Source organism: Streptomyces sp. P17 (assembly GCF_032436805.1).
Classification (GTDB): Bacteria; Actinomycetota; Actinomycetes; order Streptomycetales; family Streptomycetaceae; genus Streptomyces.
This window is the reverse complement of the sequence record NZ_JAVRBF010000003.1, coordinates 1-113,770: the sequence shown is the minus strand read 5'-3', so window position 1 is coordinate 113,770 and position 113,770 is coordinate 1. Positions and strand designations below refer to the sequence as shown.

The following is a 113,770-nucleotide window of genomic DNA, read 5'->3' as shown; positions in this document are numbered from 1 at the left end:
CAGGTCCTCGAACAGGCCCTGCGGTGCGAAGGCGTCCTTGAAGCCCTTCTTGGCACCGTGCAGGGCCTCGTAGACGGTGTGTCCGACGACCGGCGTGCGCAGCAGGACGTCCTTGCCCCAGGCCAGGACCTTCTCGTAGCCGTCGGTGGTGCGCAGGGTCGCGAGGTGGTTGGCGAGCCCCCCGATGGTCGGCGCGTACGACCGCTCGTTGTCGTTGACGACGATGATCAGCGGCCGGTCCTTGGCGGCCGCGATGTTGTTCAGCGCCTCCCAGGCCATACCGCCGGTGAGCGCGCCGTCGCCGATGACCGCGACGACATGGCCCTTCTCGCCCTGCACCTGGCGGGCCTTGGCGAGCCCGTCGGCCCAGCCGAGCGCGGTGGAGGCGTGGCTGTTCTCGACGATGTCGTGCTCGGACTCCTCGCGCGAGGGGTATCCGGACAGGCCGCCCTTGCCGCGCAGCTTGGAGAAGTCCTGACGTCCCGTCAACAACTTGTGCACATAGCTCTGATGGCCGGTGTCCCACACGATACGGTCGACCGGCGACTCGAAGACCCGGTGGAGCGCGATGGAGAGTTCCACCACCCCCAGGTTGGGCCCGAGATGTCCGCCGGTCCTGGCGACCGCGTGCACCAGGAACTCCCTGATCTCGTCGGACAGTTCCCCGAGTTCCGGCTCGGACAGCGCCTTCAGGTCGCGTGGTCCCCGGATGTTCTCCAGAATCGTCACGTCGGGCCCCCTTCGGTCCGCCTGCTCAACTCACGGTGACGGCCGGCTCCCCCGACTCGACGCCGTCCTGCTCCATCTGCTCGGCGATCTTCATCGCCTCCTCGATGAGGGTCTCCACGATCTTCGACTCGGGCACGGTCTTGACGACCTCGCCCTTCACGAAGATCTGCCCCTTGCCGTTGCCGGAGGCGACCCCCAGGTCCGCCTCCCGGGCCTCGCCGGGACCGTTGACCACACACCCCATGACGGCCACCCGCAGGGGCACTTCCATGCCCTCCAGGCCGGCCGTGACCTCGTCGGCGAGCTTGTAGACATCGACCTGGGCGCGCCCGCAGGACGGGCACGAGACGATCTCAAGCCTTCGCTGCCTCAGCCCCAGGGACTCCAGGATCTGGATGCCGACCTTGACCTCCTCGGCAGGCGGGGCGCTCAGCGAGACACGGATCGTGTCGCCGATGCCCCGGCTGAGCAGCGCCCCGAAGGCCACCGCCGACTTGATCGTCCCCTGGAACGCCGGGCCCGCCTCCGTCACCCCCAGGTGCAGCGGGTAGTCGCACTGCTCGGCGAGCAGCTGATAGGCGCTGACCATCACCACGGGGTCGTTGTGCTTCACCGAGATCTTGATGTCCCGGAACCCGTGCTCCTCGAACAGCGAGGCCTCCCACAGCGCGCTCTCGACCAGCGCCTCCGGCGTCGCCTTCCCGTACTTCTGCAGCAGCCGCCGGTCCAGCGAGCCCGCGTTGACCCCGATCCGGATCGGCGTGCCGTGATCCGCCGCGGCCCGTGCGATCTCCTTCACCTTGTCGTCGAACTGCTTGATGTTGCCGGGATTGACGCGTACGGCCGCACAGCCGGCCTCGATCGCGGCGAACACGTACTTGGGCTGGAAGTGGATGTCCGCGATCACCGGGATCTGCGACTTGCGCGCGATGGTCGCGAGGGCGTCCGCGTCGTCCTGCGTGGGGCAGGCGACGCGGACGATCTGGCAGCCGGACGCGGTGAGTTCGGCGATCTGCTGCAGGGTGGCGCCGATGTCCGACGTACGGGTCGTGGTCATCGACTGCACCGACACCGGGGCCCCGCCCCCGACCGCCACCGGCCCGACCTGGATCCGGCGCGACAGGCGCCGCTCGGCGATCGGCCGGACCGGTACCTCGGGGACGCCCAAGGGGATGGCGGTCATGACGTCACTCCCGGTTTCCGTTGACCGTCTCGCGCATGGCGCGCAGCGACTCCTTCAGGGAGCCCATGGTGGCGAGGACGGCGGTGGGCTCGTAGCCGCAGTGCGCCATGCAGTTGGCGCAGCGCGGGTCCTTGCCGCGGCCGTACTTGTCCCAGTCGGTCTCCTCGATGAGTTCGCGGTACGTCGGCACATAGCCGTCGCTCATCAGGTAGCAGGGGCGCTGCCAGCCGAAGAGGGAGTAGTTCGGGATCGCCCACGCGGTGCACGGGAAGTCGACCTTGCCCTCCAGGAAGTCCAGGAAGAGCGGGGAGTGGTTGAGCCGCCAGCGGCGCCGGTTGCCGCCCGCGAATGCCTTCTTGAACAGCTCGCGGGTCTGCTCGACGCCCAGGAAGTGCTCCTGGTCGGGCGCCTTCTCGTAGGCGTAGGCGGGCGAGATCATCATCTCGTCGACCTTGAGGTCGTCGTTGAGGAAGTTGAGGACCTCGATGATGGTCTGCGGGGTGTCGGTGTTGAAGAAGGTGGAGTTGGTGGTGACCCGGAAGCCGCGCCGCTTGGCCTCCTTGATCGCCTCCACGGCCTCGTCGAACACGCCCTCCTTGGCCACCGACTCGTCGTGGCGCTCGCGCAGGCCGTCGATGTGCACGGCGAAGGCGAAGTAGGGCGAGGGCTTGAACTTGTCCATCTTCTTGCGCAGCAGCATGGCATTGGTGCACAGGAAGACGTATTTCCGCTTGGCGACCAACTGCCGTACGATCTCGTCGATCTGAGGGTGCATCAGGGGCTCACCGCCGGCGATGGACACCATCGGCGCGCCGGATTCGAGCACCGCTCCCACGGCCTGTGCGACCGGCATGCGCTGCTTGAGCACCCCCGCCGGGTGCTGGATCTTGCCGCATCCCTCGCACTTGAGGTTGCACGCGAAAAGCGGTTCCAGCTCGACGATCAGCGGGAACTTGTCGCGCTTGCGGAGCTTTTGTTCGGCCAAGTAAGTAGCGACCTTGATGGACTGACGCAGCGGCATGGCCATCTGGCTCACCTCCTGGGGAGCAGCAAAGAACGGTGCCATTCGAAGAAAGCGGGAAGGACCGACCTAAGGACACGGAACGCTGATATTCCCCCGCGCACCGTGCCGATCCGGACGAGTTCATGTTCTGGAGCGTCCACGACCACCCGTACGGCCGCAACGGGGCGCTCACCGGCGCGCACGGCGCTCAGGAGCGTCGCCGCCGACTCCATGTCGACCGCGATTGCGCCGGTCGAGAGCAGATCGGACCGTTCCTGACCACGGACCACGTGATCGGAGCCGGTGAGCGGTCCGGTGTGGACGGTGCGCCCCGGTACGGCGCGGGTGAGTTCCTTGACGAGCAGCTCGGTCGCGACGCACTCGGTGGTCCCGCGCGGATCCCGGGTCTCCTCGGCGACGACCAGGTCGCCGGGGTGCATCCCGGGAGCGAGCCCCGCGCAGAAGCCCGTGGCGAGCACGGCGGCCCCGGCGAGCGCCGGACCGGCGAGAACCCGGGTGACGGACCGCTCGGCCGCCTTGGGTCCCATGCCGGTCCGCAGAACGGTGACCGGCCCGCCGGCCTCGCTGTGACCGCCGGTGCGCAGGGCGAAGTGCTCGATGCCGAGCGCGCAGGCGATCAGCAGCGGCGCCGGAGCGGGCTGTGTGCTCATCAGCCCCCCTTGGCCTCGGCGAAGGGCTCGCCGTGCACGTACCGGCCGAGCGCGGTGAGCGGGAACACCTGCCGGTAGAGGTGATAGTTGATCGAGAAGTCCCAGGGGAACCCGGTGCCGGTGAAGTACGGCTCGTCCCAGGAGCCGTCCTCGCGCTGGGTGACCGCGAGCCACTCGATGCCGCGCTCCACGGCCTTGGAGTCCTTCTCCCCCGCGGCCAGCAGCGCCATCAGCGCCCACGCGGTCTGTGAGGCGGTGGAGGCGCCCCGGCCGCTCCAGCCCTTGACGTCCTTGTAGGAGCGCAGGTCCTCGCCCCAGCCGCCGTCGTCGTTCTGGACGGACTCCAGCCAGACCACGGCCCGCCGGATCGCCGGGTGCGAGGGGGGGATTCCGGCGGCCGTGAGGGCGGGTACGACGGACCCCGTGCCGTAGATGTAGTTGACACCCCAGCGTCCGAACCACGAGCCGTCCGGCTCCTGTTCGGCGAGCAGCCACTGGATGCCCCGCCGGGTGCGCGGGTCGTGGGCGAGGCCCTCGACCGCGAGCATCTCGACGACATGGGCGGTGACATCGGCCGAGGGCGGGTCGATGACCTCGCCGAAGTCGCAGAACGGCAGCCGGTTGGGGAAGGGGCTCGTGTTGTCGACGTCGAAGGCGCCCCACGCCCCGTTCCTGGACTGCATACCGAGGTTCCAGCGCACCCCCCGCCCGATCGCCTTCTCCACCCGCTCCGGGTCGTGGTGCCGCACCCGGCGCAGCGCGAGGACCACCTCGGCGGTGTCGTCGATGTCGGGGTAGTTGTCGTTGTGGAACTCGAACGCCCAGCCGCCGGGCGGCAGCCCCGGCCGCTTCACGGCCCAGTCGCCGGGCCGGACGATCTCCTCGCCGAGCATCCAGTCGGCGGCCTTGACCAGTTGCGGATGGTCGGCGGGCACCCCGGCGTCGGCGAGCGCGATGGTCGCGAGGCAGGTGTCCCACACCGGGGACTGGCAGGCCTCGATCATCCTGGCCCCGTCCTCGCGCCAGACGGCGAACCGGTCCAACGACGCCAAACCCTCGCGGATCACGGGGTGTTCGAGGTCGTAGCCGAGCAGATGCAGGGCGATGATCGAGTACACCGCCGGGGGCTGGATACCGCCCCAGCAGCCGTCGTTCTCCTGCCGTTCGATGATCCAGCGGGCGGCGGTGTTCATCGCGGCCCGGCGCAGCCTGCGGGGGGCGACCTTGCGCAGCTGGTGCAGCGCCTTGTCGAGCCGCTGGAAGGCGCCGTCCCAACTCGCCGCCGGAGCAAGGGGCTTGGGCGGATTGGGGTTCGCCGGATCGGTGTGCAGTTCGTCCAGAGGGAAGGGCGCGGGCCGTACCGGCCGCTTGGCGGAGACGATCGTCAACGGGACGATGGTCTGCCGGGCCCAGCAGCCGAAGTCGTAGATGTTGAGCGGCACCCAGGTCGGGAAGTAGATGAGCTCGGGCGGGAGTTCGGGCAGGTCCTCCCACTTCCACCAGCCGAACAGGGCCAGCCAGATCCGGGTGAAGACACGTGCGGCAGCGATGCCGCCCTGGGCCCGGATCCACTTCGACGCCTTCGCCATGTGCGGCGCGTCCGGCGCGTCGCCGGCCAGGCGGAGGGCGACGTAGGCCTCGATGGTGGCGGAGAGTTCGCCCGGTCCGCCGTAGAAGGTGGCCCAGGCGCCGTCCGCCCGCTGCTCGCCTCGGATGAACAGAGCGGCGGCGTGGGTGGTGGACTCGTCCCGGATGCCCAGGAACTGACGGAGCAGCAGGTCCTCGGCGTCCATGGTGACGTTCGTCTCCAGGTCGCCCTTCCACCAGCCCTGGGCGTCCTGCCGGGACAGCAGGAAGTCGGTGGCACGCCGGACGGCACGCTCGGCGGCGTCATGAACCCCCGCCGCCACGGGGGTGGTGCTGTCGGTTTCGCTGGCCGCGGCAGCGCGGGGCGGCAGGGCCCCGGTGCTTCCGTCGGTCGTCGCTGTCATGGCTTCCCCTTCGTGCAGTGTGCAAGTGGTGCGTCTGCTGTGGGTCCGCCGTCGGCCGGTGCGCGTCGATCTCACGACACCGGCCGGCGACTACGCGAGGGCTATTCGACCGATAGTGATCATCTCTTTCGTACGACGACGAAGTCGGCGAGTGCCGTGAACTGCGCGCGCACCCGGTCGGGCATGTCGACGGCGTCCAGGGCTTCGATGGCGATGGTGTGCTGACGGCGTGCCTCTTCGGCGGTCCACTCGCGGCCGCCGGCCTCCTCGATGAGGGCGGCGCGGGCGGCGAACTCCTGTTCCGAGAAGTTCTCGAAGTCGCTGCTCTTGGCGTCGGCGGCGAGCAGTTCGCCGAGCTGGTCGGAGGCGGCGCCGCCCGCCGCGAGCGCGGCCACGACCGGCAGGGACTTCTTGCGCTGACGCAGATCGCTCCAGGTCTGCTTGCCGGTGGAGACCGGGTCCCCCCAGATGCCGAGCAGGTCGTCGACGGCCTGGAAGGCGAGGCCGAGGTGGTAGCCGTACTTCTCCAGCGTGTCGGCGGTGCGGTCGTCCGTGCCGCCGAGCACGGCGCCGATGGAGCTGGCGCAGGCCAGCAGGGCGCCGGTCTTGTTGCCCTCCATCTCCAGGCACTCCTCGACGCTGACGCGGTCGCGGTGCTCGTAGGAGATGTCCTGGGCCTGTCCGTCGATCAGGGCCCGGGTGGCGGCGGTCAGCCGGCGGGTGGCGCGGCCGGCCTCGACGGTGCCGAGTTCCAGCAGCAGCTCGTTGGCGAGGGCGAACAGGGCGTCGCCGACCAGGATGGCCTGGGCGGGGCCGTGCACCTTCCACACCGTGTCGCGGTGCCGGCGCTGCTCGTCGCCGTCCATCAGGTCGTCGTGCAGGAGCGAGAAGTTGTGGACCAGTTCGACGGCCACCGCGCCGGGGATGCCGACCTCGGGCGCGGCGCCGGTGACCTCGGCGGAGACCACGGCGAGGGCGGGGCGCACGGCCTTGCCGCCGTCCCCGGCGGTGGGCCTGCCCTGGGCGTCGATCCAGCCGAAGTGGTAGGCGGAGACGGTGTCCATGGGGGGCGCCAGACGGTCGATCGCCGCCCTCAGTACCGGTGTGGCCAGGGTCCGGCCGCGCTCCAGGAGCGCGGTCACGTCCACCGCGGTCGCTCCAGCGGCCTTCGAGGCCGGGGGCACAGTGGGCACAGTCTCTCCTCTTGTTGCGGTACCGGGGGTGCGGGTGCCTGCCGCCGGGTGCTGATCGAGCATCACGCCGCCTCCTCTACTTCGAAGAGGTGGCGGGGGCGGGGCCGGCCCAGGGCGCTCAGCGCGGCGTCGGCCGCGCTCACACCGCTGCGGACCGCACTCTCCATGGTCGCGGGCCACCCTGTGGCGGTCCACGCTCCGGCCAGATAGAGGCCGGGGGCCTTGGTACGGGTGCCGGGCCGCAGCCGCCCGACACCGGGGGTGGGCGCGAACGTCGCCGTGCGCTCCCGGGTCACGAAGAAGTCCCTCACCTCTGCCTTGCGGGCCAGCGGCAGCAGCCGGGCCAGCTCCGGCAGGTACTTCTCGCGCAGCTGGGCCACCGGCGCGTCGATCTCGTGGTGCGCGGCCGACTGGGACAGCGCGAGGTACTGCCCGTCACGCAGCCCGGAGGAGTCGGTCCGGTCGAACACCCACTGCACCGGAGTGCCGAGGGCGGCGAAGAAGGGGGTGCTGAGCACGGGGCGGTCGTAGACGACATGGACGTTCAGGATCGGTGCGGTGCCGATCCTCAGCAGTCGTCCGGGGTCGTCCAGGGCGCCGTCGGGCAGCAGGTCGTGGGCCTCGCTCTGCGGTACGGCGAGGACGACGGCGTCCGCCCGGAGCGCCTCGCCGGGAACCTGGACGTTCCAACGGCCGTTGGACTCAGTGGAGATGGAGGTGACGCGTGTACGGACCTCGGTACGCACGCCCGCGGAGTCGAGCGCCTTGCGGGCCAGCCGGTCGTGCAGTTCGCCCAGCGGGACGTGCGCCCATCCGATGTCGGCCGCGCCCGGGTCGGACAGCAGACCGGTCTTGAACACCATCGCGGCGAGCCCCAGTGAGGAGTCGTCCGCGACCGCGTTGAGGGTGGCGATCCCGACCAGGTTCCACAGCGCCTGCACGGCCCGCGCGGACTGACCGTGCGCGGCCAGCCAGCTGCCGAAGTTCTGTGCGTCCAGGGCCGGATCGGCGAGGTCGAGCCCCATCAGCGCGAGCGCGGCACGCCCGACGGCGGCGCGCTCGGTGAGGGAGAGGTGCGGGTAGGTGGCGAGGCTGCGCCCCAGGTGCAGGGGTACGGGCAGCGGATCGCGCTGGATCCTGCCAAGACGCCGCCCCTCGGGCTTGGCCAGGTCGAGTACGGGCACGTCGAGACGATCCTGCAGCGGCGCCAGCGCGGTGCCCTCGATACGGTCGAGGAACCAGCGGTAGGCGGTGCAGCAGCGCAGATAGACGTGCTGGCCGTTGTCGACGGTGAGGTCGCCGCGCTGGAAGGAGAAGGCGAGTCCCCCGAGGCGTGGCCTGCCCTCCAGGAGCGTCACCCGCACTCCGGCGTCGGCGAGCGCCAGCGCCGCGGTGATGCCGGCGAGTCCGCCGCCGACCACGACGGCGTCGCCTCCGGTCGTGATGCCGTCGGTCATCGTGTGCCCTCCCCCGAACGGCCGCCGCGGTGCTTGAACGGTGCACGGCCGGCCGTCTCAGTCAGGGACGCCGCCGCACCGCGGAGGGTTGCCTGCCACTTTTCTCCGACGGCATCACCTTGGACCGAATTGTCCATCAGGCTCGCCTCCTGAGGGTCCGCCGCGACACATGCCGGGTGTCCAGACCGGACAGACCGCGTACGGCGACGTACGCCTTCTCGCGTCCCGGCAGCGAGACCCGCCCGCGCAGCACCGCCTCCGGCTCGCGCTCGATGCGGTCCAGCAGACGGCGGTAGATGCCGGCCATGGCGGCGACACAGGCACCGCTGCGCCGGTCGAGCATCGGGAGCAGCCGGTAGCCCTCGGCGAAAAGGGCGCGGGCCCGACGCACTTCGAAGTGCACGAGGCCCGCGAAGTCGGCGCCCTCCGGCACGACCGGCCCGGCGAACCCGGCCGAGCAGCCGAACTTGGCGAGGTCGTCGGCGGGCAGATAGGTGCGGCCCCCCTCGGCGTCCTCGCGCACGTCCCTCAGGATGTTGGTGAGTTGAAGCGCGAGCCCGAGCGTGTCGGCATACTCCGGCGCGCGCTCGGCGCCGCGCGCCCCCGGTTCGGTGCCGAACACCCCGAGCGAGAGCCGCCCGATGGCGCCCGCCACACAGCGGCAGTACACCTTCAGGTCGTCCCAGGTCTCGTATGTCTCGCCGCGTACGTCCATCAGCACGCCGTCGATCAGCTCGTCCAGGCCGTCCAGCGGGATCGGGAAGACCTCGGCGGCATGGGCGAGGGCGACCGCGACCGGGTCCGTGTCGTCCTCGTCGACCGCACCGTCCCGCACCCGGGTGAGCAGCGCCCGGGTGTCCTCAAGTCTGGCCACCTTGACCTCGCCGGCCAGCACCCCGTCACCGATGTCGTCGACACGGCGCGAGAACGCGTACAGCGCCGACATCGCGCGGCGCTTGGGTGTGGGCAGCAGCCGGATGCCGTACGCGAAGTTACGGGCCTGCTGTCCGGTGACGGCCTCGCAATAGCTGTAGGCGGCGAGTACCGGTGCGGACGCGTGTGGTGCGAACTCCACGGTCCGGATCACCCCTCTCCTCGCAGAGTCACGCCCACCTCGCGCAGCAGCTGAACCTTGCCGGGCTTGGGCGGGCCGGGAAGTACGTCGTATTCGGCGGCGGCGATCGCGTGGATCGCCGCCCTTCCCCCCGCCACGAACCCCGCGAGCAGCAGTCTCAGCCTGCCGTGGACGCTACCCACCAGGGGGGCGCCTTCATTCAGGAGATCGCGGGCGCGTTGTGCTTCGTATGCAACCAGTGCGCGCAGCGACGCGCCCGCGGTTTTCGTGGCGAGATCCGCCTCCTGGACGTGAAAGCGCTTCATGTCCTCGGCGGGCAGGTAGATGCGGTCGCGGCCGAGGTCCTCGGCGACGTCCTGGAGGTGCTCGACGATCTGGAGGGCGGTGCAGATCGCGTCGGAGCGGCGGATCCGCTCGGGGGTGGCGGTGCCGGTGACGGCGAGGACGAGATGTCCGACGGGGTTGGCGGACAGTTCGCAGTAGGCAAGCAGGTCGTCGTAGGTCTCGTAGCGGCTGACGAGCTGGTCCTGGCGGTTGGCCTCGATCAGGCCGAGGAACGGCTCGGCGGTCAGCGAGCACCGGCGGACCGTGGGCTGCAGACGGCGCAGCAGGGGGTGACGGGGGGTCGCGTCGAACACGCGTCGCAGGTCGGCCTCGAAGGCGTCCAGCATCAGCAGGCGGTCGTCGGCGTCCGTGGCCGACACGCCGAGCAGTCGGGCGTCGGCGCCGCCGGGGGCCAGATCGCCGTCGCCGATGTCGTCGACGAGGCGCGCGAAGCCGTAGACGGCCATGAGGTCGGTGCGCCAGGCCCGGGGCAGGAAGAACGGGGCCACGGGGAAGTTCTCGTGCGCGGCCTTGCCGAGCGTGCCGCGCTCCGTGACACCGGCGTGCGGTGTGCCGGTTCCCGTCACCGCGGACTGCCCGGGGCGGGGACGGCACATGCTGCGTTGAGCTGGGGAGTTTCCGTAGCCATTGCCGTCACATCTCCCGTTCTACACCGCCGACCCAATGCACACTATTTCGGACACGCCGCCCGGCCGTCCGCGCGGGCTCCCCAGCAGAGGGTGTGGGGCATTATCGCCCCACTTGCCGCGATTGGGGACCGGTACAGCTTACGTTGTACAGCGCACGGTGGTTCCCCGGGGTGTCCTGCGCATCACAAGAACACACCGATTGGTCCCAAGATTCCCAAGGCCAGCCGAAGTTGACGTTTCCTTTGCAGACGCGGAGCCCCGCCGGAAGGGTTCCGGCGGGGCCGTGGGAAGCGAGGTGGGCCGGGTGAGCCGGTCCGGGGTGGACTACTTGCCCGTGAACTTCTCGTACTCCTTGAGGACCTCGTCGGTCGGGCCGTCCATGCGCAGCTCGCCGCGTTCCAGCCACAGCACACGGTCACAGGTGTCTCGGATCGACTTGTTGTTGTGACTGACCAGAAACACCGTGCCGGCCTCCTTGCGCAGCTCCCGGATGCGCTGCTCGGAGCGCTTCTGGAACTTGCGGTCACCGGTGGCCAGCGCCTCGTCGATCATCAGGACGTCGTGGTCCTTGGCGGCGGCGATGGAGAACCGCAGACGGGCGGCCATGCCGGAGGAGTAGGTGCGCATCGGGAGGGTGATGAAGTCGCCCTTCTCGTTGATGCCCGAGAAGTCGACGATCTCCTGGTAGCGCTCCTTGATCTCCTCGCGGGACATGCCCATGGCGAGCCCGCCCAGGATGACGTTCCGCTCGCCGGTCAGGTCGTTCATGAGGGCCGCGTTCACACCCAGCAGGGAGGGCTGGCCGTCGGTGTAGACCCTGCCCTTCTCGGCGGGGAGCAGCCCGGCGATGGCGCGCAGCAGCGTGGACTTGCCGGAGCCGTTGGAGCCGATCAGGCCGACGGCCTCGCCGCGGTAGGCGGTGAAGGACACACCGCGTACGGCGTGCACCTTGCGCACACCCCGCTCCTCGCCGCGCTTGAGTATGCGGCTGAGGGCCGCGGTGGCGCTGCCCTTGCCGGTCTTGGCGCCGTTGACGCGGTAGACGATGTGCAGCTCGTCCGCGATGACGGTGGGGACCCGGGTGTCAGCCACGGCCGTACCTCTCCTCCGCCTTCCAGAAGTACACGAAGCCGCCGACGGCGAAGAGCAGGGACCAGCCGCCCGCGGCCGCCCACACATGGTCGGGGAGCCACTCGGAGCCGTAGTCGTCGATCAGGGCGAAGCGGACCAGGTCCATGTAGATGGCGGCCGGGTTCCACTGCAGGACGTCGGCGATCCACTGCGGCTTGTCGGCGAGCATGATCGGGATGGAGTACATGACACCGGACGCGTACATCCAGGTACGCATCACGAACGGCATCAGCTGCGCCAGGTCGGGCGTCTTGGCGCCGGCCCGGGCCATGATCAGCGCGAGGCCGGTGTTGAAGCAGAACTGCAGGGCCAGCGCCGGAACGATCAGCAGCCAGGACAGGTCCGGATAGCTGCCGAAGGCGATGGTCACCGCGAACAGCACGATCATCGAGAAGAGCAGCTGCTGGAGCTGCTGCAGCGCGAAGGAGACCGGCAGCGCGGCGCGCGGGAAGTGCAGGGCGCGGACCAGGCCGAGGTTGCCGGAGATCGCGCGGACGCCCGCCATCACCGAGCTCTGGGTGAAGGTGAACACGAACACGCCCGTGACCAGGAACGGGATGTACACCTCGCGGGACATGCCCCGGTCGGCTTCCAGGATGACGCCGAAGATGAAGAAGTACACGGCCGCGTTCAGCAGCGGTGTCACCACCTGCCAGAGCTGGCCGAGCTTGGCCTGGCTGTACTGGGCGGTCAGCTTCGCCCGCGAGAAGGCGAGGATGAAGTGACGCCGGTCCCAGAGCTGGCGGACGTACTCGACGAGCGAGGGGCGGGCGCCGCTGACGCTCAGCCCGTACTTGGCGGCCAGTTCGGCCGCCGTGAGTCCCTCGTCGGGCGACGGCGGCGCGGTCACCGCGACCTGTCCGTCGTGCGTTGTCTCACTCACTAGTGGAAACTTTCGTCTTCGGGATGCGCAGCCTGTGCGGGCATGCCGTGAGCCTGAGGCCTGGGTGTGGACCTCCTGTGCGTTCAGTGAAGCTTGTCAGATGACAGGAGGACGGCCCAGCCGGGTCAGCCGCCACACCGTACGCCACTTCATGGGCCGGCGGGGGCCGCACGGGCTCGTCCAGCCTTCCCGGAAGCCGCCGAACCATGCCCTGAGCGCGGGCCGCGACGGGCGGCGCAGCAGGGTGAGCAGCATCCAGACGCCCAGGTAGACCGGGATCAGCAGCGCGGGGAGGTTGCGGCGGGCGAGCCAGACGCGGTTGCGGGCGACCATGCGGTGGTAGACCGCGTGCCGGGAGGGAGCGGTCGTGGGGTGGTACAGCACCATGTCGGACCGGTAGTCGATCATCCAGCCCGCGTCGAGGGCCCGCCATGCCAGGTCGGTTTCCTCATGTGCGTAGAAGAATTCGTCCGGGAGGCCGCCGACTTCGGCGAAGACCTGGGTGCGGACGGCGTTGGCGCCGCCGAGGAAGGTGGTGACCCGGGAGGAGCGCATCGGGTCGGCCGCGCGCAGCCGGGGGACGTGGCGGCGCTGGGTCTCGCCGGTCTCCGGGTCGGCGATGCGGAAGCTGACGATGCCGAGCCGGGGGTCGGCGGCGAAGGCCTGGCGGCAGAGCTCGGCGGTGTCGTGCTGGGCGAGGAGCCCGTCGTCGTCGAGGAAGAGCAATATGTCGACGTCGCGGCCGCTGGGGCCGAAGGACTCGATACCGACGTTGCGGCCGCCGGGGATGCCGAGGTTCTCGGACAGTTCGACGGTGCGCACGCCCTCGGGCACGTCCGGCACCGGCGAGCCGTTGCCGACCACGACCACCTCGACGCGGTCGCCGTCCTGCTTGGCGACCGAGTCAAGAAGGGCTCGCAGTTCGTCGGGGCGGTTGCCCATCGTGATGATGACCGCGCCGACCTTCATCGGCGCGCTCACTTCAGCCTGCTCGACGCGAGGATGGAGACCAGGTGCAGCAGGGTCTGGAGGAGGGCGATGCCGGCCATCACCGCCACGCCGAGCCGCGTGTAGAACAGGTCGCCGCGCATCTGGTCGACGATCGCCAGCACCAGGATCAGCAGGGACGCCTCGATGCCGAGGATCAGCCGGTGGAACTTCAGCGCGGCGGCGGCCCGGCGGGCCAGGGCCATGCCGGAGGAGCGCATCTCGGCGGCGGCCTCCTTGACCGGCGGCAGCCCGCCCTGGTGCCGGGCGACACCGACCAGGTCGGTCTCGGCCTTGATCAGGATGGCGCCGAGCGCGGCCAGCGTGCCGAGGAAGGCCCACAGCCAGTCGATACGGCCGGGGCCCCACAGGTCGGCGGCGCGCAGCCCGAAGCCGACGAGCACGGCGGCGTCGGTGAGGTAGGCGCCGACGCGGTCGAGGTAGACGCCGCCCAGCGAGTACTGCTTCTTCCAGCGGGCGATCTCGCCGTCGACGCAGTCCAGCAGCAGGTACAGCTGGACACAGACCACGCCGAGCAGGGCGCCCGGGATCCCCGGCACGAGCAGTGCCGGGGCCGCGAGCACACCGAAGACGGTCATCAGGTAGGTGAGCTGGTTGGGCGTGACCCTGGTGTTGACCAGGTAGCGGTCGACCCGCAGGGACACCTCACGCATGTAGAGGCGCCCCATCCAGTGCTCACCGCTGCGCCGGTCCTTCACCCCCGCGGGGTGGACGACCGGACGGAGTTCAGCTACCGATGGCCTTGACATAGTCGGCGTAGATGTCCTTGATCTGGTCGGTTTTCAGGTCGAGGTGTTCGAGGATCGTGTAGCGGCCTGGCCGGGTCTGCGGGGCGAACTCCACGGCCCGGACGAACTCGTCCGTGCTGAAGCCGATCTCGTCCGGCAGCACCGGAAGCCCGTGCCGGCGCAGCACCCCGGCCATGTAGGCCGACTCCTCGTGGGCGCCGCGCAGATACATCGCGAAGGCCGCGCCCAGTCCGCACTGCTCACCGTGGGCGGCGGCCCGCCTCGGGTAGAGCAGGTCGAACGCGTGGTTGATCTCGTGGCAGGCGCCGGAGCACGGGCGGGAGTCGCCCGACACCGACATGGCGATGCCGCTGAGCACCAGCGCCTCGGCGAGCACCTGGAGGAAGTCGGTGTCCCCGATGCCTCCCGGGTGCCTCAGCACCGCCTCGCCGGCCTGCCGGGCGATGGCGGCGGCCAGGCCGTCGATCTTCTCGCCCTTGACGCGGTTGGCCAGCTCCCAGTCCGCGATGGCGGAGATGTTGGAGACGGCGTCCCCGATCCCGGCGCGCACGAACCGCACCGGGGCCTCGCGGATGACGTCGAGGTCGATGACGACCGCGATCGGGTTCGGCACACCGTAGGAGCCGCGGCCCGCGTCGTTGTCGAGGGTGGCGACCGGCGAGCACAGACCGTCGTGCGCGAGGTTCGTCGGTACGGCGACCAGCGGGAGGCCCACCCGTGCCGCGGCGAACTTGGCGCAGTCGATGATCTTGCCGCCGCCGAGCCCGACGACCGCGTCGTAGTGGCCGGCCTTTATGTCGCCGGCCAGCCGCACCGCGTCGTCGAGGGTGCCGCCGCCGACCTCGTACCAACTGGCACCGGGCAGCGAAGGCGCGAGCCGCTCCCGCAGCTTCGCGCCCGAGCCGCCGCTGACGGCGACGGCCAGCTTGCCGGAGTGCGAGACACGCTCGTCGGCGAGCACACAGCCCAGGTCGTCGAGGGCACCCGGGCGGATGTCGACGACAACGGGGGAGGGAATCAGCCGGGTCAGTACTGGCACGCGATCTCCCGTCCGCGGGCGAGATCGTCGTGATTGTCGATCTCGACCCACTGAACGGCGCCGATCGGCGCCGTGTCGATGGTGAAGCCGCGGTTCACGAGCTCCTGGTAGCCGTGCTCGTAGAACTGCTGCGGGTCGGTCTCCCAGACCTTCTTCAGGGCGTCGGCCAGCTCGGGGGCGGCGTCGCCCTCGATGAGGGTGACGCCGATGTACTCGCCGGTGGCCTCGGACGGGTCCATCAGCTTGGTGATCTTCGTAACGCCCTTGGCGGGATCCACGACGACCTTCATCTCCTCGTCCGCGAGCGACTTCACGGTGTCGAGGGCGAGGATGATCTTCTTGCCGTCGCCGCGGGCGGCGAGCAGCGTCTTCTCGACGGAGACCGGGTGGACGGTGTCGCCGTTGGCGAGGATCACGCCGTCCTTGAGGGCGTCACGGCCGCACCACAGGGAGTAGGCGTTGTTCCACTCCTCGGCCTTGTCGTTGTCGATGAGGGTGAGCTTGAGGCCGTACTTCGCCTCCAGCGCCGCCTTCCGCTCGTACACGGCCTCCTTGCGGTAGCCGACGATGATCGCGACCTCGGTCAGACCGATCTCGGCGAAGTTGGCGAGGGTGAGGTCGAGAACCGTCGGTTCGCCTTCTATGCCCGCGGGGCCCACCGGCACCAGAGCCTTGGGAAGGCTGTCGGTGTAGGGGCGCAGACGCCGTCCGGCGCCGGCCGCCAGCACGAGGCCGATCATGCGGGTTCTCCTTCATCGTGTACGGCAGGGGCTCCAGCGGAGACCCAGAAACGGATGCTCTCGACGAGCACCACCAGGGCCACGGCCACGGCGAGCGCCGTGAGCGCGACCTTGAACTGTGCGGCGGTGAACAGCACGGCCAGCACCGTGACCACCAGCGTCCGGCCCTCGTGCCCCCCGATCGCCCGCACCAGCCAGTGCGGGGGCGCGCCCGCGTTGCCGCGGATGCGATAGACCGTGTCGTAGTGATGGTAGGCGACAGCGGCCACCAGGCCGAAAGCCGCAGGAAGGGCTCCGTTTACCCCGGCTTTAACTCCGAGGGCGAGCACGGTGCCGTACTCCGCGGCCCGGAAGAACGGCGGGACGAGCCAGTCGAGGGCGCCCTTGAGGGGGCGGGCGACGGCGAGGCCCGAGGTCACCGCGTAGAGGAGGGCGGCGACTACGGGCCACGGTCCGCCGAAGTCCGTGAGCGCGGCGGTGGCGACGACCGCGAGACCGCCCAGCAGGGCTACGGCGGGCGCGGTGAAGCCCGGCAGCCCCCGCGCGGGGTTCTTGAGCGCCTCGGCGAAGCCCTGGGCGAGCGGGCCGGAGTCGGCGAGGTCGGCCAGCGCCTGGGCGGCCCGGTCCGTGCGCCTGGCCCTGCGGGTCAGAGAGCGCAGCACGCGGCCCGCCGTGGTGTAGGTGGCGGCGAAGGCACACCCGATGAGCAGGGCGTAGAAGGTGATCCGCGGTGTGGTGACCGCGGTCAGGACGGCGATCATCGCCCAGCGCTCGCCGATCGGGAGCACGATCATGCGGCGCACCCAGACCGTCCAGCCGACGCTGTCGAGCTTGTCGGAGAGGGCGGCGGTGGGGCTGGTGTTGGCGGTGGCGTCGTGGTTCGCCTCGTTGAAGGAGAAGTCCACGACATGGCGGCAGGTCTGCAGGACCATCGCGCCGAGGGCGAGCGCCCATACGTCGTCGCCGCCCCGGGCGGCTCCGAGGGCGAGGCCCGCGTAGTAGGCGTACTCCTTGGCCCGGTCGAAGGTGGCGTCCAGCCAGGCGCCGAGGGTGGAGTACTGCAGCGAGTAGCGGGCGAGCTGGCCGTCGGTGCAGTCCAGCACGAAGGAGAACAGCAGCAGCACGCCGGCCGCGACGAAGCCTCCGCGGGTGCCGGTGGCCGCGCAGGCCGCGGCTATGAGCGCGGTGAGCAGGGACGCGGTGGTGACCTGGTTGGGGGTCAGGCCCCGGCGGGCGCACCAGCGCGCGAGGTAGCGGGAGTAGGGGCTGATGCAGAAGGTGGTGAAGAAGCCGTCGCGGGCCTTGACGGCCGACTTCAGGCGTACGGCCTCGTCGTCGACGGCGGCGACGGCCTGCCGTGCCTCGTTGCGGGCCTGGGGGCCGGCGGGGACCTCCGCGACGAGGCTGCCGAGTTCGGGGCGGTGCACCTCGGTGTCGAGGGCCTCGACGAGGCGGTCGGCGAGGCTGTCCACGAGGGTGGTGCCGCCGGCGGAGTTCTCCCGGGCCAGCGCCCGGGTCAGGGCCTGGCGGGCGGCGGGCTGGGCTGTCACGGCACCGGAGATCGCGGCGAGCGGGAAGCGCGGGTCGGTCAGGCCGAGGCGCAGCGCGTGGACATGACCGACGAAGCGGGCGTCGACCACGGCGACCCGCTCCTGGCCCGGTACCTGGGCCAGCAGCGTCTCGGCCTCCGCGGCGTCGGCGGCGGTCCGGACGTCGAAGCCGAGGGAGCGCAGATCACCCTCGATCGACGATCCGGGGACCGGCTGGCCGGTGAGGATGGCGGTCGACAACCGAACTCACTCCCTGGGTGCCGACGCGCGGGCGCCGGTCATTGACATGGTGGGGCGCCCCTGGTCCGTGACACCCGGGCGGCATGTCGGCAGAGGCTATCGGATCTCGGGAACGCGGCGTTCACCGCCCGTTTCACGGCCCGATCGACGTGGTTCGCACACGCCTTGCCGCGATCATCATCGGGGAAACGGGGCCCGGCCCACAAACCGCACTTCCAGAGCGGACATTTGCCGCATTTTCTACGGCGGCGGGGCCTGAGCATAGGGTGGTCGACCATGACATGGCTGATCACAGGCGGGGCGGGGTACATCGGGGCACACGTGGCGCGGGCCATGACCGAGGCCGGCGAGCGCGTGCTGGCGCTGGACGACCTCTCGGCCGGGGTGCCCGCGCGGCTGCCGGACGGAGTGCCGCTGGTCCAAGGCTCGTCCCTCGACGGCGACCTGCTCAAGCGGGTGCTCGCGGAGCACGCGGTGACGGGTGTGGTGCATCTCGCGGCGCGCAAGCAGGTCGCCGAGTCCGTGGCGCAGCCCACCCGTTACTACCGGGAGAACGTGGGCGGTCTGGCCACGCTTCTGGACGCGGTGGCCGAGGCCGGCATCCGGCGGTTCGTCTTCTCCTCCTCGGCCGCCGTCTACGGCAACCCGGATGTGGACCTCATCACGGAGGACACCCCGTGCGCGCCGGTGAACCCGTACGGCGAGACAAAGCTCACCGGCGAGTGGCTGGTCCGGGCCGCCGGACAGGCACACGGAATCTCCACGGTCTGTCTGCGGTATTTCAACGTGGCCGGCGCCGCCGCGCCCGAGCTCGCCGACACCGGCGTCTTCAACATCGTGCCCATGGTCTTCGACCGGCTGACCCGCGACGAGGCCCCGCGGATCTTCGGCGACGACTATCCGACACCGGACGGCACCTGTGTCCGCGACTACATCCATGTCGCCGACCTGGCCGAGGCCCATCTCGCCGCCGCGCGCCGGCTCGCCGACCCGATCGGCGATCTGACGGTCAACATCGGCCGCGGCGAGGGCGTCTCCGTGCGCGAACTGATCGACGTCATCGGCGAAGTCACCGGCGACGCCCGGCCGCCGGTGGTGGGGGGCCGCCGCCCCGGGGACGCGCCGCGGGCCGTCGCGTCGGCCGCGCGGGCCGCCGAGGAACTCGGCTGGACCGCCTCCCGCTCGGTGCGCGAGATGGTCGACTCCGCCTGGCGCGGATGGCTGCTGCACCACGGCGGATGACCGCGCAGCGCCCTGACCTGCGGATCGTTTCCCCAGGTCAGGGCATATGACAACGGTGTTCAGTGCCGCGTTGCCCGATACCCCCCACCCGTAGTTCACTGTGAGCCGCACACGACGACAGGAGGCGGCTTCCATGGGGGCTGGGCACGATCACGGACACGCGCACGGCGGTCACGCCGGCGGTACAGCGACGGCGGCGTACCGCGGCAGGCTGCGCATCGCGCTGTCGATCACACTCACCGTCATGGTGGTGGAGATCATCGGCGGTGTCGTCGCCGACTCGCTCGCGCTGGTCGCGGACGCCGCGCACATGGCGACCGACGCGGTGGGGCTCGCCATGGCGCTGCTGGCGATTTACTTCGCGAACCGCCCGGCGACCGGCAACCGCACCTTCGGCTTCGCCCGCGCCGAGATCCTCGCCGCGCTCGCGAACTGTCTGCTGCTGCTCGTCGTCGGCGGCTATGTCCTTTACGAGGCGATCCAGCGGTTCATCACGCCCGCCGACACCGAGGGCGGGCTGACCATCGTGTTCGGCGCGATCGGTCTGGTCGCGAACATGATCTCGCTCAGTCTCCTGATGCGCGGCCAGAAGGAGAGCCTGAACGTCCGCGGGGCGTTCCTTGAGGTGGCCGCGGACGCACTGGGCTCGGTGGCGGTGCTGATCTCCGCGGTGGTGATCCTGACGACCGGCTGGCAGGCCGCCGACCCGATCGCCTCGCTCATCATCGGCCTGATGATCGTGCCGCGCACCGTCAAGCTGCTCCGCGAGACCCTCGACGTCCTCCTCGAGGCGGCCCCCAAGGACGTCGACATGACCGAGGTACGCGCCCACCTACTGGCCCTGGAGGGCGTCGAGGACGTCCACGACCTGCACGCGTGGACCATCACCTCCGGTATGCCGGTGCTCTCGGCGCATGTGGTCGTCAGCTCCGAGACGCTCAGCGTGACCGCCCACGAGAAGATGCTCCACGAGCTCCAGGGCTGCCTCGGCGAGCACTTCGACCTGGAGCACTGCACCTTCCAGCTGGAGCCCTCCGGGCACGCCGAGCACGAGGCGAAGCTCTGCCACTGAAACCGGTCCGCGACGGAGCGCAGCGGTCCGGCGCGCGGCGGCGTCTTCACTCCCACAGCCGGGCGGCGCCAGGGTTCCGCCTTCGCCGCGCCGGGCACGATCAACTGCCGGGAGTGCCGGATTCGTGCGGCACACTTGGGGCGCACAACCGATGTGAAGGATGGGTATGCCGATCACACCTGCCGCCGCGACGCACACTCCGTCGAACGGCACCGCAGCGGAGATTTTGCTCGAACTGGTCGACGAGAACGGTGTGACGATCGGCACCGCGGAGAAGCTCGCCGCCCACCAGCCGCCGGGGCAGCTCCATCGCGCCTTTTCCGTGTTCCTCTTCGACGAGCGGGGCCGGCTGCTGCTGCAGCAGCGGGCGCTGGGCAAGTACCACTCCCCCGGTGTGTGGTCCAACACCTGCTGCGGCCACCCCTACCCCGGTGAGGCGCCCTTCGCTGCGGCGGCCCGAAGGACGTACGAGGAGCTCGGGGTCTCGCCGTCGCTGATGGCGGAGGCGGGCACGGTCCGCTACAACCACCCGGACCCGGACTCGGGCCTGGTGGAGCAGGAGTACAACCACCTCTTCGTGGGCCTGGTGCAGTCCCCGCTGCGGCCGGACCCGGATGAGGTCGGCGACACCGCCTTCGTGACGCCCGGGGAACTGGCGGAGCGGCACGCGAAGGACACCTTCTCGTCCTGGTTCATGACGGTGCTGGACGCGGCCCGCCCCGCGGTACGCGAACTGACGGGGTCGTCCGCCGGCTGGTGAGCGCTACGGCACCACGTGCGCGGGCTTGAGCGGCAGGGCGGCCCAGATCACCTTGCCACCGCTCGCGGTGTGCTCGACATCGCAGACACCGCCCGCCTCCCGGGTGACCTCCCGCACCAGCAGCAGCCCGCGCCCGCCGGTCTGGCCGTGGTCGGCCTCCAGGGCGGTCGGGCGGTAGGGGTGGTTGTCCTCCACGGACACCCGCACCCACTCGGCGCCGACGGCGACCTCCACGGCGAGCATCGGCGACAGCAGCGCCGCGTGCCGGACGGCGTTCGTGACCAGCTCCGAGACGATCAGCAGCACGGCGTGCACCTGGTCGTCCGTCAGCGGCACCCCCTGGCGGTACAGCAGATCCCGTACGGCGTGCCGCGCCTGCGGGACGGACGCGTCGACGGCCGAGGCGGTGAACCTCCACACGCCCTCGTAGGGCAGTGGGTCGCCTGCTGGGCGTGGGGCGGGCCCGCGCCCGTGGTTCTCCATCGTCCGGTCGCCACCCTTGCGCTCGATTGTCACCACGAGTCGAGTGTTGGTAACGAGCCGCTCCGGTCCATGGAACTGACCAGAAGTCAGCGATTTTCGAGCGCTTTCTGACCGATGACGCATGACGTGGTCATGTGCGGGACCGGTCCTGTTCCCCCTGTGCCGACTTTACGAACTATTCGGGTTGTACGGGTTTGGTGGTGTCGGGTGCGGAGGCCGTGGCGGCCTTGGTCTCGGCGTCCATCGCGTCGGAGACCATGCCCACCACGCGCCGCCCGCCGTAGCCCGTCGCGATCAGTCCGAGCCCGTCGAAGAGCAGCGCGAGCGCGAAGAAGGTGCCGATGACGTACTTGCTGTCGCTCGGCCAGGAGGCCAGCACCAGGATGCCCAGCAGCAGGTCGAAGGCGCCCTGGAGCAGTGTCCAGCCGAACTGGGGGCCGCGCACGACCGCACTGCCGGCCAGCCGGAACACCCCGCCGGTGAGGAACAGCAGCGCGGCGAACATGGTCAGCGCCTCGGCCGCCGCCTCCGGCCTGGCGATGATCACCACACCGGCCGCGATGTTCAGCGCCGCGACCACCACACCGAGCCAGAAGAAGTTGGTCCCGCGGGCCTGGATCGCGTGCAGCAGGCCGACCGCGCCGCCGATCAGCAGCAGCCAGCCGAACAGCAGCATCGAGGTGAGGGTGGCGGCCGCCGTGTAGATCAGGCCGACGAGCCCGGCGAGGACGAGCAGCACGCCGAGCGCGGCGAGCCAGCCGAAACCGCGGCGCAGCTGCTGGGTGGAGTCGGCCATCAGCGCCTCCTCGATCGATCCTGCTTCTCCGGGTCCCCTGTGCACCCTGTGCCGTAACTCTCCGCGCCGCCCTTCCTGATCGGCCGTCCGGTGGGCCGGATAACATCCGGCGCATGGAGCCGCAGCTGCTGCACAGCGTCACCGACTCGGTCGCCACCGTCGTCATCCACCACCCCGAGAAGCGCAACGCCATGACGTCGGCGATGTGGGCCGCGCTGCCGCCGCTGCTCGACACGCTGGCCGCCGATCCGCGGGTGCGGGCGCTGGTGCTGACCGGGGCGGGCGCCACGTTCTGCGCCGGGGCGGACATCGGCGCGCTCCAGGACACGCCCGAGGAGGCGCAGGGCCTCGCCAGGCGTGCCGAGGACGCGCTCGGCGCGTTCCCCAAGCCGACGGTGGCCGCCGTGCGCGGGCACTGCGTGGGCGGCGGGACTCAGCTCGCGGCGGCCTGTGATCTGCGGTTCGCCGAGGAGGGTGCGCTGTTCGGGGTGACGCCGGCGAAGCTGGGCATCGTGTACCCGGCCTCCTCCACCCGGCGGCTGGTGGCGCTGACGGGCCCCGCCGCCGCCAAGTACCTGCTCTACTCCGGCGAGTTGATCGACTCCGCGCGGGCGCTGCGCACAGGTCTGGTGGACGAGGTGCTGCCCACCGGCGAACTGGGCAAGCGGGTCGCGGAGTTCACCCGGGTCCTGGTCAGCCGCTCACAGCTGACGCAGGCGGCGGCCAAGGAGTTCGCGAACGGCCGCCTCGACCGCGACGCCCACTGGAGTGAGCAGGCGCGCGGCAGCGACGACCTCGCGGAGGGGGTCGCCGCGTTTCTGCAGCGCCGGCAGCCGCAGTTCAGCTGGACCGTTCCTACGTCAGGATGAAGCGGCTCTGGGAGCGGAACTCCGCCACGAGGTGCGCGGGCGCCTTCTCGGGCGAACCGGCGTCGTGGGGCGGCTGCGAGTCGTACTCCGTCAACAGCTGTACGGCCTGGGCGTGTTCGTCGCCCGCGATGCGCCCGAGGAGCGTCAGACCCATGTCGATGCCCGAGGAGACCCCGGCGGCGGTGACGTACTTGCCGTCGGTGACCACCCGCTCCCCCGTGGGCTCGACACCGAACGGCTTCAGGAAGTCCAGGGCCAGCCAGTGCGACGTCGCCCGGCGCCCCTGATGGCCTCCATGTCCTTGCGGCCTGTGTTCCCGCGAGCGGCGCACGGGGAGCTCGCGACGCAGGCGATACGGGTCTTGGCGGCCGGCGTCCCTGCACCACTGCACCGGCCGACGGCGGGACTCCGCCTGTTGCCTCGCCGGGCCTCAGTGCGCCGGCGTGGTGTGGAAGCGCCGGCGGTACTCCGCCGGGGCCGTGCCGAGGGCTTTGAGGAAGGCCCGGCGCATGGCCTCGGGGGTGCCGTAGCCGCTGGCGCGGGAGATCTCCTCGACGCCCCCGGCGGTGTCCTCCAGGAGGCGGCGGGCGTGTTCCAGGCGGACCCGGTCGACATAGCGGCCGGGGGTCGTGCCGGTCTCGGCACGGAAGGCCCGGGCGAAGTGGCGCGGGGAGAGTCCCGCGCGGGCGGCGAGCGACTCGACGCCGAGGTCCTCGGCCGGGTGCTCGATGATCCACTGCTGGACGTCCCGGAGCGGTTCGCGCCGGGCGGTCTGGGCGGCGAGCTGCGCGCTGAACTGGGCCTGGTTGCCCGGTCGGCGCAGAAAGACGACCAGGTGGCGGGCGACGGTGAGGGCGGTGTCCCGGCCCAGGTCCTCCTCGACGAGGGCGAGCGCGAGATCGATGCCGGCGGTGACACCGGCGGAGGTGGAGACGTGTCCGTCGCGGACGTAGATGGGATCGGGGTCGACCTCGACGGCCGGGTGGTCGCGGGCGAGCTTGGCGCAGTACGCCCAGTGGGTCGTCACCCGCCGGCCGTCCAGAAGCCCCGCCTCGGCGAGCAGGATCGCTCCGGTGCAGACGGAGACGAGGCGCTCGGCGCGCGGTCCGTGATCGCGCAGCCAGGCGGTCAGCCGAGGGTCAGGTCCGCGGGTGCCCTGGCCGCCCGGGACGAGGAGGGTGTGCGGGAGTGGTGCGTCGGTGAGGGACGTGTCCGGTACGAGGGTCAGGCCACTGGAGCTGCGGACGGGAGCGCCGTCCAGGGAGGCCGTACGGATGTGGTAGGCGCCCGGCGCCTGCTTCTCCGCGCCGGTGAAGACCTCCAGCGGGCCGGTGACATCGAGGCTCTGCACACCGTCGAAAAGGAGCAGGAGAACCGTTCGCTGCGTCATGCCCCCGATTCTTGGCGGGCGGGCTCATGGCCGCAATGACGAGTTCCCCACCTTTCCTGCCACCAGGTGCCTGCCCTCTGGACCGGGGATACCAAGCGGTCGGTAACCTGCCGGGCATGACTACAGCCGCCCTGGATCCGCGCGCGGGCCGCCGCTGCCACAACGCGCTCAACACGCTGCACTCCATGCACTACTTCGCGCCCGAACTCGGCAAGGAAGCGGGTGCACTCGGGATCACCCACCCCAAGGCCGTCAACTTCGCGGTGCGGGCCGCCGCCCTCGGCGCCGTCGGGCCCGGCACGGTCACAGCCACCTTCTACAACTACAAGTACGAGGCCGTGGCCCGGCATGTCCCCGCCGTGTGGCAGACCGCCACGCCCCAGCAGGTCCTCGCGGCACGCGCGCGTGCCGTCGACGCCATGCTGCGGCGGCTGCTCGGCGAGGAGACCATCGCCTCCGCCGAGCTGGCCGAGGCCGCGGAACTGGCGCTGCGGGCCACCGAGGCGTGCGCGCGCCACGCGCGGCCGCTGTACGCCGCCCACGCGGACCTGCCGGTCCCCGAGGAGCCGCACATGGCGTACTTCCACGCCGCCACGCTGCTGCGCGAGCACCGTGGCGACGGTCATCTCGCCGCGCTGATGTCCGCGGAACTGGACGGCCTGGAGGCGCTGGTGACGCACACCGCGACCGGCCGGGGCTTCACCCCGAAGTGGCAGCTCGTCACCCGCGGCTGGAACCAGGAGGAGTGGGACGCGGCCTGCGCCCGGCTTCGTGAGCGCGGCCTGCTGGACGACTCGGACGAACTGACCGGACAGGGCATCGCGCTGCGCGACGAGATCGAGCGCGAGACCGACCGCCTGGACCGGGCTCCCTACGCGCACCTGGGCGCGGAAGGCGTGGCCCGGCTGACCGAACTCGGCTCGGGCTTCGTCCGTACGGCACTGGCCGCGGGCGCGTTCCCCGCCGATCTGATCGGCAAGGCCTGATCCACGGCGCATGCCGCCGCGCGGGCGAGGTACCCGGTCCCTACCGGCCGACGTGGCCGGAGAGGAAAGGGGATGCTCGTGTTCCGTGCCATTGCAGACGTTCTACGGCAGATCGGTGGGGCCGTGGCCACCGTCGTGACGCTGCCGTTCCGGGCGCTCGCCCGGCTCTTCGGCGGCGCGTCCGGTGGCGCGCGGCGGCGCAGGGCCTGACGCGGACCCGCCCTGATCCCCGGCTGTCGGTGTCACCTGCCACAATTGCCGCGCAACCTCAGTGAGAAGGCGGTACGGGATCGTGACGACACCCGGGTCCAGCGGATCCATGGCAACAGGGTCCATCGAAGGCAGGATCGCCGAGGAACTCGGCGTACGGGAGCGGCAGGTGAAGGCTGCCGTCGAGCTGCTCGACGGCGGCTCGACGGTGCCCTTCATCGCCCGCTACCGCAAGGAAGCGACCGAGATGCTCGACGATGCGCAGCTGCGCACGATCGAGGAGCGGCTGCGCTATCTGCGGGAGCTGGAGGAGCGGCGGACGGCGATCCTGGAGTCGGTGCGTGAGCAGGGCAAGCTCACCGGCGAACTGGAGGCGCGGATCCGGGGCGCCGAGACCAAGGCGCGCCTGGAGGATATCTATCTGCCGTACAAGCCGAAGCGGCGGACCAAGGCGCAGATCGCGCGCGAGGCCGGTCTTGAGCCGCTCGCCGAGGGGCTGCTGGGCGATCCGGGCGTGGACCCGCTGGCCGCGGCCGCCGCGTTCGTCGACGCCGACAAGGGCGTGGCCGACGCGCAGGCCGCCCTCGACGGCGCCCGGGCGATCCTCACCGAGCGGTTCTCGGAGGACGCCGACCTGATCGGCGAGCTGCGTGAGCGCATGTGGGTGCGCGGGCGGCTGGCCGCCAAGGTGCGCGAGGGCAAGGAGGAGGCGGGCGCCAAGTTCGCCGACTACTTCGACTTCGCCGAGCCGTTCACCGCGCTTCCCTCGCACCGGATCCTGGCGATGCTGCGCGGCGAGAAGGAGGAGGTCCTCGACCTCGTCCTGGAGCCGGAGGAGCCGACGGACGGGCCGTCCTCGTACGAGGCCATCGTCGCCTCGAAGTTCCAGATCGCCGACCGGGGCCGCCCGGCCGACAAGTGGCTCAAGGACACCGTCCGCTGGGCCTGGCGGACCCGGATCCTGGTGCACCTCGGCATCGACCTCAGGCTGCGGCTGCGTACGGCCGCCGAGGACGAGGCGGTCAACGTCTTCGCGGCGAACCTGCGGGACCTGCTGCTCGCCGCGCCGGCCGGCACGCGCGCGACGCTGGGCCTGGACCCCGGGTTCCGTACGGGCGTCAAGGTGGCCGTGGTCGACGCGACCGGCAAGGTCGTCGCCACCGATGTCATCCACCCGCACGTCCCGGCCAACAAGTGGGACGAGGCCATCGCCAAGCTCGCGCGGCTCGCCGAGGAGCACGCGGTCGAGCTGATCGCGATCGGCAACGGCACCGCGTCCCGCGAGACCGACAAGCTCGCCGGTGAACTCATCACCAAGCACCCGGAGTTGAAGCTCACCAAGGTGATGGTGTCCGAGGCCGGCGCCTCCGTGTACTCGGCCTCCGCGTTCGCCTCGCAGGAGCTGCCCGACATGGACGTGTCGCTGCGCGGCGCCGTCTCCATCGCGCGCCGGCTCCAGGACCCGCTCGCCGAGCTGGTGAAGATCGACCCGAAGTCGATCGGCGTCGGCCAGTACCAGCACGACCTGTCCGAGGTGAAGCTGTCGCGGTCGCTGGACGCGGTGGTGGAGGACTGTGTGAACGGCGTCGGCGTGGACGTGAACACCGCGTCCGCCCCGCTGCTCGCCCGGGTCTCCGGCATCACCTCCGGACTCGCCGAGAACATCGTGGCGCACCGCGACTCCAACGGTCCCTTCACGTCCCGCTCCGAGCTGAAGAAGGTCCCCCGGCTCGGCCCGAAGGCGTACGAGCAGTGCGCGGGCTTCCTGCGCATCCGGGGCGGCGACGACCCGCTGGACGCCTCCAGCGTGCACCCGGAGGCGTACCCGGTGGTGCGGCGGATGGTGAAGACGTCCGGCCAGGAGGTGGCGTCCCTCATCGGGAACACCGGTGTGCTGCGGTCGCTGAAGCCGCAGGAGTTCGTGGACGAGACGTTCGGTCTGCCGACGGTGACCGACATCCTCAAGGAGCTGGAGAAGCCCGGGCGCGACCCGCGGCCCGCCTTCAAGACGGCCACCTTCAAGGAGGGGGTCGAGAAGATCTCCGACCTGTCGTCCGGGATGGTCCTGGAGGGCGTCGTGACGAACGTGGCGGCGTTCGGGGCATTCATCGACGTCGGCGTCCACCAGGACGGTCTCGCGCACGTCTCCGCGCTCTCGAAGACGTTCGTGAAGGACCCGCGGGACGTGGTGAAGCCGGGTGACATCGTCAAGGTGAAGGTCCTCGACGTCGACATCCCGCGCAAGCGGATCTCGCTGACGCTGCGGCTGGACGACGAGGCCGCTGCGCAGGGCCCGTCCGGCGGCGGTGAGCGCCGGCAGCAGCGCGGCGGGCGTCCGCCGCAGCAGCGGCAGGGGCGGGGCGGCGGTGGCGGTGGCTCGCGCCAGGCGCCGCCTCCGGCGAACAGCGCGATGGCCGACGCGCTGCGCCGCGCGGGTCTGCTGGAACCGAAGAAGGGCAAGCGCTGACGGACGGCCCCACCGGCCTCCCGCCCCGACGGGGAGGCCGGTTGGGCCGTGTGCAGCAACAGGAGCGGCTCATGGGCGCATGGGGCGCAAGGCTGGACCGCGACCAGCCAGCGCCTCCCTGGAGTGCCCATGCCGATCCGCCGCCCCGTCCCCCGCCGGCCCCTTCTGGGGACGGTCTGTCTCGTCACGGTCTGCCTGACCCTGACCCCGCTGTCCCCCGCCACCGCGGGCGCCGCCACGCACCCCCGGCCGGACACCGACCCCGCCCTCCAGCGCCAGCTGGACGCCCTGGTCCGCAGCCCCGGCGGTCCGCCCGGCATCATCGCGGTGCTCAAGGACGGCCGGAAGACCCAGGTCGTGAAGGCCGGGGTCGCCGATCTCGCCACCGGGCGCAAGCCCTCGCCGCACGACCACATGCGGATCGCCAGCGCCGCCAAGGCGTTCAGCGGCGCGGTCGCCCTGTCCCTGGTCGGCCTCGGCGATCTGAGCCTGGACGACACCCTGGGCGAGCGGCTGCCGGACCTGCCGGACGCATGGGGCGCCGTGACCCTGCGCCAGCTGCTGAACCACACCAGCGGCCTGCCGGACTACTCCGATTCGCCCGAGTTCCTGGAGACCCTGTTCGCGAACCCCCGCCACCGCTTCGACTCCCGCAAGCTGCTCGACTACGTGGCCGGCCGCTCCCTCGACTTCCCGGCGGGCACCCGCTACCAGTACTCCAACTCCGACAACATCGCCGTGGCCCTGATGGCCGAGGCGGCCACCGGCGAACGATACGAGCGGCTGCTGCGGGAGCTGGTGTACCGGCCGCTCGGCCTGCACAACACCAGCCTGCCGCAGGGCTATCGCATGCCGAGGCCCTACCTGCACGGCTACGACGTGTCCCCGCCCGAGCCGCCGGAGGACGTCAGCGAGCTCATCGGCATGTCCGGGGTGTGGGCCTCGGGCGGCATCGTCTCCACACCCGCAGACGTGACCCGCTTCATCCGCGGCTACGCCGGGGGCAAGCTCTACGGCCAGGACGTCGTCCAACAGCAGCGCGGCTGGATCGACGGCGCGTCCGAGCCCGCGGGGCCGGGCAAGAACAAGGCGGGTCTCGGCATCTTCCGGTACACCACGCGCTGCGGGGTGGTTCTCGGCCACACCGGCAACACACCCGGCTACACCCAGCTGATGGCGGCCACCCCGGACGGGCGCAAGTCCCTGACCTTCTCCACGACCACGCAGATCAACCAGACCCTCAAGCCGGAACTCCTGCGGAAACTCCGCGCCGTCCAGGAGAACTTCGTCTGCGCGCTGCTGAAGGGCAAGGGCAGGAGCTAGTGCCGCGGCAGGCAACGTCTGCCCGTCAAGGAGCGGCGTCCGGTGCGTGCTCTCGGCGTGCCGGCCGGAAGCCCTCGTACTGGATGTACCTGGGCTTTCGGCCGGTGCGGCGAGAGTGCGTGCCGGGCGTCGCGACGGGGCGAACGTTGCCTGTCGCGGCGCTAGGGGGTGTTTTGAAAGTCCTGTGCGGTGCCCGCGGTGTTCGGTGCGTGCCCTCGGCGTGCCGGACGAAGGCCCTCGTACTGGACGTACTTGGGTCTCTGGCCGGTGCGGCGAGAGTGCGTGCCGGGCGCCGTGGGTGCTGTGCGGGACTTTCAAAACACCCCCTAGCGCTCGGTCACCTTGCCGTCGGCGACCTCCAGGCGCCGGGTGACATGGACCGCGTCCAGCATGCGCCGGTCGTGGGTCACCAGGAGCAGCGTGCCCTCGTAGGCGTCGAGCGCCGACTCCAGCTGTTCGATGGCCGGGAGGTCGAGGTGGTTCGTCGGCTCGTCGAGGACGAGGAGGTTGACGCCCCGGCCCTGGAGGAGGGCCAGGGCGGCCCTCGTGCGTTCGCCGGGTGAGAGGGTGGCCGCCGGGCGCAGGACGTGGTCGGACTTCAAGCCGAACTTGGCCAGGAGGGTGCGCACTTCGACCGGTTCGGTGTCCGGGACCGCGGCGCTGAAGGCGTCCAGCAGGGCCTCTTCGCCGTGGAAGAGCTTGCGGGCCTGGTCGACCTCGCCGATCAGCACGCCCGAGCCGAGCGTCGACTGTCCCGAGGTAAGAGGGATACGGCCCAGCAGGGCCCCCAGCAGGGTCGACTTGCCCGCGCCATTGGCGCCGGTGACCGCCACCCGGTCCGCCCAGTCGATCTGGAGGGAGACCGGGCCGAGGGTGAAGTCGCCTCGGCTCACCTCCGCGTCGCGCAGGGTCGCCACCACCGCTCCCGAGCGCGGGGCCGAGGCGATCTCCATGCGCAGGTCCCACTCCTTGCGCGGCTCATCGACGACGTCGAGGCGTTCGATCATGCGCTGGGTCTGGCGGGCCTTGGCGGCCTGCTTCTCGCTGGCCTCGCTGCGGAACTTGCGGCCGATCTTGTCGTTGTCGTTGCTCGCCTTGCGGCGCGCGTTCTTCACGCCCTTGTCCATCCACGATCGCTGCATCTGGGCGCGGTCCTGGAGGGCGGCCCTCTTGTCGGCGTACTCCTCGTAGTCCTCGCGCGCGTGTCGGCGGGCGACGTCCCGCTCCTCCAGGTAGGCCGCGTAGCCGCCGCCGTAGAGGTTGATCTGCTGCTGGGCGAGGTCGAGTTCGAGGACCTTGGTGACCGTGCGGGTGAGGAACTCGCGGTCGTGGCTGACGACGACGGTGCCGGCGCGCAGGCCGCCCACGAAGCGCTCCAGGCGCTCCAGGCCGTCCAGGTCGAGGTCGTTGGTGGGCTCGTCGAGGAGGAAGACGTCGTAGCGGGACAGGAGGAGTGAGGCGAGACCGGCCCTCGCCGCCTGGCCGCCCGAGAGGGAGGTCATCGGCTGGTCCAGGTCGACGGCAAGGCCCAGGGAGTCGGCGATCTCCTCGGCACGCTCGTCGAGGTCGGCGCCGCCCAGATCCAGCCAGCGCTCCAGGCTCGTCGCGTAGGCGTCGTCGGCGCCGGGCGCCCCGTCGACCAGGGCCTGGGTTGCCTCGTCCATGGTGCGCTGGGCCTCGGCGACGCCGGTGCGCCGGGCCAGGAACGCGCGGACGGTCTCGCCGGGCCGCCGCTCCGGCTCCTGCGGGAGGTGGCCGACGGCCGCGGTGGGCGGGGAGAGGCGCAGCTCGCCCTCCTCCGGGGCGAGCAGGCCGGCGAGCATCCTGAGCAGGGTGGACTTTCCGGCGCCGTTGGCGCCGACGAGCCCGATCACGTCTCCGGGCGCGACGACGAGGTCGAGCCCGCTGAACAGGGCGCGGTCGCCATGGCCGGCGGCGAGGTTCTTCACGACGAGGGTGGCAGTCATCAGACCCCGAATCCTAATGGCCGGGGCCGGGTGGCTTCATCTCCTCATCTCACCGGGCCATCGCCTCCACCAGCACGCTTCCCGAGGTCCGCGCCACCACGTACGCCTCCCCCTTCACCGCCTTGGCGTCGAGAGCGATGCGGTGACGGCCGGCCTCCAGGATGCCGTCGAAGACCTCATGGGCGTGGGTCCGGTACAGGCGGTCCAGACGGTACGCGGTCAGGCGGACCCGGCACGGTGAGGTGACCTCCACGCCCGCCTCGCCGTCCACCGCGACCAGACGGGTCAGCCGGCGCTGCTCCACAGGGCTGCGGTCCAGGGCGTTCTCTATCTGGGCGACCAGCAGCGGGACGATCGGGGCCAGGCCGTCGACGTAGGCCACCTGGACTCCGGCGCGGTCGAAGGCCCGGCGTACGGCGGTACGTTCCTCCTCGGTGACCGCGCGGCCGAAGGCGACGGCGCCGTAGGCACGGAGTTCGTCGGCGGGGACGCCCTCGGCGTCGCGGGTGATGTCGGCGCCGATGCCGATGGTGCGCAGGGCGGCGGCGAGCTTGGCCAGCACGGCGACACGGGCGCCGATCAGCAGGACACGGCGGCGGGCCGCGACGGGCGCCTGGTCGAGCAGGGAGGCCAGCGCCGCCCGGTACTCGGCGCCCTCGAAGCGGAAGGGCCCTATGCCGTGGTAGCCGTTGAGCTCCAGATCGGCGTGCTCGTCGGTCTGCCAGGCGAAGTCCCGCCAGATGAAGTCGTCGCCGGCTCTGTCGATGGCCGCGGTGACCGCGCCGCACGCCAGGCTCTCGCACTCGGGGCAGCCGTAGATGACGTACCGGCCGTCCGGAAGCGGTGGGTCCGCCTCCAGCAGAAGGCTCTGGACCTGTGCGGTGAAGATCGCGGGTGGGATGTCGGAGGCGAGCGGGGAGACGGCGTCGAGGTCGGAGAGCTGGAACAGCAGCGGGCGTCCGTCGACGATGAAGTCCACGAAGTCCCGGTGGACTTGGTAGTCCCCGTTGGCAAGGACTCCACCGGCACGCATCGCCGGTGCCAGGCCGAAGGTCGCGTACTCGGCAGACATGCAGTGAGTATCCCCAGCGCGGGGGTGATGTGAGCACGGCATGGCACATTCCGCTACCGTCCCCGGGTGGAGAAGCGGCGGAACGACGAAGTCATCGTGGTCGGAGGCGGGGTCATCGGGCTGACCACGGCGATGGTCCTGGCCGAGGGCGGCCGTCCGGTGCGGGTGTGGACGCGGGACCCCGTCGAGCGGACCACCTCGGCGGTCGCGGGCGCGCTGTGGTGGCCGTACAAGATCAAACCGCTTGCCCTGGCCCGGGGCTGGGCGCTGCGTTCCTTCGATGTGTACGAGGAGCTGGCTCGGCGGCCCGAGGCCACGGGCGTACGCATGGTCGAAGGGGTACTGGGCGAAGGGGATCTGGACGGGGCGGACGCCTGGGCGGCCCGGCGGGTGCCGGGGCTGCGGGCCGCGCCGGACGGGGCGGGACTGTCGGCCCGGTTGCCGCTCATCGACATGTCGACTCATCTGCCGTGGCTGCGGGAACGGTTCCTCGGCGCGGGCGGGTCGATCGAGACACGTGAGGTGTCGGCGCTCGCGGAGGCGGAGGCGCCGGTCGTGATCAACTGCACGGGGCTCGGCGCGCGGGAGCTGGTGCCGGATCCGTCCGTGCGGCCCGTACGGGGGCAGTTGGTGGTCGTGGAGAACCCGGGCATCGACACCTGGCTCACCTCCAGTGATGCCTCGGGGGAGATGGCGTACTTCTTTCCGCAGCCCGGCCGGCTGCTGCTCGGCGGTACGGCGGAGGAGGGCGCCTGGTCGCTGGAGCCCGATCCGAAGGTGGCCGAGGCGATCGTGGGGCGCTGTGCCGAGCTGCGGCCGGAGATCGCCGGGGCCCGGGTCCTGGACCACCGGGTGGGGCTGCGGCCGGTGCGGGACGCGGTCCGCCTGGAGCGCGGACTCCTGCCGGACGGGCGGCTGTTGGTGCACAACTACGGCCATGGCGGCGCCGGAGTGACGGTGGCCTGGGGCTGCGCGGAGGAGGCGGCCGCCCTCGCCTCCTGAGGGTCAGAGCCCGTGTCACATCCCCGGTCGGATCAGCGCGCGGCGGCGATGCGCGTGCCCCCGCGCGAGTCGGCGAAGCCGTTCGCGCGGGGGGGAGCGTGCGATCGCAAGGCGCCGGAGCGCCCTCATGGCAGAGCCACGTGAGTGGTTCGGCAACGCGGCTGGGGGTGTCCCCCCTCTGGGGGAGTGCGTGCCAGACGACGCGCGCCCGGCCGGGGACGTGACACAGGCCGTCAGGAGTGGTCGTGGCCCAGGGGGTCGCCCTCCGTCTCGGTGCCGGGGCCCGGGCCGATCTTGAGGGCGAAGTCACCGTCGTACTTGCGGTGGCCCGCGATCACGGCGAGTTCGACGGCCTCGTTGCCCATCTCGCCGCGCACGATGACGGGGTCCTGGCGCAGGTCGCGCATGAGGGCGACACACATGCCGATCATCACCAGGACGAAGGGCGCGGCGGCCAGGATCGTCAGGTCCTGCAGGCCGGTGAGCGCGTCGCCCTGACCGCTGCCGACGAGCAGCATGATGGCCGCGACCGCTCCGGTCACCACACCCCAGAACACCACGACGAGCCGGCTGGGTTCGAGCGCGCCCTTCTGGGAGAGGGTGCCCATCACGATGGACGCGGCGTCGGCTCCCGACACGAAGAAGATGCCGACCAGGATCATCACCAGCAGGCTGGTGGCCGTGGTGATGGGGAACTCCTGGAGCAGGCCGAAGAGTTGCCCTTCGGGGGTGTCCTCGCCGCCCAGCGCGCCGCCCTCCTTCAGCTTCATCGCCGTACCGCCGAAGATCGCGAACCAGCCGAGGCTGACGGTGCTGGGCACGAGGATCACGCCTCCGACGAACTGCCGGATGGTGCGCCCGCGGCTGATGCAGGCGATGAACATGCCGACGAAGGGCGTCCAGGAGATCCACCAGGCCCAGTAGAAGACGGTCCAGCTGCCGAGCCAGTCCGCGACTCCCTCGCCGCCGCTGGCCTCGGTGCGGCCCGCGAGCTGGGGCAGATCGCCGAGGTAGGCGAAGACCGAGGTGGGCAGCAGATCGAGCACGATGATCGTGGGGCCCGCGATGAACACGAACACGGCGAGGATCAGCGCGAGCACCATGTTCGTGTTGGACAGCCACTGGATGCCCCGCTCGACGCCGGAGACGGCCGAGGCGACGAAGGCCAGGGTCAGTACGGCGATGATGGCGACGAGCAGGCCCTCGCTCACCTCGTCCATCCAGTCCATCTCCTGGAAACCGGAGCCGATCTGGAGGGCGCCGAGGCCGAGGGAGGCCGCGGAGCCGAAGACGGTGGCGATGATCGCGAGGATGTCGATGACCCGGCCGCCGGCGCCGTTCGCGTGCTTCTCGCCGATCAGCGGGGTGAAGACGGCGCTGATGGTCTGGCGGCGGCGCCTGCGGAAGGCGCTGTAGGCGATGCCGAGGCCGACCACCGCGTAGATCGCCCAGGGATGCAGCGTCCAGTGGAAGAGGGTGGTCGCCATCGCCGTCTCCATGCGTTCCGCGGAGTCGGCGGGGTCGGTGCCCGGCGGCGGAGTCGTGTAGTGCGAGAGCGGCTCGGTCACGCCGTAGAACATCAGGCCGATGCCCATGCCCGCGCTGAACATCATCGCGACCCAGGACACGGTGCGGAACTCGGGCTCCTCGCCCTCGGCGCCGAGGTGGATACGGCCGTAACGGCTGACGGCGAGCCAGAGGGCGAGGACGACGAAGCAGGAGGCGGCGAGCATGAAGGCCCAGCCGCCGTTGTGGATCAGGCCGTCGAGCATCTTGCTGGAGACGCTCTCCAGCGAGTCCGTCGCCACCGAGCCCCAGATCACGAAGGCCACGGTGATGACGGCGGTGACGCCGAAGACCACACGGTAGGTGGGCTGGTGGCTGGGAACGTCCGGCGGGCCTTCCCAGCCACCCCTTTTCTTCAGGTCTTCCGTCATGTGCGGCACCTTCTCCCGAAAAGCATGGCTACGGAGTACCACAGGTGCCGCCGATCGGAGCTGCTTCAGCAGTCGGCGTCGGGCTCCGCGGCCGTGAGGTGGTACGGGGCGCGTTGGTCGAGGAGCAGCGGGACGAGGGCGCGCAGGGACTGGCGCAGCGGGACGTACGTGCCCTGCGTCCGCACTCCGTGCAGGGCGAGTTCGTCCTTGACCTGCGCGTACTGTTCGTCCGTCAGGCGGTAGCCGCAGGGCGGGTCCTGGATCACCTCGGCGGGCTCGGGCGGGTCGTTGTCGGCGCCGCCGACGTAGACCGGGCCGGTGTCGCGCCAGCCGGCGATCCTGGCGGCGGAGGTGGCCGCGTCGACCTGCCTGCCGCGCTCCCCGGCGAAGGCGAACAGGCCATCCAGTGCCGAGCGTTGGGAGTTCACCCGGCGCAGGTTGTTGACCGGTTCCGGGACTTCGGCCAGGGGTTCCACGCGGCTCTCGATGAGCAGGCCGACGGTGGCCTTGATTCCGGACATGTTCCGCAGGATGCGCTCCTGGCCGTCCCCGGCGACCTGCCGGATGGGTTCGCCGGTGACGGGGTCGGTCCAGATGCCGTACGTCCCGGTCGTGTAGCCGTCCGCCTCGGCCGCGGGCCGCACGTAGTCCAGCGACAGGTTCTGTGCCTCCTCGTGCACGGCCGGGGCCGTGTTGAGGTTGCGCGGCCAGAGATCGAACAGGTCCTTGTCGTAGTACGGGGGTGTGCCGCCGTACTCGTGCAGGTCGTAGACCACGTCCGGCTTCCGGTCGCGGAGAACCGCGGCCAGCGCCCGTGCCTCGGCGGTCTGCAGGGCGATGTGGTCGCGGTTGATGTCGACGCCGTCGCTGTTGCCGCGGGTGTTCGCGGCGCGGCCGTCGGGGTTGGCGGTGGGCACCACGAGAACCGTCGTGGTCCTCAGCAGCCGCCGGGTCCGCTCGTCGTCGCCGTAGGCCAGATCGCGGATCGTGGTCAGGCAGGCCTCGCGGCCCGAGGGCTCGTCGCCGTGCTGGCTGCACACCAGCAGGACGGTGCGGGTGGTCGGGCGGGTGCCGATACGGACGAGCTGGAGCGGTCGGTCCCGCTTGGTGGTGCCGATCCGGCTGATCGCCACACGGTCGCTCGCCTTGTCGACAGCCGCGAGGAAGTCCTGCTCCTCGGGCCGGCTGGTCCAGCGGGCGCCGCCCGACTCCTCGAAGCCGGTGCGGGGCGGGGTCTCCGCCGCGTGCGCCGGGATCGACAGCAGGGGTGCGGCGAGGGCGGCCGCGATCACCGCGGCGATACGGGACTTCACGAGGCCTCCGGGACACGCTGGGCGGTACGCGGCTCGCTCACACCGTCGAGGACGGCCTCGCCGGGCACGGCGGTCGCACCCGAGGTGGCCTTGCGGAAGGCCTCGGCGCCGCCGACCAGCGGCACACGGGCCGAGGTGCGGGACAGATCGAGCGTCAGGGTCGGTTTCGTGGACGGCGGTTCGATGAGGTCCCTGTCGGTGCCCGCGACGATCAGGGCGAGCCGGTGTCCGGCCGGGACGACATGGTCGGTGGCCGCCAGGTCGAGGGTGAGGGTGTACGGCTTGCCGGGCGTGAGCGGCGCTCCCCCGGTCGAGGCGAGGTCGGCCCAGCCGCGGCTGAGGACCGTGTAGTCGACGTCCGCCGTCTTGGCCGCGGTCTCCTTGAAGCAGGCGCTGTCGCCGGTGGTGCTCGCGCCCCAGCAGGTGCGCTCGGTGAGGGTGGTGATGCCCTCGCCCGCGGTGGCGTAGTCGCGGATGGTGTCGGGGCCGAGGTCCACGAGGACGGCCGAGAGGCGGGCGGTGGTGGTGGACGGGGTCGCGGTGACGGTGACCTTCGAGGAGCCGGACAGACGCAGGTCGCGGGTGAGCGCTCCGGTGACGAAGCCCGCCTTGTCGGGGGTCGGTTGGTCGATGCGGGCGGCCCAGTCGGTCTCGTCGCGCTCCGGGTTGTCGGTGAAGGTCTCGGTGCCGGTGCCGGAGGTGAGGCCGAGGGTGCCGACGCCCTCCTGGGGTCCGTCGGCGGGGCGCAGGGTCGTCCGCTCGGTGCCGCGCGGCGGCCAGACGTTCGACGTCACCCACTCGTCGGGGCGCCGTTCGATGTCGGCCATCGGTTCGTCGTCGATGCCGTTGTCGTAGCCCAGCAGTTCGTGGTCGAACCAGCGGTGCAGGGCGTCCACCCACTCGGCGCGCCGGAAGTCGAAGGGGTCGACGTGGCCGGCCTGGGAGAGCCAGATCTTGCGGTCGACGCCGTTCCTCGCGAGCGCGTCCCACCACTGACCGAACTGCTTGGCGCGGACGTTGAGGTCCTGCATGCCGTGGATCACGAAGACGCTGGCCTCGACCTGGTCGGCGTCCGGCACGTAGTTCCGCTCGCTCCACAGCGGCGTCCACGCGCCGGTGCGCGGGGCGCCCTGGGCGATCCTCTGCTGTACGGCGGCACAGCGGGCGCGGGCGTCGGGGCTCTCGACGTAGTTCGACAGCCAGTCGGGGCCCGAGTCGAAGAGCGGGGCGCCCTGGGCGAAGTAGTAGTCGTACCAGGAGGAGATGGCGCCGATGGGGACGATCGTCTCCAGGCCCTCGACTCCGGTCGCGGCGACGCCGTTGGCGATGGTGCCGTCGTAGCTCTTGCCGATCATGCCGGTCTTGCCGTTGGTCCAGCTCGTGGCCTTGGCGCGGGTGGTGCCGGTGCGCGTGGTGTAGGCCTTGCCGCGACCGTTCAGCCAGTCGATGACGGCCTTGGCGGACTGGATGTCGGAGCGTCCGCCGACATCGACGCAGCCGTCGGAGCGGTTGGTGCCGGCGAGGTCGACGCCGACGAAGGCGTAGCCGCGGGGCACGAAGTAGTTGTCGTAGAACAGCGGCATCTGGACGACGTCGCCGTCCGCGTCGTACGTCTTCTTCTGGCTCTCGTTGCCCCGTCCGCAGCAGGAGTAGTAGGGGCTGGCGTCCATGATGACGGGTATCTTGCGGCCCTGTTGGGCGGGTTCACGGGGGCGGACGATGTCGACGGCGACCCGGTCGGTGCGTCCGTCGGCGTCTCCGTCGAGTCCGGTGTCGACCCATACGGCCTCGCGGATGGCGGAGTCGTAGGAGTAGACGGGTTCGCTCGTGCGCGGGGCCGCTTGGGCCGTCACGGGTGAGAGCAAGGTGGCCATCAAGGCGGCCGTGGCCGCCGTCGCGAGCGGTCTCCAGATCGTGAAGCGCGTGCGTATCGGCATGCGCGGGACGGTACATCGGTCAACTCCCGTGCAGAAGAGGGCAACCGGACGCGGCAGTGGTCCGAGGGAGCTGTCGGCTCGTGACGGCCGAATGGCGATCGTGTGACAGCCGCGCCGGTGGACACCTGCGGGGCACAGGGAGTGAATAGGGTTCGAACAGCCTTCGGTCCCCTACGACTTGGAGCTTTCGTGCACCGCAGACTCTTCGCGCCGGGCGCGCTCGCGGCGGCCTCCGTACTGCTGGCGATCCCGGCATCGGCCGCGAGTTCCGCCCCCGGCGCCCCGGGCATCGGCGATCCCTACTACCCGGCCTACGGCAACGGCGGCTACGACGTCTCGCACTACGACCTCCGGCTGAAGTACCAGCCCGCGACCGACCGCCTGGAGGGCACGGCGACCCTGCTGGCGCGCACCACCCAGGACCTCTCGCGGTTCAACCTGGACTTCCTGCTGGACGTCGGCGAGGTGCGGGTCAACGGCGCGAAGGCGTCGTTCACCACCTCCGGCGAGCACGAACTGGAGATCACCCCGAAGCAACCGCTCGCCAAGAACACCCCGGTCACCGTCGTGGTGCGCTACAGCGGCGTGCCGTCCAGCGAGAAGGCGTACGGCTTCACCAACTGGCACCGCACCGCGGACGGCGGAGTCGCCGCCAACGAGCCCGAGGCCGCCTGGTGGTGGTTCCCGAGCAACGACCACCCGCTCGACAAGGCCACCTACGATGTGTCGGTCCAGGTCCCGGACGGCACCCAGGCCATCTCCAACGGCACGCTCCAGTCGACGAGTTCACGGCTCGGCTGGACCCGCTACAACTGGCGGTCCAACAAGCCGCAGGCGACCTATCTCGCCACGCTCGCGGTCGGCAGGTTCGACATCACCACCGGGACGACCGAGAGCGGGATCCCCGTCGTCAACGCCTACAGCAAGGACCTGGGCGACAACTACAACGCGGCGCGGGCGAGCATCGAGCGGTCCGGGGAGATCGCCGACTGGCTGAGCGAGTACTTCGGGCCGTATCCCTACAACGCGCTCGGCGGGTACGTGCCCAACACCACCACCCGGTACGCGCTGGAGACGCAGACCCGGCCCTTCTACAGCCCGTCCCGGTTCGCGAACGGGACGAACACCTTCCTGGTCGTGCACGAGCTCGCGCACCAGTGGTACGGCAACCTCGTGTCGGTGGCCGGGTGGAAGGACATCTGGATCAACGAGGGCTTCGCGCGCTACTCGGAGTGGCTGTGGTCCGAGCGCGAGGGCGAGGGGACGGCACAGGAGATCGCCGACTACGTGTACGCCACGCGCGCGGCCGAGGATCCGTTCTGGACGGTGCGGCCCGGTGACCCGGGGCCGGACAACCAGTTCCACATCGCGGTCTACGACCGGGGCGCGCTGGCCCTCCAGGCGCTGCGGAACGAGATCGGCGACGAGGACTTCTTCGCGATCCTGAAGGGCTGGACGAACAAGTACGCCTACGGCAACGCGACCGTGGCCGACTTCCAGGCGTATGCCGAGCAGGTGTCCGGGCAGCCGCTGGCGGCGTTCTTCGACACCTGGCTGTTCCAGCCGTCGAAGCCGGCCGCGCCCGCCGCGCGCGAGGCGTCCGTCGCGCGGGAGACCTCCGCTCCGGCGCAGCCGAAGTCGTGGCAGAAGCTCTCGGCGACGGGCGACGTGCACGACCGCTAGGAGGCTATGGGTGGCCCGGGTACGTCGGGCCTGGGCCACCCGCCCGGTCAGTCATGGTCGTAGACCGTGACCGGTATCCCCCGCCGCGCCAGCCGTTCGGCGATCAGCGGCTCGACACGGGACCACTTGCCGCCCGCCGGCCCGCAGCCCATGCGCGGCATGTGCACGGAGGCGCCGAGCTCGGTCGCCTTGTCCGCCAGCCGTCGCAGCGCCGCGTCGATCGCCTCGTAGCGCACCGGGACGCCCTTGCTGCCGGTGCGTATGCCGCGCTGACCGACCATGTTGGCCACCCAGACGTACGGCTCGACCTGGACGAACTGCACGGCTCCCAGGCCGAAGTCGTTACCGGCGCGGTCGCGGTGCCAGGCGCGGTACGCCTTCTCCGGCTCCGGCCAGCGGCGCGACACGGCGAGCACGAAGCCCTTGCCCCATCCCCCGATGTCGTTGCAGAGATGGGCGATCACCTTGACGCCCTTCACCGACGGCACGGTGGCGTCACCCCGGACATAAGTGATCTCCGACATGACGCCACCGTAGGCGCCGCCACTGACATTGATGCTGGTACCCAGGTTCAGTGGCCCCTGGATTTACGGCCGGGCTACTTGGTGAGCTCGGCCAGCTCCTGTTCCTGCGTCCTCGCCACCCGGCGCCGGACGCCGAACCAGCCGGCGACCAGCATCACCGCGATGACCGGGATGAGCAGCAGGGTCTTGCGGCCGACCTCGGGGTCGTTCCACATCAGACCGAGCACGGCGAGCAGGAAGGCGATCGTGACGATCTCCGTGACCGGGCTGCCGGGGAGGCGGAAGGAGGGACGGGCGACCAGACCGGCCTTGGCGCGGCGGACGAACAGCAGGTGGCAGATCATGATGATCACCCAGGTGCTGATGATGCCGAGGGAGGCGACGTTCAGCACGATCTCGAAGGCCTGGCTCGGCATCAGGAAGTTCAGGCCGACACCGAGCACACACACCGCGCAGGTCAGCAGGATGCCGCCGTAGGGCACCTGGCTGCGGTTCATACGGGCGGTGAACTTGGGGGCGGAGCCCGCCATGGCCATGGAGCGCAGGATGCGGCCGGTGGAGTACAGGCCGGAGTTGAGCGAGGACATGGCGGCGGTGAGGACCACCAGGTTCATCACGTCACCGGCGCCCTCGACGCCGATCTTCGACAGGACGGTGACGAAGGGGCTCTCGTCGGCGGAGTACACCGAGCCGGGGAGCAGCAGGGCGAGCAGGACGACCGAGCCGACGTAGAACAGGCCCACGCGCCACATGATCGAGTTCACCGCGCGCGGGACGACCTTCTCCGGCTCGGCGGTCTCGCCGGCGGCGACACCGACCAGCTCCAGGGCGGCGTACGCGAAGATCACGCCCTGCATGACCAGGACGACCGGCATCAGGCCGTTCGGGAGGACACCGCCGTTGTCGGTGATCACGCTCAGGCCGGGCGTCGTGCCGCCCACCTCGTGCTGGGTGGCCAGCAGGAAGATGCCGACGAACATGAACGCCACCAGCGTGGCGACCTTGATGATCGCGAACCAGAACTCCATCTCGCCGAAGATCTTCACCGAGATCAGGTTCACGGCCAGCACCACCGCGAGGGCGATCAGGGCGAGCACCCACTGCGGGATGTCGGTGAAGGCGCTCCAGTAGTGCGTGTAGAGCGCGATCGCGGTGATGTCGGCGATACCGGTCGTGGACCAGTTCAGGAAGTACATCCAGCCGGCGACGTAGGCGCCCTTCTCGCCGAGGAACTCGCGCGCGTACGACACGAAGGAACCGGAGGAGGGCCGGTACAGGACCAGCTCACCGAGGGCCCGTACGACGAAGAAGGCGAAGATGCCGCAGACCAGGTAGGCGATGGCCAGCGCCGGTCCGGCGTTGTGGAGGCGTCCTCCGGCGCCCAGGAAGAGTCCGGTGCCGATCGCTCCGCCGATGGCGATCATGTTGACGTGGCGGGCCTTGAGGTCCTTGCTGTAACCGGCGTCGCCCGCATCCGCGGGCGCCTGGGCCGCCACGGTGGGGGATGCGGCCTGTGCCGTGTCCACGGCGTCCTTGCTCACGGGAGGTACCACTCTCTGGTGCGCCCGAGCGGATCACGCTCGGGTGTCCGGACGTACGTATGGCCCGCGCCCTTGGTAAGAGCACAGACCAAGGCGCCACCTTCCCCCACGGGCGGCCCCTCACGCGGTGGCGGACGTCACAGAGCGGAACATCTCACATGATCGGCACATGAAGGTCCGAGGAACTCCTCGTGATCACTTCCGGGCGCCCGGACAGGTTTCACAGCAGTGGTGAGACAGCGATACTGCTGCACATGAAGACCGACGCCGGGGACCCGACCCTCACCATCGACGAGCTGGCCGCGCGGGCCGGCGTCACGGTCCGTACCGTGCGGTTCTACGGCACCAAGGGGCTGCTGCCGCCGCCGGTGATCGGTCCGCGTCGGGTGGGGCACTACGGCCGGGATCATCTGGCGCGGCTGGCGCTGATCGAGGAGCTTCAGCAGCAGGGGATGACGCTGGCGGCGATCGAGCGGTACATGCAGCGGCTGCCGCCCGGGCTGAGCCCCGACGATCTCGCCATCCACCGGGCCGTGGTGGCCTCCTGGGCACCGGACGCCGTGGAGACGGTGACGCGGGCGGAGCTGGAGCGACGGGCCGGGCGGGAGCTGGCCGACGAGGACGTGGAGCGGCTGTCCGCGATGGGGGTGATCAGGGCCGACGGGGAGGCGTTCCGGGTGGACGTCGGGCTGCTGCGGCTCGGGGTGCGGCTGCTCGACATGCCGTTGTCGCAGGAGGCGATCCTCGCCGCGCGGAAGGTGCTGATCGAGCACTCGCGGGCCGCCGCGCACGAGTTGTCGCAGCTGTTCCGCGGTGAGGTCTCCGAGCGGGCGGCCCAGGACGTGAAGTCGCTCTCCTCCGACATGCAGCCGCTGGTCGTGCAGGCCCTGTTGACCTCGTTCCAGCGGTCGTTGAAGGAGGAGCTGCGGGAGTGGGTCAAGGCGGCGGATCCGTCCGGGCTGGACGGATCCGCCGGCTGAGATCCCCTTACGCGTCCGTGAACCGCTCCCCCTTCCCCGCCTTCTCCACCAGCAGCGCCGGCGGCGTGAAGCGGTCGCCGTAGCGCTCGGCCAGTTCACGCGCGCGTGCCACGAAGCCCGGTACGCCGCCCTCGTAGCCGTTGATGTACTGGAGGACGCCGCCCGTCCAGCCGGGGAAGCCGATGCCGAAGATGGAGCCGATGTTCGCGTCCGCCACCGAGGTGAGGACTCCCTCCTCCAAGAGGCGGACGGTGTCCAGGGCCTCCGCGAAGAGCATGCGTTCCTGCATGTCCTGGAAGGGGATCTCCGCGCCCTCGCGAGTGAAGTGTTCGCGCAGGCCCGGCCACAGGCCCGCGCGCTTGCCGGTCTCGTCGTAGTCGTAGAAGCCCGCTCCGCCGCTGCGGCCCGGCCTTTCGAACTCGTCGACCATCCGGTCGATCACGGCCTCCGCGGGGTGCGTCTGCCAGGTGCCGCCCGCCTCCTCGACGGCCCGCTTGGACTCGTTGCGGATCTTGCGCGGGAGGGTGAGCGTCAGCTCGTCCATCAGGGAGAGGACCTTCGCCGGGTAGCCCGCCTGGGCCGCCGCCTGTTCGACGGAGGCGGGCTCGATGCCCTCGCCCACCATCGCCACGCCCTCGTTGATGAAGTGGCCGATCACCCGGGAGGTGAAGAAGCCGCGCGAGTCGTTGACCACGATCGGGGTCTTCTTGATCTGGCGCACCAGGTCGAAGGCCCTGGCCAGCGCCTCCTCGCCGGTCCGCTCGCCCTTGATGATCTCGACGAGCGGCATCTTGTCGACCGGCGAGAAGAAGTGCAGGCCGATGAAGTCCGACTGGCGCTCCACGCCTTCGGCGAGGGCGGTGATCGGGAGCGTCGAGGTGTTGGAGCACAGCAGCGCGTCCGGCTCGACGATGTGCTGGATCTCCTGGAAGACCTTGTGCTTGAGCTCCGGGTTCTCGAAGACCGCCTCGATGACGGCGTCACAGCCCGCGAGTTCGGCGGGATCGGCGGTCGGCGTGATGCGGGCGAGCAGCGCGTCCGCCTTCTCCTGGGTCGTACGACCCCGGCTCACGGCCTTCGCGCAGAGCGTCTCGGAGTAGCCCTTGCCCTTGACGGCCGCTTCCAGGGTGACGTCCTTCAGGACCACGTCGATTCCCGCGCGGGCGCACGAGTACGCGATGCCCGCGCCCATCATCCCGGCGCCCAGGACGGCGACCTTGCGGACCTGGCGCGGTTCGATGCCCTTGGGACGGTTGGCGCCGGAGTTGACGGCCTGGAGGTCGAAGAAGAACGCCTGGATCATGTTCTTCGAGGTCTGGCCCGCGGCCAGTTCGACGAAGTAGCGCGCCTCGATGACCTGCGCGGTCTCGAAGTCGACCTGGGAGCCCTCGACCGCCGCCGCGAGGATGTTGCGCGGGGCCGGGTAGGGGGCGCCGCCCGTCTGCTTGCGCAGGCCGGCCGGGAAGGCGGGCAGGTTGGCCGCGAACCTGGGGTTCGCGGGGGTGCCGCCGGGGATGCGGTAGCCGGGCTTGTCCCAGGGCTGCTGCGATTCGGGGTTGGCCTCGATGAAGGCGCGGGCCTTGGTGAGCAGTTCCTCCTGGGTGGTGGCCACGTCGTCGACGAGGCCGTTCTGGAGGGCGCGCTGCGGGTTGTACTGGGTGCCCTGGAGGAGGACCTTCAGGAGGGCGTCGGCGATGCCCAGCAGGCGGACCGTGCGGACCACGCCGCCGCCGCCCGGGAGCAGGCCGAGGGTGACCTCGGGGCAGCCGATCTTCGAGCCGGGCGCGTCGAGGGCGATGCGGTGGTGGCAGGCGAGCGCGATCTCGTAACCGCCGCCGAGGGCCGCGCCGTTGAGCGCGGCGACGACCGGCTTGCCGAGGGTCTCGATGCGGCGCAGGTTCCGCTTGATGGCCATGCCGCCGTCGAACAGCTCCTGGGCCGTCTCGGGGGTGACCCGGATCAGGTCGCGCAGGTCGCCGCCGGCGAAGAAGGTCTTCTTGGCGGAGGTGATGATGACACCGCGGACGGTGTCCTTCTCGGCCTCCAGACGGTCGGTGACCTGCGCGAGGGAGTCGCGGAAGGCCTGGTTCATGGTGTTGGCGGACTGGTTGGGGTCGTCGATGACGAGGGTGACGACCCCGGTGCGGTCCTGTTCCCAGCGGATGGTGGAAGTCATGAGGGGATCTCCGTAGAAGTCTCGTGTGGCCGCTGGGGTGTTCAGACGCGTTCGACGATCGTGGCGATGCCCATGCCGCCGCCCACGCAGAGGGTGGCTAGGCCGTAGCGCTTGTCCTGGCGCTCCAGTTCGTCGACGAGCGAGCCGAGGATCATCGCGCCGGTGGCGCCGAGCGGGTGGCCGAGGGCGATGGCGCCGCCGTTGACGTTGACCTTGTCCAGGGACAGGCCCATGTCCTTCACGAAGCGCAGGACGACCGCCGCGAACGCCTCGTTGATCTCGACGAGGTCGATGTCGTCGATGGTCAGCCCGGCCTTGGCGAGGGCCTTGCGGGTGGCGGGCGCGGGACCGGTGAGCATGATCGTGGGCTCGGAGCCGGACACGGCCGCGGAGACGATCCGCGCGCGCGGGGTGAGGCCGTAGCGCTCGCCGACCTCCTTGGTGCCGATGGCGACGAGGGAGGCGCCGTCGACGATGCCGGATGAGTTGCCCGCGTGGTGGACGTGGTCGATCTTCTCGACCCAGTGGTACTTCTGGAGCGCCACGGCGTCGAAGCCGCCGAGGTCGCCGATGTCCGCGAAGGACGGCTTCAGCCTGGCCAGGGAGTCGGCGGTGGTGCCGGGGCGCATGTGCTCGTCGTGGTCGAGGACGACCAGGCCGCTGCGGTCCCTCACCGGGACGACGGACTTCTCGAAGCGGCCCTCCTTCCAGGCGGTGGCCGCCCGCTCCTGCGAGAGGGCCGCGTACTCGTCGACGTCCCGCCGGGAGAATCCCTCGATGGTGGCGATCAGGTCGGCGCCGATGCCCTGCGGCACGAAGTTGACGGCGAGGTTGGTCATCGGGTCGTTGAACCAGGCGCCGCCGTCGGAGGCCATCGGCACCCGGGACATGGACTCCACTCCGCCCGCGAGGACGAGGTCCTCCCAGCCCGAACGGACCTTCATCGCGGCCATGTTGACGGCCTCAAGGCCCGACGCACAGAAGCGGTTCTCCTGGACGCCGGCCACCGTGTCCGGAAGTCCCGCGGCGACGGCGGCGATCCGGGCGATGTCGGAGCCCTGGTCGCCGACCGGGCCGACGACGCCCAGCACGATGTCGTCGATGGCGGCCGGGTCGAGGCCGGGGAAGCGGTCGCGGATCTCGTGGATGAGTCCGACGACCAGGTCGATGGGCTTGGTGCCGTGCAGGGCGCCGTTCGCCTTGCCGCGGCCGCGCGGGGTGCGGATCGCGTCGTACACGTACGCTTCGGTGCTCACAGGGAAGCCTTTCGGTGAGGGTCAGCCCAGCAGGGAACGGCCGATGATCTCCTTCATGATCTCGGTCGTCCCGCCGTAGATGGTCTGGATGCGTCCGTCGGTGAAGGCCCGGGCGACGGGGTATTCGCTCATGTAGCCGTAGCCGCCGTGCAGTTGCAGGCAGCGGTCGGCGACCCGCTTCTGGAGTTCGGTCGCCCACCACTTGGCCATGGAGGCGTGCACCGCGTCGAGTTGCCCGGCCGAGTGGTCCTCGATACAGCGGTCGAGGAAGGTGCGGGTGACGGCGCACTCGGTGGCCATCTCCGCTATCTCGAACCGGATGTGCTGCTTGGTGGCCAGCGGCCGGCCGAAGGCCTCGCGCTCCTTGACGTACTCCGTGGTGATCTCCAGGAGGTGCTCGACGGCGGCGATGGCGGAGACGGCGATGCTCAGGCGCTCCTGCGCGAGGTTCGTCATCAGGTGCACGAACGCGCCGTTGAGGTCACCGAGGAGGTTCTGCCTGGGCACGCGGACGTCGTGGAAGAACAACTCGGCCGTGTCCTGCGCCTTCTGGCCGATCTTGTCGAGGTTGCGGCCGCGCTCGAAGCCCTCCGTGCCACGCTCGACGACCAGCAGGGACAGTCCGTGCGCGCCGCCCTCCGGGGTCGTCTTCGCGACCACGATCACCAGGTCGGCGAGGATGCCGTTGGAGATGAACGTCTTCGAGCCGCTGAGCAGCCAGTGGTCACCCCGGTCCTCGGCGTGCGTCCGGATGCCCTGGAGGTCGGAGCCCGCGCCCGGCTCGGTCATGGCGATGGCCGTGATCAGCGATCCGTCGCAGAAGCCGGGCAGCCAGCGGCGCTTCTGCTCCTCGGTGGCGAGGGCGGTCAGATACGGGCCGATGATGTCGTTGTGCAGGCCGAGCGCGAGACCGGGAGCGCCCGCGCGCGTGAACTCCTCGGCAAGTACGGCGCTGTAGCGGAAGTCCGCGGTGCCGCCGCCCCCGTACTCCTCGGGCACGGCGAGGCCCAGCAGCCCCTGCTTTCCGGCCGCGCGCCAGGCGTCGCGGGAGACGATGCCGTCCTTCTCCCACTGCTCGTAGAACGGCAGCACCTCCTTGGTGAGGAAGCTGCGCACGGTCTCGCGGAAGGCGTCGTGCTCGTCGGAGAAGATCCGCCGCTTCATTCGAGGCCCTTCATCAGATCGGGTACGTCCCAGTCGCGCGCCACGTCAGCGGTGTCGGCGCCGGGCTGCGCGGGCCCGGAGCGCACGGCGGTGGGGGTCGCGGAGAAGCGGGGCGCGGGGGCGGGCTGGGTGATGCCGCCGTGGTCGGTGAAGGTGCCACGGGCGGCCAGATGCGGGTCGTGCGGGGCCTCGGTCAGCGAGAGGACGGGCGCCACGCAGGCGTCGGAGCCCTCGAAGACGGCCGTCCACTCGTCTCTGGTACGGGTCTTGAAGCGGGCGGTGACCGCCTCGCGCAGCTCGCCCCAGCGCGTCCAGTCCTTGCGCGCGTCCGTGTGTCCCTCGACGCCGAGCAGGTCCAGGAAGGCGTCGTAGAACTGCGGCTCCAGGGCGCCGACCGCCATGTACTTGCCGTCGGCGGTCTCGTAGGTGCCGTAGTACGGGCAGCCCCCGTCGAGGAGGTTGGCGGCGCGGCGGTCCTGCCAGCCACCGGCGGCGAGCATGCCGTGGATCATCGCGGAGAGATGGGCGGTGCCGTCCACGATCGCGGCGTCCACGACCTGGCCTGCGCCGGTCGCGCACGCGTGGTGCAGGGCGGCGAGGACACCGACGACGAGGTACAGGGAGCCGCCCGCGTAGTCGCCGAGCAGGTTCGCCGGGGCGGGCGGGGGTTCGTCGGGGGCGCCGATCATGCCGAGGGTGCCGGTGAGCGCGATGTACGCGATGTCGTGCCCGGCGCGCTGGGCGAGGGGGCCCTCCTGGCCCCAGCCGGTCATCCGGCCGTAGACGAGCCGGGGGTTGCGGGCCCGGCAGTCCTCGGGGCCCACGCCGAGGCGTTCGGCGACGCCGGGGCGGTAGCCCTCGATGAGAATGTCCGCGCGGGCGGCGAGGTCGAGCACCCGCGCGGGTCCTTCGGGGGTCTTCAGGTCGACGATCACCGAGCGCTTGTTGCGGTTGGTGACGTCGTACGCGGGATCGATCGCGAGTCCGGGGCCGCCGGGCCGGTCCACGCGGACGACATCGGCGCCGAGGTCGGCGAGGAGCATCGCGGCGAACGGGCCGGGCCCGATGCCGGCCAGCTCCACGACGCGTACGCCGGTGAGCGGGCCGTGTTCTGGCGTCTTTGCCATCCGGTCCCCAGAGTTGGTGTGACACTACTGATGTAACACCAAGAATGTTAGGAATTTGTGTCAGTGAGCACAAGACCTGCGCGAGCAAGCGCTTAGTGAAGTTTCGGCGCCCGCTCAGCCCCCGTCCAGCTCCGCTATGAGCCTCTTCGGCGCGATCGTGCGGTAGCTCTCCTCCACCCAGTCGCACAGCAGTTCCGCGCGCGGGGCGCCGTTCTGCTCCAGCGGGATGCTCACCCAGCCGGCCTTGCCCAGGCCGTAGCCCGCGGGTTCGGCGCCGGGGCAGGTCAGCGCGTGGGCGTGGGCCGCCTCGCCCTTGAGCTTCACGGTGACGCCCAGCGGATAGCTGCCGTCGTCGACGCCGAGGAAGACGAACACCTTCTTGTTGACCTTCGCGACGGTCTCGCCCCAAGGGAACTCCTCGGCCGCGCCGGGCATGCCCAGGGCGAACTGGCGTACTTTCTCCCACTTCTTCAGGGCGTTCCGGTCCACGGCCATCCGCTGCCTCCAGGGCTCGTCGTCGGGCTCCGCACTCCTCACGCTAGCCTCGGCCACCGACAACGGCGCGTGGTGCGGGACCGAGAGGTGTCATGAGCAGGATGAGCAAGACGGACCGTCCCTACGACATCGTGCTCTTCGGGGCCACCGGCTTCGCCGGGGCGCTCACCGCGGAGTACCTCGCGGCGCACGCGCCCGACGGGCTGCGCTGGGCGGTCGCGGGCCGCGACGAGGCGAAACTGGAGCGGTTGCGCGAACGGCTGCCCGGCGGCGAGCGGGTCGGCGTCCTGCGCGCGGACGTGGCGGACGCCGCCTCGCTGCGGGAACTCGCCCGGCACGCGCGCGTGGTGGCCACGACGGTGGGCCCCTATGTGCGGTACGGCGAGGAGCTCGTCGCCGCCTGCGCGGACAGCGGTACGGACTATCTCGACCTCAGCGGTGAGCCGGAGTTCGTGGACCTGATGTACGTCCGCCATGACGCACGCGCGCGGGAGACCGGCGCCCGGATCGTCCATGCGGCCGGGTTCGACTCCGTGCCGCACGATCTGGGCGCGTACTTCACGGTCCGGCAGCTGCCGGAGGGGGTGCCGCTGACGGTGGACGGGTTCGTGACCGCGGATGCCATGTTCTCGGGCGGGACGTTCGCCTCGGCACTGGGCCAGTTCGCGCGCGGACGCCAGATGATCGCCGCCGCACGGGACCGTCACCGGCACGAACCGCGGCTTGTGGGCCGCCGGGCCCTCGCCCCGATGGGCACGCCCCGGTACGCCGGGGAGGTCGGCGCCTGGGCCCTGCCGCTGCCGACCATCGACCCGCAGATCGTCCGCCGCTCGGCGAAGGCCCTGGAGCGCTACGGCCCCGACTTCCGCTACCGGCACTACGCGGCCGTACGGCATCTGCCCGTCGCGGTGGCCGGTGTGGTGGGCGTGGGCGGCCTCGCCGCCGCAGCCCAACTGCCGCCCGCGCGCCGGTGGCTGTCGGACCGGCTCAAGCCTGGGGACGGACCGAGCCCGGAGAAGCGGGCGAAGAGCTGGTTCTCGGTGCGCTTCGTCGGGCAGGGCGGTGGCCGCCGGGTCTTCACCGAGGTCTCGGGCGGCGACCCCGGCTACGACGAGACGGCGAAGATGCTCGCCGAGTCCGCGCTCTGCCTGGCCTTCGACGAACTGCCCTCCACGGCAGGCCAGGTCACCACGGCCGTCGCCATGGGCGACGCGCTGACGGAACGGCTCCGGCGCGCGGGAATCGTGTTCCGGGTGGCCGCGAGCCGGTAGTTCCTACAGGGGCCACTGAGCCACGGTGTAGATCATCCCGCAGATCCAGGCAAGACCCGCGAGCGCGGCGAGGACGAGCGCGGCCGTCACGGCGCGCTCGACCGGGCGGTTGGGGTCGGCGAGCGGCTTCGGGGAGCGGTGGGAGGTCATGCGGTGCGAGGTCATGCGCCCAGCCTGTCGAGCGGGCCGGGCGCGGACATCCGTACGGGTACTCAGACGCCGTACTCAGACGGCGTTCTCCGAAGGGGGCCAGTCCCCCAGCGCTGCTTCGAGGCGGCCCCGGAGAGCGGGATCGGCGGACGCCGCCGCGATCCGGCAGGCGAGCGGACCGATCTCCCAGCCCGCGTGACAGTCGGAGTACGGCCAAGGACCCGCCGCGTTGTGGGCGAGTTTGGCCACCAGTTCCGCCAGCCGGAACACCAGCTGGTCCTCGGCGTCGATTCCGGCGCCCCGGACCCGGCCGAAGAGCTCGCGGCCACGGCTCCACTCGTCCCGGTCGGCCGCCATGACCGGCACGGCATCGAGTTCCGGTGTCCGGTGCCCGTCCGCGACGGCCGCTTCGCGCACACGGCCCGCCCAGGCCACCGGGTTGCGCTGGGCCTCGAAGAGGGTGCGCCCCCATGACCGGCGCCTGTCCGCCCGGGCCTGTGCGGCGAGTTACTCGTTCGGAGCCGTCGCCTCGCGCAGCGCCCGCCGGCACAGCGCGTCCGCCCTGCGGGTGGTCTCCGGGAGGCGGTACGACGGAGTCAGGGCGAGCGTGTGGGCGCAGGCGTTGTCCAGGGTGACGCGGTGGCCGACCGACACGAAGACCGGCTTGACGGCCTCCCGGGTGCGCAGGGCGCGGCCGACCTCCTCGGTGCCGGAGAGCAGCGGGGACGACGCTCCTCGCGCGGGGTCCGGCTCGTCGTAGGAGAAGGTGAACGGGTTCTTCGCGACGCCGATGGTGGGCAGCCCGGTGAGGACGCCGAGGTGGCTGGCGAGGCCGAAGCGGCGGGGGTGGGCGAGACCGTAGCCGTCGCAGACCACCAGGCCCGGCGGGCACGGCAGGGCGTCGAGCACGGCCTGGACGGTGGGGATCTCCCGGAAGGCGAGCAGGCCCGGCACGTACGGGAAGGAGATCCGGCCGACGGCCGTCGCCTCCGCGACCACTTCCAGGGTGGCCGCGTCCAGGACGACGGCCGCGGCGGCCATGACGTCCAGTTCGTCGTCGTAGGCCACGTCGACGCCGGTGACGTGCCCGGTGCCGGGCGGTGGGCCCGGCTCGTCGAGAATCACGCGTGCGCGCAGCTCGTCCTGGACGGCACGGGCGTCTTCCTCGGTGGCGGGCCAGCCCGCGGGGGTGCGTACGGTCGTCATGATGGGGACGAGCGTACGGGCCCCGGTGTCAGCTCTTCCCACCCAGGGCGCGCTTGAGCTGGCTCTTGTTCATGTCCGAACGGCCCTGGATGTTACGGCGCTTGGCCTCCTCGTAGAGCTGGTCGTAGGTAGGGCCCTGGGAGCCCTTGCCGGACCGCTGGCCGCCCCGCTTGCCGGACGACATGTCCTGGGTCGAGGTGCGGCTGGCCGTCTTGGACTCGCCGGAGCGGGCGCGTTCCTTGTTCACCGTGCGCGAGGCGATCTCCTTGGCCCGCTCGGTGCTCTCGCCGCGCTCCTGCGCGCTCTTCTTGATGTGCTCGTACTGTCGCTCCCGCTTGGGGCTCGAACCGCGTGGCATGTGCGCTCACTCCTCTCACGGTCAGCGGCCGAGTACCCACATTCCGGGATCACCTTTCCAGGCGTGCCACGCGCCCCTTCTCGCCCGCCGCCCAGCAGGCCCGGTCGGCGGTGCAGTCGACGGTGTCGTACGAACCGGTGTCGACGGTCCGCCAGGTGCGGCCGCCGTCGGTCGTCAGGTCGGTGCCGGTCGGGCCGACCGCGAGGGCGGCGGAGCGGCTGTGCGGGAGCCAGGCGACGCCGGAGCGGTAGGCGGGCACCGGGGTGGTGGCGGGCCGCCAGCCCGCGCCGCCGTCGGTGGTGCGGGCGGCGGCGCTCGGGGAGGTCTGGTCGGGGCGGTAGTCGCCGCCGACCGCGAGGCCGTGGGCACGGTCGCGGAAGGCGAGGGCGAAGACGCCCCGGGCCGGGTCGCCGGCCGGGATCGGGGTGTCGGCTGCCGTCCAGGTCCGTCCGCGGTCGGCGGAGTGCAGCACGCGCGCGCGTGCGGCGCCGCCGGTGGCCAGCCAGACGTCCTTCGGCCCGGCCGTCACCAGGCACTGGCCACTGGCCGCGAACCCAGCCTCGCCCTCCAGGGCGGCGGGCATCCCGTCGCTGGGCAGAACCGTCCAGGAGCGGCCGCCGTCGGCGGTCGACAGGATGCGGAACTTCCCGTCCACCGGGTCGCTCATCGCGAGGCCGTGGCGGCGGTCGAAGAAGGCCATGCAGTTGTAGAAGGCGCGCGGGTCGGTGTTGCGGAAGGCCTCGGTCCAGGTCGCTCCGCCGTCCTCGGTGCGGTACACCCGGGACGCCTCGCCCTCGCCGATGGCGAGCACGAGGGCCCGGCGCGCGTCGAACGCCTCGACGTCCCGGAACTGGAGCTCCCCGGCGCCCGGCGGCGAGACGTTGTGCCAACTCGCTCCGCCGTCCGTCGTCCGCAGGACCGTGCCGGAGCTCCCGGCGAGCCAGGCGGTGTCCCGGTCGACGGCCGCGAGCCCGCGGAACCGTACCGTCGGGCTGCCGGTGTCCTTCAGCTCCCAGTGCGATGGCTCGTGCGCCTGCGCGGGTACGGCCGTCAGCGCGGCCAGCGCCGCCGCGCACACCACCCCCGTGGCCGTCGTGCGAAACGTGCGTCCCCACCGTCGCGTGTTCCCCAAGGCCCTCATGGCGGGCGAAGCTAGCCCACCCCCCTCGCGCCGTCCAGACCGCCTCGGCAGCCCCACATGGCCGCTACGGGACCGGGAGAAGAACCGCGTCACTCCTGTGCATGAAAGGCGGTGACCGAGGTCACTCGACCTTGGTGTGCACGGATTCGTGGATTCCGTCGTCTCTTACAGTGCCCGGCCTCATCCGCCCGGAGCCACGTCCAGCCGTCGCAAGGGAGCAAGGCGTTGTCCTACGTCATCGAGCAGCCCGTAGAGGCCCGTCTCGTCGCCGCCGCGCCGCGGATGCCGAGCATTCCCGCCACGCTGCACTACGACCGGCGCGACCCGTTCGCCGTCCGCATGACCTTCCCGGCCCCGGCCACCCTGGAGGGCGTGGAGGTCTGCTGGACCTTCAGCCGCGAACTCCTGACGGCCGGTCAGCAGGAGAGCGTCGGCCATGGCGACGTCCGCGTCCGGCCCTACGGCTACGACCGCACAGTCCTGGAGTTCCACGCCCCCGAGGGCACGGCCGTCGTCCATGTCCGCAGCAGCGAGATCCGCCGCTTCCTGGACGCCACCGGCGAGCTGGTGCCGGCCGGCCTGGAACACCTCCAGCTCGACCTGGACCACGACCTGGCCGAGCTGATGCGGGACGCCTGCTGACGCGCACTGCCCAGCAGGGAGTTGAGCTCGCCGTAGTCGAGCCCGTCCGTCAGCGTCCCGTACGTCCCCGCGCCGAGCAGCTCCCGCGCGGCGCGCCGGACGAGGGCGTGGACGGCCTGGGCGATGCCCGAGCCGACGCTGACGCGTGCCACACCGAGTACGGCCAGTTCGGCGACGGTCGGCGCGCCCGGGCCCGCCATCACATTCAGCGGCGCGTCGATCCCGTCGACGCGCAGCTTCACGGTTCCCGGGTCGACGGCCCCGGGGACGAAGATCCCGTCGGCGCCCGCGGCGAGGAAGGCGGCGCCCCGCAGTGTCCTTCGTCATGCGGTCGACTCAACCAGCTCGCCCGGACAGGAGCTGGCAGGAATCCGACATGCACGTACGGCCCCCGGAAGGGGCACCCGTGCGCGTCCCGCCCTCACATGCTCGGCGACTGTGACGGAACGTCACGGACCAGGCTGGTCAGTGGGCCCGTGGATGCGCCGGCCCACGGCGGTGGGCCGCAGCCGTCTCGACCTGGTCGACGACGGCGGTCCGCCCAGGGCCGGGCACGGCGACCTGACCACGGGCGGCGAACGCGCCGTCCGGGGCTCAGGACGAGAACCCGCGCGGCAGGAAGACCTTGAGCCAGGTGCCCGGGGCCGTGGACGCCTCCGTCAGCAGACGTCTGCTCGCGCGCCGCTCTCCTAATTCCGTTGACACCCTCCCGGGCCCCTCCTACGGTGTACAGCGGTCCTGTTGCCGTCGATTGGAGAAGGACGTTGCTCGTCTGAGGTCCTGAGACACCCGCCGTCACACCCCTGAGGTGTGGCTGCCGTGTGCGACCTCGGTGTTCGAGCCGTCCTCCGGAACAGGGCCTTTCGCATGCCCGGCCGAGGCCTCCCCGTGGGTCGCAGGTGTCTCGATACGCGTTTGCCCTTGATCGCTTCGAGCAACCGCGGAGGCCCGCATGTCAAGTTCCGTCACCTGTACGGCCCTTTCCTTCACCTGGCCCGACGGCACCCCCGTCTTCGAGGGCCTCGACACCGCCTTCGGCCCCGGCCGTACCGGTCTTGTCGGTGTGAACGGGTCCGGAAAGTCAACCCTGTTGAAGCTCATCGCCGGTGAGCTCACCCCGGCCGACGGTGCCGTCCGCGTCACCGGCGAGGTCGGCCGGCTTCCGCAGAACGTCACGCTCGACACCGCGCTGCGCGTCGACGAGGCGCTCGGCATCGCCGCACAGCGGGCCGCCCTGCACGCCATCGAGGCCGGTGACGTGTCCGAGCAGCACTTCGAGACGGTCGGCGACGACTGGGACGTGGCGGAGCGAGCCCTCGCCACCCTCGGTGAACTCGGCCTCGGACACATCGAGTTGGACCGTACCCTCGGCGAGGTGTCGGGCGGCGAGTCGGTGCTGCTGCGGCTCGCCGCACTGCTGCTGCGCAGGCCGGACGTGCTGCTCCTGGACGAGCCGACCAACAACCTCGACCTGTACGCGCGCCGCCGGCTGTACCAGGCGGTCTCCTCCTGGCCGGGCGTCCTGATCGTGGTCAGCCACGACCGTGAACTCCTCGACCTCGTCGACCAGATCGCCGATCTGCGCTCCGGGGAGATCACCTGGTACAGCGGCAACTACTCGGCGTACGAGGAGGCGCTCGCCGTCGAGCAGGAGGCGGCCGAGCGCATGGTGCGGGTCGCCGAGGCCGATCTGAAGAGGCAGAAGCGCGAACTGACCGATGCCCAGGTCAAGTTGGGCCGCCGTAAGCGGTACGGCCAGAAGATGTGGGACCAGAAGCGCGAGCCGAAGATCGTCATGGGGGCGCGCAAGCGGGCGGCGCAGGAGTCCGCGGGCAAGCACCGGATCATGCACGAGGAGAAGCTCGCCGAGGCCAGGGAGCGACTCGACGAGGCGGTGGAGGCCGTACGGGACGACGATGTGATCCGCGTCGATCTGCCGCACACGGCCGTGCCACCGGGCCGTGAGGTCCTCACCCTCCTGGATCTGGAGCCGGTCTACGGCACGCGCGTGGCCGGTGGGCTCGATCTGCGCGGTCCTGAGCGGATCGCGCTGATCGGACGCAACGGCGCGGGCAAGACCACGCTGCTGCGCACGATCGCCGGGGAGTTGCAGCCGGTGTCAGGCGAGGCGCGGACACATGTGCCGATGCGGTTCCTGCCGCAGCGGCTCGATGTGCTGGACGACGAGCGGACCGTCGCCGAGAACGTGGCCCGGTTCGCGCCGGAATCCACCAACAACCGCATCCGGGCACGGCTCGCCCGCTTCCTGTTCCGGGGCGCCCGCGCCGACCAGAAGGCGGCGACCCTGTCCGGCGGCGAACGCTTCCGGGCGGCGCTGGCCGCGCTGATGCTGGCCGAGCCCGCGCCGCAGCTGCTGATGCTGGACGAGCCGACGAACAACCTCGACATGGCGAGCGTACGACAGCTCACCACGGCCCTGGAGTCGTACGAGGGAGCACTGATCGTGGCCAGCCACGACCTGCCGTTCCTGGAGTCCATCGGGATCACCCGCTGGCTGCTGCTCGACGGAGAACTGAAAGAAATCACGCCAGAGGCTGTCGGGTATTCCGCCTAGCTTCGAGGGCATGAGCGAGTTCATCACCATCCCGGTGGCCGGCCGATCGCCGGGGCCGCGGTGGCGGCGCTGGAGCGCATCGACGCGATCGGGCTCGGCTATCTCAGCCTGGACCGGGAGACCGCCACGCTCTCCGGCGGCGAGGGGCAGCGCCTGAAGACCGTGCGGCACCTCGGCTCCAGCCTGACGGGGATGACGTACATCTTCGACGAGCCCAGCGTCGGACCGCACCCGCGGGACGTCGGGCGGCTCGGGGATCTGCTGCTGCGGCTGCGTGACAAGGGCAACACCGTGCTCGTCGTCGAACACGACCGGGACGTCGTCGCCCTCGCGGACCATGTGGTCGACATGGGTCCCCGGGCCGGAGCCGACGGCGGGCGGGTGGTGTTCGAGGGCACGCCGGACGGTCTTGCCGCCTCCGGGACGCTGACCGGGCGGTGTCTGGGGCGTTGTACCGCCGTGCAAGGAGACCGTGCGGGAGGCGGACGGCGGGCTGTGGGTGAAGGGCGCCGACCGGCACAATCTGCGGGACGTGACCGTGCGGTTCCCGGCCGGGGTGCTGAGCGTGGTGACGGGGTGGCCGGGTCGGGGAAAGAGCACGCTGGTCGCGGAGTTGACCGTCGCGCACCCGGACGCGGTGGCGGTGGACCAGTCCTCCATCGGGATCTCGGCGCGGTCGGCCCCGGCGACCTATCCGGGGATCATGGACAGCGTCCGGAAGATCTTCGCCCGGGAGACGGGCGCGGAGGCGGGGCTGTTCAGCTTCAACTCCGCCGGCGCGTGCGCGACCTGCGAGGGCCGCGGGATCATCTGCACCGGTCTCGCGTTCATGGACCCGGTGACCACGACCTGCCACGACTGCGAGGGACGGCGCTTCAAGGACGAGGTGCCGCGGCTGACCGTCGGGGGCCGCTCCATCGCGGACGTCCTGGAGATGACGGCGGGCAGGCGCTCGACTTCTTCACCGACACGGGCGTACGGCGCCGCCTGATCGCCCTCCACGACGTGGGCCTCACCTACCTCACCCTCGGCCGGCCGCCGTCCACGCTCTCCGGGGGCGAACGCTGGGGGCACCTCCCAGCCCCTTGAGGCACTGGGGGAGGATCAAGCTGGCGACCCGGCTGCACCTCACCGGGGCCCTGTACATCCTCGACGAGCCGACGACCTGGCCGCACCTGTCCGACGTCGACGCGCTGCTCGCCCTGCTGGACCGGCTCGTCGACACGGGCAACACGGTCGTGGTCGCCGAGCACCACCTCGACGTCGTGACGCACGCCGACTGGATCGTCGACCTCGGTCCGGACGGCGGACGCGACGGCGGGGAGGTGATCTTCACCGGTACCCCGCGGCAGCTCCTCGACGTCCCGGACTCCTTCACCGCGGAGCATCTCAGGAGGGCCACAGCCTGGTGACGAGGGTTTTGCCGGGGCGGACCCGGCCTGCATGATGGCCAACCGGCGCCGGATGACGGGCGCCGGAACTGCCGCCGATTCGGAGAAGCTCGTGCCCAGCAAGAAGGCCCTCGTCCGCCGCCCCAGCCCGCGCCTCGCCGAGGGACTGGTGACACACATCGAGCGGGAGAAGGTCGACGTCGACCGTGCGACGGAGCAGTGGGAGGCGTACGTCGAGGCCCTGCGCACCCACGGCTGGGAGACGGTCGAGGTGGATCCGGCCGACGACTGCCCGGACTCGGTGTTCGTCGAGGACACGGTCGTCATGTACAAGAACGTCGCGCTGATCACCCGGCCCGGCGCCCGGGCCCGGCGCGCCGAGACCATCGGCGTCGAGGAGGCCGTCGCCTCCCTCGGCTGCTCGGTGAACTGGATCTGGGAGCCCGGCACCCTGGACGGCGGCGACGTGCTGAAGGTCGGTGACACGATCTACGTCGGCCGCGGCGGGCGCACCAACGCGGCCGGGGTCCAGCAGGTGCGGGCCGCCTTCGAGCCGCTCGGGGCACGGGTGGTCGCCGTACCGGTGAGCAAGGTGCTTCATCTGAAGTCCGCGGTCACGGCGCTGCCCGACGGCACGGTGATCGGACACATCCCGAAGGTCGACCGTCCGGCGCTCTTCCCGCGCTTCCTGTCGGTGCCCGAGGAGGCCGGCGGCCATGTGGTGCTGCTCGGCGGCCACAAGCTGCTGATCTCCGCGAGCGCGCCGAAGACGGCGGAACTGCTCGCCGACCTCGGCCATGACCCGGTTGTGGTGGACATCAGCGAGTTCGAGAAGCTCGAAGGATGTGTGACATGTCTCTCGGTGCGGATGCGCGAGCTGTATGCCTGACCGGGTGACCGCAACCCCCTCAGCCCCGGGACCTGCATTCCCGGGGCCGTTCGGCATGCCCTCAAGTACTGGGGGAACCCGGTCCTGATCAGCAGTCTTTACACCACTCTTAACCTACGGCTTCGTAACCTACGGATTCGTAGCCTACGATTCCGTAGGTTCCACTGACCGCTCCGCCGGTCCGCTTCCGCTCGTGTTACGTCCCCCTGGAGTTCCCGTGACGATCACTTCCCCGCACCTCGGCAGCCCGTCCTCCGCCTGGACCGACGCCCGGCTGCTCTACGCGCTTGAGGAAGTGGTCGAGACGGAGCTGAACCGCCATCTGAAGGTCGCCAAGGACTGGATGCCGCACGAGTACGTGCCGTGGTCCGACGGCCGTAACTTCCCCGGCTTCTTCGAGGACGGCGAGGCCTGGGACAAGGAGCAGTCCAAGGTCACCGAGATCGGTCGGATCGCGCTCGTCGTGAACCTGCTGACCGAGGACAACCTTCCCAGCTACCACCACGAGATCGCCTCGCTCTTCGGCCGCGACGGCGCCTGGGGCACCTGGGTGCACCGCTGGACCGCCGAGGAGGGCCGCCACGGCATCGTGATGCGCGACTACCTCCTCGCCTCGCGCGCGGTGGACCCGGACAAGCTCGAAGCCTTCCGCATGGCCCACATGAGCGAGGGCTTCGAGTCGGACAACCGGCACTCGATGCTGCACTCGGTCGCCTACGTCGCCTTCCAGGAACTCGCGACCCGCATCTCGCACCGCAACACCGGCCACCAGTCCGGCGACCCGGTCTGCGACCGCATGCTCGCGCGCATCGCGACCGACGAGAACCTGCACATGGTCTTCTACCGCAACCTGCTGAAGGCCGCCTTCGAGCTCGCCCCCGACCTGACCATGCAGGCGGTCCGGGACGTCGTCGTGAACTTCCGGATGCCCGGCCACGGCATGCCCGGCTTCGAGCGGTTCGCCGCGCAGATGGCGATCGGCGAGGTCTACAACATGCGGATCCACCACGACGACGTGCTCCAGCCGGTGCTGCGCCACCTGAGGGTCCTGGAGATCGACGGCCTCGGCCCCGAGGGCCTCAAGGCCCAGGAGGAACTCGGGCTGTTCATGGGCGGCCTGGACGCCGAGGCCCTGAAGTTCGACGAGAAGCTGGCCGCGCGCAAGGCCCGCATGGCGGCGCGCGCCGCGGGCTGACACCCTCCCGGTATTTCCCTGGGGAAGATCGCGGGCCTGCGGCATCATGCAGGTCATGCGTGACAACAGCAGGTCGCAGCAGGCCCTCGGGTTCCTGCTCGGCCTGGTGGACAAGGACACCGCCGCCCGGGTCCGGGCCCGCACCGGCCTGCCCGGCCCCGAGGCCCCCGAGGCATCCATACGGCGGCTCCAGCGCGCGTGGACGTGGTCCCGGCTGCTGCCGGCCTCCGTCGCGCTCTGGATCCTGGAGAACGACGACCGACGCACGATGTACGCGCACTTCGTCACCGGCGGCTTCCGGCACGACGCGGCCTGGTACGCGTACGGGCCGTATCTGACCCTGCAGTTGGCGCACGCCTACCTGCTCGCCGGGAATCCGGAGCGGATGGACGCGCTGCTCGGCTGGACGGTCGGGGCGGGGTCCCCCTTCGTGGCCGGGCGTTCGGCGGCGCTGGGCGCCTGGAACGAGCAGCACGCGTACCCGGTGGCCTCCGACTTCCGCGAAGTGCCTTTCCCCCGCTGGTACATGGGGGACATCCCGCACGGCTGGGCGGCGGCCGAGTATCCGCTGCTGATCCGCGACATCCTCTTCTTCGAGGCCGACGAGGACCGCGACCGGCACCTGTACATCGCGCCAGGGGTACGGCCGCACTGGGTGCCCGGCGGCGCACCGGTCGGTGTGGACGCGGCGCCCACCCTCTTCGGCTCGCCCTTCGGGTACCGGCTCGGGCACGACCCGGCGGAGCGGACGGTGACGGTGGAGATCACCGAGGCGCCGGAGGGGGTGCGGTTCGTCTGTCCGTGCGCGTTCGGTGAGGTGCGGTCGGTGTCCGCGGACGGGCGGGAGCGGCCGGCCACGGGCCGGGACGTGCGGGTGCCGGCCGGGATTTGGCGGTTCAGTGTGACGTACGCCTGAGCGCCAGGCGTTCCTTCTCCGACAGCCCGCCCCAGACGCCGAAGCGCTCGTCGTTGTCGAGGGCGTACTCCAGGCAGGCGGAGCGGATCGGGCACAGGCCGCAGATCCGCTTCGCCTCCCGTACGGAGCTGCCCGGCTCGGGGAAGAAGAAGTCCGCCCCGGTCTGCGCGCACAACGCCTCCTGCTGCCAGGCGAGGTCGGGCATGGTGACTGTGTCGATGAACATGGCCCGAAGCGTGCCCGGCGACGAAAAACGTTCGATCAACGCCGGATCAACGCGGCGCGGAAGCCCCCTGGAGTGACCGCACGATGATGGCCCCGCCGGACGCGCGGACGCACGGCGGCGCGCGGTACGGCCGACGGGTTCTCTCGGCGGTCTCAGCCCTCCTGCGGGGCGGCGCTCTTGATCACCGCGAAACGGGCACCGTAGGGGTCCGCCAGCTTGGCCATACGGCCGACGCCCGCCACGTCGGTGGCGGGCATCCGGACCTTGGAGGCCAACACCCTCGCGGCGTCGGCGGCACTGGCCCGTAAGGCCGACGCGCTGGACGCACGCGTGCGCGCGTCCGGGTCTGGGTCCGGCGCGACGGTTTTTCGTTAGCCCGTCGACCCACCCCCCCTCCCCCCCCCGGGGGCCCGCGGGGCCGCGGGGCGGGGGGCGCCGCGGGGCGGGGGGAGCCGCGGGGCGGGGGGAGCCGCGGGGCGGGGGGGAGCCGCGGGGCGGGGGGGAGCGCGGGGCGGGGGGGGAGCGCGGAAGGGGCGCTCTTCCGGAACGAGGCCGGCGCCTTCGCGCGTCTGACCTCCGAACTCGAACGGCCCGATGTGGAGCCCGCGTTCGTCGAAGTCGCCGACTTCATCTGCGGTCTCCGGGACAGCGGCGCCACCGAGGAGATCCGCGCGGACCTGACACGGCTCCTGGAGCGCCTCGGCCGGAACGAGTGGCCTACGCTGCCCTGCGACGACGACCTCTACCCGGACCCCGAGGACCGCGCGGAGCTGCTGGAGAAGGCCCTGGAGACCCTCCGCGACCCCGGCTAGGAGACCACTGAGAATCTTGAAAACCCGCCCGACTTGCACCGGATTGCCCCGATCGACTTTTGCGGGCGAACCTGGGCGATCGGGGCGGCCCAAGCAAGATCTTCAGGACACTTCTAGGCCGAGCCCCGCCGCACCAGGGTGGTCGGCAGCACCACACTCCCCGGCTCCCCCTCCACGCCCCGCAGCAGGAGGCGGGCCATCAACCGCCCCATCTCCTCGATGTCCTGACGAACCGTCGTCAACGGCGGATCCGTCTGCTCCGCCACCGGCAGCATGTCGTCGAACCCGATCACGGCAACCTCCTCGGGCACCCGCCGCCCACGCTCCCGCAGCACCCGGAGCGCCCCTGACGCGGTCAGGTCGTTCGCGGCGAACACGGCGTCCAAGTCCGGGCACATGTCGAGGAGTTCACGCATCGCCCGCTCACCCCCACCCGGCGTGAAGTCCCCCTCGGCGACCCACCGCGGATCGGCGTCCCCCATGACATCCCGGTACCCGTCCAGCCGGTCCACCGCCGAAGTCTGGTCAAGCGCACCGGTGATGTGCACGACCCGGCTCCGGCCGAGCCCCACGAGATGCCGTACGGCCTCCCGCGCCCCACCCCGGTTGTCGCTGTCGACGTACACGACGCCGCTGCGATCACCGTTCCATCCGGGCCGCCCCCCGAACACCGTCGGGATCCGGGCCTGTTGGATCAGTCCGGGCAGCGGGTCGTCAAGGTGCAGGGAGAAGACCAGGGCGCCGTCGACATGTCCGCCGGCGAGGTAGCGGGCGACCCGGGCATGGTCGTCACGGCCCTCGGTGAGCAGCAGGACGAGCTGGTTGTCGTGGGCCGTCAACTCCTTGCTGATGCCCCTCAGTTGCAGCGCGAAGAAGGGGTCGGCGAAGACCCGGCTCTCCGGCTCGGCCACGACGACGGCCACCGCGTGATGCCGCCGGGTCACCAGACTGCGGGCCGCCTGGTTGGGCACGTACCCGAGTTCCTCGACCGCCCGCCGCACCCGCTCGACGAGGGGTTCCCGCACCCCGTCCCCGCCGTTGACCACCCGGGACACGGTGGCCCGGGAGACCCCTGCCCGTGCGGCCACGGCCTCCAGTGTGGGGCGCGGCGCGGTCATTTCGGGCTCCTCATCGGCCCAGGATAGCCCCGGCGTCCGGCGCAGGTGAGAGCGCTCTCGCCGCACCCGTGAAACAGCCTTGCGCCCCGCGCACCGGTCGACGAAGATCGCCGCATGACAACGAGAAAGGCCCATGAGGCCTGACCGCCTCGCCCCGTACGCCCAGAACAGCCCCACCGTCCCCGTGTCGGGGGTGATCATCACGAACTCGACCCGATCACCCACGGTGGCCTCGAAGTTGGGCCCGGAGTGCGCTGGGTCCATGACCACCCGGAGGAGACCCGCCCCACTCGGACGCCCCGGGCACGGACGGCCGCCGGTTCGCCTCCGGCTGCCTGGGACTCCAGGTGCACGGCACGACGGACGTGGTGTCGTACCGGGACATCCGGATCAAGGAGTTGCAGGTCCCTCTTTGCGGGCCCTGCTCGGTTGTACCCGCTTGGGCTCCCCCGGCATCTTGGGGTACTCGGGCGGGTACGGCAGATCGCCGAGCCCGTGGTCGTGTTCGTCGCGGCGCGCCAGTTCCAGCAGCGCCTCCAGCGAGAAGCGGTGGTCGTCCATGTCCGCGTGCACATCGCCGAGTTCGGCGAAGCGCGCGGGCATGGTCGCGAGGTCGAAGTCCTTGGGGTGCGCCTCGCCGACCTCCTCCCAGCGCAGGGGCGCCGAGACCGGGGCGTGCGGACGCGGACGTACGGAGTAGGCGGAGGCGATGGTGCGGTCACGGGCGGTCTGGTTGTAGTCGATGAAGATGCGCTCGCCCCGCTCCTCCTTCCACCACTTGATGGTCACCCGGTCCGGCATCCGGCGCTCCATCTCCCGCCCGACGGCGATCGCGGCGCGGCGGACCTGGGTGAAGGTCCAGCGCGGTTCGATCGGCACGAAGACATGCAGTCCGCGTCCGCCGGAGGTCTTGGGAAAGCCCTTCAGGCCGCCGAACTCGTCCAGGACGACTCTGAGTTCGTGGGCTGCGCGGGCCGCGTCGTCGTAGTCGGTGCCGGGCTGCGGGTCAAGGTCGATACGGAGTTCGTCGGGGCTGTCGACGTCGTCGCGGCGCACCGGCCAGGGGTGGAAGGTGAGCGTGCCGAACTGGGCGGCCCACAGCACGGCCGCCTCCTCGGTCGGGCACATCTCGTCGGCGCTGCGGCCGCTGGGGAAGGTGATGTGGGCGGTCGGGATCCAGTCGGGCATGTTCTTCGGCGCCCGCTTCTGGAAGAAGTTCTCACCGGTCACCCCGTCCGGATAGCGCTCCAGGGTGGTGGGCCGGTTGCGCAGGGCGCGCAGGATGCCGGGGCCGACGGCCTGGTAGTACCGGGCGAGATCCAGCTTGGTGAAACCGCGCTCCGGGAAGAAGACCTTGTCCGGACTGGACAGCCGTACCGTGCGTCCGCCCGCCTCCAGCTCCACCGCTTCACCCATGCGAGACACGGTAGGCGCACCTTCTGTAGCCCGCATACCGGGCGGAGCCGTACATACGCGAGCAGAATCGGACCATGGACCTCCCGGTGATGCCACCCGTGAAACCGATGCTCGCCAAGTCGGTGGCGAAGATTCCGGCGGGCATGCAGTACGAGGCGAAGTGGGACGGGTTTCGGGCGATCGTGTTCCGGGACGGGGACGAGGTCGAGCTGGGCAGTCGTACCACCAAGCCGTTGACCAGGTACTTTCCCGAGCTGGTGGAGGCGCTCAGGGAGCGGGTGCCCGAGCGGTGCGTGCTGGACGGGGAGATCGTGATCGCCCGGGAGGGGCGGCTGGACTTCGACGCGCTCACCGAGCGGATCCATCCGGCGGCCTCCCGGGTGCGGACGCTCGCCGAGCGGACCCCGGCCTCCTTCGTCGTCTTCGATCTGCTCGCCCTGGCCGACGAGTCGCTGCTGGACGTGGAGCTGAGCGACCGCCGGGAGTTGCTGACCAGGGCGCTGGCCGGGGCGACACCGCCCGTGCATGTGGCGCCCGCGACGACCGATGTCGAGGTCGCCGAGCAGTGGTTCGAGCAGTACGAAGGCGCCGGTCTCGACGGGGTGATCGCCAAGCCGCTCGCCTCCCGGTATCGCCAGGACGAGCGGGCCATGTTCAAGATCAAGCACGAGCGTACGGCGGACGTGGTCGTGGCCGGTTACCGGCTGCACAAGAGCGGGCCCGTCGTCGGCTCGCTGCTGCTCGGGCTGTACGACGACCGGGGCGCCCTCCAGCATGTCGGGGTGTCGGCCGCCTTCTCCATGAAGGTGCGCGCGGAGCTGGTCGAGGAGCTGGAGCCGCTGCGGATGGACGAGGTCACGGGACATCCCTGGGCGGCCTGGGCCGAGGAGGCGGCGCACGAGACGGCCCGGCTGCCGGGGGCGCCGAGCCGCTGGTCGGGCAAGAAGGACCTGTCCTGGGTGCCGCTCAGACCGGAGCGGGTGTGCGAGGTGGCCTACGACCACATGGAGAACGGGGCGCGCTTCCGGCACACCGCCCGGTTCCGCCGCTGGCGCCCGGACCGGACCCCGGAGAGCTGCACGTACGCCCAGCTGGAGGAGCCGGTCCGGTACGACCTGGACGAGATCCTCGGCGGCTGATCAGGAAGCGGCCGATCAGGAAGCCGCTGATCAGGCTCAGGGCCGCATCAGCACCTTGACCGCGCCGTCCTGCTTGCGCTGGAACATCTCGTACGCGTGCGGCGCCTCGGTGAGCGGGACGCGGTGGGTGGCGAAGTCGTCCACGCCGAGCGGGTCCTCGTCCGTCAGATACGGCATGATCTCGTCGGCCCAGCGGCGGACGTTGGCCTGGCCCATGCGGATCTGGATCTGCTTGTCGAACATCGTCAGCAGCGGAAGCGGGTCGGCCGTACCGCCGTACACGCCCACCAGCGACAGCGTGCCGCCGCGGCGGACCAGGTCGATGGCGGTGTGGAGGGCGGCGAGGCGGTCGATGCTGAAGCGTTCGGCGAGCCGGCCGCTCAGGGCCCGCGGGAGCAGCCCTGTGGCCTGCTGGGCGAGGCGGGCGGCGGCGCTGCCGTGGGCCTCGGTGCCGACCGCGTCGATCACGGCGTCGGGTCCGCGGCCGTCGGTGCGGTCGCGGATCGCGGTGATCAGTTCCTTCTCGCTGTCGAAATCCCTCAGGTCGAACGTCTCCACGCCCCTCTCCCGCGCCCGGCGCAGCCGCTCGGTGACCAGGTCCACGCCGAACACGCTCCCGGCGCCGCGCGCCCGGGCGATCCGGCAGGCCATGTCGCCGATGGGCCCGAGTCCGAGCACCGCGACACTGCCGCCCTCGGGGACTCCGGCATAGGCGACCGCCTGCCAGGCGGTGGGCAGCACGTCGGAGAGGTAGACGAAGCGGTCGTCGGGCGGGCCCTCGGGCACCTTGATCGGGCCGTACTGCGCCTGCGGGACCCGCAGATACTCGGCCTGGCCGCCCGGCACCGCGCCGTACAACCGGGTGTAGCCGAAGAGGGCGGCGCCCATGCCCTCGCCGGTGCACTGGGTGGTCTCGCACTGGGTGGGCAGCCCGTTCAGGCACATCCAGCAGTCGCCGCAGGCGATCTGGAACGGCACCACGACCCGGTCGCCGGCCCGCAGGTCCATGACGCCCGCGCCGACCTCCTCGACGATGCCCATGGGTTCGTGTCCGAGGATGTCCCCCGGCGTCATGAACGGGGTGAGCACCTCGTACAGATGCAGGTCGGAGCCGCACAGCCCGCTGGAGGTGATGCGGACGACCGCGTCCGTGGGCTCCTGGATGGTCGGATCGGGCACGTTCTCCACACGGACGTCCCGCTTGCCCTGCCACGTCACAGCCTTCACGCCACCGGCTCCCTCCGTCAGATCCGCGCCCCGGGTACCCGGGGCCGCTTCCGTGAACCGTGCGTGCGCCGATCGGTGTAGTGCCCGCGAGCAATCAGATTCAAGCGGGTATGGCCAGCAATGAACTTATAAGCGCACAATCATGACAGAGAACGGGGTGGCACCGGTGGGCATGGGACGCAGGGCGCGTACGAGACGCGCCGCGACGACCGCGGTACTGCTGGCCACGGCGATGACGATCTCCCTGGCAGCGGGGTGCAGCACGCCGGGCGACGGGCGCGACGACGGGCGCGCACCCGAGCGGGGACAGGACCAGAGCCCCGACCCGACCCCCACGGCCACGGACTCGGTCCTCGCGGTGAAGATCGACAACGTCCGCCAGGCGAAGCCTCAGACGGGCCTCGACTCCGCGGACATCGTCTACGTCGAGCAGGTCGAGGGCGGCCTGAGCCGTCTGATGGCGGTGTACGCGACGAAGCTGCCCAAGGTCGTCGGACCCGTGCGCAGCGCCCGCGAGTCCGACCTGGAACTGCTGCGCCAGTTCGACGAGCCGACCCTCGCCTTCTCCGGAGCCCAGCGCAAGCTGCTGCCCCTGATCGACCAGGCCCCGCTCAACGCGCAGCCGCCGGGCGAGACCGCCGACGCCTACTACCGCGGCGCCGACAAGCCCGCCCCGCACAACCTCTATCTGCGCCCCGCCCGCCTGATGCCGCAGGCCCCCGGCGCCGACGCGCTGACCACCGGCTTCCGGTACGGCGCGGCACCCTCCGGCGGTACGGCGGACACCTCGGAGACCGTCCGGTACCCGGCCGCGAGCTTCACCTTCTCCTGGTCCGAGAGCCGGAACCGCTGGCTGGTCTCGCAGGACGGCGCGCCGACCGTACAGACGGACGGCAAGCGACTGGCCCCCGCGACGGTGGTCGTGCAGTACGTCAACATCCGCAAGTCCGACTACCACGACTCCAACGGCAACTACACGCCGTACACCGAGACGGTGGGCTCGGGGAAGGCGAAGGTGCTGCGCGACGGACGGGCCTACGACGTCGACTGGAAGCGCGCGCAGGACACCGACGGCACCGAGTTCACGACCTCGGACGGCAGCCCGGTGAACTTCGCCGAGGGCCAGGTGTGGGTGGTCTTCGCGAAGGCGGCCTGAGGGCCGAACGGCTCGGTCAGCCTTGTGCGACGAGGGGTTCCGCGGGGTTGCGGAGCCCCTCGGCCGCGTCCGCGACACGCCGGATGAGATCGAAGAAGACCGTCTGTTCCTCGGCGGAGAGCGGGGCGAGGAAGACCTGGTTCATCCGGGCCGTGCGCACGGTGAGCTTGCGGTGGGTGCGCACGCCGTCGTCCGTCAGCCGCAGCAGGAAGCGCCGGCCGTCCGACGGGTCACGGACCTTGTCCAGCAGCCCGCGCCGGCCGAGCCGGCTGATGACCTCCGCGATGGTGGACCGGTCGAGCCCCACCCGCTCCCCCACCGTCCGCTGGTCAAGACCGGGCTCGGCGACGAGCGCGTTCAGCACGGCGAACTGCGGTGAGGTGATCTCCTCCGAGACCATCGTGTTCCACAGCAGGTAGTGGGCCTGCTGCAACCGCCGGGCCAGGTGCCCGGGGTGGGTGGTCAGATCCACCGCGGCCATATGCGCTCCCGTCGTCGAATTCGTTGGTGCACTGAACGATACCGGCATCGGTGAACACCGTCTGCACCGGCGACCTGCTCTTTTACCGAGGCCTTGACGCTTCAGCTCTCCGGTGGCAGCGTGAAGGCCACCTCGCTGAAATACTCAGTGCCCTGACTAATTTCAGGCCGGGCGCTCGGACGGGATGGGGCTGGACGGATGGACAAGGTGGTCGCCACGGCCGTTGCGGCGGTGGCTGATGTGCCGGACGGCGCGTCGTTGGCGGTGGGCGGTTTCGGACTGAGCGGTGTGCCGAACGTGCTGATCGGGGCGCTGTACGAGCGTGGTGTGTCCGGTCTGTCGGTCGTGTCCAACAACTGCGGCGCGATGGAGTCCGGTCTCGCGGTCCTGCTCGCCGCCGGGCGGATCGCGCGGGTCACGGGCTCCTACATCGGAGCGAACAAGGAGTTCGCGCGGCAGTATCTGGCCGGTGAGCTGGAGGTGGAGATGATCCCGCAGGGCACGCTGGCCGAGCGGCTGCGGGCCGGCGGGGCCGGCATCCCCGCCTTCTACACCCCCGCCGGCGTGGGCACGCAGGTCGCGGAGGGCGGACTGCCCTGGCGCTACGACGGACAGGGCGGCGTCTCTCTTGTCTCGCCCCCGAAGGAGGTCCGCGAGTTCGACGGCACCGAGTACGTCCTGGAGCACGGGATCCGTACCGACTTCGCGCTGGTCCGGGCGTGGCGTGGGGACCGGCACGGGAACCTGGTCTTCAACAAGTCCTCCCGGAACTTCAATCCGCTGGCCGCGATGGCCGGGCGGGTGACGATCGCCGAGGTGGAGGAACTCGTCGAGCCCGGTGAGATCGATCCGGACGCGGTGCATCTGCCGGGGATCTTCGTGCAGCGGGTGATCGCGCTGACGCCCGGGCAGGCGGCGGACAAGAAGATCGAGCAGCGGACGGTGAGCAGCTGATGGCGTGGACGCGGGAAGAGATGGCCGCGCGGGCGGCGCGTGAGCTGCGGGACGGTCAGTACGTCAATCTGGGCATCGGTCTGCCGACGCTGATCCCGAACTATCTGCCGGCGGGGGTCGAGGTGGTCCTGGAGTCGGAGAACGGCGTCCTGGGCACCGGCCCCTACCCGACCGACGAGCAGGTGGATCCGGATCTGATCAACGCCGGGAAGGAGACCGTCACCGTGCTGCCGGGCGCCTCCTTCTTCGACTCGGCGCTGTCCTTCTCGATGATCCGGGGAGGGCATATCGACGTCGCGGTGCTGGGCGCGATGCAGGTGTCCGCGGGCGGGGATCTGGCGAACTGGGCCATCCCGGGGAAGATGATCACCGGGATCGGCGGGGCGATGGACCTGGTGCACGGCGCCCGGACCGTGATCGTGGTGATGACCCACACCGCGAAGGACGGCTCGCCCAAGATCCTCAAAGAGTGCGCGCTGCCGCTCACGGGCAAGGCGTGTGTGAACCGAGTCATCAGCGATCTCGGGGTGATCGATGTGACACCGGACGGACTGCTGCTTGTCGAGACCGCGCCCGGAGTGAGCGTGGACGAGATCATCGCGAAGACCGACGCGAAACTGACCGTTGCGGAGGATCTGCTGTGAACCCGGTTTACATCGTCGATGCGGTGCGTACCCCCATCGGCCGTTACAACGGCGGCCTGGCAGGCGTCCGCCCCGACGACCTGGCCGCCCACGCCATCCGTGAACTGATCAGCCGTACGCCGGGACTGGACCCCGCCCGCATCGAGGACGTCTACTTCGGCAACGCCAACGGCGCCGGCGAGGAGAACCGCAACGTCGGCCGTATGGCCGCCCTCCTCGCGGGCCTGCCCACCTCGGTGCCCGGGGTGACCGTCAACCGCCTGTGCGCCTCCGGCCTGGAGGCGGTCATCCAGGCGGCCCGCGCCATCGCCGCCGGGGACGCCTCCATCGCCGTGGCAGGCGGTGTGGAGTCCATGACCCGGGCGCCCTATGTGCTGCCGAAGAACGACAGGCCCTTCCCGGCCACCCACACCGAGCTGTACTCCACCACCCTCGGCTGGCGCATGGTCAACCCGGCCATGGAACCGCAGTGGACGATCCCGCTCGGCGAGTCCGCCGAACTGATCGCCGACAAGCACAAGATCAGCCGGGACCAGCAGGACGAGTACGCCCTGGCCTCCCACCGGAAGGCGGCCAAGGCGCAGGCCGAGGGCCTCTTCGACGCCGAGCTCGCACCCGTGTCGATCCCGCAGCGCAAGGGCGACCCGGTCGTCTTCGCCGCCGACGAATGTGTACGCCCCGACGCCTCCCCGGCCGCGATGGCCAAGCTGAAGCCGTCCTTCCGTGCCGAGCACGGCACCGTCACCGCGGGCAACGCCTCACCGCTCAACGACGGTGCCGCAGCCCTGCTGCTGGTCGACGAGGAGGGCCTGAAGGCCACCGGACGCGAGCCCCTCGCCCGGGTCTCCGCCACCGGCGTCCACGCCCTCGACCCGCACTACTTCGGGCTCGCCCCGGTCGAAGCGGTCAACCGGGCCCTCGCCAAGGCCCACCGGACCTTCGCCGACCTGGACGTCCTCGAACTCAACGAGGCCTTCGCCGCCCAGGTCCTCGGCTGCCTCGCCGAATGGCCCGAGTTCGACCCGGCGGTCCTCAACCCGCAAGGCGGAGCCATCGCCCTCGGCCACCCCCTCGGCGCCTCCGGCGCCCGCCTCGCCGGCACCGTCGCCCATCAACTCGCCCGCAAGGGCGGCGGAGTCGGCGTCGCCACCCTCTGCATCGGCGTCGGCCAGGGCCTCGCCCTCGTCCTCGAACGCTGAGAACCCCCGAGGAACGTTAAGACCCCCGAGGAAACCCCATGACTCTCACCCAGCACGACATCGACCAGGAGATCGCGGCCGAGCACGCCGCGTACGAGAAGCGGATCGCCGACGGCGCCCCCGTCGAGCATCACCCGCGCCGCGACTACGCCCCGTACCGCTCCTCCGTCCTGCGCCACCCGAAGCAGCCGCCGATCGCGATCGACGTGAGCAAGGATCCCGAACTGGTGGAGCTCTTCTCGCCCGCCTTCGGGGAGCGGGACATCACCGGGATCGACAACGACCTGACCCGCCAGCACAACGGCGAGCCGATCGGTGAGCGCATCACGGTCTCCGGCCGCCTCCTCGACCGGGACGGCCGCCCGGTCCGCGGCCAGCTCGTCGAGATCTGGCAGGCCAACTCGGCGGGCCGCTACGCCCATCAGCGCGAGCAGCACGACGCCCCGCTGGACCCGAACTTCACCGGCGTCGGCCGCACTCTCACCGACGACAGCGGCTGCTACACCTTCACCACCATCCAGCCGGGCCCGTACCCCTGGCGCCAGCACCTCAACGCCTGGCGGCCCGCGCACATCCACTTCTCGGTCTTCGGAACGGCGTTCACCCAGCGGCTGGTGACGCAGATGTACTTCCCGAGCGACCCGCTGTTCCCGTACGACCCGATCATCCAGTCCGTCACCGACGACGCGGCCCGGCAGCGGCTGATCGCGACGTACGACCACAGCCTGTCGGTGCCGGAGTTCTCCATGGGCTACCACTGGGACATCGTGCTCGACGGCCCGCATGCCACCTGGCTCGAAGAAGGGCGCTGACCTGCCATGACGAAGATCGACACCAGTCGCCCGGAGACCGTTCTGCCGACCCCGTCCCACACCGTCGGCCCCTTCTACGGCCACGCCCTGCCCTTCCCGGGCGGCGGCGACATCGCCCCGTCCGGCCACCCGGACACGATCGCCCTCCAGGGGTACGTCCACGACGGCGAGGGCAATCCGCTGCCGGACGCGTTCCTGGAGCTGTGGGGTCCTGATCCGGACGGCCGTGTGCCGCAGGTCGACGGTTCCATGCGGCGGGACCCCGCCAGCGGAGGCTTCCTGGGCCGCAACGGCGTGGAGTTCACCGGCTGGGGACGCGTCCAGACCGACGCCAACGGCCACTGGACCGCGCGGACACTGCGGCCGGGGGCGCGCGGGCAGAGCGCGCCGTACCTCAGCGTGTGCCTGTTCGCGCGCGGGCTGCTCGTGCACCTGTACACACGGATCTACCTGCCGGGCGACGAGACGGCGCTGGCAGCGGATCCCCTGCTGTCCCGGGTGGATCCGGAGCGACGCGCCACGCTGATCGCCGCGCGGGAGCCCCACGGCACCTACCGTTTCGACATCCGCCTTCAGGGCGAAGGCGAAACGGTCTTCCTGGAGTTCCAGTGACTTCTGCCGATGCCGACAGTCTGCTCGGCCCCGGGTGGGCGGACTGCGCCGCCGCGTCCGCGACGAGCGACACCGCCTATCTGCAGGCCCTGCTCGACGCCGAGGCCGCGCTGACCCGCGCCCAGGGCCCGGCCGCGGCGGGCGAGGCGGTGACCGAGGCGGCCGACGTCGGACGGTTCGACGTGCCGTCGATCGCACGGCGCGCCCGCGCCGGAGGCAACCCGGTCATCCCGCTCGTCGCCGATCTGACCGAGGCGGTGGGCAAGGAGTACGGCCCGTACGTCCACCGGGGCGCGACCAGCCAGGACATCATGGACACCGCGACGATGCTCGTCGCCCATCGCGCCCTGGACCCGCTCCTCGCCGACCTGGCCCGCACCGAGTCGGCGCTGGCACGGCTGGCCGCCGAGCACCGGGACACCGCGCTGCCCGGGCGCACCCTCACCCAGCACGCCGTACCGACGACGTTCGGGCTCAAGGCGGCGGGCTGGCGTGCGCTGGTGCTGGACGCCCGGGATCGCGTCATCGCCGTACGGGAGTTGCTGCCCGCCCAACTCGGCGGCGCGGCCGGGACCTTGGCGGCCTTCACGGCGTACGGCACCGAGGACGCGCCCGCGCTGGTGGCGGCGTATGCCCGGGAGACCGGGCTCGCGGCGCCGACGCTGCCCTGGCACACCCTGCGCACCCCGGTCGCCGATCTGGCCGGGTGTCTGGCGTTCACGGCAGGGGCGCTGGGGAAGATCGCGGCGGATGTGCTGACGCTGTCCCGTACCGAGATCGCGGAGCTCGCGGAGGGCAGTGGCGGCGGTTCGTCGGCGATGCCCCACAAGGCGAATCCCGTACGGTCCACGCTGATCGCGGCCGCGGCCCGGCGGGCGCCGCAGCTCGCGGCCACGCTGTACGGGTCGCTGGCCGCCGAGGACGAGCGTCCGGCCGGTGCCTGGCACGCCGAGTGGGAGCCGCTGCGCGAGTTGTTCCGGCTCGCGGGCGGCGCTGCCCGGGACGCGGCCGAACTCGTCCAGGGACTCAGGGTCCACGCGGACGCGATGCGCGAACACCTGGATCTCACCCACGGGTTGATCGTCTCGGAGCGGCTGTCCGCCGAGCTCGCCCCCGTGCTGGGGCGCGCCCGTGCCAAGGCGCTGCTCACCGAGCTGGCCCGGCGCGCTCACGCCGAGGGCCGGAGCCTTGCCGAACTCCTCGCCGAGGAGCTCGAGTTGCAGGAGTTCGGCCTCGACGAGCTCGCCGACCCCGTCCGCTACACCGGCAGCGCCGCTGCCCTCACCGACCGTGCTCTGGAGCGACGTTGACCGACCTACTGCTCAACCACCGTATCGAGGGCTCCGCTTCCGCTCCTCCGCTGCTGCTCGGGCCGTCGCTGGGCACCTCGTACGCCCTGTGGGACGCGGTCGCGCCCGAGCTGTCCATCGGGCATCGGGTGGTCCGTTGGGACCTGCCCGGGCACGGGGGCTCGGCGGCGGAGCTGATCGGCCCCGGAGCGACCGTCGGTGACCTCGCCGACCTGGTGCTGCGGCTCGCCGACTCGCTCGGCATCGAGCGGTTCGCGTACGCCGGGGTGTCGCTGGGCGGTGCCGTGGGGCTGCAGCTGGCCGTACATCATCCCGAGCGGGTGGCGTCACTCGCCGTGATCTGCTCCTCGGCCCACTTCAACGGGGCGAAGCCGTGGGAGGAGCGGGCCGCGCTGGTGCGCGCGAAGGGACTCGCCGAGCTGGCCGGGACGGCCGACTCCCGTTGGTTCACTGCCGGGTTCACCGTGCCGCGGCTCGTCCAGGACCACCGTGACGCCGACCCGGAGGCGTACGCGGCCTGCTGTGACGCGCTGGCCGCGTTCGACCTGCGCGACCGGCTGGCGGAGATCTCCGCGCCGACGCTGCTGATCGCGGGCCGGGAGGATCCGGCGACCCCGCCGGCCCATCTGCGGGAGATCGCCGACACGGTGCCCGGTGCCGCGCTCGTCGAGATCCCCGGCGCCTCCCATTTGGCGCCCGCGCAGTGCCCGGAGGCCGTTCTCACCGCCCTGCGCGCCCACCTTCGAGGCAGCGCTCCGCGCGGCATGGAGGTGCGCCGAAAGGTGCTGGGCGACGCCCACGTGGACCGGGCCCAGGCCCGGCAGACGCCCTTCACCGCGCGCTTCCAGGACTTCATCTCCCGCTACGCCTGGGGCGAGATCTGGACCGACCCGACGCTCAGCCGCCGCGAGCGCAGCATGATCACCCTTACCGCGCTGGTCGCCCACGGCCACTACGACGAGCTGGCGATGCATGTACGGGCGGCCCGGCGCAATGGTCTGACCCCGGAGGAGATCGGCGCGGTGCTGCTGCAGACGGCCGTGTACTGCGGGGTGCCGGCGGCGAACTCGGCGTTCGCGGCCGCCCAGCCGGTGCTCGCCGAGGAGGACGAAGCATCCGGCCACCTTCATGGACACCGCGATGGTCCGTGAGGGCGGCATCACGCCCTGGAACACGGTCGCCGACGGCGCGCCCGGGGTGCTGGCCCTGGCCACCCAGGAGGCGGGCAGCGGTGGCTACTTCGACGGGACGTCCGCGGCGCGGGCGCACGAGGCGACGTACGACCCGGAGGTGCGGAGGCGGCTGTCGGCGGTGACCGGCCGGCTGCTGGGTGCCTAGTCAGTCCAGCCCGGTTCCCGTCGCCAGCATCTCCTCCGCCTTGGCCACCAGACCGTCGGCGCCGCACAGCCGGGCCAGCGTCAGGCCCCGGTGGAGTTCCGCGGTGGAGCGGGCCGCGATGCCGTACTCGATGCGGGCGGCGGCGTGTTCGTACTGGCAGGGCGAGGCGTCGAGGAAGGTGACCGCCTGGGCGGCGAGCCGGACCGCGCGCTGGCCGGTCTCCAGGGCCGCGGCGCAGCGCAGGGCCTCGCCGATGGCCGTGTCGGTGCCGAAGCGCTCGGCGTGCCGGCGGACGTCGGCGGCGAGTTGGGCGGCCCGCGGCGGGTCCTCGGTGGCCAGGGCCCGGGCGAGGTCGAGCGCCCAGGGAGCGAGCACCGGGTTGTGGTGGCCGCGCGCGGTGGCCGCCTTCCCGGCCCCCTCCAGTTCGTTGATGCCGTCCTTGGTGCGGCCGACGGCGAGCAGCAGGCGGCCGCGCACCGAGCGTGGGTCGGGCAGCACGATGGTGGACGGGTACGGCGGGGCGAAGCCGTACTGTTCGGCGACCTCCCAGGCCTGGTCGGTATGGCCGCGGGCCAGCAGCGTGTCGACGAGGTTGCAGCTGGCGGACCAGTACAGCGGCAGTCCGCGGCCGACGCGCTCGGCGAGCCGCAGGGACTCGCGCAGTGCGGTCTCGGCCTCCCTCAGGCGGCCGCGCCGGCGGTACGCGAAGCCGAGGAAGGCGTGCGCCAGGGCGAGATGGCCGCCGCTCCAGCCCGCCGACTCGTAGGTGCGCAGGGCCTCCGTGAACATGCTCTCGGCGCGGTCGAGCCGGTCGGCGTAGGTGTACGAACTGGCCAGCATCATCAGGATCTCGACACCCCACTCGGTGTCGGTCCAGCCGAGCCCGGGGGCGAGGCGGCCGTTGACGAGGGCGCGGTCGCACAGCTCGACGACCTCCTCGGCGTTCTCCCCGTGTGTCATGGCGTCGAAGCCGCGCAGGATGATCAGGGCGCGCTCGGAGTTGTCGCGGCCGGTGCAGGTGGAGGCGAGTTCCGCGAGCCGTTCGGAGCGTCCGGGTGAGGTCGCCTCGCCCGCGTGGATGCCCTCCCACATGTACTGCACGGCCTGGAGCCGCAATCTGGCCGGTCCGTGCGCGTGCCGGGCGGCTTCCGCCTCGACGGTGCGCACCGCCTCCTCCAACTGGTCGTTGTGGAGCAGGGCCTGGGAGAGGCGGTAGACGGCGTCGACGCGTTCGGCGCCGTCGAGGCCGGGCATGGCGAGCGCGGTCCGCAGATGGCCGATGGTGGTGGCCGGTGCGGTCAGCAGTGCGGCGCAGCCCAGTTCGTACAGGACATGGGCGTGGACCTCGGGCCGCGGCGGTTCTCGCAGGGCGCGTTCCAGACAGCTGCGGGCCGCGTCCGGGGCGCCGACGGCGAGATGTTCGGCGGCGGCCTCGCGCAACTGCCCGACGAGTTCCGCGTCGTCGTCGGGGTGGACCTCCAGGAGATGGCGGGAGGCGGCCGCCGCCCCGCGCCCGGAGGCGGTGACCACGCGGGCGGCGATGCCGTGCATGGCGGTGCACAGGGCGGGCGGGATGGAGTTGTAGACGGCGGTGGCGATCAGCGGGTGGACGAACTCCAGGTCGCCCTCCTTCACCGGGACCGAGGCCGGGTCGGGTGTGGTGAGGATACGGGCGCTGCGCAGGAGTTCGGCGCAGCGCACCGCGTCGTCGTGGCCCATGGTGGCGAGCTCGGCGACCAGGTCGACGGTGATCCCGGCGCCGAGGATGGCGGCCGCCCAGGCGAACCGGGTGGCCTCGATGCCGAGTCCCTCCAGGCGGGCGACGAGTCCGCCGCCGCGGGCCGAGCGGTTCAGGGCGCGCAGTTCGGCCGCGGAGGACTCGACCGGTTCCATCTCGCTGTCCTGCACCTTGGCGAGGAGCTCGACGGTCTCGTAGGGGTTTCCGGCGGTGACGGCCCAGACCTCGCGGCAGAACGCGGCGTCGGCGTGGCCGCCGACGGTGGCGCGGGTGAGGCCCGCGGTGGCGTCCGGGGTCAGCGCGCTGAGGTTGGTGACGGGTCGGCTCGCGGCTGCGGCCACGGCATCGAGGTGCCGGGCGCTCTCGCCCCGGACGTCGCCGGGCCTGCGGGCCACCACGACCAGCACGGACAGGTCATCGAGGCGCTCGGCGAAGGCGGCGAGCCAGCGCAGGGTCTCCTGGTCGGCCCAGTGGGCGTCGTCGATGAGCAGCACCAGCGGCCAGTCGCGCCGCGCCAGTCGCCGTACGGCGGTGACCAGACCGTCGCACACGCCCTGCGGGTCGGGCCGCCGGTCCCCGGGGTTCGCTATGCCGAGGGCGGGTCCGGCGATGTCGTACCAGTCGCCGAAGTACTCGCGGGCCTCCTCCGGCAGCAGCGACACCAGCGCCGGCTGGAGCAACTGCCGGACCACATTGAAGGGGACGGACCTCAGGGTCTCGCCGCCGCGGGCGGACCACACATGGCAGCCGCGCGCCTCGGCGATCCGCCGGGTCTCGGCCAGCAGGGCGGTCTTGCCGAGGCCCGCCTCGCCCCGGATCACCAACAGGCTGCCGGAGGAGGAACGGTCGGCGCTCAGGGTGTCCACCGCCCGTACGACGGCGGCGACTTCGGCGTCGCGCTCCCACAGGGAAGCCGAGGCGGCCGCCGTGGGCCGTACCTCCGTCATCCCGCTACCTCCCCAAGTCGCCCGAACGACGTACAGGCCTTGAGCGTAGCCCTCCGGCTGTCCGCTTGGAGGGCGGTCCGGTCAGCTGTTGCCGACATGGGTGACGGTGCGTGCGGCAGGATGACAGGACGGTGGTCCGGGCCCCTCTCATACGGTTTTCACCGTTGCCTCATACGGTGGGGCCATGACGCAGGTGACTCCTCCCGGGTGGTATCCCGACCCGGGGCAGACAAGTGACGGTCCCGCCACCGAGCGCTGGTGGGACGGCAGAGCATGGACGGACCAGACCCGCCCCGCGGGATCGGCCGCCGCATGGGGTCCGCCGGCGCCGTCGCCGGCCGCCGGGACACAGCCGGCATACCCGGCCTATCCGGCGTATCCCACGCCGCCGCCCGGCGGTCAGCGGCGCGGATTGCGTACGGGCATAGCCGTGGCGGTGGCCGCCGCGGTCCTCGCGAGCATCGGTGTGGGCGTGTACGCGCTGGCCGACAGCGGGGGTTCGGACGGCGGCACCGCCAACTCCCGGCCGAGTCCCGGCGGTCAGGGCGGGCCGGGCGGCCCCGGTGGACAGGACGACCCCTTCGGCGACTCCGGCGGTTCCGGGGGACAGTCCCCGTCCCCGTCGCCGGAGGGATCCGAGGCACCCCGGATCGAGAGCGGCTCGGTGACCGACTCGATCAGCGGGATCAGCCTGCCGGTGCCGGACGGCTGGTACGGCCAGGAGATCACCGTGGGCGCGTCGGTGACCTCGGAGGAGTCCTACAAGTGCCCTGGGGACACCTCCCAGAACTGCACCAAGGGCGGCGCCTACTCGGCCCCCGCGCGCGTGCTCGGCACCACGGGCACCACCGCCGAGGAGGTCGCGAAGGCGGACATCAAGGAGAACGCCCAGCAGTCCTACGGCGAGGGGTACGGCGAGATCACCTCGCACGAGGTGCTGGCCTCCAAGGCGGTGACGGTCGCGGGGCAGAAGGGCTATCTGGTGCGCTGGAAGGCGGTCACCAGCAAGGGCGCCGACGGCTATGTCGAGTCGCTGGCCTTCCCCTCCCCCGCGGACTCCGGTCAGATCGTGGTGGTCCGCTTCGGTGTCGACGTCGGGGAGCAGCAGTCCGTGATCGATGAAATAACGAAGGGCATCAAGGTGGCGTCCGGCGGCGGCAACGGCCAGGACGTCTGAGCCCTCACAGCAGACGGCCGGGTGGAGCACCTCTCCGCTCAAGAGGTGCTGCACCCGGCCGGGGGTGCGCGCCGCCCCCGTCCCCACGGTGCGGCGCGTCCAGGTCACCGTCCAGTCATCCCGTGGACGGCGGCCTGAGTCTTCTCATGTCAATCCCAGTGCGGGCAGCACGGCGGCCTCCACGAAGCGGAGCAGGTAGTCGGGGTCCGCGAACTCGCCCTCCAGGACCGGCCGGGCGCGCAGCACGCCGAAGATCTGCGCGGCGACGTACGGCAGCGCGGGATGGTCGGCGGCGATCTCACCGCGCTCGACCCCGCGCTGGAGGATGGCCCGGAGCGCGGCGAGCTCGGGTTCGACGAGCGCCTCGCGCAGCGCCTGCTGGAGCTCGCGGTCCTGGGTGACCGCGTGCCCGAAGGCCTGGAGCAGGATCGTGGTGTCGCCGTACGAGTCGCCCGCCGCCCGCCCGGCCGCGCGCAGGTCGCCCGCGAGCGTGCCGGTGTCGATGCCGGCGAAGCGCGGGCAGCGGCTGGAACGCAGGGCCGCCGCGACGAACTGGGGCTTGGTCTTCCACTGCCGGTAGAGCGTGGACTTGCTGCATCGCGTGCTGGTGGCGATGCCCTCCATGGTGACGGCGTCGTAGCCGCACTCACGGATCTGGTCGAGGACGGCGTCGAAGAACTCCTTCTCACGCTCGGGCGTGATCTTGGAGCGGCGCGAGGCGGCGACCGTCTCCGGTCCGTCCGCGGCCTGCGACGTCATCGGCTCTTCTCCTCGCTCGGCGGGTGCGTGCTTCCCAGTGTGGCCTATGTCTATCGGTACGCCAGTGTACCGGTACCCGACCGTATCGGTACACTGCCGTATCGGTACAGTGTCGTTTCGGTACCTACCCGTATCGATGAGTTCGGCGCGTCCGCGGGGTCACAAGCCCTGCGGGCCGCCGTCCGCACCACCCACGCACCACCGTCAGCGAAAGGGCCGGGGGAATGAATGCCCGCACCGAGCCTGCAGAAGCCGAGTCGGACGCGCTAGCGCGTCCGCCGCTCGTCCGTGAGCTCCTGCTCGTCGCAGGGCTCTTCCTCGTCTACAAGTTCGGCCGGCAGCTGGCCACCGGCCGCACCGGCGAGGCCTTCAGCAACGCGGACCGGGTGTGGGACCTGGAGCGGACCCTCCGGCTGCCCGACGAGAGCGCGGTGCAGTCGGTGCTGCTGCACGGCGACACCCTGGTCCGTGTCGCGAACACCTACTACGCGACCGTCCGCTTCCCGGCCACCGCGGCCTTCCTGGTCTGGCTCTATCTGCGGCGCCCCGCGCACTATGTGTGGGCCCGCCGGGTCCTGGCCACCGTCACCGCCGTCGCCCTGGTCGGCCATCTGCTCTTCCCGCTGGCCCCGCCGCGCATGCTCGAAGCGACCGGCCTGATCGACACCGCCCGGGTCTACGGCCCCTCGGTGTACGGCCCGCCCTCCAGCGACCAACTGTCGAACCAGTTCGCCGCGATGCCCTCGCTGCACTTCGGCTGGGCCCTGATGGTGGCGATCGGGCTGATCGTCGCCACCCGGTCGCGCTGGCGCCGGCTGTGGCTGCTCCACCCGCTGCTGACCCTGCTGGTGATCGTGGGGACGGCCAACCACTACTGGCTCGACGCGATCGTGGCGACCGCTCTGCTCGGTCTCGCGCTCGCCGTGATCCCCCCGCCGCACCGCACCCGGACCACCGCGGGACGCGGCACCGAACACCTCGTACCGGCCGAAGTACCTGTCGAAGAACCGACCCTCGTGGGAGCGGGCCGATGAACGCCACACTGCTCGCCGTAGTGCTGTCCCTGTTCTCGGCCGTCGCCTACGCGGCCGCCGCCGTCGCCCAGGAGCGCCTCGCCTCCCGGGCCCCCGAGACCGGGCTCGTGCGCCTGCTGGTCTCCGGTGCCTGGTGGGCATCCGTGGCGCTCAACGGCTCCGCCGCGCTGCTGCATGTCGTGGCGCTGAAGTACGGACCGCTGACCGTGGTCCAGCCGCTCGGCGCGCTCACCCTGGTCGCGGCCGTTCCGCTCGGCGCGCGGGTCGCGGGCCGCAAGGTCAGCGCCGCGGAGTGGCGGGGCACCGCGCTCACGCTGCTCGGTCTGGCCGCGATCCTCGTCACGGCCTCGGGGCCCGCCCCCGACGACGTCCTCAGCACCCCCGAGGCGCTGGCCGTCGCCGGGACCACGGCCGTGCTGATCGGTCTGCTGGCGCGGCCCGGGACCCGGCCGGGGCTGCGGCACGCGACCGCGTCCGGCTTCGCCTCCGGAGTCGCCTCGGCCCTCACCCAGACCGTCACCGTGGCCGCGACGGACCGCTCGGGCCCGCTGCTCAGCGTGCAGGTGATCGGGGTGGCGCTGCTCGTCGCCGCCCTCGCGGTGGGCGGTCTCTTCCTGTCCCAGACCGCCTACCGCGACGGTCTGGACGCCCCGCTCGCGGTGGTGACCCTGACCAATCCGGTGGCCGCCGCGCTCATCGGCCTGGTCCTGCTCGGCGAGCGGCTGCAGGGCGGCGCGGCCGGGGTCCTGCTCGCGCTGGCGGGCGCGGGCCTCGCGGCCCGGGGCGTCATCCTGCTCACCCGGGTCGCACCGCAGCCCGCGGCCCCGGAGGAGGACCACCCCGTCGCCGCGGTACTGGCACTGGAGCCGGGGACGGCGTCGGTCGAACCGGCGCTGGTGCCGGGCACGGTGTCGGTCGCACGGACGCTGGTGCCCCGGCAGCCGTCGCCGGGGCACCTCACGCCGCTCTGAGCCTCGCTACTCGACGATCATCGCCGGGTCGCTCACCCCGGGACGTCCGTTCTCGACGTGACCGGCGAACCTCCGCAGGAACGCCGGGTCGGCGTCGGAGGTGACGGTCAGGTCGTACCAGCGGCGGCTCGCCGTCAGGTCCGCGGTGTGCCGGACGGTGGCGCCGGGGCGCACGGTGAAGGTGCGCGCAGAGCCGCCGTAGCCGCTGGTGACCTTGAGCCGGACGGTGCCGGAGCCCTTGTTGGTGAAGGTGAGCTGGATGTCGTCACCGGTGTGGCGCGCGGTGACCTCGGGTCCCGCCGTCTTGTTCGGACCCCTGAAGACGCGCAGGAAGCCGTTCGGGCCGTGCACGGTCAGGTCGTACGAGCCGTTCGAGTACGCCGAGTTCCAGGTGTCCGCGATGCTCTTGCCGGCCTCGGTGGTGTACGTCCACGGCCCGTCGGCGCGGTTGCCGGACCTCACCAGGAAGGCGGCGCCCGCCTTGGCGCCGGAGGCGAAGGCCAGCGTGATCCTGCCGGCCGCCGCGTCCACCGAGCCGTCCACGGACGGGGCGTACTTCAGCGGGCGGGCGGGGCGCAGACCGCGCTCCTGGCGGGGCATGTCCGGGTCGGCCGGGGGCGTCGGCCGGTAGTCGGGGTGCCGCTCGCGGTCCTGCGGCTCGTACTCGTCCGTCTCCGGCAGCGCGGCCGGGCGGCTGTCCTTGCGGGAGAAGTCGAAGGCCGAGGTCAGGTCACCGCACACGGCCCTGCGCCACGGGGAGACATTGGTCTCCTTGACGCCGAAGCGGCGCTCCATGAACTGCAGGATCGAGGTGTGGTCGAGGGTCTCGGAGCAGACGTAACCGCCCGTGCTCCACGGCGAGACGACCAGCATCGGCACCCGCGGGCCGAGGCCGTAGGGGCCGGCCGGGCGCCGGCTGTCGCCCGGGTAGAGGTCGAGCGAGACATCGACGGTGGACTTGCCCTGCGAGGCGTCCTTCGGCGGGAGCGGCGGCACCAGGTGGTCGAAGAAGCCGTCGTTCTCGTCGTACGTGACGAACAGGGCCGTCTTCGACCAGACCTCCGGGTTGGAAGTGAGGGCGTCCAGGACCTGGGCGATGTACCAGGCGCCGTAGTTGGAGGGCCAGTTGGAGTGCTCGGAGAAGGCCTCGGGGGCGGCGATCCAGGAGATCTGCGGCAGCCTTCCGGCCTTGACGTCGGCCTTCAGCTGGTCGAAGTAGCCGTCGCCGTTCTTGACGTCGGTGCCGGTGCGGGCCTTGTCGAACCAGGGCTCGCCGGGCTGGGCGTTGCGGTACTTGTTGAAGTACAGCAGGGAGTTGTCGCCGTAGTTGCCGCGGTAGGCGTCGTCGATCCAGCCCCAGGAGCCGGCGGCGTCGAGTCCGTCGCCGATGTCCTGGTAGATCTTCCAGGAGATACCGGCCGCTTCGAGCCGCTCCGGGTAGGTCGTCCAGCCGTAGCCGAGTTCGTCGTTGCCGAGGACGGGGCCGCCGCCCGTGCCGTCGTTGCCCGTGTACCCCGTCCACAGGTAGTAGCGGTTCGGGTCGGTGGAGCCGATGAAGGAGCAGTGGTAGGCGTCGCAGATGGTGAACGCGTCGGCGAGGGCGTAGTGGAAGGGGATGTCCTCGCGGTTCAGGTACGCCATGGTCGTGGTGCCCTTGGCGGGGATCCACTTGTCGTACTTGCCCTTGTTGTAGGCGACTTGTCCATCGGTCCAGCCGTGCGGCAGGCCCTCCAGGAACTGCATGCCGAGGTCCTCGGCGGTGGGGTGGAAGGGCAGCAGGTCCTTGGTGCCGTCGGACTGGTGCCACACCGACTTGCCGCTGTCCAGCGTCACCGGGTGCGGGTCGCCGAAGCCGCGGACGCCCCTCAGCTTGCCGAAGTAGTGGTCGAACGAACGGTTCTCCTGCATCAGGACGACGATGTGCTCGACGTCTTCGATCGACCCCGTGCGGTGGTTCGCCGGGATGGCGGCGGCCCGCTGAATGCTGCTCGACAGCGCGGTGAACGCCGAGGTGGCGCCCGCGAGTTGAAGGAATCTACGCCGGTTGACTTCGGGCATGGGTGAGGGACCTCTCCCCTTGAGGGTGTTCGACCGGTCGGTTCTGTTTGACGGATTGTGCGCGGAAGGAGTGTTCCAAGAGCACCAAACGTCAGGGAAGGGTCTGGTGGCGGCTGTGTGAAAGTCGGCGGTACGGGTGGTGCCGGGGTTCATGAGCCGGGGGTGGGGTGGGAGAGACGCTGAATGCGCGCGTGACGTGCACCGGCGTGGTGGGCGAGGGCTCGGTCCAGTTCCTCGGGGGTGGTGTCGGGGCGGCTGCCTTCGAGCGAGATCAGGCGCAGGCCGCCGTACTCCTGCCGGAAGGGCCACCAGAGGGAGCGCGGCGGCCGGGCTCTTCAGGACCGTGCCGGAGCTGATCAGTTGCAGCATGACGCCCAGCAGAAGATGACGTACAGCGGTCGGCGCAAGGCTGAGCGAAGCGGTAAGGCACGGACGCGCGTACGAATTGAGCAAGCGGGGGGAACGTTCTCAGCCAGGAATGATCAGGACGTTCGCGCACCACGACCGTGATGCCGGCGAACTGTTCATTGAATTCTTCCCACGCGAGCCGCTTCCTGCCGACCGCCGGATCGCAGATCTGCCCGCCCCGCCGGGTGGTGGACTCGATGACTGTGTGAGCACGGCGTCACCGTGGCCCTTTCAATCGGTAAGCCCAGCCTGGACGTCTACCGCATCACGGACGGCGCACTGGCCTTCCTGGACGACTGGCAGCCCGTCGAAGCACCGCCGCCGGCCGGTGACTGACGCCGCCTCCCGCTGGTCCGGGCGGTCGCGTCCCGCGAGGTGGTGTAAGCGATCATGCGCTTCGCCTTCCGGTACCTGGCTCGCGATGATCTCTCCGTTGGCGCGGCACGCGAAGTGGCCCGGTCAGGCGCGGGGAGTGCCTCAGCCGGTCGAAGTACCCGGCGCGACCTGCGAGTTCCGGTCCGTTGATCGGCTACACCACCCGGCGGGACGCCATCGTCCGGGCGTGCTCCCGGCTTCGCCGGCACCACCTCGGGCGCCCTGTGCCCGCGTGAGTGCCCGGCGTTAGAGTTCCCGCATGCACAGGCAGGCCCCAACGCTGGAGGATGTCGCGCGGGAGGCGGGGGTCTCCCGCGCCACTGTGTCGCGGGTCGTGAACGGTGTGCGTAATGTCGACCCCGACATCCAGGCCCTGGTCCGCAGCGCGATCGAACGGACCGGCTACGCGCCGAACCGAGCGGCGAGGGCGCTGGTCACCCGACGCACCGGGGCCCTGGCCCTCATCGTCTCCGGCGCAGGCGACGCTTTCGCCGGGCGCGTGTTCGCAGACCCGTTCTTCGGTCGCGTCGTCAACGGCGTCGTGGGGTATCTCCGGGCACGCACGATGCAGCCGGTGCTGCTGTTCGCCGAGTCGGAGACGGCCAGGACGCAGGTGGTCGACTACGTGCGGCAGGGCAGTGCCGACGGCGCCCTGGTGGTCTCCGTGCAACCGGACGACCCCCTGCCGGGCATGCTCCTGGCCGCGGGCGTCCCCACGGTGCTGTTCGCACGTCCGACCCATACGGCGCCGGTCAGTTGTGTCGATCTGGACCACTACGCGGGAGGACGCCTGGCCGGGGAGCACCTCCTGGCTCGCGGCTGCCGCCGTATCGCGGTGATCAGCGCCCCGCCGGATCTCAGGGCCGGCCAGGAACGACTCGCCGGGTTCCGCGACGCCCTGGCACGCGCCGGACACGACACCCCTCCGCTGGCCGAGGGTGCCTTCTCCCTCGACAGCGGGACGACGGCCATGGCCACGCTGCTGCGGGACCACCCCGAGGTGGACGGCGTGTTCGCGGCCAACGACCTGATGGCCCAGGGCGCCTGCCAAGTCCTGCGGGAACTGGGCAGGCGCATACCGGAGGACGTCGCCGTCGTCGGGTTCGACGACTCGAGCATCGCCGTGACGTGCCGGCCGCCGCTCACCACCGTGCGCCAGCCGGTGGAGGAGATGGCGGCGGCCATGGCCAGAATGCTCGGCGAGCAGGTCCAGGGCACCCCTGCCGAACCTCGCACCCTCGTCTTCGCCCCGGAACTGGTCGTACGCGAGTCCGCCTGACCTGGGTCAGGGGCGCATCTGCCGGTGGGCGCGGATGATGTCCGCGTACCGCCGGCCACTTGTCTTGAGGGTGCGGGTCTGCGTCTCGTAGTCGACGTGGACGAGGCCGAATCGCTTGTCGTAGCCGTAGGCCCACTCGAAGTTGTCGAGCAGGGACCAGGCGTAGTAGCCGGCCAGCGGTGCGCCCTTGCGGACCGCCCGGGCGCAGGCACTCACGTGCTGCTCCAGGTAGCGGGCCCGGTCGGGGTCGTGGACGGTGCCCTCGGGCGACACGGTGTCCGGGAACGCGGAGCCGTTCTCGGTGACGTACAGCTCGCGGACCCCGTAGTCGTCGGTGAGCCGCAGCAGCAGGGCCTCAAGGCCGTCGGCGTCGATCTGCCAGTCCATGCCGGTGCGGGGCACGTCGGGCACCCGGATCTCGCGGGCGTACGGCACCGGGCCCCTGGGGTCGTCGGTGACGGTCGCCGGGAAGTAGTAGTTGAGGCCGTGCCAGTCCAGCGGTGCGGCGATCGTGTCCAGGTCGCCGGGCCGTTCCGGGAGTTCGACGCCGTACAGCTCGCGCAGGTCGGCGGGGAAGCCCCGGCCGTACACCGGGTCGAGCCACCAGCGGTTGATGTGGCCGTCCATGCGGGTGGCCGCCGCGATGTCCTCGGGACGGGTGGACGCTGCCTCGACGGTGGAGTGGTTGGTGACCAGTCCGACCTGTGCGCCGGGGACGGCCGCGCGGATCGCCCGGGTGGCCAGGCCGTGGGCGAGCAGCAGGTGGTACGAGGCCTGCACGGCGGCGGTCAGGTCGGTCAGGCCGGGAGCCATTCGGCCCTCGAGGTGGCCGATCCAGGCGGAGCACAGGGGTTCGTTGAGGGTGGCCCACCGGGTGACCCGGTCACCGAGCCGTTCTGCCACCACGGAGGCGTAGGCGGCGAGGTGTTCGGCGGTGTCGCGTACGGTCCAGCCGCCGCGGTCCTGGAGGGCCTGGGGGAGGTCCCAGTGGTAGAGGGTGATGTTGGGGGTGATGCCGGCCGTGAGGAGGGCGTCGACGAGGCGGTCGTAGAAGTCGAGGCCGGGCGCGTTGACCGGTCCGTCACCGGCGGGCATGACGCGGGGCCAGGCGATGGACATGCGGTAGGCGTCGGTGCCGAGCCGCTTCATCAGCGCGATGTCCTCGGGCCACCGGTGGTAGTGGTCGCAGGCCACGTCGCCGTGGTCGTCGTTGTCCACCTTGCCGGGGGTGTGGGAGAAGGTGTCCCAGATCGACGGGGACCGGCCGTCCTCGGCGGCGGCCCCCTCGATCTGGTAGGCGGAGGTGGCCGTGCCCCAGGTGAAGTCGGCGGGGAAGGCGGCGAGGTCGAGCGAGTCGGACACAGAGAGCCTCTCTGGGATGGTCGTGGGGCGGCGGTACTGTCCGGCGGTCACTTGACGGCGCCGGCGGTGAGACCGGCGACGAGGTAGCGCTGCAGGAGCAGGAAGCCGGCGACGACGGGCAGGCTGACGACGAGTGAGGCGGCCATGATCTGGTTCCAGTACACGTCGTTCTGGGTGGAGTAGCCCTGGAGCCCGACGGCGAGGGTGCGGGTGGTGTCGTTGGTCATGACGGAGGCGAACAGGACCTCGCCCCAGGCGGTCATGAACGCGTAGACGGCGACGGCGACGATGCCCGGGATCGCGGCGGGGACGATGACGCGGAAGAGGGCTCCGACGGGCCCGCAGCCGTCCACCTTGGCCGCCTCGTCGAGGTCTCTGGGCACGGACTCGAAGTACCCCATCAGCATCCAGATGGAGAAGGGCAGCGAGAAGGTGAGGTAGGTGAGGATCAGTCCGCCGCGGGAGCCGAACAGCGCGATGCCGGTGGCGTTGCCGATGTTGACGTAGATGAGGAACAGCGGCAGGAGGAACAGGATGCCGGGGAACATCTGGGTCGACAGCACCGTCACCGTGAAGACGCGCTTGCCGCGGAAGGAGTAGCGGCTGACCGCGTACGCGGCGAACACGGCGATGGTGACGGAGCAGACGGTCGCCGCGCCCGCCACGATCAGCGAATTCATGAAGTAGTCGGCCAGCGGCACCGTCTCCCAGATGTCGAAGTACGGGCGGACGGTGAGACCGGAGGGGATCCACTGGAACGTGCCGGACACGTCCTCGAGCGGCTTGAGCGAGCTGGAGATCATGACGTACACCGGCAGCAGCACGAAGCCGGCGAGGAGCGTCAGGAAGATCCGCCGGCTCCACAGGAAGGATTGCGGGGCGGCCATCGGGGAGCGGACCTGACGCCGGGACTGGCTAGGCATCGGTGGCCCTCCTTCCTCGGGACGTGAGCATGAGGTAGGCACCCGTCACCACGAGCAGGAACAGCAGCAGCAGGACCGACATCGCGGAACCGGTCCCGAAGTTCCAGGTCTGGAACGAGGACTGGTAGATGTGCAGCGAGATGAGGTTTGCGGACTCGGGTGCCGCCTCACCGAAGAGGACGAAGGGGGTGTTGAAGTCGTTGAACGTCCACAGGAACAGCACCAGGACGAGCACCTGGTTGACCGGGCGCAGCGACGGCAGCGTGATGCGGCGCACCTGCTGCCAGACCCCGGCTCCGTCGAGGGCCGCGGCTTCGTAGATCTCCCGGGGGATGTTCTGCAGCCCGGCCATCATGATCAGGAAGGCGAAGGGCCAGCCCTTCCAGACCGAGACCACGAGCAGGGCGATGAAGCTGTTGTCGCCGATCAGCCAGAACGGCGGGCTGTCGGTGAGCCCCAGCTGGTCGTACAGGACCTGGTTGATCAGGCCGTTGTCGCGCTGGAACATGAACGCCCAGGTGATGACGGCGGCGTAGACGGGCAGCGCGTACGGGACGAGGAACAGCGTGCGCAGGAAGCCGCGGCCGCGGAAGCTCTCCTGCATGAAGATGGCGGCGGCCGCGCCGAGCAGCCAGCACAGCCCGACCGAGAGCACGGTGAACAGGCAGGTGGTGAGGAAGGACTTCAGCAGCGCCTCGCCGACGGGGGCGTTGAAGTCGACCGCGAGGGAGTAGTTGTCGAACCCGGTCCAGGGAGCGGTGCCCCAGTCGCGGATGTAGAACTGGGTGAGCTCCTTGAAGCTGACGGCGATGCCGATCACCATCGGCACCAGGTGGACCAGCAGTACGAGGATCAGGGCGGGCAACAGCAGCAGATACGGCAGTCCGATACGGCGCAGCCGCCCGGAACGGCGCCTGCGCGGTGCCGCTCCGGGGTCGTTCTTCCGTGCCGTCCGCTCGCCTGTGTCCAGGGCAGCGGTGGTGGTCATGGTGGTGTCCGTACTCACTTCGTGGGCATCTGCTGCTGGGCCTTTTCGAGCCTGGCCCGCACCGACTCGGTGGTCACCGGCCGCCCCGCGGCGGCGTCGGCGAAGAGTTCCTTGACCGCGGTGCCGACGAGGGTCTCGAACTGGGACTCCTCGGGGACCTGCGGAAGTGCGGTGGCGCTGGTGGCGAGCGTGTCCCGAAGCACGGCGAGCGCGGGGGCGCCGAAGGCCGGGTCCTGCTGGGCGGCCTTGACCGGCGGGATGGAGCCGTACGCCTTGTTGAGGACGACCTGCTCCTCGTCGCTGGTCATGAACTTCACGAACTTCTTCGCGCCGTCGATGTTCTTGGTGTTCTTGAACACGGCCATGTTGATGCCGGCGACCATCGAGTTGGTGGCCTGGCCGGCACCGGGCCTGCCGGACTGCACGGGGGCGGGGGCGACGCCCCACTCGTCGTCGTTCATGCCCTGGGCCTTGAAGGTGGCCGACGCGGTCTGCCACAGCACCATGGCCGTCTTGTCCTTGGCGAAGTCGCTCAGGGACTGGTTCTGGGCGTACTCGGCGTTGCCCGGCGCGATGATCTTGTCCTTGGCCATCAGGTCGACGTACTGCTTCACGGCGGCGACGGCCCCGTCGGAGGTGAAGTCGGCCTTGCCGTCGGGGGTGAAGAAGTCCGCGCCGTGCTGCTTGCCCAGGACGAACACCTGGTGGATGTTGTTCGACAGGTTGGACCCCTCGGCGCCGAGCGCCCACTTGCCGTCCTTGGACAGCTTCTTGCCGGTGGCGACCAGTTCGTCCCAGGTGGCCGGCGGCTTGTCGATACCGGCCTCGGCGAACATCTTCTTGTTGTAGTAGAGCGCGTACGCCATCGAGTACAGCGGCACGGCGGCCGGGTCCTGGCCCTGGACACCCGTGGAGCCGAGGGCGGACTCCACGAAGCGGTCCCTGCCGCCGACCGCCGCGAAGTTCTTCTCGTCCCACGGCAGCAGTGCGCCACTGGACTGCAGCGAGGCGCTCCAGGTGTTGCCGATGTTCAGGACGTCGGGGCCCTGACCGGAGGTGGTGGCGGTGAGGATGCGGTTGAGCAGGTCCGACCAGGGGACGACCTCGAGCTTCACCTTGATCCCGGTCTGCTTCTCGAACTTGTCGAGCTCCGGCCGGAGGACCTTCTTGTCGACCTCCAGGCTCGCTCCCTGGTTGGAGGCCCAGTAGGTGAGGGTCTTCGGCTGCTCGTTGGACCCTTCCGAGCCCGTGGATCCGCCGCCGCAGGCGGTCGCGGCGAGGGCGAGCGAGAGGGTGACAGCACCGACGGCTGCCGCTCTGATTCTGCGCATGACTCAGAGGCCTTCCGGGAAGTGACGGGGTCGCCCGCGGAGGCGGGCGCCGGAGCGACCCTCCGCGTTCCCTGAAGCCCCCACGGCTTAATTTAGGATGTGAGTTAAGAGTCAATCGAAGGGCGCGTCAAGGGCTCCGCCACAGGTAAGTTGCGGTCATGATGCGGAATGAGGAGGACACGGTGAAGATGCGCAGCGGCCGTACGGTGCGTGACCTGCGGCGGGAGAACCGCACCGCGGTATTGCAACGGTTGTATTTCGACGGGCCGCTCAGCCGGTTCTCGCTGGGGCCGGCCACCGGGCTGAGTTCGGGCTCGGTGAGCAACGTGGTCTCCGAACTGGTCACCGAGGGCCTGGTGGAGGAGGCCGGCAGCGTCGACTCGGCCGGCGGCCGCCCCCGCACTCTGCTGCGCATCAGCGCGCGCAGCGGTTACCTGATCGGCATCGACATCGGCGAGACCAGGGTGCGCATCGAACTCTTCGACCTCGCCCTCACCGAACTGGCCCGGATCGAGAAGCCACTGGAGACCGGATGCCCGCGCCGCCTCGACCGCTACGACGTCGGGGTCGTCGTGACGCATCTGCGCGAGGGCATCCCCGAAGTGCTGGGGGAAGCCGGCGTCGCGGCGGAGCGGCTGGTCGGAGTCGGGATCGGGGTACCGGGCATCGTCGCCAGGACCCCGCAGGACGGCGCCGTCGTGCACGGCCAGACGATCGGCTGGGACGCCGTCCCCCTGGAACGGCTGCTGCGCGAGTCCCGGATCCTGCCCGACACCGTGCCGTACTACATCGACAACGGCGCCAGGACGCTGGGCCAGGCGGAGATGTGGTTCGGCGCCGGCCGGGGCGCGCGGAGCGCGGCGGTAGTGCTCTTCGGCTCCGGCGTCGGCGCCTGCGTCGTCAGCGACGACCTGAGTCCGGGCCGCGCCGTGGAGTGGGGGCATCTGACGGTGCGGGTGCGCGGACGCCGGTGCCGCTGCGGCGCCCAGGGTTGTCTGGAGGCGTACGCGGGCGCGGAGGCGCTGCTCCAGCGCTGGGCGGAGGCGGGAGGACAGCCGCCCGCGGGCGCGGACGAGGAGACCGCGCTCACCGCGATGCTCGCGGCCGCGTACCCGGACGGAACGGGGAGCGGCCCGCAACCCGATGCCACGGCTCTGGCCGTCCTCGAGGAGACCGCCGAGTATCTCGGCGCGGGCTTCTCCGACCTGATCAACCTCTTCCAGCCCGAACGCATCCTGGTCGGCGGCTGGGCCGGGCTGCAGCTCGGCCGGCGCTTCCTGGACGCGGTGACGGCCCACGCCACCTCGTACGCCCTGAACCACCCCGCCGCCCGCGTCCGCATCGACCTCGGCACCATGGGACCGGACGCCGTCACCGTGGGCGCGGCCATCCTGCCGCTCGCCGACTTCTTCGCGCGTGGCGGCCGACCCGAGCAGGCCGAACCGGTGGAACCGGACCCGGCGTGGCGGACGGCCCTGCGGGAGCGCTCGGCGCGGTGAGCGGCGCCTTCCGCACGGCTGCGTGCTCCGGGGCAGCCGGACCGGCCGGTGCACTGCGGTGCCCGCCGCTGGGAGAGGGACCCGACGCCCAGACCTTGGGTCCTGCGCCACGGACTCGGCGCAGCCCCACCGCGGGCCCCGAGACGTGCTGCCCAGGCGTCAGCCGCAGGCCGACGTGCGGGGAGTTGCCATCTCCACCACACGAGGTCCCCGGTCAGCGCCAACACCCGGCGAACGCGCTACCCGCACCGCCCCACCCGTCAACAACCGCTGACCGTGACCGTCCCCGCCCACCGCGCGTCCCCCGCCGACCCGCCCACCAGAAGCCGGTACGGGCCGGGCTCCGTGGACCAGCCGCCGTCCCCCTCCGACCAGTGCCGCACGGCGCGCGGCCCCACCACCACCTCGGCACTCGCCGTCCGGCCCGCTTCCGCCCGGACAGCCGCGTATCCGGCGAACCAGCGCACGGGACGCTCCACGGCCGAATCGGGGCGGGCGAGATAGACCTGTACGACCTCGCGCCCGGCGCGGACGCCGGTGTTGCGCACCGTCACCCGAACGGTGAAGGGCTCGCCGGCCGTGACATGCGCGGGGGCCTCCACAGCGCCGTACTCCCACGTCGTGTAGCCGAGTCCGTGGCCGAACCAGTAGGCGGGCTCACACCCGGCACGCAGCCACGCCCGGTGGCCGATGTGCAGGCCCTCGGCGTAGTCGAGCCGTCCGTCGACCGGCCGGACGCGGGTGACGGGAGCCTCCGCCAGGGACGCCGCCCAGGTCGTCGGGAGCCGGCCGCCGGGTTCGGCGAGGCCGAACAGGACGTCGGCCAGCCCCGCGCCGGCCTCCTGCCCCGGGAACCAGGCGAGCAGCACGGCACCGGCTTCCTCGTGCCAGGGCAGCTCGACGGGGCCGCCGCTGTTGACGACCACGACCGTGCGCGGATTCGCGGCGGCCACCGCGCGGACCAGCTCGTCCTGGTGCCCTCCGAGCGCCAGTCCGGTGCGGTCGTACCCTTCGGTCTCACTGTGCTCGGTGGTGCCGACGACCACGATCGCGGCGTCGGCGTCCCGGGCCGCCCGCACCGCGTCCTCCAGGGCGGCCGCCGGGTCCGGTTCCGGTGGCGCCGCGGTGACGACGGTGGCGCGTCCGCGGCCGGGTACCAGTTCGCGCCGTGCCACCACCTGCACGGGCCGCTTCGCGGTCAGTACCGTCCGTGCCGTGTGCACGGGCGGGTTGACGTGGACCACGGCCGGGTCGTCCGTGTCACCGGGGAACTCCCCGTCCAGGAGCGTGCGGTCGCCGACGGTGAGCGTCATGCGTCCGAAGCCTCCGACACCGAACGTCCACTCTCCCGGCTGACGGGGATGCAGCACCGCACCGATCTCCACCGTGTGCGCGCCCGGCGGCAGTTCCGGCTCCAGCTGCCGGCCCGAGAGCCGGTGCTCCGCGCACAGCTCCCGCCCCGCCGCGTCCAGCACCCGCAGCAGCACGCCGGGGGCGCCCGACCGCGGGTCGCTGCACAAGGCGGTGTCGAGCGGAGCCGGCGGGCCCCCCGAGGCGGGGCCCGGCTCGTACACCACCCGGGCCCGCCCCCGCAGCCGGGCCCGGACCCCGGCCAGCGGGGTGACCACGTCAGAGCAGAAGACGCCCGCGCTGCCGCCGCCCTGGACGCGCGGGACCGCCGCATGCACCCCGATGACCGCGACGGTGGACAGCCCGCCGGCATCCAGCGGCAACACGCCGGCGTTGCGTAGCAGCACCGAACCGGCACTGACGGCGCGGCGCAGCAGCGCCCGGGTGTCGCGGGACACCGCCCACGGCACCCGGGGCGGGCGATGCGGCTCCAGCGCACCCACGCGGCCGGCGAGCCGGAGCAGCCGCCGCACCTTCTCGTCGACCGCCGGCTCGGCGACCTGGCCGTCCTTCACCGCCCGCACCAGCAAGGCGCCCCACGGGCTGTCCGGGCCCGGCATCGCCAGGTCGAGGGCGGCGCGACCGGTGTCCTCGGTGGTGCGCACGGCCGCCCAGTCGGAGACGGCGACCCCGTCGAACCCCCATTCCCCCTTGAGGGGTTCCGCCAGCAGCGGGCTGGCCGTCATGGTGGTACCGCAGACGGCGTTGTAGCCCGCCATCACCAGCCACACTCCGGCCTCCACGGCCGCCTCGAAAGGCGCGAGATACACCTCGCGCAGGGTGCGTTCGGACGCCCGGACGTCGGCGGTCAGCCGGTCGGTCTCGGAGTCGTTGCCGACGTAGTGCTTGGCGGTGGCCGCCACCCCGAGAGCCTGGATGCCCCGGATGAGCGCGGCCCCGGTACGGCCGGTCAGTTCCGGGTCCTCGGAGAAGCACTCGAAGTGCCGTCCGCTCAGCGGGCTCCGATGGAGGTTGAGCGTGGGGGCCAGGACCACGTCGACGCCCTTGCGGGCGGCCTCGGTGGCGAGCAGGCCACCGAGCCGCTCGACCAGTTCCTCGTCCCACATCGCGCCCAGAGCGGAGGCGGAGGGCAGCAGGGCCGAGGTACGCCGCTCGTCCCATGCCTCGCCGCGTACCCCGGCGGGCCCGTCCGAGGCCACCATCTCCCGCAGCCCGATCGCGGCTTCACCGGCGGTGCGCCAGGTCGTCGCGCCGCTGAGCAGGCGCACCTTCTGTTCGAGGCTCAGCCTGTCGATGAGCCGATCGAGAGTCTCGTCGTCCAGTCCCGCCATTCCCACCATCATTTCCTTCCCCTTGCACCTTCCAGCGGAAGGGGCCGGGCGGCACCCGTGCGGAGCGGGTGGCCGGGCCCCTGTGAACCGGCCGGATCAGGGCAGCCGGTGGTCCTCGTTCAGCACCGGGGCGAGCCCGGGTAGTTCTGGTCGCAGCCGCGCGTGTCGCACGTGTCGCACGTGTCGCACGTGTCGCACCGGTAGCCGCCCACGAAGCAGCGGTCGACCAGCGCCTTGAGGGTCCGCTCCGCCCATGCGTTGAAGAAGACGTAGTGGAAGGCGTAGCCGCGACCAGCGGCCCGGCGGACGTCGGCCGGTGCGGGACAGGTGGTGTTGCCGCCGCAGAGGCTGTCCCAGGTGCTGCCGGAGTTGGTTGTCGTGCCGCCCATGAAGGTGTGGTCGTGGGACTTGCCGGGCTGCCCCGGGTACGCGAGGTCGTCCGGCGCGGTGTGGGTGACGGCGCAGTTGGCCTGGAACTCCTTGTGGTAGCGCGGCGGCGGAGTGGCGTCGGACGGGGTCGGTCCGGTGACTGGGGGAACAGCCGGTATGTACGCGGTTCCCGTCGGGGTCGTCGGGCGGAGGCCTGGGGCGACACCGCCATCGTGTGCCCGTTGTGAGCGTCGGCGGGGTGGAACTCTCCGGTCGGCCGCGGTGGCCACCGTGCCGATGCCGGGAACGGTCGCGACGAGAGCGCTGCCGAGCAGCGCGCGGGTTTCGAGCGCCATCTCGTGGAGGGCCTCCAGCCCATGCGGTGCAGTGACCCGGCAGGGGGCTGAGCGCTGCCCCCTGCCGGGGGTATGGCGTGGTGCGTCAGCTGTAGATGCCGAACTCGTACAGCGAGTAGCCCCAACCAGTGCCACGCGCCTTCAGCTGGAGACGGACGTGCCGTGCGGTCGCCGCGACGTCGATGGTGTCGATGTCGCCGTTGCCGTCGGTGGTGGTGTGAACCGTGCGCCAGGTGTTCCCGTCGTCGGACACCTGGACTTCGTAGGACTTCGCGTAGGCCGGGTCCCATACCAGCTGGAGTTTGCGGATGGCGGTGGGGGCGCCGAGATCGACGCTGATCCACTGCGGGTCGCTCCACTCGCTGGCCCAGCGCGTGCCGGACTTGCCGTCCGTCGCCTTGGCGGGCTCGCACGGGCAGTCGCCGTAGGAGGGCTGGAAGGAGGAGGCGGTGGTGGGCTTGTTCAGTGCCACGTTCGTGCCGGTCACCGGCGGGGCGACGACCTTGACCGACTTCGTCTCGATGCCGGCGTTGCCGCGGCCGTCCTCGGCCTGGATGTACACCTTCCAGACACCGAGCTTCTCGGGGGCCTTCACGGCGAAGGTCCCGTTGCCGGTGGACCGCCACTCGGCCTCGACCAGCCGCTTGTCACCGTTGGCGTAGTTGCCGCTGAGGAACACCTTGTACGTGACCGGGTCACCCTCGGGGTCGCGCACGTCGGCGCGGACGGTGAACTCGCCGCCCGCCGGGGCGGACGAGGCGGGGCTGACGGCCATGTTCGTGATGACGGGTGGGGTGTTGTCGCCGGCGGTCGATCCGCTGTACGCCTTCTTGACGGAGTAGTAGGACAGCCGCTTCAGTCCGCCTGGCACGAGGTTGAACCAGATACCGCCGAAGTCGCGCTCGACGCCGTAGTGGAAGAGGGTTGCGCCGAGGGCGACACCCCGGTCGCCGGTGACGCAGTCCCAGGCCTTGGTGTACCCCTCGGCCTTCTGCACGTCGGTCGGCTCGTCGGGAACGCCGTTGGCGTCGTCGGGCACCTCCCACTCGCCGGCCGGTCCGCCCTCGGTGATGATGTACGGCTTGGTGTAGCCGCCCTTCTCCCAGTCCTCCTGGACGTTGCAGATGTTGCCGTAGGAGTTCATCGCGTACAGGTCCAGGTCGGGCGCGTTGCGCTTGTAGTACGGCCACGCGCCGGTCCAGGCGTCGGTCGAGGTGACCGGGTGGTCGGGGTCGATGCTGTGGATCTTCTTGGCGACGTCGTTGACGAAGGAGGTGTAGGCGTTGCGCTGCGCCTCGAGTTCGCTGCCGCTGTAGCAGTTCTGCAGGCCGAGCACCGACTCGTTGCCGACGTTCCACATCAGCGTGGCGGGGTGCGACTTGTAGGTCTCCACCCACTTCGAGACCTCGGTCAGCATGTTGGTCTTGTACGTGGTGTCGGTGACGTAGTTGACGCAGCCGCCGCTGCCCGGGCCGCCGCCCGGCTGGAGCCAGAAGCCGTTGATCACGCGGATGCCGTTGGCCGCCGCAGAGTCCAGCAGCGGCTTGGTGCCGCCGTCGGTGCCCCAGGTGCGGATCGTGTTGACGCCCATGGACTTCACGTCCGGCATGTACTTCGGGGCGTCGGCGATGGCCGGGCCCCAGGTCAGTCCCTTGACGGTGTACGGCTGCCCGCCGACGGTCAGTTGCCAGTTCCCCTGGGAGCCGGTGACCTCGACCGCCCCTCCCTCGACGGGAGGTGTGCCGTCGGTGGTCCCGTACACCTGGAACTCCCACAGGGAGTAGCCGTAGCCGCCGGACCGCTCGGTGCCCAGCATGCGCACGTAGCGGCCGGAGCCGGAGACGGCCACCTCGTCCGTGCCGCCGTCACCGCCGGTCACGGTTTTCAGGGTGCGCCAGTCCGTGCCGTTGTCGGACGTCTGGATCTGGTAGCTCTTGCCGTACGCGGTCTCCCAGGTCAGCACGACCCGGCTGAGGTCCGCCTTCTGTCCCAGGTCTACCCGGAGCCACTGCGAGTCGCTCCACTGACTGGACCAGCGGGTGCCGGTCAGATTGCCGTCGACGGCAGCCGACGCGGCGTACGCGTCGCCCTCCTGCGACGACGCGGTGGCAGGCTTGCCCTGAGACAGCAGGGTCTCCGCCGCCTGGGCGGGCGCGGCGGCGAGGGTGAACGACGACGCCACCAGCGCGCCGAGGGCCAGCAGGGAGAGACCGGTGCGGCGGCGGGTCAGGAGGGGTGGTGAGTGGGGTCTGGACACATCTGCTCCTGTCAGGTCGGTGGGCCGGGTGGGGAGCGCTCACCAGGGGGTCCCCGGTCCCCGTCCGGCGTGTGGCCGCGGCGTGCCGCCCCGGACGGCACGGCACGGTCGCATGAAAGCGTTGCGGGGGTGCGGCCCCGGGCACCCGTGTTCAGGCGCCGGGCCGCGGGGCCCCTCCGGGCCGGGGCGCGGGGATGTCACCCGGACCGGAGGGGAGTTGGGTGCCGGCCCGCTGCCGGATCATCCGGCGGCCGGCGGACGAAGCGTCAGGGGTACGACACGACAGTCGACGGCACGGTCGAGGTGCCGGCGGGCTCCGTGGAGTCGCCGGTGTCGTTGATGACGTGGTTGTAGTGGCCGTTGCCCCCGAGCGAGACCGCGAGGAGGCTGTGGAACTTCACTCCCGGCTTGACGGGAGCCTCGAAGGCGCGGTCCTGCCGGATGGACGGATCGACGTTGTAGTTGCAGTAGCTGCCCAGGCCCCAGGCCTCGTGGGTGTTCACCGATTCGTCGACCCGATAGGCGGCGTAGCCCTTCGTCGAGCCGTTCTGAATGGCGGCCTGGTTGGGTGCGTCGTACGCCTTCTCGTTCTGGTAGAAGATCGTCCGGCCGCGTTCGCCGTACCACTCGACGTCGTACTTGTTGAAGTGTTCGACGAACAGGCCGGTGGCCAGTACGTCGTCGCCGTTGACGCGGACGCCGTAATCGGCCCGGTTGGTCTCCCACCCGACGCCCTCACCGTGGTCCGCCCGCCACACCCAGGTGTGATCGATGATCGTGTCGTCGCTGTTGACCACCATGCTGGTGGTTGCCTTCCCGGCGCCCGCGCCGCCGATGCGGATGTAGACGTCCTGCACGGTGGTGGGGTTGGCCCCGTGGTCGGCGGACGCGCCCTGCGGGCCGATCTCCAGCAGCGTGGGGGAGTTGACCGGTCCGGCGTCGATGAGGAAGCCGGCCAGCCGCACGCCGTCGACGTCGGCGACCTTCATCGCGGTCACCCCGTTGTTCGCAACGATCGTGGCGAGGCCGAGGCCCAGCACGATCGTGCCGGCCCGGTTGACGTTGATCGTCTGGTCGACGGGGTAGACGCCGGGGGTGAACAGCAGGTTCAGGCCCTGGGCGAGCGCTGCGTTGATGGTGGCGGCGGTGGCGCCGGGCTTGACGACATAGAACTTGCTGAGCGGGATCGACTCGCCCTGCGGGGTGCCGTTCTCCCAGGTGGTGCCGCGGGCGTTGGTCCGCTTGGCGGGCGCGAAGACCTTGTACTCGTTGCCGTCCAGGTAGAGGAAGGGCTTCTCGCGGGAGATCGGGGTCGTGTCGAGCGTGGTGTAGCGGGGCTCGGGGAAGCTGGTGGCGGGCGCGCCCTCGACACCCGAGAACACCTGATTCCACACGCTGTTGGACCAGCCGCCGATGGCGCTGTCGCGGGTGTACCACTGCTGCTGCGAGTAGTTGCCGACCTGGCCTTCTATCTTGCTGTCGGCTATGTAGCCGCCGCTGGCCCAGCCGTAACCGTTGGGAGCGAGGTTGAGACCGCCCTTGACATGCATGCGGCGGAAGGAGGAGGCCTGCGAGACCGCCCACCGGTTGGTGCCGTTGACCGGCTTGACCGCGAGGTTCTCCGCGGCGCGCCAGAAGTTCTGGGTGGCGTTGCCGTTGAACCAACCCGCGTCGACCGTCACGTCACCGTTGATCGTGGTGTCGTCGGGACGCAGACCGAGGCCCGCGATCTGGGTGTAGAAGCCGATCTGCGCGTTGAGGTTGTTGTAGGTGCCCGGCTTGAACAGGAAGGCGTGCCGGCCGGAACCGAACTGCGCCGACTCCTGCTCCTTGAAGACCTGGTCCAGCTTGGCCTGGATGCCGGGCGTTGACGGGTCGAAGACGTGCACGTTCGGGCCCAGGTCGCCGCCGCCGGGGATGACGGGGCCGGGGTCGTCGTCCGTGGTCCCGAACACCTTGAACTCCCAGAGGGAGTAGCCGTATCCGGTGGCACGGGCGGTGCCGAGCATGCGGACGTAGCGGGCGGTGCCGGAGACGTTCACGGTCTCGGTGCCGCCGGCGCCGCTGGTGGTGGAGTAGGCCGTCGACCAGTCCGTGCCGTTCTGGGACGTCTCGATGCGGTAGGACTTGGCGTACGCGGCCTCCCACCGCAGCTCGACCTGGGTGAGGGAGGCGGTCGCGCCGAGGTCGACGCGGATCCACTGCGGGTCGGAGAAGGCGCTGGACCAGCGGGTGCCGTTGTCGCCGTCGACGGCGGCAGTGGCGGGGGTGCCGGCCTGCTCCTGGCTGGCGGCGGTGACCGGCTTGCCCTGCGACAGCAGCACGGGTGCGGCCTGGGCCTCCTTGGCGGGGGTGAGGGCGAGAAGGGCGGCGGTCAGCGCGGTGACCACCACGCCGACGATGCCGCGGCGGCCGGGTCTGCGTGGCACCGGTGCCGCTGGCGGGATGTCAACTGTGGGCATGGGGAGACTCCTTGACACGGAATGAGCGGGAGAGCGCTCTCCGGAACCTTGCCCGCCGTGCCGGTCGCGGTCAAGGTTCCGGACACGGCTTTTCTTTTGGCTTGCATTAAGGGTGATGGCCAGCGCGGGGGTCCGGGAGGAATCAGGGGAGGCCGGAGTAGGCCTGGCGGAACGTCAGACACGGCAGCTGTAAGTCTTGATCGTCTGGCTCCGGTCATGTGGTCGCCGCCGCGGTGATGTTGTTCCATCGGCGGTGGGCCTCAGTGGCCTGGTGCCGGTGGTGACGGCGTCAGGCAGACCAGTGCAGGGCGTGCTCGAGGTCGCGGCGGGGCGTGGGGAGTGCGGTGATCCGCAGGACGGCCAGGAGTTCGCGGCCGCTGGCCGGGGCGAGTTGGAGGCCGTGATCGGTTCCGTCGACGGTGCGGGTGGCAGCGTGGGTGACGGCGAGGACGGCGGCGGCGAACAGGCTGATCAGGCTCCAGCGCATCCAGGAGGTCCAGCAGGTCACTTGGCCCTGGTCGAGTCCCGCCAGGCCCTTCGCGCCTTGGAAATCCTCCTCGATCTTCCAGCGGGTGCAGATGATGTTCACGAGGACCGCGAGGCTGACGGGGGTGGTGGAGTGGCAGCGGTAGAAGGACAGTTCGCGGGTGTATCGGTGGCGGCGCACGACGAGGAACGCGTGCCCGGCCTCGTCCCGGCCTGCGGGGGCGTCGTCGGCCAGGACGTCGATCAGGGCCCAGTCGTAGTGGCGGTCGCCCTTGGTGCCGTTGCCCGTACGTCGTCGCATCCAGGCCCTGGCCGGCACCTTCGCCGCCAGCTCAGTGGCGCTGAAGCGGCCCACGGCAGTGCTCGCGCGATGGTCGGCCCTGACCGCCAGGGCGTAGTCGAAGCCCAGCGTGCGGGCGGTGCGGCGCAGCTCCAGGCTGCCGTAGACCTCGTCGCCGGTGAACCAGCGGGCGGGAAGGCCGAGTTGACGGGCGCGGTGCAGCATGGCGGCGGCCAGCTGAGGCTTGATGGCGAAGGCGACCTCGTCGGGCACGTGCCGCAGCAGCCTGCGCTCCTCGTCTTCGGCCCAGGCGGCGGGCAGGTAGAGCTCGCGGTCGATCAGGGCGTGACCGCGCGGCGAGGCGTAGGTGAGATGGACGGCGACCTGGCACAGACCCACCCCGCCAAGAGAGCCGGAGTACTGGTGGGAGGCTCCCACGCAGTCGGTGGAGGACTTCTCGTCACCCGTCTCGTCGACGATCAACACGGCTTCGTTGTCGGCGAGTTCGGCCGCGACCCAGGCGGCGAGACGGTCGCGGGCCAGGTCATGGTTCCAGGCGCCGCGCGAGAGGAAGTGCTGGAGTCGGTGCGGCCCGTCGTGCCCGAGTGCCTCGGCGAGGGTCCAGCAGTTGCGCCGCTCCAGCTCCATCAGCATGCCCTGCGTCATCTCCCGGCCCAGCATCCGCGAGTCCCGGCGCGGGAAGCAGACGGCCACCGCCGCCATCAGCGACCCGAACGCCGCCGTCCAGACCCGCTCGGCTATCGTGGCCTCCACGGCCACCTGATTCTTGATCGTCTTCACACACGTCAATGATCACGGTGGCCGTTCCCGTGTCTACGGTCACCCCCACCCTGACCTGCACGGACGCCTCAACGATCAAGACTTACAGCTGCCGTGACTGAGCTGTCCGACCAGCGTCTGGAGCTTTTCCTTGGTGCGGGCGATCAGGGCGACGTCGAAGCCGCGGCTGCCGAAGGTGCGGGCGATGGCCAGGCCCATGCCGGGGCCGGCGCCGATGATGGCAATAGTGGGCACGATCAGAACTCTCTTGGAGCGACGCTCGAGTCCGGGCGAAGCCGCCGTCAGTGGGCGGACGATATCGCGTACGTCGAAGCGCTTGGACGAGGGACGGGCGGGCGAATCGACGACTGGGCTGTCAACGGGATCCGAATCCGGACCCGCCCTCCGCTCGTGCCTCCATCCCCGGCAGCGCCGACGTCAGCGACCGATGATGCTGCGGGACGCCCGCCAGTTACTAGCTGTTTTCCAACCCTCTTGTGTTCGATGGCGGTCCGTACGACGAGCTTGATCGTGTGATCTGGTGGCGGAAGAGGGCACGAGGACGAGGCCCCGCTCCTAGCGTGTCGGTTGTCTACGCCGAACCCGCAAGAAACAGAGCCTCGTTGTGCCTCACGCTATCGCCTGTGCTCCTGATCGTCCGCTGCCAGACCTCCGGTTCACGGCACCGTGCGACTGTCTCGCGCATCTGTACGGCAATGCCGGCGACCGTCCGTTGCGGGCTCGCTTTTACTCCACGGACATGACCGATGAGGAGTGGCAGGTCATCCGGCGGGTGATGCCGCTGCCGGGCTGGCTGTGCGGGCGCGGGGGCAATCCGGAGGGCTACTGCCACCGCGAGATGTTCGACGCGGTGCGCTACCTGGTGTCCGAGGGCATCAAGTGGCGGGCGATGCCTGCCGACTTCCCGCCCTGGGGCGCCGTCTACGCCTTCGCGCGTCGCTGGCAGGCCGAGGAGCTCCTGGACGTCCTGCACGACCGGCTCCGTGAACAGCTGCGGCTCATCGAGGGCCGGGACGATCCCGAACCGACCGCCGCGATCGTCGACTCCCAGTCCCTGCGCGGGGCTGCCACGCTCACCGGAGAACGCCGTGGCTACGACGGGGCGAAGTTGGTCTCGGGCTCCAAGCGCCACATCGCGGTGGACTGCCTGGGACTGCTGCTGGTGGTGCTGGTGACCGCCGCCGACCTGCAGGACCGCGACGCGGGCGTGAACCTGCTCAGTGCCGTGCACCGGCTGTTCGCCCGGGTTGCTCTGGTGTGGGCCGACAGCGGCTACGCCGGCGCGCTGATCGACTGGGCACGCGAGAACCTCGCCCTGAAGGTCGAGGTAGTGCGTCGCAGCGATGACATGAGTGGCTTCGCAGTACTGCCGCGGCGCTGGGTGGTGGAGAGGACGTTGTGCGCCACGAGGCGCTCTGTTTGTATCCCCGGCTGAGCCGGGAGGAACTCGGAAGGAGGTTCCTGGGCCGGATGACTTACCTGGATCCGAAAGGTGAAGGGGACAACAGCATGTCAGAAAACCAGCGACCGGGCTCAGTTGTCAGTGACGGTGCGCTGGGCGGCCCGCGCGATATGGCGAAGACTGGATTGTTTGAAGCCCAATCTCCAGAAGATGCAAGTTCCCATCCGCCGGAATTGACAACTGAAACCGGCGCCGCGCTCTGCTCCAGCTTCGATTGTTGGCCGGGGCACTTCCGGGGTGCGGAGCGATGTCCAGCGAGGACATTCAAGGAGATGAGTGGGACGCCTGTGTCGCGCTAGAACGTACAGCAGGGACGAACGTGGGATCGCCTACGGGATGAGAGTCCTATGGCGACGGAGGCCCCGTAGTAGTCGCCGGAGTCACGACCGGCCAGGGAGGACGGGAAAGCCGTCTGCATCGGGCGAAGGGGGCCAGGTGATTCGGACACTTGAACCCGGGAGGTATGCGTAATGCAGAGCGCCAAAACGGTGCTGGGTGTCCTGCGTGAACGCGGCGGGCGTGGCCTGCCGTGTGATGAACTGTATCGGCAGCTGTTCAACCCGAAGTTGTATCTGCTGGCCTACGGGCGCATCTACGCCAACCATGGTGCGATGACGCCCGGGGTCACGTCGGAAACCGTGGACGGCATGTCACAGCGGAAGATCGACCGGATCACCGAGGCGATGCGCCACGAGCGCTACCGCTTCCGCCCGGTCCGGCGCGTCCATATCCCGAAGAAGAATGGGAAGACGCGTCCGCTGGGGCTACCGACCTGGTCGGACAAACTCGTGGGTGAGGTGGTCCGCCTGTTATTGGAGGCGTACTACGAGCCGACGTTCTCCGGCCGCTCTCATGGGTTTCGTCCCCGCCGGGGCTGCCATACCGCTTTGCGGGAGGTGGACCACACCTGGACCGGGACGTCCTGGTTCATCGAAGGGGACATCGCCGACTGCTTCGGCAGCCTGGACCACGAGGTCCTGCTGTCGATCCTCGGCGAGAAGATCCATGACCAGCGGTTCCTGCGGCTGGTGCGCAACATGCTCAAGGCCGGATACCTGGAGGACTGGAGATGGGGCGCCACGCTCTCCGGAGCGCCGCAAGGCGGAGTGGCCTCCCCGATCCTGTCCAACATCTACCTGCACAAGTTGGATGAGTTCGTCGAGACAGTTCTGATTCCGGAGTACACCCGAGGGAAGCGCCGGGCCCGCAACCCGGCATATCTGGAGTTGCAGAATCTGCTGGCGAAAGCACGCCGGCGCGGCGACCGGGTCCAGGCCCGTGCGCTGCGTCAGCAGATGGTCAGCCTGCCGAGCGCGGATCCCAGCGATCCGGGATACCGCAGGCTGCGCTACATACGCTACGCGGATGATCACCTCCTCGGTTTCACCGGACCGAAAGCCGAGGCCGAGCAGATCAAAAAACGCCTGGCCCAGTTCCTGCGTGACGAACTCAGGCTGGAACTGTCTCGGGAGAAAACGCTGATCACTCACGCCCGTACCCGGGCAGCAAGGTTTCTCGGTTACGAGATCACGACCCAGCACAACGACACGAAGAAGACTGGCCGTTACCGCCGAATCAACGGCCAGATAGCACTCCGTGTCCCACAGGACGTGATCAAAGCCAAGTGCGCCCCCTACATGGATCGCGGAAAACCCGCGAAGACGACGGCCCTGACCAATAGCAGCGATCATGCGATCGTGGCAACCTACGGGACCGTATATCGGGGTGTCGTCCAGTACTACCTGCTTGCCGGGGATGTCTTCCGGCTGCACCGGCTGCAATGGGTCATGGAGACTTCTATGCTCAAGACTCTTGCGGCCAAGCATCGCTCGTCAGTGTCGAAGATGGCCACCAAGCACAAGACCAGAATCGACACGCCCAACGGGCCCCGAGTCTGTTTCGAGGCCCGTATCGAGCGGAAGAACAGGAAACCGCTGGTGGCACGATTCGGTGGGATTCCTCTCCAACGGCAGCGGGCGGCGGAACTCGCCGATCGTGAGCCGGTGCGGGTGGACTATCCGCAGAAGGAACTCATCGCGAGGCTCCTTGCGGATACCTGTGAGATCTGCGGAAGTAACGGCAACGTGCAAGTGCACCATGTCCGTGCTCTCGCCGATCTCGCGCATGCCGGATGGCAGCCTTCCGACTGGGCGCGCGTCATGCTTCACCGACGGCGCAAAACCGTCGTGGCCTGCGACACCTGCCACGACCGTATCCACGCGGAACGGCCAGCCAGACCATTCATGCAGTAGTCACTGGAGAGCCGGGTGACCGGGAAACCGTCATGTCCGGTTCGGCGGGAGGCCGCGCGGAACAGGACTCGCCCTCATGGTGAGCACCTCGCCGCGCGGCCGACCCAACCGCGTGGCTGGTCAACTGCCGTCGCCTGGTGAGGGATTACGAGCGCACCGCCGCGGCCCACGAGGCGTATGTGAAGTGGGCGATGGTCACCTTGATGACGCGCCGGCTGGCCGCGGCGGGGCAGGGCCCGGCCCGCTCGGTGCCGCCCGTCTCTTCTCTCGCCCATTGCGAGTTGTTGCTTCGAACCGGCCAAACATGTAGCGCCCAGCGTGGGGCACGGAGCGCCACCCACCTTCTATCACCCTAGAAATCCAAGGGTTTCCAAGCCTTGCTAGAGGCTTCCGGAGTGGCTAACCTGACGGCATGACAGACACCGCGACCACCAACCGCTGCCACTGCGGCTGCCAGACCGCCATCGGCTACGGACGCACCTTCGCCGCCGGTCATGACAAGATCGCCGAAGCCGCCTACCTCGCCGTCCACCACAACGGCTCCGTTGCCGAACTCCTCAAGAGCCAGGGCTACGGCCCCGACAACCCCGTCACCGACGCAGCCGTCGAAGCGGGCGCCTGGAAGAAGTGCGACCACTGCGACTACAAGGGCGCCCCTGAAAGCATCCGCAACCACATGGCCAAGGTGCAGAAGGCTGAGAACACCCAGCGAGAGTCCCTGGAGAAGTCCGTTCGCGCGCTCGGCGGAACCTGGGACCCGAGCCGCGGAATGCAGACTCTGCGAGATGCCGGTTACCACCCCTCCGAGAAGTACATCCGAGAGGTGTACCGACGACTGGCGGACAGTGGCCTGCTGGAGAAGGTGGATGAGCACCGGGCCATCTACTTCGTCATCGAGAAGTAGGGCTAGCAACTGTGCCCTGTGCTCGTGAAGATCGGGCCAGGGGACACGTCCTCACGTAGGCGCTGGTGCGCGTCGGCGAGAGTGTCCAGCCGGGCCAGCCAGTCTTCGAAGGCGAGGTCGTCGGGGAAGCCGGAGGCGTAGTTTCCGGCGTAGCCGAGGGTCATCTGAACGCGGAGGTGTCCGTATTGGATGGCGGCGGCGGTCGCGTCCCGCGAGGTGGTGTAAGCGATCATGCGCTTCGCCTTCCGGTACCTGGCTCGCGATGATCTCTCCGTTGGCGCGGCACGCGAAGTGGCCCGGTCAGGCGCGGGGAGTGCCTCAGCCGGTCGAAGTACCCGGCGTGACCTGCGAGTTCCGGTCCGTTGATCGGCTACACCACCCGGCGGGACGCCATCGCGGCGGCGACCAGGCCCCGTGGCCGGCGGACGATGAACCAGGCCAGGGTGCGGCGCAGGCGAGCGGAGTAGATGACCGGGTGGACCGGGTCGGGCGGGATGCGGTCACTGCGGCCGTGCTCGGTGCAGTAGGTCTCGACCCAGGCCAGGAATTCGGCGATGTCGTGGTTGATCCGAGTCTCCGACCGGGAGCCGCCGACGCGGCTGCGCAGGATGGTCGCGCCGTCGCGGCCGTCGGTGAACAACGTCGCCGGGAACAGCCAGGTGCTCGTTTGGAGCCGTTCCAGGACGGCGACGGTGGTGGCGACGGCCTCGGTGACAACCCACGGATCGGCCCGGATCTCGCCCTCGGGCATTTTGTCGCCGGCAGCGTCGCGGACACCTTTCCAGTGTCTGCCGCGCAGGAGGACCAGGCCGTGGGCGTGATCTCGTTCGACGCAGCCGCGTTTCAGACTGAGGGCTTCGCCTGACCGCATCCCCGACAGGTAGCTGATCACGATGAAGCACGCCGTACTCAGATGCCGGGCCAGGAACCCGGCCTCGGTGTATTCGATGGCCCCGTCGTGCCAGGGCCGGCCGTCCAACCGCCCGGCGACCGGCGCGTCCAGCGGCGTGCCCTCGATGACGGGCAGCCCCATCTCGGCGAAAACGGCGCGGTTGCTGGGGTTGTCCAGCGCGCCGCGGGCCGTGTCGAGCACCTTTCCCAGATGCGAGAGGTTGACCCGGAGCGTGCCGTCGTTGTCCCGGATGCCGGGAAGCGGACGTCCCCGCTCACGGTAATCGCTCAGCAGGACGCGCAGGTCGTCGGTCAGCGCGCCTTTCGGGCGCCGCGGTGGGGGAATGGCCCGGCCCCCGCGGCTGCGGCCGCTGCGCTCGCTGAGGACAAGGTGTTCGCTGAATGCCGCGGTGATGTCCTCGGCGAAGGTCTCCACGAACCGCAGGGACCAGGCCAGCAGCGCCGACATCGTCTCGGGGTGGATCCGGGGCGTCCGGTTCTCTTCGCGGATGGCGCGCCGCTGCTGGAGGATGTCCTGGATGCGCTCGCCGCGCCAGGGCGGTGTTTGCGGCAGCCGGTCGGCCTCGGGCAGCAGGTCCCGGTAGGACCACACCCGGTTCACGATCGAGAGCCGGTCTTCGCGCTGGCCATGGCTGGTCTCGGTTGCTTTGACGTGCGCGGCGTAGTCATCGAGGTCGGCCAGCGACACCTCGCCGAAGCACGTCCGGCCGCGCCCGTGGAGCCAGTCGGTGAACAGCCGGAGGCTGCGGAACATGCAGGTGATGGTGGTGATCGCCAACGTGCGCGGACGGAAGTAGAAGGTGGAGACGCCGGCGCTGGTGTGGTTGAGCAGCAACCACGTGAGCGTCTTGACCGTATGCAGGAACGGTGCCGTGATGGGGCTGAAGTCGATCGAGAACGCGGTGGTGTGGCCCTCGAAGACGGCGGGTGAAAGGCGCCAGCGCTGGTCGGCGAAGACCGACAGGGTGCTGGGGTCGGTCCCGGGGCGCAACGGCCGGTTGAGCAGCACGAGTGTGTCTGGCTCGGGCAGTGCAGGCGTAGAGGGGGCCGGGGCAGTGTCCGGGATGATCATGTCAGGTCGAGTCCTCGGGTCAGGAACCGCTCGACCAGGGCGCGCTGCTCGGCGGTGATCTTGGTGCGGGTCGTGGCGATCGTCGCGGTGGGGAAGCTGGCGAGCAGGTCGGCCAGTTGCGCGACGGGCCCGGCGAATCGTTCGGCCCAGCGCAGAGGTGTCATCTCCTGCCTGCGGGCCTCCAGTCCGTCCTGGACGGCGATCAGCACCGGCAGGTGCGCCGGAGTCGCGCGGGCGCAGGGGCAGGACAGGCAGAGGAGGAACGAGGCCCGGCAGGGCTCACCCGCCGGGCTGTGCGGGCTGGCCAGATGGTCGGTGCAGCCTCCCAGCACGGTGTCCAGTTCCCCGGCCAACAGCTTCTTCAGAGTGGCCGTCTCCAGGCCGTGGCGCCTGGCGACGGCCTCGGGCCTCTGCCGGGCCTCGGCGACGTCGGCGGCAGTCAGCACGCGCATGACCTGTGCGGCCCTCGCGCCGGCCAGCTGCTCCTCCAGCACGTCGGCGACGACCTTCTGGTACTCGGCGAGGTTGCCGCGGTTGCGGGCCAGATACTCGTTCGCCAGCGTCCGTTCGGTGTGGGCGACCGGCTGCTGGTGGCGTTCCAGCCAGCTCATCCGCAGCCGTCGGCTGTCGACCACGAGCGGAATCGGACGACCGTCCTCGTCCAGGGCGTCGGCGCTCAGCTTCGCGCCACGGCTCCAGCTGGCCAGGATCGCATTGGGTAGGCCGGTGCGGAATCCGCGAGCCTTCTCCACGCCCTTGGAGCAGAAGAAGACCAGGAGCTGGTCCGTTCCGAGGTGCGCCCGTGCCGGGCCGGCCAGATCGACCAGCAGCGCGTAGACCCCGAACGGGGTGTGCAGGTCGAACTGCCGGTGCGGGATGCCGCCTGGCTCGCCGGGCGCGCTGCCGTACAACGCGGTCGGCATGTGTGCGCGGTCCCGGCCGCGGCGCGGCTTGACCAGGTCCACCACCGCAGTCGCGGTGGTCCCGGTGTGCCCGTCGGCGCGGTGGTGCGTCGCCGTAGCTGTGGAGATCGTGCTGTAGTTCTGCCCGGTCAGGCAGAGCAGCAGCACGCCGGCCGCGCCGATGTCGGCGAAGGTCAGGTGCAGGTCCGCCATCAGCCGGCCCGCCCCGAACGGACGGACGCAGATGTCGGGCTGCCAGCCCCAGCGGGTGTCCCTGCGCGGGACGTCGCCGTGCCGCTCCACGTAATCCAGCAGCTCGCCGTGCTGCCAGGCTCGCGGCTCTGCTTCGGCGTCGATCTGTCCGGCTCGCCAGCGGGCCAGCAATTCCCGCCCGGCGAAGATCCGCTCGGCGGCCCGCCTGAGCTGGGAGCGCGCGGTGGTGGTGATGCGGTCGAACTCGGCCGTGGTGTAGCTGGCGGCGGGCGTGGAGTTGCGCTCCAGGCCCTTGCTGGCCAGTCGCGCCAGGAAGTCCTGCCCGGCCCCCTCGGGTGCGAACCGCAGCACCGAGCGCAGCGTCGGCAGCTCCCGGTTGAGGTTCGGCGTGCCCAGACCGGCCATCTGAAAGCTCTCCAGGTGGGCGGCTCGAAGCTGCGCCGGATGTGCCGGCGGGCGGTTGAGCGAGGCCAGGTGGTGTGCGAAGCGGCGCAGCAGACCGTAGGCGCTCAGGGCCGAGGAGGTCGTTCTGCGCCGCCCGGCCGGGCCGGTCGCCCCGGCGAAGGCGGTCGCCAGCCACACCACCAGCTCGCGGGCGATGGGGAAGGCGGCGAAGTCGTAGTCGACGGGCGGGCCGCCGCGCTCGGGGAAGAAGCGGACCAGGCACTGGCCGTCGTCGAGGAACAACCGTTGCGGCGCTTGGTATCCGGGTGTCGGCAGCGCAGCCGGGCGCCCCGCAGCGCGGGTCATGACGGCTCTCCGGCGAGCGGGTCGGACAGGACCTGCGGGTGCGTGGCGAACATGGACGCCATCAGGGCCGACAGCGCGAAACCGTGAGCGTGCTCGATCAGCAGCGAGACGTCGAGGTCGCGGAAGGGTTCCAGGTAGGTATCCATGGTGGTGGTCACGTCGGCGTGCCCCAGCAGCGTCTTGACCAGATACCAGGTGTCGCCGAACTGGGCGCGGAAGTCGCGTACCTCCTCAGCGTTCAGGTGCGCGACCTGCCGCTCGTAGAGCAGTCGGCCGACCGAGTACCAGCGCAGCGCGAAGGAGTGCCTTGTGTCCGCAGAGGCCGTGTGCAGATGACTCCGTGTGGCGATTGAGCAGGTCCGATCGCAGAGGCGGCTTTCGCGACGCAGATGGTCGGCTGTGTTGTATTCCGCAGGACCCCCTGTGATGCAGGTCACTCTCTCTCGTGTTCCTGGGGCCGCGCTGTCAGTGGGTGCTGAGATCGTGCCTCCGTGAGCGAATTGGTGGAGCATGTGGATGAGCAGGACCGCGTCTTGGGAGTCGTCGAACGAGGCGAGGCGGAGCGTCAGCACTGGCCGCATCGCATTGCCACGACGATCTGCCGTGATCAGGCAGGGCGGATCTTGGTGCTGCGGCGGTCCGAGACGCATTCCCGGTTCCCTGGCTACTACGACGTGATGGTCGGTGGCGCCGTGAACGTGGGCGAGTCGTATGAGGAAGCCGCGGCCCGGGAACTGTCCGAAGAGCTGGGCGTTTGTGTGCCCGTCCGCTTCATGTTCAAGTTCCTTTGCCGAGAGGGGATCAGCCCCGTGTGGTTTGGGGTGCATGAGGCTGTCGTGTCGGAACGCCTGGTCCCGGACCCGGGTGAGATCGGCTGGCAGGAATGGTTGACGTTGGACGAACTGCGCGACGTGATTGATCAATGGTGCTTCGTTCCGGGAGGGCGGGAAGCTCTGCGTCGATACTTGGAGTCCGGATCCGGCAGCGGTGCGGGCGAACTGGCAGCTGGGTGATCGGCGATGCGGGTGGCCTCGGTCCAGGGCGGGCATTTCAGCTGCAGGACCCGATCACCGTGGTTCGTGGTGCTGGAAGCCGCCTGACTTGGGTGGTTCCGGCGGAGGCTTCGCGGAGCCGGACGATCTCTTCGTGTTGCGCGGCCAGGCGAGCCAGGGATTGGGAGCGGAAGTCGGTGAGCTTGTCGATCGTCTCGCCAGACTGGGCAATCCGGGCTTTGAGCTTGGCGTTCTCTGCCTTGAGGCGGGCGATCTGGGCTTCGCGGGGGTCGGGGATCTCGTCGGCATCTTGGAGGGCCCGCAGGCGGCGTTCGAACTCGACGCGGAGGTGAGCGTAGGGGCGGGTGCCGTAGAACGCGGTGCGGTCGACGGCGGCCTCGTTGGCGAGGGTCTTGATGTCGCATTTCCCGCCGGGCGGGATCTCGCCGCGCAAGAGGCGGTCCATGGCGGCTCGGATGCGGTTCTCGTTCTCGGTCCGCTGGGCTGCGGAGATTCTCATGCGGATTCCTCGTCCATGGTGGCGCTGCCAGCGTCGATCTCGGCGACGACGCGGAGGGCCCGGTCGTAGTCGGCCCGCAGCCGGGTGCGTTCGGTCCTGCGTGTGGCGCCGAGCTGGCCGAGGAAAGTCTCGGTGCGTTCGGCGTGTTCGGCCCAGACGGGCCGGTGACAAGGGTGATGAGTGGCCTGCGGGCAGCGGGCGGAGTCACACATCCCGACCAGCGGACGATCGGCCGTCGGGGTGCCGGCCAGCTTGAGGCAGAGCGCCCGGGACGGGTCGGTGAACCAGCAGTAGTTCGCCGGGCCGAGGTGGAGGACCCTGGCGCGTTTGGTCAGCAGGTTGAGCACGTCGCGGTCACTGCGCTGGGTCTTCGGCGCCGACGCTGTTGCCGGTTCGAGCTTCTCGTCGATGCTGGCGAAGAACTCGGTGAGGCTCCGGGCGCCGGGGCCGGCCGGGAGAATGCCCTGCTGGAAGTTCCGGAACTCTTCCAGAACCAGGTCCAAGTTCCGGTCGCTCTCGTGCTTGTTGACCTCGGCCAGCAACTCGGCCTGAGCCCCGCCAGGGCGGGAGGCATACCCTTCTGTAGTGGCCACTGCAATGTGCTTTAGGTGCAGCTTGGAGGCCAGCACGCCGCCCGGCCGGTAGGCCATTTCCAGCGCCAATGTGCGACGCAGCCTCCTCAGATTGACCTGTCCATCGGGGATGGGAGCGAGTCCGAGGCGATGTCCTGCCGGGGAGTTGACCCAGTTGCGGAACCACTTGTAGCGGACGGAGAAGGCGAACCGTCCGAAGAGCAGAGCGCCCTCCTGGCGGTCATCGTGCAGGTCCTCGGCGAATTCGACGGCGCGATAGACAGGCTCGATGACGACCCATTCGTCGTCGGTGCCGCCCAGCGGCTGCCCTTTGACGACCTTGCTGGCGAGCCGGTAGCGGGTGAGCCCGGGGACGGGCTCTTCGAGGGGAAGCCGGCAGCCGATGCGAAGCTCCATCAACTCGCTCGCCCGCATGCCGGAGGCCGCGGCCAGCACGATCATCGCGGCGGTGCGGACGATGCCGACCAGAGCGACGGCCTGGAGCCGGTGCAGAGGAAAGGTCCAGGGCAACACGGACGAGGTGTCCGCCATGGTGATCTCGACGGCGTCCCGGGCGAAGACCTCCTTCACCCCGACGGACGCGACCGCGTCTTCCAGCGGGCCGCGCAGGCAGCGCATCCACCGGGCCTCGAACTGGGTAATCCCGGCCTGGCGGGCCAGGACTCCTGTGGCCACCGTCAGGAGGGGGTCATCGGCGGACCAGCCGCTGGCAAGCCGGTCGGCGACGTGGTGGTCGGCGAGCATCGGCAAAGGTGTGCACGTATCCGTGTACTCGCTCAGCAGCTCGGTGAATTCAGCCAGCGGAACCACGTGGACCGCGCGGAGCCCTCGCGCTTTGCGGACGGAGAGCTTGTCGGCCTCCCGGATCTGGCGGGCGAGTTCAATAGCGTGCGGTCCCAGGGAGGACATCAGGAACAGGGCGGCGGCCAGCATCGGCTGCATGACGGCGTCGTCGACGGGCTGAGTCTTGTTCTCGGTCCGGCCGCTGGGCATTTTGAACCGCCCCGGGTTCGGTAGAGATCTCAGATTGTGGTTGTGACCTGGGGTTTCGTGGATTCCATGTAGTGATT

At 70.7% G+C, this 113,770-nt stretch carries 98 protein-coding genes and 6 pseudogenes (1 of these 104 cut by a window edge); 38 read left to right on the top strand and 66 right to left on the bottom strand.

All coding sequences use genetic code 11. The annotated features are described in order from the left end of the window. The 17 genes from dxs to RMT89_RS02625 all read right to left on the bottom strand — a co-directional run. Positions 1-729, bottom strand: the beginning of a protein-coding gene (gene dxs, locus RMT89_RS02705) for a 1-deoxy-D-xylulose-5-phosphate synthase (RefSeq protein ID WP_315882265.1). The gene continues 1,164 nt to the left of window position 1, outside the view; the window shows 729 of its 1,893 coding nt (coding positions 1-729); the start codon lies at positions 727-729; its stop codon lies off the left edge, out of view. Between the two features lie 25 nt (positions 730-754). Continuing rightward, positions 755-1,912, bottom strand: a complete 1,158-nt coding sequence (ispG, locus tag RMT89_RS02700; protein WP_315882264.1) for a flavodoxin-dependent (E)-4-hydroxy-3-methylbut-2-enyl-diphosphate synthase — start codon at positions 1,910-1,912, stop codon at positions 755-757. Between the two features lie 4 nt (positions 1,913-1,916). Further along, complete coding sequence (gene hpnH, locus RMT89_RS02695) at positions 1,917-2,939, bottom strand: adenosyl-hopene transferase HpnH (RefSeq protein ID WP_186280410.1); 1,023 nt, start codon at positions 2,937-2,939, stop codon at positions 1,917-1,919. A 5-nt stretch (positions 2,940-2,944) separates the two neighbouring features. Beyond that, entirely contained in the window at positions 2,945-3,586 is a 642-nt protein-coding gene (locus tag RMT89_RS02690; RefSeq protein ID WP_315882263.1) for a 1-hydroxy-2-methyl-2-butenyl 4-diphosphate reductase, read from the bottom strand. Next, positions 3,586-5,577: a squalene--hopene cyclase gene (gene shc, locus RMT89_RS02685; protein WP_315882262.1), complete on the bottom strand. Its 1,992-nt coding sequence runs from the start codon at positions 5,575-5,577 to the stop codon at positions 3,586-3,588. Before shc ends, RMT89_RS02690 begins: the two co-directional genes overlap by 1 nt. A gap of 119 nt (positions 5,578-5,696) precedes the next feature. Next, on the bottom strand, positions 5,697-6,770 hold the full coding sequence (locus tag RMT89_RS02680) for a polyprenyl synthetase family protein (protein WP_315882261.1): 1,074 nt from the start codon (positions 6,768-6,770) through the stop codon (positions 5,697-5,699). Between the two features lie 62 nt (positions 6,771-6,832). After that, positions 6,833-8,227, bottom strand: coding sequence for a hydroxysqualene dehydroxylase HpnE (hpnE, locus tag RMT89_RS02675; protein WP_315882260.1), 1,395 nt, complete (start codon positions 8,225-8,227; stop codon positions 6,833-6,835). Further along, a complete protein-coding gene (locus tag RMT89_RS02670) occupies positions 8,224-8,364 on the bottom strand; it encodes a DUF6380 family protein (protein ID WP_315882259.1) in 141 nt (46 codons plus the stop codon). The genes hpnE and RMT89_RS02670 overlap by 4 nt, the downstream gene beginning before the upstream one ends. Continuing rightward, positions 8,364-9,314, bottom strand: a complete 951-nt coding sequence (gene hpnD, locus RMT89_RS02665; protein ID WP_315882258.1) for a presqualene diphosphate synthase HpnD — start codon at positions 9,312-9,314, stop codon at positions 8,364-8,366. Before hpnD ends, RMT89_RS02670 begins: the two co-directional genes overlap by 1 nt. Next, positions 9,311-10,243 (bottom strand): squalene synthase HpnC, encoded by a 933-nt coding sequence (hpnC, locus tag RMT89_RS02660; RefSeq protein ID WP_399497482.1) that lies wholly within the window; start codon positions 10,241-10,243, stop codon positions 9,311-9,313. Before hpnC ends, hpnD begins: the two co-directional genes overlap by 4 nt. Before the next feature lie 357 nt (positions 10,244-10,600). After that, on the bottom strand, positions 10,601-11,368 hold the full coding sequence (locus RMT89_RS02655; protein ID WP_315882256.1) for an ABC transporter ATP-binding protein: 768 nt from the start codon (positions 11,366-11,368) through the stop codon (positions 10,601-10,603). After that, a complete protein-coding gene (locus RMT89_RS02650) occupies positions 11,361-12,290 on the bottom strand; it encodes an ABC transporter permease (protein ID WP_315882255.1) in 930 nt (309 codons plus the stop codon). Before RMT89_RS02650 ends, RMT89_RS02655 begins: the two co-directional genes overlap by 8 nt. Positions 12,291-12,386: 96 nt before the next feature. Next, positions 12,387-13,271 carry a glycosyltransferase gene (locus RMT89_RS02645; RefSeq protein ID WP_315882254.1) on the bottom strand — a complete coding sequence of 295 codons (885 nt, stop codon included), beginning with the start codon at positions 13,269-13,271 and terminating at the stop codon, positions 12,387-12,389. After that, complete coding sequence (locus RMT89_RS02640) at positions 13,268-14,047, bottom strand: CDP-alcohol phosphatidyltransferase family protein (protein WP_315882253.1); 780 nt, start codon at positions 14,045-14,047, stop codon at positions 13,268-13,270. Before RMT89_RS02640 ends, RMT89_RS02645 begins: the two co-directional genes overlap by 4 nt. Continuing rightward, positions 14,025-15,086: an iron-containing alcohol dehydrogenase family protein gene (locus tag RMT89_RS02635; protein ID WP_315882252.1), complete on the bottom strand. Its 1,062-nt coding sequence runs from the start codon at positions 15,084-15,086 to the stop codon at positions 14,025-14,027. Before RMT89_RS02635 ends, RMT89_RS02640 begins: the two co-directional genes overlap by 23 nt. Next, positions 15,074-15,826, bottom strand: a complete 753-nt coding sequence (locus RMT89_RS02630; RefSeq protein WP_315882251.1) for a phosphocholine cytidylyltransferase family protein — start codon at positions 15,824-15,826, stop codon at positions 15,074-15,076. The genes RMT89_RS02635 and RMT89_RS02630 overlap by 13 nt, the downstream gene beginning before the upstream one ends. Further along, a complete protein-coding gene (locus tag RMT89_RS02625; protein WP_315882250.1) occupies positions 15,823-17,616 on the bottom strand; it encodes a DUF5941 domain-containing protein in 1,794 nt (597 codons plus the stop codon). The genes RMT89_RS02630 and RMT89_RS02625 overlap by 4 nt, the downstream gene beginning before the upstream one ends. 276 nt (positions 17,617-17,892) lie before the next feature. Here RMT89_RS02625 and galE point away from each other — a divergent pair, with 276 nt between their 5' ends. The 3 genes from galE (at position 17,893) to idi (ending at position 20,690) form a co-directional block, all read left to right on the top strand. Next, the gene (gene galE, locus RMT89_RS02620) at positions 17,893-18,858 is read left to right on the top strand and encodes a UDP-glucose 4-epimerase GalE (RefSeq protein ID WP_315882249.1); all 966 of its coding nucleotides are present in this window, start codon (positions 17,893-17,895) and stop codon (positions 18,856-18,858) included. A gap of 133 nt (positions 18,859-18,991) precedes the next feature. Then, positions 18,992-19,930 (top strand): cation diffusion facilitator family transporter, encoded by a 939-nt coding sequence (locus RMT89_RS02615; RefSeq protein WP_315882248.1) that lies wholly within the window; start codon positions 18,992-18,994, stop codon positions 19,928-19,930. Positions 19,931-20,096: 166 nt separating this feature from the next. After that, entirely contained in the window at positions 20,097-20,690 is a 594-nt protein-coding gene (gene idi, locus RMT89_RS02610; protein WP_315882247.1) for an isopentenyl-diphosphate Delta-isomerase, read from the top strand. 3 nt (positions 20,691-20,693) lie between these two features. On the opposite strand, the gene RMT89_RS02605 is transcribed toward idi, so the two are convergent. Both RMT89_RS02605 and RMT89_RS02600 read right to left on the bottom strand, forming a co-directional pair. Beyond that, entirely contained in the window at positions 20,694-21,173 is a 480-nt protein-coding gene (locus tag RMT89_RS02605) for an ATP-binding protein (RefSeq protein WP_315882363.1), read from the bottom strand. Positions 21,174-21,348: 175 nt separating this feature from the next. After that, on the bottom strand, positions 21,349-21,969 hold the full coding sequence (locus RMT89_RS02600; RefSeq protein ID WP_315882246.1) for a DUF308 domain-containing protein: 621 nt from the start codon (positions 21,967-21,969) through the stop codon (positions 21,349-21,351). Between the two features lie 113 nt (positions 21,970-22,082). On the opposite strand from RMT89_RS02600, the gene RMT89_RS02595 reads away from it, so the two are divergent. After that, positions 22,083-22,838: an enoyl-CoA hydratase/isomerase family protein gene (locus RMT89_RS02595; protein WP_315882245.1), complete on the top strand. Its 756-nt coding sequence runs from the start codon at positions 22,083-22,085 to the stop codon at positions 22,836-22,838. Here the strand turns inward: RMT89_RS02595 and RMT89_RS02590 are convergent. Continuing rightward, a pseudogene (locus tag RMT89_RS02590) lies at positions 22,825-23,124 on the bottom strand (DJ-1/PfpI family protein); the annotation flags it as partial. The gene RMT89_RS02595 and the pseudogene RMT89_RS02590 overlap by 14 nt on opposite strands. 144 nt (positions 23,125-23,268) lie before the next feature. After that, positions 23,269-24,228 carry a GlxA family transcriptional regulator gene (locus RMT89_RS02585; protein ID WP_315882244.1) on the bottom strand — a complete coding sequence of 320 codons (960 nt, stop codon included), beginning with the start codon at positions 24,226-24,228 and terminating at the stop codon, positions 23,269-23,271. A gap of 116 nt (positions 24,229-24,344) precedes the next feature. On the opposite strand from RMT89_RS02585, the gene RMT89_RS02580 reads away from it, so the two are divergent. From RMT89_RS02580 to RMT89_RS02565, 4 genes are all read left to right on the top strand, one after another. Then, a complete protein-coding gene (locus tag RMT89_RS02580) occupies positions 24,345-25,214 on the top strand; it encodes an SCO6745 family protein (protein WP_315882243.1) in 870 nt (289 codons plus the stop codon). Between the two features lie 78 nt (positions 25,215-25,292). Continuing rightward, positions 25,293-25,424 (top strand): LPFR motif small protein, encoded by a 132-nt coding sequence (locus RMT89_RS02575; RefSeq protein ID WP_015656449.1) that lies wholly within the window; start codon positions 25,293-25,295, stop codon positions 25,422-25,424. Between the two features lie 109 nt (positions 25,425-25,533). Then, complete coding sequence (locus RMT89_RS02570) at positions 25,534-27,891, top strand: Tex family protein (RefSeq protein WP_315882242.1); 2,358 nt, start codon at positions 25,534-25,536, stop codon at positions 27,889-27,891. A gap of 129 nt (positions 27,892-28,020) precedes the next feature. Continuing rightward, positions 28,021-29,214: a serine hydrolase domain-containing protein gene (locus RMT89_RS02565; protein WP_315882241.1), complete on the top strand. Its 1,194-nt coding sequence runs from the start codon at positions 28,021-28,023 to the stop codon at positions 29,212-29,214. A 326-nt stretch (positions 29,215-29,540) separates the two neighbouring features. On the opposite strand, the gene RMT89_RS02560 is transcribed toward RMT89_RS02565, so the two are convergent. Both RMT89_RS02560 and RMT89_RS02555 read right to left on the bottom strand, forming a co-directional pair. After that, positions 29,541-31,181: an ABC-F family ATP-binding cassette domain-containing protein gene (locus tag RMT89_RS02560; protein WP_315882240.1), complete on the bottom strand. Its 1,641-nt coding sequence runs from the start codon at positions 31,179-31,181 to the stop codon at positions 29,541-29,543. Positions 31,182-31,230: 49 nt separating this feature from the next. Then, complete coding sequence (locus RMT89_RS02555; protein WP_315882239.1) at positions 31,231-32,253, bottom strand: oxidoreductase; 1,023 nt, start codon at positions 32,251-32,253, stop codon at positions 31,231-31,233. Positions 32,254-32,385: 132 nt separating this feature from the next. Here RMT89_RS02555 and RMT89_RS02550 point away from each other — a divergent pair, with 132 nt between their 5' ends. Continuing rightward, the gene (locus RMT89_RS02550; protein WP_399497507.1) at positions 32,386-33,255 is read left to right on the top strand and encodes an FAD-dependent oxidoreductase; all 870 of its coding nucleotides are present in this window, start codon (positions 32,386-32,388) and stop codon (positions 33,253-33,255) included. A 233-nt stretch (positions 33,256-33,488) separates the two neighbouring features. Here the strand turns inward: RMT89_RS02550 and RMT89_RS02545 are convergent, their stop codons facing one another. From RMT89_RS02545 to RMT89_RS02535, 3 genes are all read right to left on the bottom strand, one after another. Beyond that, complete coding sequence (locus tag RMT89_RS02545) at positions 33,489-35,192, bottom strand: BCCT family transporter (RefSeq protein ID WP_315882237.1); 1,704 nt, start codon at positions 35,190-35,192, stop codon at positions 33,489-33,491. Between the two features lie 65 nt (positions 35,193-35,257). Then, on the bottom strand, positions 35,258-36,505 hold the full coding sequence (locus RMT89_RS02540; protein WP_315882236.1) for a M14 family metallocarboxypeptidase: 1,248 nt from the start codon (positions 36,503-36,505) through the stop codon (positions 35,258-35,260). After that, entirely contained in the window at positions 36,502-38,442 is a 1,941-nt protein-coding gene (locus RMT89_RS02535) for a Xaa-Pro dipeptidyl-peptidase (RefSeq protein ID WP_315882235.1), read from the bottom strand. The genes RMT89_RS02540 and RMT89_RS02535 overlap by 4 nt, the downstream gene beginning before the upstream one ends. A 189-nt stretch (positions 38,443-38,631) precedes the next feature. On the opposite strand from RMT89_RS02535, the gene RMT89_RS02530 reads away from it, so the two are divergent. Then, positions 38,632-40,125 carry a M1 family metallopeptidase gene (locus RMT89_RS02530; protein ID WP_315882234.1) on the top strand — a complete coding sequence of 498 codons (1,494 nt, stop codon included), beginning with the start codon at positions 38,632-38,634 and terminating at the stop codon, positions 40,123-40,125. Positions 40,126-40,172: 47 nt separating this feature from the next. Here RMT89_RS02530 and RMT89_RS02525 read toward each other — a convergent pair whose 3' ends face one another. Together RMT89_RS02525 and RMT89_RS02520 are read right to left on the bottom strand one after the other, a co-directional pair. After that, positions 40,173-40,649, bottom strand: a complete 477-nt coding sequence (locus tag RMT89_RS02525) for a macro domain-containing protein (RefSeq protein ID WP_315882233.1) — start codon at positions 40,647-40,649, stop codon at positions 40,173-40,175. 74 nt (positions 40,650-40,723) lie between these two features. Continuing rightward, positions 40,724-42,190: an amino acid permease gene (locus tag RMT89_RS02520; protein ID WP_315882232.1), complete on the bottom strand. Its 1,467-nt coding sequence runs from the start codon at positions 42,188-42,190 to the stop codon at positions 40,724-40,726. Positions 42,191-42,444: 254 nt separating this feature from the next. Here RMT89_RS02520 and RMT89_RS02515 point away from each other — a divergent pair, with 254 nt between their 5' ends. Beyond that, positions 42,445-43,170, top strand: a complete 726-nt coding sequence (locus tag RMT89_RS02515) for a MerR family transcriptional regulator (RefSeq protein WP_315882231.1) — start codon at positions 42,445-42,447, stop codon at positions 43,168-43,170. Positions 43,171-43,177: 7 nt separating this feature from the next. Here RMT89_RS02515 and RMT89_RS02510 read toward each other — a convergent pair whose 3' ends face one another. The 5 genes from RMT89_RS02510 to RMT89_RS02490 all read right to left on the bottom strand — a co-directional run bounded on the left by RMT89_RS02510 (position 43,178) and on the right by RMT89_RS02490 (position 49,388). Next, on the bottom strand, positions 43,178-45,346 hold the full coding sequence (locus RMT89_RS02510) for a 3-hydroxyacyl-CoA dehydrogenase NAD-binding domain-containing protein (RefSeq protein ID WP_315882230.1): 2,169 nt from the start codon (positions 45,344-45,346) through the stop codon (positions 43,178-43,180). 41 nt (positions 45,347-45,387) lie between these two features. Beyond that, positions 45,388-46,602, bottom strand: a complete 1,215-nt coding sequence (locus tag RMT89_RS02505; RefSeq protein ID WP_315882229.1) for an acetyl-CoA C-acetyltransferase — start codon at positions 46,600-46,602, stop codon at positions 45,388-45,390. A 21-nt stretch (positions 46,603-46,623) separates the two neighbouring features. Next, positions 46,624-47,766, bottom strand: coding sequence for an acyl-CoA dehydrogenase family protein (locus tag RMT89_RS02500; protein ID WP_315882228.1), 1,143 nt, complete (start codon positions 47,764-47,766; stop codon positions 46,624-46,626). Beyond that, positions 47,763-48,893, bottom strand: coding sequence for a CaiB/BaiF CoA-transferase family protein (locus tag RMT89_RS02495; protein WP_315882227.1), 1,131 nt, complete (start codon positions 48,891-48,893; stop codon positions 47,763-47,765). Before RMT89_RS02495 ends, RMT89_RS02500 begins: the two co-directional genes overlap by 4 nt. A 114-nt stretch (positions 48,894-49,007) precedes the next feature. After that, the gene (locus RMT89_RS02490; protein ID WP_315882226.1) at positions 49,008-49,388 is read right to left on the bottom strand and encodes an MmcQ/YjbR family DNA-binding protein; all 381 of its coding nucleotides are present in this window, start codon (positions 49,386-49,388) and stop codon (positions 49,008-49,010) included. A 92-nt stretch (positions 49,389-49,480) separates the two neighbouring features. Between RMT89_RS02490 and RMT89_RS02485 the strand changes: the two genes are divergently transcribed. Continuing rightward, positions 49,481-50,659, top strand: a complete 1,179-nt coding sequence (locus RMT89_RS02485) for a saccharopine dehydrogenase NADP-binding domain-containing protein (RefSeq protein WP_315882225.1) — start codon at positions 49,481-49,483, stop codon at positions 50,657-50,659. 3 nt (positions 50,660-50,662) lie between these two features. Here RMT89_RS02485 and mmpA read toward each other — a convergent pair whose 3' ends face one another. The 5 genes from mmpA to RMT89_RS02460 form a co-directional block, all read right to left on the bottom strand. Then, the gene (gene mmpA, locus RMT89_RS02480; protein ID WP_399497505.1) at positions 50,663-50,809 is read right to left on the bottom strand and encodes a morphogenic membrane protein MmpA; all 147 of its coding nucleotides are present in this window, start codon (positions 50,807-50,809) and stop codon (positions 50,663-50,665) included. 75 nt (positions 50,810-50,884) lie between these two features. After that, positions 50,885-51,226, bottom strand: a complete 342-nt coding sequence (locus tag RMT89_RS02475) for a hypothetical protein (protein WP_315882223.1) — start codon at positions 51,224-51,226, stop codon at positions 50,885-50,887. A 90-nt stretch (positions 51,227-51,316) separates the two neighbouring features. After that, positions 51,317-52,015 (bottom strand): endonuclease V, encoded by a 699-nt coding sequence (locus RMT89_RS02470; RefSeq protein ID WP_315882222.1) that lies wholly within the window; start codon positions 52,013-52,015, stop codon positions 51,317-51,319. Between the two features lie 28 nt (positions 52,016-52,043). Continuing rightward, complete coding sequence (locus RMT89_RS02465; protein ID WP_315882221.1) at positions 52,044-52,373, bottom strand: plasmid stabilization protein; 330 nt, start codon at positions 52,371-52,373, stop codon at positions 52,044-52,046. Positions 52,374-52,422: 49 nt separating this feature from the next. Continuing rightward, a complete protein-coding gene (locus RMT89_RS02460; protein ID WP_399497472.1) occupies positions 52,423-53,514 on the bottom strand; it encodes a WD40/YVTN/BNR-like repeat-containing protein in 1,092 nt (363 codons plus the stop codon). A gap of 225 nt (positions 53,515-53,739) precedes the next feature. Here RMT89_RS02460 and RMT89_RS02455 point away from each other — a divergent pair, with 225 nt between their 5' ends. Then, complete coding sequence (locus tag RMT89_RS02455; RefSeq protein ID WP_315882220.1) at positions 53,740-54,156, top strand: SsgA family sporulation/cell division regulator; 417 nt, start codon at positions 53,740-53,742, stop codon at positions 54,154-54,156. Here RMT89_RS02455 and RMT89_RS02450 read toward each other — a convergent pair. Both RMT89_RS02450 and RMT89_RS45835 read right to left on the bottom strand, forming a co-directional pair. Then, positions 54,156-54,467, bottom strand: a pseudogene (locus RMT89_RS02450) (isocitrate lyase/phosphoenolpyruvate mutase family protein); the annotation flags it as partial. The gene RMT89_RS02455 and the pseudogene RMT89_RS02450 overlap by 1 nt on opposite strands. A 181-nt stretch (positions 54,468-54,648) precedes the next feature. Next, positions 54,649-54,750: pseudogene (locus RMT89_RS45835) on the bottom strand (GNAT family N-acetyltransferase); the annotation flags it as partial. Positions 54,751-55,108: 358 nt separating this feature from the next. Here RMT89_RS45835 and RMT89_RS02445 point away from each other — a divergent pair. From RMT89_RS02445 to RMT89_RS02425, 5 genes and pseudogenes are all read left to right on the top strand, one after another. Continuing rightward, complete coding sequence (locus RMT89_RS02445; protein WP_315882219.1) at positions 55,109-56,731, top strand: ABC-F family ATP-binding cassette domain-containing protein; 1,623 nt, start codon at positions 55,109-55,111, stop codon at positions 56,729-56,731. A 30-nt stretch (positions 56,732-56,761) separates the two neighbouring features. Next, a pseudogene (locus RMT89_RS02440) lies at positions 56,762-58,143 on the top strand (excinuclease ABC subunit UvrA); the annotation flags it as partial. Between the two features lie 91 nt (positions 58,144-58,234). Continuing rightward, positions 58,235-59,011 (top strand): dimethylargininase, encoded by a 777-nt coding sequence (gene ddaH / locus RMT89_RS02435; RefSeq protein ID WP_315882361.1) that lies wholly within the window; start codon positions 58,235-58,237, stop codon positions 59,009-59,011. A gap of 217 nt (positions 59,012-59,228) precedes the next feature. Continuing rightward, entirely contained in the window at positions 59,229-60,206 is a 978-nt protein-coding gene (locus RMT89_RS02430) for an acyl-ACP desaturase (RefSeq protein ID WP_315882218.1), read from the top strand. Between the two features lie 55 nt (positions 60,207-60,261). Beyond that, the gene (locus tag RMT89_RS02425) at positions 60,262-61,122 is read left to right on the top strand and encodes a hypothetical protein (protein WP_315882217.1); all 861 of its coding nucleotides are present in this window, start codon (positions 60,262-60,264) and stop codon (positions 61,120-61,122) included. Here RMT89_RS02425 and RMT89_RS02420 read toward each other — a convergent pair. Continuing rightward, complete coding sequence (locus RMT89_RS02420; RefSeq protein ID WP_315882216.1) at positions 61,103-61,348, bottom strand: WhiB family transcriptional regulator; 246 nt, start codon at positions 61,346-61,348, stop codon at positions 61,103-61,105. The two genes, RMT89_RS02425 and RMT89_RS02420, sit on opposite strands and share 20 nt — an antisense overlap. A gap of 152 nt (positions 61,349-61,500) precedes the next feature. Beyond that, positions 61,501-61,632 (bottom strand): annotated as a pseudogene (locus tag RMT89_RS02415) (VOC family protein); the annotation flags it as partial. Between the two features lie 312 nt (positions 61,633-61,944). Between RMT89_RS02415 and RMT89_RS02410 the strand changes: the two are divergent. Next, a complete protein-coding gene (locus tag RMT89_RS02410) occupies positions 61,945-62,160 on the top strand; it encodes a hypothetical protein (RefSeq protein ID WP_315882215.1) in 216 nt (71 codons plus the stop codon). 113 nt (positions 62,161-62,273) lie between these two features. Here RMT89_RS02410 and RMT89_RS02405 read toward each other — a convergent pair whose 3' ends face one another. Further along, positions 62,274-63,278, bottom strand: coding sequence for a LacI family DNA-binding transcriptional regulator (locus RMT89_RS02405; protein ID WP_315882214.1), 1,005 nt, complete (start codon positions 63,276-63,278; stop codon positions 62,274-62,276). Between the two features lie 390 nt (positions 63,279-63,668). Continuing rightward, the gene (ligD, locus tag RMT89_RS02400; protein ID WP_315882213.1) at positions 63,669-64,694 is read right to left on the bottom strand and encodes a non-homologous end-joining DNA ligase; all 1,026 of its coding nucleotides are present in this window, start codon (positions 64,692-64,694) and stop codon (positions 63,669-63,671) included. Positions 64,695-64,768: 74 nt separating this feature from the next. Here ligD and RMT89_RS02395 point away from each other — a divergent pair, with 74 nt between their 5' ends. Further along, on the top strand, positions 64,769-65,833 hold the full coding sequence (locus tag RMT89_RS02395; RefSeq protein ID WP_315882212.1) for an ATP-dependent DNA ligase: 1,065 nt from the start codon (positions 64,769-64,771) through the stop codon (positions 65,831-65,833). A 36-nt stretch (positions 65,834-65,869) separates the two neighbouring features. Here RMT89_RS02395 and RMT89_RS02390 read toward each other — a convergent pair whose 3' ends face one another. Then, a complete protein-coding gene (locus RMT89_RS02390) occupies positions 65,870-67,060 on the bottom strand; it encodes a zinc-dependent alcohol dehydrogenase (RefSeq protein ID WP_315882211.1) in 1,191 nt (396 codons plus the stop codon). A 172-nt stretch (positions 67,061-67,232) separates the two neighbouring features. On the opposite strand from RMT89_RS02390, the gene RMT89_RS02385 reads away from it, so the two are divergent. Further along, entirely contained in the window at positions 67,233-68,216 is a 984-nt protein-coding gene (locus tag RMT89_RS02385) for a DUF3048 domain-containing protein (protein WP_315882360.1), read from the top strand. 16 nt (positions 68,217-68,232) lie between these two features. On the opposite strand, the gene RMT89_RS02380 is transcribed toward RMT89_RS02385, so the two are convergent. Further along, entirely contained in the window at positions 68,233-68,697 is a 465-nt protein-coding gene (locus RMT89_RS02380; RefSeq protein ID WP_315882210.1) for a MarR family transcriptional regulator, read from the bottom strand. A gap of 198 nt (positions 68,698-68,895) precedes the next feature. On the opposite strand from RMT89_RS02380, the gene RMT89_RS02375 reads away from it, so the two are divergent. The 8 genes and pseudogenes from RMT89_RS02375 to RMT89_RS02340 all read left to right on the top strand — a co-directional run. Beyond that, on the top strand, positions 68,896-69,651 hold the full coding sequence (locus RMT89_RS02375) for a CoA transferase subunit A (protein WP_315882209.1): 756 nt from the start codon (positions 68,896-68,898) through the stop codon (positions 69,649-69,651). Further along, on the top strand, positions 69,651-70,295 hold the full coding sequence (locus RMT89_RS02370; protein WP_315882208.1) for a CoA transferase subunit B: 645 nt from the start codon (positions 69,651-69,653) through the stop codon (positions 70,293-70,295). The genes RMT89_RS02375 and RMT89_RS02370 overlap by 1 nt, the downstream gene beginning before the upstream one ends. Further along, positions 70,292-71,494 (top strand): thiolase family protein, encoded by a 1,203-nt coding sequence (locus RMT89_RS02365; RefSeq protein ID WP_315882207.1) that lies wholly within the window; start codon positions 70,292-70,294, stop codon positions 71,492-71,494. The genes RMT89_RS02370 and RMT89_RS02365 overlap by 4 nt, the downstream gene beginning before the upstream one ends. Positions 71,495-71,532: 38 nt before the next feature. Continuing rightward, positions 71,533-72,306: a protocatechuate 3,4-dioxygenase subunit beta gene (pcaH, locus tag RMT89_RS02360; RefSeq protein ID WP_315882206.1), complete on the top strand. Its 774-nt coding sequence runs from the start codon at positions 71,533-71,535 to the stop codon at positions 72,304-72,306. Positions 72,307-72,312: 6 nt separating this feature from the next. After that, a complete protein-coding gene (pcaG, locus tag RMT89_RS02355; RefSeq protein WP_315882205.1) occupies positions 72,313-72,918 on the top strand; it encodes a protocatechuate 3,4-dioxygenase subunit alpha in 606 nt (201 codons plus the stop codon). Further along, positions 72,915-74,228, top strand: a complete 1,314-nt coding sequence (pcaB, locus tag RMT89_RS02350; RefSeq protein ID WP_315882204.1) for a 3-carboxy-cis,cis-muconate cycloisomerase — start codon at positions 72,915-72,917, stop codon at positions 74,226-74,228. The genes pcaG and pcaB overlap by 4 nt, the downstream gene beginning before the upstream one ends. Continuing rightward, on the top strand, positions 74,225-75,379 hold the full coding sequence (gene pcaD, locus RMT89_RS02345; protein ID WP_315882203.1) for a 3-oxoadipate enol-lactonase: 1,155 nt from the start codon (positions 74,225-74,227) through the stop codon (positions 75,377-75,379). Before pcaB ends, pcaD begins: the two co-directional genes overlap by 4 nt. Continuing rightward, positions 75,342-75,566, top strand: a pseudogene (locus RMT89_RS02340) (3-oxoacyl-ACP reductase); the annotation flags it as partial. The gene pcaD and the pseudogene RMT89_RS02340, both read left to right, overlap by 38 nt. On the opposite strand, the gene RMT89_RS02335 reads toward RMT89_RS02340, so the two are convergent. Beyond that, a complete protein-coding gene (locus RMT89_RS02335; protein ID WP_315882202.1) occupies positions 75,567-78,251 on the bottom strand; it encodes an AAA family ATPase in 2,685 nt (894 codons plus the stop codon). 184 nt (positions 78,252-78,435) lie between these two features. On the opposite strand from RMT89_RS02335, the gene RMT89_RS02330 reads away from it, so the two are divergent. Further along, entirely contained in the window at positions 78,436-79,428 is a 993-nt protein-coding gene (locus RMT89_RS02330) for a DUF2510 domain-containing protein (RefSeq protein WP_315882201.1), read from the top strand. A 144-nt stretch (positions 79,429-79,572) separates the two neighbouring features. Here RMT89_RS02330 and RMT89_RS02325 read toward each other — a convergent pair whose 3' ends face one another. Next, positions 79,573-80,187, bottom strand: coding sequence for a TetR/AcrR family transcriptional regulator C-terminal ligand-binding domain-containing protein (locus RMT89_RS02325; RefSeq protein ID WP_315882200.1), 615 nt, complete (start codon positions 80,185-80,187; stop codon positions 79,573-79,575). A gap of 224 nt (positions 80,188-80,411) precedes the next feature. Here RMT89_RS02325 and RMT89_RS02320 point away from each other — a divergent pair, with 224 nt between their 5' ends. After that, complete coding sequence (locus RMT89_RS02320; RefSeq protein ID WP_315882199.1) at positions 80,412-81,221, top strand: phosphatase PAP2 family protein; 810 nt, start codon at positions 80,412-80,414, stop codon at positions 81,219-81,221. Next, on the top strand, positions 81,218-82,192 hold the full coding sequence (locus RMT89_RS02315; RefSeq protein WP_315882198.1) for a hypothetical protein: 975 nt from the start codon (positions 81,218-81,220) through the stop codon (positions 82,190-82,192). Before RMT89_RS02320 ends, RMT89_RS02315 begins: the two co-directional genes overlap by 4 nt. Before the next feature lie 6 nt (positions 82,193-82,198). On the opposite strand, the gene RMT89_RS02310 is transcribed toward RMT89_RS02315, so the two are convergent. Then, entirely contained in the window at positions 82,199-84,250 is a 2,052-nt protein-coding gene (locus RMT89_RS02310; protein WP_315882197.1) for a phosphocholine-specific phospholipase C, read from the bottom strand. A gap of 271 nt (positions 84,251-84,521) precedes the next feature. Further along, on the bottom strand, positions 84,522-84,857 hold the full coding sequence (locus RMT89_RS45830) for a hypothetical protein (protein ID WP_399497503.1): 336 nt from the start codon (positions 84,855-84,857) through the stop codon (positions 84,522-84,524). Positions 84,858-85,292: 435 nt separating this feature from the next. On the opposite strand from RMT89_RS45830, the gene RMT89_RS02305 reads away from it, so the two are divergent. After that, complete coding sequence (locus RMT89_RS02305) at positions 85,293-86,312, top strand: LacI family DNA-binding transcriptional regulator (protein WP_315882196.1); 1,020 nt, start codon at positions 85,293-85,295, stop codon at positions 86,310-86,312. Positions 86,313-86,318: 6 nt separating this feature from the next. On the opposite strand, the gene RMT89_RS02300 is transcribed toward RMT89_RS02305, so the two are convergent. Genes RMT89_RS02300 through RMT89_RS02285 form a run of 4 tightly spaced genes read right to left on the bottom strand, consistent with a single transcriptional unit; the run spans position 86,319 to position 90,916 of the window. Beyond that, a complete protein-coding gene (locus RMT89_RS02300; protein WP_315882195.1) occupies positions 86,319-87,674 on the bottom strand; it encodes a GH1 family beta-glucosidase in 1,356 nt (451 codons plus the stop codon). A 47-nt stretch (positions 87,675-87,721) separates the two neighbouring features. Then, positions 87,722-88,561, bottom strand: coding sequence for a carbohydrate ABC transporter permease (locus tag RMT89_RS02295; RefSeq protein WP_315882359.1), 840 nt, complete (start codon positions 88,559-88,561; stop codon positions 87,722-87,724). Positions 88,562-88,589: 28 nt separating this feature from the next. Next, positions 88,590-89,585, bottom strand: a complete 996-nt coding sequence (locus RMT89_RS02290; RefSeq protein ID WP_315882194.1) for a sugar ABC transporter permease — start codon at positions 89,583-89,585, stop codon at positions 88,590-88,592. A 14-nt stretch (positions 89,586-89,599) separates the two neighbouring features. Then, on the bottom strand, positions 89,600-90,916 hold the full coding sequence (locus RMT89_RS02285; protein WP_315882193.1) for a sugar ABC transporter substrate-binding protein: 1,317 nt from the start codon (positions 90,914-90,916) through the stop codon (positions 89,600-89,602). Positions 90,917-91,074: 158 nt separating this feature from the next. On the opposite strand from RMT89_RS02285, the gene RMT89_RS02280 reads away from it, so the two are divergent. Continuing rightward, complete coding sequence (locus RMT89_RS02280) at positions 91,075-92,415, top strand: ROK family protein (protein WP_399497463.1); 1,341 nt, start codon at positions 91,075-91,077, stop codon at positions 92,413-92,415. Positions 92,416-92,675: 260 nt separating this feature from the next. Here the strand turns inward: RMT89_RS02280 and RMT89_RS02275 are convergent, their stop codons facing one another. The 6 genes from RMT89_RS02275 to RMT89_RS02250 all read right to left on the bottom strand — a co-directional run bounded on the left by RMT89_RS02275 (position 92,676) and on the right by RMT89_RS02250 (position 102,362). Next, on the bottom strand, positions 92,676-95,117 hold the full coding sequence (locus RMT89_RS02275; RefSeq protein ID WP_315882192.1) for a glycoside hydrolase family 3 C-terminal domain-containing protein: 2,442 nt from the start codon (positions 95,115-95,117) through the stop codon (positions 92,676-92,678). A 119-nt stretch (positions 95,118-95,236) separates the two neighbouring features. Then, a complete protein-coding gene (locus tag RMT89_RS02270) occupies positions 95,237-95,842 on the bottom strand; it encodes a hypothetical protein (RefSeq protein WP_399497461.1) in 606 nt (201 codons plus the stop codon). Positions 95,843-95,927: 85 nt separating this feature from the next. Next, positions 95,928-98,099, bottom strand: coding sequence for a discoidin domain-containing protein (locus RMT89_RS02265; protein WP_315882191.1), 2,172 nt, complete (start codon positions 98,097-98,099; stop codon positions 95,928-95,930). Between the two features lie 266 nt (positions 98,100-98,365). Then, on the bottom strand, positions 98,366-100,561 hold the full coding sequence (locus RMT89_RS02260; protein ID WP_315882190.1) for a discoidin domain-containing protein: 2,196 nt from the start codon (positions 100,559-100,561) through the stop codon (positions 98,366-98,368). Positions 100,562-100,850: 289 nt separating this feature from the next. After that, positions 100,851-102,128 (bottom strand): IS701 family transposase, encoded by a 1,278-nt coding sequence (locus tag RMT89_RS02255; RefSeq protein ID WP_315882189.1) that lies wholly within the window; start codon positions 102,126-102,128, stop codon positions 100,851-100,853. A gap of 75 nt (positions 102,129-102,203) precedes the next feature. Beyond that, a complete protein-coding gene (locus RMT89_RS02250; protein ID WP_315882188.1) occupies positions 102,204-102,362 on the bottom strand; it encodes an SDR family NAD(P)-dependent oxidoreductase in 159 nt (52 codons plus the stop codon). A 505-nt stretch (positions 102,363-102,867) separates the two neighbouring features. On the opposite strand from RMT89_RS02250, the gene RMT89_RS02245 reads away from it, so the two are divergent. The 3 genes from RMT89_RS02245 to RMT89_RS02235 all read left to right on the top strand — a co-directional run bounded on the left by RMT89_RS02245 (position 102,868) and on the right by RMT89_RS02235 (position 106,746). Further along, the gene (locus tag RMT89_RS02245; RefSeq protein ID WP_315882187.1) at positions 102,868-103,563 is read left to right on the top strand and encodes an IS5 family transposase; all 696 of its coding nucleotides are present in this window, start codon (positions 102,868-102,870) and stop codon (positions 103,561-103,563) included. A 497-nt stretch (positions 103,564-104,060) separates the two neighbouring features. After that, positions 104,061-105,842, top strand: coding sequence for a reverse transcriptase domain-containing protein (locus tag RMT89_RS02240; protein ID WP_315882186.1), 1,782 nt, complete (start codon positions 104,061-104,063; stop codon positions 105,840-105,842). A 412-nt stretch (positions 105,843-106,254) separates the two neighbouring features. After that, the gene (locus tag RMT89_RS02235; RefSeq protein ID WP_114059034.1) at positions 106,255-106,746 is read left to right on the top strand and encodes a hypothetical protein; all 492 of its coding nucleotides are present in this window, start codon (positions 106,255-106,257) and stop codon (positions 106,744-106,746) included. Between the two features lie 2 nt (positions 106,747-106,748). Here the strand turns inward: RMT89_RS02235 and RMT89_RS02230 are convergent, their stop codons facing one another. The 4 genes from RMT89_RS02230 to RMT89_RS02215 form a co-directional block, all read right to left on the bottom strand. After that, a complete protein-coding gene (locus RMT89_RS02230) occupies positions 106,749-106,979 on the bottom strand; it encodes a hypothetical protein (RefSeq protein ID WP_315882185.1) in 231 nt (76 codons plus the stop codon). Between the two features lie 137 nt (positions 106,980-107,116). Then, a complete protein-coding gene (locus tag RMT89_RS02225) occupies positions 107,117-108,730 on the bottom strand; it encodes a hypothetical protein (protein WP_315882184.1) in 1,614 nt (537 codons plus the stop codon). Beyond that, positions 108,727-110,595, bottom strand: a complete 1,869-nt coding sequence (locus RMT89_RS02220; protein WP_315882183.1) for a hypothetical protein — start codon at positions 110,593-110,595, stop codon at positions 108,727-108,729. The genes RMT89_RS02225 and RMT89_RS02220 overlap by 4 nt, the downstream gene beginning before the upstream one ends. Continuing rightward, positions 110,592-111,032 (bottom strand): hypothetical protein, encoded by a 441-nt coding sequence (locus RMT89_RS02215; RefSeq protein ID WP_315882182.1) that lies wholly within the window; start codon positions 111,030-111,032, stop codon positions 110,592-110,594. Before RMT89_RS02215 ends, RMT89_RS02220 begins: the two co-directional genes overlap by 4 nt. Before the next feature lie 54 nt (positions 111,033-111,086). Between RMT89_RS02215 and RMT89_RS02210 the strand changes: the two genes are divergently transcribed. After that, entirely contained in the window at positions 111,087-111,608 is a 522-nt protein-coding gene (locus RMT89_RS02210) for an NUDIX domain-containing protein (RefSeq protein ID WP_315882181.1), read from the top strand. 37 nt (positions 111,609-111,645) lie between these two features. Here the strand turns inward: RMT89_RS02210 and RMT89_RS02205 are convergent, their stop codons facing one another. Both RMT89_RS02205 and RMT89_RS02200 read right to left on the bottom strand, forming a co-directional pair. Then, entirely contained in the window at positions 111,646-112,107 is a 462-nt protein-coding gene (locus RMT89_RS02205) for a hypothetical protein (RefSeq protein WP_315882180.1), read from the bottom strand. Then, positions 112,104-113,770: site-specific integrase (locus tag RMT89_RS02200; protein ID WP_315882179.1), on the bottom strand; the 1,667-nt coding region annotated here is incomplete at its 5' end. The genes RMT89_RS02205 and RMT89_RS02200, both read right to left, overlap by 4 nt.

What these genes read in the sequence shown, in the direction of transcription:
- RMT89_RS02225 (WP_315882184.1), bottom strand. Translation starts at nt 108,730, where the DNA reads ATGATCATCCCGGACACTGCCCCGGCCCCCTCTACGCCTGCACTGCCC.
- RMT89_RS02420 (WP_315882216.1), bottom strand. Translation starts at nt 61,348, where the DNA reads ATGTTCATCGACACAGTCACCATGCCCGACCTCGCCTGGCAGCAGGAG.
- RMT89_RS02550 (WP_399497507.1), top strand. Translation starts at nt 32,386, where the DNA reads ATGGTCCTGGCCGAGGGCGGCCGTCCGGTGCGGGTGTGGACGCGGGAC.
- RMT89_RS02385 (WP_315882360.1), top strand. Translation starts at nt 67,233, where the DNA reads ATGGGACGCAGGGCGCGTACGAGACGCGCCGCGACGACCGCGGTACTG.
- RMT89_RS02515 (WP_315882231.1), top strand. Translation starts at nt 42,445, where the DNA reads ATGAAGACCGACGCCGGGGACCCGACCCTCACCATCGACGAGCTGGCC.
- RMT89_RS02205 (WP_315882180.1), bottom strand. Translation starts at nt 112,107, where the DNA reads ATGAGAATCTCCGCAGCCCAGCGGACCGAGAACGAGAACCGCATCCGA.
- pcaG (WP_315882205.1), top strand. Translation starts at nt 72,313, where the DNA reads ATGACGAAGATCGACACCAGTCGCCCGGAGACCGTTCTGCCGACCCCG.
- RMT89_RS02465 (WP_315882221.1), bottom strand. Translation starts at nt 52,373, where the DNA reads ATGCCACGCGGTTCGAGCCCCAAGCGGGAGCGACAGTACGAGCACATC.
- RMT89_RS02555 (WP_315882239.1), bottom strand. Translation starts at nt 32,253, where the DNA reads ATGTCTGCCGAGTACGCGACCTTCGGCCTGGCACCGGCGATGCGTGCC.
- RMT89_RS02230 (WP_315882185.1), bottom strand. Translation starts at nt 106,979, where the DNA reads ATGATCGCTTACACCACCTCGCGGGACGCGACCGCCGCCGCCATCCAA.
- RMT89_RS02395 (WP_315882212.1), top strand. Translation starts at nt 64,769, where the DNA reads ATGGACCTCCCGGTGATGCCACCCGTGAAACCGATGCTCGCCAAGTCG.
- RMT89_RS02460 (WP_399497472.1), bottom strand. Translation starts at nt 53,514, where the DNA reads ATGAGGGCCTTGGGGAACACGCGACGGTGGGGACGCACGTTTCGCACG.
- RMT89_RS02545 (WP_315882237.1), bottom strand. Translation starts at nt 35,192, where the DNA reads ATGACGGAAGACCTGAAGAAAAGGGGTGGCTGGGAAGGCCCGCCGGAC.
- RMT89_RS02640 (WP_315882253.1), bottom strand. Translation starts at nt 14,047, where the DNA reads ATGTCAAGGCCATCGGTAGCTGAACTCCGTCCGGTCGTCCACCCCGCG.
- RMT89_RS02275 (WP_315882192.1), bottom strand. Translation starts at nt 95,117, where the DNA reads ATGGCGGGACTGGACGACGAGACTCTCGATCGGCTCATCGACAGGCTG.
- RMT89_RS02375 (WP_315882209.1), top strand. Translation starts at nt 68,896, where the DNA reads ATGGACAAGGTGGTCGCCACGGCCGTTGCGGCGGTGGCTGATGTGCCG.
- RMT89_RS02605 (WP_315882363.1), bottom strand. Translation starts at nt 21,173, where the DNA reads ATGGAGAACCACGGGCGCGGGCCCGCCCCACGCCCAGCAGGCGACCCA.
- RMT89_RS02335 (WP_315882202.1), bottom strand. Translation starts at nt 78,251, where the DNA reads ATGACGGAGGTACGGCCCACGGCGGCCGCCTCGGCTTCCCTGTGGGAG.
- RMT89_RS02485 (WP_315882225.1), top strand. Translation starts at nt 49,481, where the DNA reads ATGAGCAGGATGAGCAAGACGGACCGTCCCTACGACATCGTGCTCTTC.
- RMT89_RS02510 (WP_315882230.1), bottom strand. Translation starts at nt 45,346, where the DNA reads ATGACTTCCACCATCCGCTGGGAACAGGACCGCACCGGGGTCGTCACC.
- RMT89_RS02600 (WP_315882246.1), bottom strand. Translation starts at nt 21,969, where the DNA reads ATGGCCGACTCCACCCAGCAGCTGCGCCGCGGTTTCGGCTGGCTCGCC.
- ispG (WP_315882264.1), bottom strand. Translation starts at nt 1,912, where the DNA reads ATGACCGCCATCCCCTTGGGCGTCCCCGAGGTACCGGTCCGGCCGATC.
- RMT89_RS02270 (WP_399497461.1), bottom strand. Translation starts at nt 95,842, where the DNA reads ATGGCGCTCGAAACCCGCGCGCTGCTCGGCAGCGCTCTCGTCGCGACC.
- RMT89_RS02425 (WP_315882217.1), top strand. Translation starts at nt 60,262, where the DNA reads ATGCGTGACAACAGCAGGTCGCAGCAGGCCCTCGGGTTCCTGCTCGGC.
- RMT89_RS02535 (WP_315882235.1), bottom strand. Translation starts at nt 38,442, where the DNA reads ATGCCGATACGCACGCGCTTCACGATCTGGAGACCGCTCGCGACGGCG.
- RMT89_RS02490 (WP_315882226.1), bottom strand. Translation starts at nt 49,388, where the DNA reads ATGGCCGTGGACCGGAACGCCCTGAAGAAGTGGGAGAAAGTACGCCAG.
- RMT89_RS02285 (WP_315882193.1), bottom strand. Translation starts at nt 90,916, where the DNA reads ATGCGCAGAATCAGAGCGGCAGCCGTCGGTGCTGTCACCCTCTCGCTC.
- hpnE (WP_315882260.1), bottom strand. Translation starts at nt 8,227, where the DNA reads ATGACCGACGGCATCACGACCGGAGGCGACGCCGTCGTGGTCGGCGGC.
- RMT89_RS02245 (WP_315882187.1), top strand. Translation starts at nt 102,868, where the DNA reads ATGACCGATGAGGAGTGGCAGGTCATCCGGCGGGTGATGCCGCTGCCG.
- idi (WP_315882247.1), top strand. Translation starts at nt 20,097, where the DNA reads ATGCCGATCACACCTGCCGCCGCGACGCACACTCCGTCGAACGGCACC.
- galE (WP_315882249.1), top strand. Translation starts at nt 17,893, where the DNA reads ATGACATGGCTGATCACAGGCGGGGCGGGGTACATCGGGGCACACGTG.
- RMT89_RS02290 (WP_315882194.1), bottom strand. Translation starts at nt 89,585, where the DNA reads ATGACCACCACCGCTGCCCTGGACACAGGCGAGCGGACGGCACGGAAG.
- RMT89_RS02585 (WP_315882244.1), bottom strand. Translation starts at nt 24,228, where the DNA reads ATGACGCAGCGAACGGTTCTCCTGCTCCTTTTCGACGGTGTGCAGAGC.
- shc (WP_315882262.1), bottom strand. Translation starts at nt 5,577, where the DNA reads ATGACAGCGACGACCGACGGAAGCACCGGGGCCCTGCCGCCCCGCGCT.
- RMT89_RS02570 (WP_315882242.1), top strand. Translation starts at nt 25,534, where the DNA reads ATGGCAACAGGGTCCATCGAAGGCAGGATCGCCGAGGAACTCGGCGTA.
- RMT89_RS02325 (WP_315882200.1), bottom strand. Translation starts at nt 80,187, where the DNA reads ATGACGTCGCAGGCCGCGGACGGACCGGAGACGGTCGCCGCCTCGCGC.
- hpnH (WP_186280410.1), bottom strand. Translation starts at nt 2,939, where the DNA reads ATGGCCATGCCGCTGCGTCAGTCCATCAAGGTCGCTACTTACTTGGCC.
- RMT89_RS02260 (WP_315882190.1), bottom strand. Translation starts at nt 100,561, where the DNA reads ATGCCCACAGTTGACATCCCGCCAGCGGCACCGGTGCCACGCAGACCC.
- RMT89_RS02500 (WP_315882228.1), bottom strand. Translation starts at nt 47,766, where the DNA reads ATGAAGCGGCGGATCTTCTCCGACGAGCACGACGCCTTCCGCGAGACC.
- RMT89_RS02310 (WP_315882197.1), bottom strand. Translation starts at nt 84,250, where the DNA reads ATGCCCGAAGTCAACCGGCGTAGATTCCTTCAACTCGCGGGCGCCACC.
- RMT89_RS02380 (WP_315882210.1), bottom strand. Translation starts at nt 68,697, where the DNA reads ATGGCCGCGGTGGATCTGACCACCCACCCCGGGCACCTGGCCCGGCGG.
- RMT89_RS02240 (WP_315882186.1), top strand. Translation starts at nt 104,061, where the DNA reads ATGCAGAGCGCCAAAACGGTGCTGGGTGTCCTGCGTGAACGCGGCGGG.
- RMT89_RS02615 (WP_315882248.1), top strand. Translation starts at nt 18,992, where the DNA reads ATGGGGGCTGGGCACGATCACGGACACGCGCACGGCGGTCACGCCGGC.
- RMT89_RS02305 (WP_315882196.1), top strand. Translation starts at nt 85,293, where the DNA reads ATGCACAGGCAGGCCCCAACGCTGGAGGATGTCGCGCGGGAGGCGGGG.
- RMT89_RS02565 (WP_315882241.1), top strand. Translation starts at nt 28,021, where the DNA reads ATGCCGATCCGCCGCCCCGTCCCCCGCCGGCCCCTTCTGGGGACGGTC.
- RMT89_RS02690 (WP_315882263.1), bottom strand. Translation starts at nt 3,586, where the DNA reads ATGAGCACACAGCCCGCTCCGGCGCCGCTGCTGATCGCCTGCGCGCTC.
- mmpA (WP_399497505.1), bottom strand. Translation starts at nt 50,809, where the DNA reads ATGACCTCCCACCGCTCCCCGAAGCCGCTCGCCGACCCCAACCGCCCG.
- RMT89_RS02580 (WP_315882243.1), top strand. Translation starts at nt 24,345, where the DNA reads ATGACTACAGCCGCCCTGGATCCGCGCGCGGGCCGCCGCTGCCACAAC.
- RMT89_RS02370 (WP_315882208.1), top strand. Translation starts at nt 69,651, where the DNA reads ATGGCGTGGACGCGGGAAGAGATGGCCGCGCGGGCGGCGCGTGAGCTG.
- RMT89_RS02495 (WP_315882227.1), bottom strand. Translation starts at nt 48,893, where the DNA reads ATGGCAAAGACGCCAGAACACGGCCCGCTCACCGGCGTACGCGTCGTG.
- RMT89_RS02630 (WP_315882251.1), bottom strand. Translation starts at nt 15,826, where the DNA reads ATGATCGGCCTCGTGCTGGCGGCCGGCGCCGGACGGCGTCTGCGCCCC.
- RMT89_RS02445 (WP_315882219.1), top strand. Translation starts at nt 55,109, where the DNA reads ATGTCAAGTTCCGTCACCTGTACGGCCCTTTCCTTCACCTGGCCCGAC.
- RMT89_RS02470 (WP_315882222.1), bottom strand. Translation starts at nt 52,015, where the DNA reads ATGACGACCGTACGCACCCCCGCGGGCTGGCCCGCCACCGAGGAAGAC.
- RMT89_RS02235 (WP_114059034.1), top strand. Translation starts at nt 106,255, where the DNA reads ATGACAGACACCGCGACCACCAACCGCTGCCACTGCGGCTGCCAGACC.
- RMT89_RS02220 (WP_315882183.1), bottom strand. Translation starts at nt 110,595, where the DNA reads ATGACCCGCGCTGCGGGGCGCCCGGCTGCGCTGCCGACACCCGGATAC.
- RMT89_RS02295 (WP_315882359.1), bottom strand. Translation starts at nt 88,561, where the DNA reads ATGGCCGCCCCGCAATCCTTCCTGTGGAGCCGGCGGATCTTCCTGACG.
- RMT89_RS02280 (WP_399497463.1), top strand. Translation starts at nt 91,075, where the DNA reads ATGATGCGGAATGAGGAGGACACGGTGAAGATGCGCAGCGGCCGTACG.
- RMT89_RS02670 (WP_315882259.1), bottom strand. Translation starts at nt 8,364, where the DNA reads ATGGACAATTCGGTCCAAGGTGATGCCGTCGGAGAAAAGTGGCAGGCA.
- RMT89_RS02405 (WP_315882214.1), bottom strand. Translation starts at nt 63,278, where the DNA reads ATGACCGCGCCGCGCCCCACACTGGAGGCCGTGGCCGCACGGGCAGGG.
- RMT89_RS02525 (WP_315882233.1), bottom strand. Translation starts at nt 40,649, where the DNA reads ATGTCGGAGATCACTTATGTCCGGGGTGACGCCACCGTGCCGTCGGTG.
- RMT89_RS02330 (WP_315882201.1), top strand. Translation starts at nt 78,436, where the DNA reads ATGACGCAGGTGACTCCTCCCGGGTGGTATCCCGACCCGGGGCAGACA.
- pcaH (WP_315882206.1), top strand. Translation starts at nt 71,533, where the DNA reads ATGACTCTCACCCAGCACGACATCGACCAGGAGATCGCGGCCGAGCAC.
- RMT89_RS02595 (WP_315882245.1), top strand. Translation starts at nt 22,083, where the DNA reads ATGGAGCCGCAGCTGCTGCACAGCGTCACCGACTCGGTCGCCACCGTC.
- RMT89_RS02315 (WP_315882198.1), top strand. Translation starts at nt 81,218, where the DNA reads ATGAACGCCACACTGCTCGCCGTAGTGCTGTCCCTGTTCTCGGCCGTC.
- RMT89_RS02560 (WP_315882240.1), bottom strand. Translation starts at nt 31,181, where the DNA reads ATGACTGCCACCCTCGTCGTGAAGAACCTCGCCGCCGGCCATGGCGAC.
- RMT89_RS02320 (WP_315882199.1), top strand. Translation starts at nt 80,412, where the DNA reads ATGAATGCCCGCACCGAGCCTGCAGAAGCCGAGTCGGACGCGCTAGCG.
- hpnC (WP_399497482.1), bottom strand. Translation starts at nt 10,243, where the DNA reads ATGTGCCGTCCCCGCCCCGGGCAGTCCGCGGTGACGGGAACCGGCACA.
- ligD (WP_315882213.1), bottom strand. Translation starts at nt 64,694, where the DNA reads ATGGGTGAAGCGGTGGAGCTGGAGGCGGGCGGACGCACGGTACGGCTG.